Source organism: Micromonospora hortensis (assembly GCF_022230935.1).
Lineage (GTDB): Bacteria > Actinomycetota > Actinomycetes > Mycobacteriales > Micromonosporaceae > Micromonospora > Micromonospora hortensis.
Map to the genome: position 1 here is coordinate 115,344 of NZ_JAKKFE010000033.1, position 115,343 is coordinate 230,686.

96 protein-coding genes, 1 pseudogene and 1 riboswitch (2 of these 98 cut by a window edge) are annotated in these 115,343 nt (G+C 70.8%); of the genes and pseudogenes, 45 read left to right on the forward strand and 52 right to left on the reverse strand.

Annotated features, from left to right (window positions below; genetic code table 11):
* Together NIE111_RS32335 and NIE111_RS22730 are read right to left on the reverse strand one after the other, a co-directional pair.
* Positions 1 to 246 (reverse strand): annotated as a pseudogene (locus NIE111_RS32335) (DNA gyrase subunit A) (its annotated part extends 156 nt beyond the left edge of the window); the annotation flags it as partial.
* Between the two features lie 62 nt (positions 247 to 308).
* Complete coding sequence (locus NIE111_RS22730) at positions 309 to 2,366, reverse strand: DNA gyrase/topoisomerase IV subunit B (protein ID WP_238686301.1); 2,058 nt, start codon at positions 2,364 to 2,366, stop codon at positions 309 to 311.
* 170 nt (positions 2,367 to 2,536) lie between these two features.
* Here NIE111_RS22730 and NIE111_RS22735 point away from each other — a divergent pair, with 170 nt between their 5' ends.
* The 3 genes from NIE111_RS22735 to NIE111_RS22745 all read left to right on the forward strand — a co-directional run bounded on the left by NIE111_RS22735 (position 2,537) and on the right by NIE111_RS22745 (position 5,193).
* Complete coding sequence (locus tag NIE111_RS22735) at positions 2,537 to 2,746, forward strand: hypothetical protein (RefSeq protein ID WP_238686302.1); 210 nt, start codon at positions 2,537 to 2,539, stop codon at positions 2,744 to 2,746.
* Between the two features lie 184 nt (positions 2,747 to 2,930).
* On the forward strand, positions 2,931 to 4,187 hold the full coding sequence (locus tag NIE111_RS22740; protein ID WP_238686303.1) for an SGNH/GDSL hydrolase family protein: 1,257 nt from the start codon (positions 2,931 to 2,933) through the stop codon (positions 4,185 to 4,187).
* 142 nt (positions 4,188 to 4,329) lie between these two features.
* Positions 4,330 to 5,193 carry an alpha/beta hydrolase family protein gene (locus NIE111_RS22745; protein ID WP_238686304.1) on the forward strand — a complete coding sequence of 288 codons (864 nt, stop codon included), beginning with the start codon at positions 4,330 to 4,332 and terminating at the stop codon, positions 5,191 to 5,193.
* A 19-nt stretch (positions 5,194 to 5,212) separates the two neighbouring features.
* Here NIE111_RS22745 and NIE111_RS22750 read toward each other — a convergent pair whose 3' ends face one another.
* On the reverse strand, positions 5,213 to 5,383 hold the full coding sequence (locus NIE111_RS22750) for a hypothetical protein (protein ID WP_158629581.1): 171 nt from the start codon (positions 5,381 to 5,383) through the stop codon (positions 5,213 to 5,215).
* A 197-nt stretch (positions 5,384 to 5,580) separates the two neighbouring features.
* Between NIE111_RS22750 and NIE111_RS22755 the strand changes: the two genes are divergently transcribed.
* Both NIE111_RS22755 and NIE111_RS22760 read left to right on the forward strand, forming a co-directional pair.
* Positions 5,581 to 6,210 (forward strand): hypothetical protein, encoded by a 630-nt coding sequence (locus NIE111_RS22755; RefSeq protein WP_210784097.1) that lies wholly within the window; start codon positions 5,581 to 5,583, stop codon positions 6,208 to 6,210.
* A 196-nt stretch (positions 6,211 to 6,406) separates the two neighbouring features.
* Positions 6,407 to 6,778 carry a hypothetical protein gene (locus NIE111_RS22760; RefSeq protein WP_210784096.1) on the forward strand — a complete coding sequence of 124 codons (372 nt, stop codon included), beginning with the start codon at positions 6,407 to 6,409 and terminating at the stop codon, positions 6,776 to 6,778.
* A 36-nt stretch (positions 6,779 to 6,814) separates the two neighbouring features.
* Here the strand turns inward: NIE111_RS22760 and NIE111_RS22765 are convergent, their stop codons facing one another.
* On the reverse strand, positions 6,815 to 7,720 hold the full coding sequence (locus NIE111_RS22765) for a DUF72 domain-containing protein (RefSeq protein ID WP_238686305.1): 906 nt from the start codon (positions 7,718 to 7,720) through the stop codon (positions 6,815 to 6,817).
* Between the two features lie 134 nt (positions 7,721 to 7,854).
* Between NIE111_RS22765 and NIE111_RS22770 the strand changes: the two genes are divergently transcribed.
* On the forward strand, positions 7,855 to 8,358 hold the full coding sequence (locus NIE111_RS22770) for a DinB family protein (protein ID WP_238686306.1): 504 nt from the start codon (positions 7,855 to 7,857) through the stop codon (positions 8,356 to 8,358).
* Positions 8,359 to 8,401: 43 nt separating this feature from the next.
* Here NIE111_RS22770 and NIE111_RS22775 read toward each other — a convergent pair whose 3' ends face one another.
* The 3 genes from NIE111_RS22775 to NIE111_RS22785 all read right to left on the reverse strand — a co-directional run bounded on the left by NIE111_RS22775 (position 8,402) and on the right by NIE111_RS22785 (position 11,453).
* A complete protein-coding gene (locus NIE111_RS22775; protein WP_238686307.1) occupies positions 8,402 to 10,459 on the reverse strand; it encodes an amylo-alpha-1,6-glucosidase in 2,058 nt (685 codons plus the stop codon).
* Positions 10,456 to 10,863: an SCP2 sterol-binding domain-containing protein gene (locus tag NIE111_RS22780; protein WP_238686308.1), complete on the reverse strand. Its 408-nt coding sequence runs from the start codon at positions 10,861 to 10,863 to the stop codon at positions 10,456 to 10,458. The genes NIE111_RS22775 and NIE111_RS22780 overlap by 4 nt, the downstream gene beginning before the upstream one ends.
* Positions 10,864 to 10,943: 80 nt before the next feature.
* Positions 10,944 to 11,453, reverse strand: a complete 510-nt coding sequence (locus NIE111_RS22785; RefSeq protein ID WP_238686309.1) for a mycothiol transferase — start codon at positions 11,451 to 11,453, stop codon at positions 10,944 to 10,946.
* A 79-nt stretch (positions 11,454 to 11,532) separates the two neighbouring features.
* On the opposite strand from NIE111_RS22785, the gene NIE111_RS22790 reads away from it, so the two are divergent.
* On the forward strand, positions 11,533 to 12,048 hold the full coding sequence (locus NIE111_RS22790) for a 2'-5' RNA ligase family protein (RefSeq protein ID WP_238686310.1): 516 nt from the start codon (positions 11,533 to 11,535) through the stop codon (positions 12,046 to 12,048).
* A 209-nt stretch (positions 12,049 to 12,257) separates the two neighbouring features.
* Positions 12,258 to 12,443 carry a hypothetical protein gene (locus NIE111_RS22795; protein WP_238677098.1) on the forward strand — a complete coding sequence of 62 codons (186 nt, stop codon included), beginning with the start codon at positions 12,258 to 12,260 and terminating at the stop codon, positions 12,441 to 12,443.
* A gap of 15 nt (positions 12,444 to 12,458) precedes the next feature.
* Here the strand turns inward: NIE111_RS22795 and corA are convergent, their stop codons facing one another.
* A complete protein-coding gene (gene corA / locus NIE111_RS22800) occupies positions 12,459 to 13,589 on the reverse strand; it encodes a magnesium/cobalt transporter CorA (protein ID WP_238686311.1) in 1,131 nt (376 codons plus the stop codon).
* A gap of 173 nt (positions 13,590 to 13,762) precedes the next feature.
* Here corA and NIE111_RS22805 point away from each other — a divergent pair, with 173 nt between their 5' ends.
* The 5 genes from NIE111_RS22805 to NIE111_RS22825 all read left to right on the forward strand — a co-directional run bounded on the left by NIE111_RS22805 (position 13,763) and on the right by NIE111_RS22825 (position 18,611).
* Complete coding sequence (locus NIE111_RS22805; protein WP_238686312.1) at positions 13,763 to 15,703, forward strand: amino acid transporter; 1,941 nt, start codon at positions 13,763 to 13,765, stop codon at positions 15,701 to 15,703.
* Positions 15,704 to 15,789: 86 nt separating this feature from the next.
* Positions 15,790 to 15,901, forward strand: a riboswitch (SAM riboswitch).
* A 32-nt stretch (positions 15,902 to 15,933) separates the two neighbouring features.
* Entirely contained in the window at positions 15,934 to 16,074 is a 141-nt protein-coding gene (locus NIE111_RS22810; RefSeq protein ID WP_238686313.1) for a hypothetical protein, read from the forward strand.
* 99 nt (positions 16,075 to 16,173) lie between these two features.
* Complete coding sequence (locus NIE111_RS22815) at positions 16,174 to 17,055, forward strand: ABC transporter substrate-binding protein (protein WP_238686314.1); 882 nt, start codon at positions 16,174 to 16,176, stop codon at positions 17,053 to 17,055.
* A gap of 39 nt (positions 17,056 to 17,094) precedes the next feature.
* Positions 17,095 to 17,871 (forward strand): amino acid ABC transporter permease, encoded by a 777-nt coding sequence (locus tag NIE111_RS22820; RefSeq protein ID WP_238686315.1) that lies wholly within the window; start codon positions 17,095 to 17,097, stop codon positions 17,869 to 17,871.
* Positions 17,868 to 18,611 carry an amino acid ABC transporter ATP-binding protein gene (locus NIE111_RS22825; RefSeq protein WP_238686316.1) on the forward strand — a complete coding sequence of 248 codons (744 nt, stop codon included), beginning with the start codon at positions 17,868 to 17,870 and terminating at the stop codon, positions 18,609 to 18,611. Before NIE111_RS22820 ends, NIE111_RS22825 begins: the two co-directional genes overlap by 4 nt.
* Before the next feature lie 8 nt (positions 18,612 to 18,619).
* Here NIE111_RS22825 and NIE111_RS22830 read toward each other — a convergent pair whose 3' ends face one another.
* Entirely contained in the window at positions 18,620 to 20,197 is a 1,578-nt protein-coding gene (locus tag NIE111_RS22830; protein ID WP_238686317.1) for a Na+/H+ antiporter, read from the reverse strand.
* 461 nt (positions 20,198 to 20,658) lie between these two features.
* Positions 20,659 to 24,000 (reverse strand): ATP-binding protein, encoded by a 3,342-nt coding sequence (locus NIE111_RS22835; protein WP_238686318.1) that lies wholly within the window; start codon positions 23,998 to 24,000, stop codon positions 20,659 to 20,661.
* Between the two features lie 139 nt (positions 24,001 to 24,139).
* Between NIE111_RS22835 and NIE111_RS22840 the strand changes: the two genes are divergently transcribed.
* From NIE111_RS22840 to NIE111_RS22850, 3 genes are all read left to right on the forward strand, one after another.
* Positions 24,140 to 25,018 carry an alpha/beta fold hydrolase gene (locus tag NIE111_RS22840; RefSeq protein ID WP_238686319.1) on the forward strand — a complete coding sequence of 293 codons (879 nt, stop codon included), beginning with the start codon at positions 24,140 to 24,142 and terminating at the stop codon, positions 25,016 to 25,018.
* Between the two features lie 368 nt (positions 25,019 to 25,386).
* Positions 25,387 to 25,836 (forward strand): hypothetical protein, encoded by a 450-nt coding sequence (locus tag NIE111_RS22845; protein WP_238686320.1) that lies wholly within the window; start codon positions 25,387 to 25,389, stop codon positions 25,834 to 25,836.
* Positions 25,833 to 26,231 (forward strand): hypothetical protein, encoded by a 399-nt coding sequence (locus tag NIE111_RS22850; protein ID WP_238686321.1) that lies wholly within the window; start codon positions 25,833 to 25,835, stop codon positions 26,229 to 26,231. The genes NIE111_RS22845 and NIE111_RS22850 overlap by 4 nt, the downstream gene beginning before the upstream one ends.
* Before the next feature lie 42 nt (positions 26,232 to 26,273).
* Here the strand turns inward: NIE111_RS22850 and NIE111_RS22855 are convergent, their stop codons facing one another.
* Both NIE111_RS22855 and NIE111_RS22860 read right to left on the reverse strand, forming a co-directional pair.
* Positions 26,274 to 28,424: a hypothetical protein gene (locus tag NIE111_RS22855; RefSeq protein ID WP_238686322.1), complete on the reverse strand. Its 2,151-nt coding sequence runs from the start codon at positions 28,422 to 28,424 to the stop codon at positions 26,274 to 26,276.
* 9 nt (positions 28,425 to 28,433) lie between these two features.
* A complete protein-coding gene (locus NIE111_RS22860; RefSeq protein WP_238686323.1) occupies positions 28,434 to 29,351 on the reverse strand; it encodes an SDR family NAD(P)-dependent oxidoreductase in 918 nt (305 codons plus the stop codon).
* Positions 29,352 to 29,482: 131 nt separating this feature from the next.
* On the opposite strand from NIE111_RS22860, the gene NIE111_RS22865 reads away from it, so the two are divergent.
* The gene (locus NIE111_RS22865; protein ID WP_238686324.1) at positions 29,483 to 30,304 is read left to right on the forward strand and encodes a helix-turn-helix domain-containing protein; all 822 of its coding nucleotides are present in this window, start codon (positions 29,483 to 29,485) and stop codon (positions 30,302 to 30,304) included.
* Positions 30,305 to 30,329: 25 nt separating this feature from the next.
* Here the strand turns inward: NIE111_RS22865 and NIE111_RS22870 are convergent, their stop codons facing one another.
* The 3 genes from NIE111_RS22870 to NIE111_RS22880 form a co-directional block, all read right to left on the reverse strand.
* The gene (locus NIE111_RS22870) at positions 30,330 to 31,097 is read right to left on the reverse strand and encodes a TetR/AcrR family transcriptional regulator (RefSeq protein ID WP_238686325.1); all 768 of its coding nucleotides are present in this window, start codon (positions 31,095 to 31,097) and stop codon (positions 30,330 to 30,332) included.
* Positions 31,098 to 31,183: 86 nt separating this feature from the next.
* A complete protein-coding gene (locus NIE111_RS22875) occupies positions 31,184 to 32,818 on the reverse strand; it encodes an MFS transporter (RefSeq protein WP_238686326.1) in 1,635 nt (544 codons plus the stop codon).
* On the reverse strand, positions 32,812 to 33,507 hold the full coding sequence (locus NIE111_RS22880) for an SDR family NAD(P)-dependent oxidoreductase (protein WP_238686327.1): 696 nt from the start codon (positions 33,505 to 33,507) through the stop codon (positions 32,812 to 32,814). Before NIE111_RS22880 ends, NIE111_RS22875 begins: the two co-directional genes overlap by 7 nt.
* Before the next feature lie 162 nt (positions 33,508 to 33,669).
* Between NIE111_RS22880 and NIE111_RS22885 the strand changes: the two genes are divergently transcribed.
* The 4 genes from NIE111_RS22885 to NIE111_RS22900 all read left to right on the forward strand — a co-directional run bounded on the left by NIE111_RS22885 (position 33,670) and on the right by NIE111_RS22900 (position 37,560).
* On the forward strand, positions 33,670 to 34,962 hold the full coding sequence (locus tag NIE111_RS22885) for a sensor histidine kinase (RefSeq protein WP_238686328.1): 1,293 nt from the start codon (positions 33,670 to 33,672) through the stop codon (positions 34,960 to 34,962).
* Positions 34,950 to 35,615, forward strand: coding sequence for a response regulator transcription factor (locus NIE111_RS22890; RefSeq protein ID WP_238686329.1), 666 nt, complete (start codon positions 34,950 to 34,952; stop codon positions 35,613 to 35,615). The genes NIE111_RS22885 and NIE111_RS22890 overlap by 13 nt, the downstream gene beginning before the upstream one ends.
* 95 nt (positions 35,616 to 35,710) lie before the next feature.
* Positions 35,711 to 36,772 (forward strand): Gfo/Idh/MocA family oxidoreductase, encoded by a 1,062-nt coding sequence (locus NIE111_RS22895; protein WP_238686330.1) that lies wholly within the window; start codon positions 35,711 to 35,713, stop codon positions 36,770 to 36,772.
* Positions 36,773 to 37,017: 245 nt separating this feature from the next.
* On the forward strand, positions 37,018 to 37,560 hold the full coding sequence (locus tag NIE111_RS22900) for a DUF1062 domain-containing protein (protein ID WP_238686331.1): 543 nt from the start codon (positions 37,018 to 37,020) through the stop codon (positions 37,558 to 37,560).
* Positions 37,561 to 37,600: 40 nt separating this feature from the next.
* On the opposite strand, the gene NIE111_RS22905 is transcribed toward NIE111_RS22900, so the two are convergent.
* The 3 genes from NIE111_RS22905 to NIE111_RS22915 form a co-directional block, all read right to left on the reverse strand.
* Positions 37,601 to 37,759 (reverse strand): hypothetical protein, encoded by a 159-nt coding sequence (locus NIE111_RS22905; protein ID WP_238686332.1) that lies wholly within the window; start codon positions 37,757 to 37,759, stop codon positions 37,601 to 37,603.
* A gap of 396 nt (positions 37,760 to 38,155) precedes the next feature.
* A complete protein-coding gene (locus tag NIE111_RS22910) occupies positions 38,156 to 38,377 on the reverse strand; it encodes a hypothetical protein (protein WP_030335934.1) in 222 nt (73 codons plus the stop codon).
* A 296-nt stretch (positions 38,378 to 38,673) separates the two neighbouring features.
* A complete protein-coding gene (locus tag NIE111_RS22915; RefSeq protein WP_238686333.1) occupies positions 38,674 to 39,768 on the reverse strand; it encodes a PIN domain-containing protein in 1,095 nt (364 codons plus the stop codon).
* A 220-nt stretch (positions 39,769 to 39,988) separates the two neighbouring features.
* Between NIE111_RS22915 and NIE111_RS22920 the strand changes: the two genes are divergently transcribed.
* Positions 39,989 to 42,025: a glycosyl hydrolase family 28-related protein gene (locus NIE111_RS22920; protein WP_238686334.1), complete on the forward strand. Its 2,037-nt coding sequence runs from the start codon at positions 39,989 to 39,991 to the stop codon at positions 42,023 to 42,025.
* Between the two features lie 45 nt (positions 42,026 to 42,070).
* On the opposite strand, the gene NIE111_RS22925 is transcribed toward NIE111_RS22920, so the two are convergent.
* The 4 genes from NIE111_RS22925 to NIE111_RS22940 all read right to left on the reverse strand — a co-directional run bounded on the left by NIE111_RS22925 (position 42,071) and on the right by NIE111_RS22940 (position 46,082).
* Entirely contained in the window at positions 42,071 to 42,706 is a 636-nt protein-coding gene (locus NIE111_RS22925; RefSeq protein WP_238686335.1) for a CG0192-related protein, read from the reverse strand.
* Between the two features lie 13 nt (positions 42,707 to 42,719).
* Positions 42,720 to 43,817 carry an SRPBCC domain-containing protein gene (locus NIE111_RS22930; protein WP_238686336.1) on the reverse strand — a complete coding sequence of 366 codons (1,098 nt, stop codon included), beginning with the start codon at positions 43,815 to 43,817 and terminating at the stop codon, positions 42,720 to 42,722.
* Positions 43,818 to 43,884: 67 nt separating this feature from the next.
* Positions 43,885 to 44,934: a nitronate monooxygenase gene (locus tag NIE111_RS22935; RefSeq protein WP_238686337.1), complete on the reverse strand. Its 1,050-nt coding sequence runs from the start codon at positions 44,932 to 44,934 to the stop codon at positions 43,885 to 43,887.
* Positions 44,935 to 44,963: 29 nt separating this feature from the next.
* Entirely contained in the window at positions 44,964 to 46,082 is a 1,119-nt protein-coding gene (locus tag NIE111_RS22940) for an SdiA-regulated/phytase-like domain-containing protein (protein WP_238686338.1), read from the reverse strand.
* Positions 46,083 to 46,227: 145 nt separating this feature from the next.
* On the opposite strand from NIE111_RS22940, the gene NIE111_RS22945 reads away from it, so the two are divergent.
* The 8 genes from NIE111_RS22945 to NIE111_RS22980 all read left to right on the forward strand — a co-directional run bounded on the left by NIE111_RS22945 (position 46,228) and on the right by NIE111_RS22980 (position 57,271).
* Entirely contained in the window at positions 46,228 to 47,046 is an 819-nt protein-coding gene (locus NIE111_RS22945) for a hypothetical protein (RefSeq protein ID WP_238686339.1), read from the forward strand.
* 142 nt (positions 47,047 to 47,188) lie between these two features.
* Entirely contained in the window at positions 47,189 to 47,656 is a 468-nt protein-coding gene (locus NIE111_RS22950; protein WP_238686607.1) for a hypothetical protein, read from the forward strand.
* Positions 47,656 to 49,047 carry a hypothetical protein gene (locus tag NIE111_RS22955; protein ID WP_238686340.1) on the forward strand — a complete coding sequence of 464 codons (1,392 nt, stop codon included), beginning with the start codon at positions 47,656 to 47,658 and terminating at the stop codon, positions 49,045 to 49,047. Before NIE111_RS22950 ends, NIE111_RS22955 begins: the two co-directional genes overlap by 1 nt.
* The gene (locus NIE111_RS22960; protein ID WP_238686341.1) at positions 49,044 to 50,399 is read left to right on the forward strand and encodes a VWA domain-containing protein; all 1,356 of its coding nucleotides are present in this window, start codon (positions 49,044 to 49,046) and stop codon (positions 50,397 to 50,399) included. Before NIE111_RS22955 ends, NIE111_RS22960 begins: the two co-directional genes overlap by 4 nt.
* A gap of 14 nt (positions 50,400 to 50,413) precedes the next feature.
* Entirely contained in the window at positions 50,414 to 51,526 is a 1,113-nt protein-coding gene (locus tag NIE111_RS22965) for an ATP-binding protein (protein ID WP_091401268.1), read from the forward strand.
* Positions 51,523 to 54,357 carry a DUF5682 family protein gene (locus NIE111_RS22970; protein ID WP_238686342.1) on the forward strand — a complete coding sequence of 945 codons (2,835 nt, stop codon included), beginning with the start codon at positions 51,523 to 51,525 and terminating at the stop codon, positions 54,355 to 54,357. Before NIE111_RS22965 ends, NIE111_RS22970 begins: the two co-directional genes overlap by 4 nt.
* Before the next feature lie 161 nt (positions 54,358 to 54,518).
* A complete protein-coding gene (locus tag NIE111_RS22975; RefSeq protein ID WP_238686343.1) occupies positions 54,519 to 56,822 on the forward strand; it encodes a M64 family metallopeptidase in 2,304 nt (767 codons plus the stop codon).
* A gap of 176 nt (positions 56,823 to 56,998) precedes the next feature.
* Positions 56,999 to 57,271 carry a hypothetical protein gene (locus NIE111_RS22980; protein ID WP_238677066.1) on the forward strand — a complete coding sequence of 91 codons (273 nt, stop codon included), beginning with the start codon at positions 56,999 to 57,001 and terminating at the stop codon, positions 57,269 to 57,271.
* A gap of 56 nt (positions 57,272 to 57,327) precedes the next feature.
* On the opposite strand, the gene NIE111_RS22985 is transcribed toward NIE111_RS22980, so the two are convergent.
* Positions 57,328 to 58,596 (reverse strand): Nramp family divalent metal transporter, encoded by a 1,269-nt coding sequence (locus NIE111_RS22985; protein WP_238686344.1) that lies wholly within the window; start codon positions 58,594 to 58,596, stop codon positions 57,328 to 57,330.
* 269 nt (positions 58,597 to 58,865) lie between these two features.
* On the opposite strand from NIE111_RS22985, the gene NIE111_RS22990 reads away from it, so the two are divergent.
* From NIE111_RS22990 to NIE111_RS23000, 3 genes are all read left to right on the forward strand, one after another.
* Positions 58,866 to 59,273: a GntR family transcriptional regulator gene (locus NIE111_RS22990; protein WP_238686345.1), complete on the forward strand. Its 408-nt coding sequence runs from the start codon at positions 58,866 to 58,868 to the stop codon at positions 59,271 to 59,273.
* A gap of 85 nt (positions 59,274 to 59,358) precedes the next feature.
* The gene (locus tag NIE111_RS22995; RefSeq protein WP_238686346.1) at positions 59,359 to 60,249 is read left to right on the forward strand and encodes an ABC transporter ATP-binding protein; all 891 of its coding nucleotides are present in this window, start codon (positions 59,359 to 59,361) and stop codon (positions 60,247 to 60,249) included.
* Complete coding sequence (locus NIE111_RS23000; protein WP_238686347.1) at positions 60,246 to 61,235, forward strand: ABC transporter permease; 990 nt, start codon at positions 60,246 to 60,248, stop codon at positions 61,233 to 61,235. Before NIE111_RS22995 ends, NIE111_RS23000 begins: the two co-directional genes overlap by 4 nt.
* Before the next feature lie 148 nt (positions 61,236 to 61,383).
* Here the strand turns inward: NIE111_RS23000 and NIE111_RS23005 are convergent, their stop codons facing one another.
* From NIE111_RS23005 to NIE111_RS23035, 7 genes are all read right to left on the reverse strand, one after another.
* Positions 61,384 to 62,214 carry an ABC transporter permease gene (locus tag NIE111_RS23005; protein ID WP_238686348.1) on the reverse strand — a complete coding sequence of 277 codons (831 nt, stop codon included), beginning with the start codon at positions 62,212 to 62,214 and terminating at the stop codon, positions 61,384 to 61,386.
* Positions 62,211 to 63,176 carry an ATP-binding cassette domain-containing protein gene (locus NIE111_RS23010; RefSeq protein ID WP_238686349.1) on the reverse strand — a complete coding sequence of 322 codons (966 nt, stop codon included), beginning with the start codon at positions 63,174 to 63,176 and terminating at the stop codon, positions 62,211 to 62,213. Before NIE111_RS23010 ends, NIE111_RS23005 begins: the two co-directional genes overlap by 4 nt.
* A gap of 164 nt (positions 63,177 to 63,340) precedes the next feature.
* The gene (locus tag NIE111_RS23015) at positions 63,341 to 64,603 is read right to left on the reverse strand and encodes an ROK family transcriptional regulator (protein ID WP_238686350.1); all 1,263 of its coding nucleotides are present in this window, start codon (positions 64,601 to 64,603) and stop codon (positions 63,341 to 63,343) included.
* 109 nt (positions 64,604 to 64,712) lie between these two features.
* The gene (locus NIE111_RS23020) at positions 64,713 to 65,816 is read right to left on the reverse strand and encodes a substrate-binding domain-containing protein (RefSeq protein ID WP_238686351.1); all 1,104 of its coding nucleotides are present in this window, start codon (positions 65,814 to 65,816) and stop codon (positions 64,713 to 64,715) included.
* A 52-nt stretch (positions 65,817 to 65,868) separates the two neighbouring features.
* Positions 65,869 to 67,167 (reverse strand): multiple monosaccharide ABC transporter permease, encoded by a 1,299-nt coding sequence (gene mmsB, locus NIE111_RS23025; RefSeq protein WP_238686352.1) that lies wholly within the window; start codon positions 67,165 to 67,167, stop codon positions 65,869 to 65,871.
* Positions 67,164 to 68,711 carry a multiple monosaccharide ABC transporter ATP-binding protein gene (gene mmsA / locus NIE111_RS23030; RefSeq protein WP_238686353.1) on the reverse strand — a complete coding sequence of 516 codons (1,548 nt, stop codon included), beginning with the start codon at positions 68,709 to 68,711 and terminating at the stop codon, positions 67,164 to 67,166. The genes mmsB (NIE111_RS23025) and mmsA (NIE111_RS23030) overlap by 4 nt, the downstream gene beginning before the upstream one ends.
* A gap of 582 nt (positions 68,712 to 69,293) precedes the next feature.
* Positions 69,294 to 70,010: an SDR family NAD(P)-dependent oxidoreductase gene (locus tag NIE111_RS23035; protein ID WP_238686354.1), complete on the reverse strand. Its 717-nt coding sequence runs from the start codon at positions 70,008 to 70,010 to the stop codon at positions 69,294 to 69,296.
* A gap of 68 nt (positions 70,011 to 70,078) precedes the next feature.
* On the opposite strand from NIE111_RS23035, the gene NIE111_RS23040 reads away from it, so the two are divergent.
* The 3 genes from NIE111_RS23040 to NIE111_RS23050 all read left to right on the forward strand — a co-directional run bounded on the left by NIE111_RS23040 (position 70,079) and on the right by NIE111_RS23050 (position 73,942).
* A complete protein-coding gene (locus NIE111_RS23040) occupies positions 70,079 to 70,687 on the forward strand; it encodes a TetR family transcriptional regulator (protein ID WP_238686355.1) in 609 nt (202 codons plus the stop codon).
* A gap of 113 nt (positions 70,688 to 70,800) precedes the next feature.
* Entirely contained in the window at positions 70,801 to 72,486 is a 1,686-nt protein-coding gene (locus NIE111_RS23045) for an ABC transporter ATP-binding protein/permease (RefSeq protein ID WP_238686356.1), read from the forward strand.
* Entirely contained in the window at positions 72,476 to 73,942 is a 1,467-nt protein-coding gene (locus NIE111_RS23050; RefSeq protein ID WP_238686357.1) for an aminotransferase class V-fold PLP-dependent enzyme, read from the forward strand. The genes NIE111_RS23045 and NIE111_RS23050 overlap by 11 nt, the downstream gene beginning before the upstream one ends.
* A gap of 17 nt (positions 73,943 to 73,959) precedes the next feature.
* On the opposite strand, the gene NIE111_RS23055 is transcribed toward NIE111_RS23050, so the two are convergent.
* Positions 73,960 to 74,358, reverse strand: a complete 399-nt coding sequence (locus NIE111_RS23055; protein WP_238686358.1) for a hypothetical protein — start codon at positions 74,356 to 74,358, stop codon at positions 73,960 to 73,962.
* A 378-nt stretch (positions 74,359 to 74,736) separates the two neighbouring features.
* Between NIE111_RS23055 and NIE111_RS23060 the strand changes: the two genes are divergently transcribed.
* The 4 genes from NIE111_RS23060 (at position 74,737) to NIE111_RS23075 (ending at position 79,008) form a co-directional block, all read left to right on the forward strand.
* Complete coding sequence (locus NIE111_RS23060; protein ID WP_238686359.1) at positions 74,737 to 75,996, forward strand: glycoside hydrolase family 16 protein; 1,260 nt, start codon at positions 74,737 to 74,739, stop codon at positions 75,994 to 75,996.
* Between the two features lie 170 nt (positions 75,997 to 76,166).
* Positions 76,167 to 77,189: a DUF4331 family protein gene (locus tag NIE111_RS23065; protein WP_238686360.1), complete on the forward strand. Its 1,023-nt coding sequence runs from the start codon at positions 76,167 to 76,169 to the stop codon at positions 77,187 to 77,189.
* Between the two features lie 273 nt (positions 77,190 to 77,462).
* The gene (locus NIE111_RS23070) at positions 77,463 to 78,008 is read left to right on the forward strand and encodes a hypothetical protein (protein WP_238686361.1); all 546 of its coding nucleotides are present in this window, start codon (positions 77,463 to 77,465) and stop codon (positions 78,006 to 78,008) included.
* Positions 78,009 to 78,024: 16 nt separating this feature from the next.
* Positions 78,025 to 79,008, forward strand: a complete 984-nt coding sequence (locus tag NIE111_RS23075) for a COG1361 family protein (protein WP_238686362.1) — start codon at positions 78,025 to 78,027, stop codon at positions 79,006 to 79,008.
* A gap of 177 nt (positions 79,009 to 79,185) precedes the next feature.
* On the opposite strand, the gene NIE111_RS32340 is transcribed toward NIE111_RS23075, so the two are convergent.
* The 3 genes from NIE111_RS32340 to NIE111_RS23090 form a co-directional block, all read right to left on the reverse strand.
* Positions 79,186 to 82,140: a fibronectin type III domain-containing protein gene (locus NIE111_RS32340; RefSeq protein ID WP_238686363.1), complete on the reverse strand. Its 2,955-nt coding sequence runs from the start codon at positions 82,138 to 82,140 to the stop codon at positions 79,186 to 79,188.
* A gap of 216 nt (positions 82,141 to 82,356) precedes the next feature.
* Positions 82,357 to 82,587 carry a DUF2188 domain-containing protein gene (locus tag NIE111_RS23085; RefSeq protein WP_091401205.1) on the reverse strand — a complete coding sequence of 77 codons (231 nt, stop codon included), beginning with the start codon at positions 82,585 to 82,587 and terminating at the stop codon, positions 82,357 to 82,359.
* 73 nt (positions 82,588 to 82,660) lie between these two features.
* Complete coding sequence (locus NIE111_RS23090; RefSeq protein WP_238686364.1) at positions 82,661 to 83,320, reverse strand: M23 family metallopeptidase; 660 nt, start codon at positions 83,318 to 83,320, stop codon at positions 82,661 to 82,663.
* Between the two features lie 122 nt (positions 83,321 to 83,442).
* Here NIE111_RS23090 and NIE111_RS23095 point away from each other — a divergent pair, with 122 nt between their 5' ends.
* From NIE111_RS23095 to NIE111_RS23110, 4 genes are read left to right on the forward strand one after another with little or no spacing between them, the layout of a single operon-like run.
* Complete coding sequence (locus NIE111_RS23095; protein ID WP_238686365.1) at positions 83,443 to 85,884, forward strand: PEP/pyruvate-binding domain-containing protein; 2,442 nt, start codon at positions 83,443 to 83,445, stop codon at positions 85,882 to 85,884.
* The gene (locus NIE111_RS23100; RefSeq protein ID WP_238686366.1) at positions 85,881 to 86,546 is read left to right on the forward strand and encodes a hypothetical protein; all 666 of its coding nucleotides are present in this window, start codon (positions 85,881 to 85,883) and stop codon (positions 86,544 to 86,546) included. The genes NIE111_RS23095 and NIE111_RS23100 overlap by 4 nt, the downstream gene beginning before the upstream one ends.
* Positions 86,547 to 86,597: 51 nt before the next feature.
* Complete coding sequence (locus NIE111_RS23105) at positions 86,598 to 87,164, forward strand: TetR/AcrR family transcriptional regulator (protein ID WP_238686367.1); 567 nt, start codon at positions 86,598 to 86,600, stop codon at positions 87,162 to 87,164.
* A 59-nt stretch (positions 87,165 to 87,223) separates the two neighbouring features.
* Complete coding sequence (locus tag NIE111_RS23110; RefSeq protein ID WP_238686368.1) at positions 87,224 to 88,408, forward strand: low temperature requirement protein A; 1,185 nt, start codon at positions 87,224 to 87,226, stop codon at positions 88,406 to 88,408.
* A gap of 43 nt (positions 88,409 to 88,451) precedes the next feature.
* On the opposite strand, the gene NIE111_RS23115 is transcribed toward NIE111_RS23110, so the two are convergent.
* The 4 genes from NIE111_RS23115 to NIE111_RS23130 form a co-directional block, all read right to left on the reverse strand.
* A complete protein-coding gene (locus NIE111_RS23115) occupies positions 88,452 to 89,765 on the reverse strand; it encodes a hypothetical protein (RefSeq protein ID WP_238686369.1) in 1,314 nt (437 codons plus the stop codon).
* A 14-nt stretch (positions 89,766 to 89,779) separates the two neighbouring features.
* On the reverse strand, positions 89,780 to 91,306 hold the full coding sequence (locus NIE111_RS23120) for an alkaline phosphatase D family protein (RefSeq protein WP_238686370.1): 1,527 nt from the start codon (positions 91,304 to 91,306) through the stop codon (positions 89,780 to 89,782).
* A 122-nt stretch (positions 91,307 to 91,428) separates the two neighbouring features.
* Positions 91,429 to 92,412: a TolB family protein gene (locus tag NIE111_RS23125; protein WP_238686371.1), complete on the reverse strand. Its 984-nt coding sequence runs from the start codon at positions 92,410 to 92,412 to the stop codon at positions 91,429 to 91,431.
* Positions 92,409 to 93,710 (reverse strand): MFS transporter, encoded by a 1,302-nt coding sequence (locus NIE111_RS23130; RefSeq protein ID WP_443677125.1) that lies wholly within the window; start codon positions 93,708 to 93,710, stop codon positions 92,409 to 92,411. Before NIE111_RS23130 ends, NIE111_RS23125 begins: the two co-directional genes overlap by 4 nt.
* 214 nt (positions 93,711 to 93,924) lie before the next feature.
* Here NIE111_RS23130 and NIE111_RS23135 point away from each other — a divergent pair, with 214 nt between their 5' ends.
* Positions 93,925 to 95,304 carry a CBM96 family carbohydrate-binding protein gene (locus NIE111_RS23135; protein ID WP_238686373.1) on the forward strand — a complete coding sequence of 460 codons (1,380 nt, stop codon included), beginning with the start codon at positions 93,925 to 93,927 and terminating at the stop codon, positions 95,302 to 95,304.
* A gap of 176 nt (positions 95,305 to 95,480) precedes the next feature.
* On the opposite strand, the gene mmsB (NIE111_RS23140) is transcribed toward NIE111_RS23135, so the two are convergent.
* From mmsB (NIE111_RS23140) to NIE111_RS23205, 14 genes are all read right to left on the reverse strand, one after another.
* Positions 95,481 to 96,731 carry a multiple monosaccharide ABC transporter permease gene (gene mmsB / locus NIE111_RS23140; protein ID WP_238686374.1) on the reverse strand — a complete coding sequence of 417 codons (1,251 nt, stop codon included), beginning with the start codon at positions 96,729 to 96,731 and terminating at the stop codon, positions 95,481 to 95,483.
* Positions 96,728 to 98,266, reverse strand: a complete 1,539-nt coding sequence (mmsA, locus tag NIE111_RS23145; protein ID WP_112585361.1) for a multiple monosaccharide ABC transporter ATP-binding protein — start codon at positions 98,264 to 98,266, stop codon at positions 96,728 to 96,730. Before mmsA (NIE111_RS23145) ends, mmsB (NIE111_RS23140) begins: the two co-directional genes overlap by 4 nt.
* Positions 98,267 to 98,348: 82 nt before the next feature.
* Positions 98,349 to 99,491, reverse strand: a complete 1,143-nt coding sequence (gene chvE / locus NIE111_RS23150; RefSeq protein ID WP_091401170.1) for a multiple monosaccharide ABC transporter substrate-binding protein — start codon at positions 99,489 to 99,491, stop codon at positions 98,349 to 98,351.
* A 312-nt stretch (positions 99,492 to 99,803) separates the two neighbouring features.
* Positions 99,804 to 101,459: a glycoside hydrolase family 27 protein gene (locus tag NIE111_RS23155; protein WP_238686375.1), complete on the reverse strand. Its 1,656-nt coding sequence runs from the start codon at positions 101,457 to 101,459 to the stop codon at positions 99,804 to 99,806.
* 323 nt (positions 101,460 to 101,782) lie between these two features.
* Entirely contained in the window at positions 101,783 to 102,769 is a 987-nt protein-coding gene (locus NIE111_RS23160) for a LacI family DNA-binding transcriptional regulator (RefSeq protein ID WP_238686376.1), read from the reverse strand.
* 412 nt (positions 102,770 to 103,181) lie between these two features.
* Positions 103,182 to 105,287, reverse strand: a complete 2,106-nt coding sequence (locus NIE111_RS23165; protein ID WP_238686377.1) for a family 43 glycosylhydrolase — start codon at positions 105,285 to 105,287, stop codon at positions 103,182 to 103,184.
* Between the two features lie 338 nt (positions 105,288 to 105,625).
* Positions 105,626 to 107,128: an L-arabinose isomerase gene (gene araA / locus NIE111_RS23170; RefSeq protein ID WP_238686378.1), complete on the reverse strand. Its 1,503-nt coding sequence runs from the start codon at positions 107,126 to 107,128 to the stop codon at positions 105,626 to 105,628.
* A 26-nt stretch (positions 107,129 to 107,154) separates the two neighbouring features.
* Entirely contained in the window at positions 107,155 to 108,144 is a 990-nt protein-coding gene (yjfF, locus tag NIE111_RS23175) for a galactofuranose ABC transporter, permease protein YjfF (protein WP_238686379.1), read from the reverse strand.
* Entirely contained in the window at positions 108,141 to 109,211 is a 1,071-nt protein-coding gene (locus NIE111_RS23180; protein ID WP_238686380.1) for an ABC transporter permease, read from the reverse strand. Before NIE111_RS23180 ends, yjfF begins: the two co-directional genes overlap by 4 nt.
* Positions 109,208 to 110,749 carry a sugar ABC transporter ATP-binding protein gene (locus NIE111_RS23185; RefSeq protein ID WP_238686381.1) on the reverse strand — a complete coding sequence of 514 codons (1,542 nt, stop codon included), beginning with the start codon at positions 110,747 to 110,749 and terminating at the stop codon, positions 109,208 to 109,210. Before NIE111_RS23185 ends, NIE111_RS23180 begins: the two co-directional genes overlap by 4 nt.
* 191 nt (positions 110,750 to 110,940) lie before the next feature.
* Entirely contained in the window at positions 110,941 to 111,945 is a 1,005-nt protein-coding gene (locus NIE111_RS23190) for an ABC transporter substrate-binding protein (RefSeq protein ID WP_372488391.1), read from the reverse strand.
* Positions 111,946 to 112,074: 129 nt separating this feature from the next.
* A complete protein-coding gene (locus NIE111_RS23195; RefSeq protein WP_238686382.1) occupies positions 112,075 to 112,767 on the reverse strand; it encodes an L-ribulose-5-phosphate 4-epimerase in 693 nt (230 codons plus the stop codon).
* A complete protein-coding gene (araB, locus tag NIE111_RS23200) occupies positions 112,764 to 114,446 on the reverse strand; it encodes a ribulokinase (RefSeq protein ID WP_238686383.1) in 1,683 nt (560 codons plus the stop codon). Before araB ends, NIE111_RS23195 begins: the two co-directional genes overlap by 4 nt.
* Before the next feature lie 735 nt (positions 114,447 to 115,181).
* Positions 115,182 to 115,343, reverse strand: partial view of an ABC transporter permease gene (locus NIE111_RS23205; RefSeq protein ID WP_238686384.1) — the final stretch only. The gene runs 627 nt beyond the window's last position; the window shows 162 of its 789 coding nt (coding positions 628-789); its start codon lies off the right edge, out of view; the stop codon is at positions 115,182 to 115,184.

Consider the following 115,343-nt stretch of genomic DNA (forward strand, 5'->3'; position numbering starts at 1 on the left):
AATTCGGGCAGACTTCACGTGCCCGCGATCCGGGCGGTAGCCCTGCTCGTACATCGACCAGAGGATGCGCCGGTGCACGGGCTTGAGGCCGTCACGGGCGTCGGGCAGGGCGCGGGAGTGGATGACCGAGAACGCGTACTCCAGGTAGGAGTCGGAGACCTCGGTGACCAGCGGGTTGTCGAACACCCGCGCCCCGGCCTGGTCGAACGAGGAGAGGTCGACCTTGTTTTCCTTACGGCGTGCCATGACTCAGCTCTCCATCGGAACGGAACGGGCGCTGCATCGAAGATTCGCTCGCTGTCGCTCGCTCACGCGTCGATCGCATCCCGGTCGACGCGGTCGGCGGAGTCGATGAGCCAGTTGCGGCGCGGCTCGACCTTCTCGCCCATCAGCAGTTCGAGGATGCGTTCGGCGGCGTCGACGTCGTCGAGGGTGATCCGGCGGACGGCCCGGGTGGCCGGGTTCATCGTGGTGTCCCACAACTCGTCGGCGTCCATCTCACCGAGACCCTTGAACCGTGGGATGGGCGTGACGATCTGCTTGCCGGCCTTCTCCAGCTTGCGGACCGTCGTCTCCATCTCGGCCTGGGTGTAGGTGTAGACGGTCTGCGGGCTGCGCCCCTTGGTAGTGATCTTGTGCAGGGGCGGCATCGCGGCGTAGAGCCGACCAGCCTCGATCAGCGGCCGCATGTACCGGGCGAACAGGGTGATCAGCAGCGTACGGATGTGGGCGCCGTCCACGTCGGCGTCGGCCATGATCAGCACCCGGCCGTAGCGCAGCGCGGAGAGGTCGAAGGTGCGCCCCGAACCGGCGCCGAGGACCTGCACGATGGCCGCGCACTCGGCATTGTCCAGAACCTGCTGGAGGTTGGCCTTCTGCACATTGAGGATCTTGCCGCGGATCGGCAGCAGCGCCTGGTATTCCGAGGAACGGGCCATCCGGCTCGTACCCAGGGCGCTGTCACCCTCGACGATGAACAGCTCGCTGCGGTCGATGCCGGTGGCCCGGCAGTCGACGAGCTTCGGCGGCATGGACGCGCCCTCCAGGGCGGTCTTGCGCCGGGCGGCGTCCTTCTGCTGCTTCTGGGTGAGCCGCACCCGGGCGGCGTCGACGATCTTCTGCAGGACGGTGCGCGCCTCGGCCTTGGTGCGCCGGTCCTCCAGCCAGGCCTTGATGTGCGCGTCGACCAGGGACTGGAGAACCTTGGTGATGCCGGTGGTGGACAGCTCGTCCTTGGTCTGCGAGGTGAACTGCGGCTCGGGGATCCGCACGTGCACCACCGCCGTCATCCCCTCCAGGACGTCGTCCAGGGTGGGTGGCTCCTCCTTGGCCTTGAGCAGACCGCGGGTGTTGCGGATCGCGTCGGCGAGCGCGCGGACGAGGGCCCGCTCGAAACCCTTGCGGTGGGTGCCGCCGTGCGCGTTGCGGATGGTGTTGGTGAAGCATTCGACGGTGCGCTCGTAACCGGTGCCCCACCGGAACGCCACCTCGACCTCGGCGCGCCGCTGCACGTTGGACTGCATGACGCCGTTGGCGTCGGCGGCGTTCTCCCGGTAGGTGCCCTCGCCGTTGACCAGCAGGGTGCCGGAGACCGGCCGGTCGCCGGCCGGGGCGAGGAACTCCACCATGTCGCTGAGCCCGTTGGGGTAGTGGAACCGCTCCTCGGCGGGCGCCTCGCCGGTCAGGTCGCGCAGCAGGTAGGTCACGCCGGGGACCAGGAACGCGGTGTTGCGCAGCTTCATCCGGACGGCGTCGACGTCGAGCGCGGCGCCGGTCTCGAAGTAGCGGGCGTCGTGCCACCAGCGGATCGAGGTGCCGGTGCGTTGGCCGCGCTTCATGGCCCCGGTCACCTGGAGCCCGGGGCCGGCGGTGAAGGAGGCGTCCGGACCGTCGCCGTCGAAGATGCCCGGAACGCCGTGTCGGAACGACATCGCGTGGATCTTGCCGGCGCGGCGGACGGTCACGTCGAAGCGGCGGGACAGCGCGTTGACCGCGGATGCGCCGACGCCGTGCAGACCGCCGGAGGTCTTGTAACCGGAGCCGCCGAACTTGCCGCCGGCGTGCAGCCGGGTCAGCACCAGCTCGACGCCGGAGATGCCGGACTTGGCGTGCACGTCGGTGGGGATGCCCCGGCCGTCGTCGTCGACCTGCACCGAGCTGTCGGCGTGCAGGATCACCTCGACGTGGCTGGCGTGACCGGCGACACCCTCATCGGTGGAGTTGTCGAGGATCTCGTTGACGAGGTGACCCACGCCACGGCTGTCGGTGGAACCGATGTACATGCCGGGCCGCTTGCGGACAGCGTCCAGCCCCTCAAGGTGGGTGAGGTCATCGGCCCCGTACAGGGTGTCAGGCTCTGCGGTCAACTGGTCGTACTCCCCGGTCTCGGCGGTGTGCTGCCGGTCACCGGCGACATCAGCCGGCGTGGCGCGCCGCAGCGAGCCTAGCCCGAGGCTAGGACAACTACCGGAGGACCTACGCGACCCGCCGCGCGCGGCCCTCCGGACGTGAGCCAACGAACAGCCACTGGGTGATCATGGGACCACGCAGAGGCACCGCCACCGGAACGCTCCGTCCGGCGCAGCCGTGGCTCACCCCGTTCGGCAGCGTGCGCCACCCGGTCTCCGGCGGGACGAGCGCCGTGGCGTGGGTGCGGTGGCTGCGCGTACTCCTGATCCGGGGTGTCGGTCTGAACGCCGTGGGCGCGGCCCTGCTGCGCCGCCGCGACCGCCCGACCGGTCGCTGACTGCCCGCCGAGGGGCGGTCGACAACCCGGAGCACGGGTCCGATCTCGACGCGGTAGCCCGTCAGGCCTACGGGCGCATGTCTTTCGTCGAACGAATCTGTTACGGGCCATTGACGCCTGTCGCGCCGGGGTGATCTGATCGCGCTCTCAGAGAATCTTTCATCTTTCGATGGTTGGGGGCCCCATGCCCAGGTTCCGGCGTACCGCGCTCGCCGCGGGACTAACGATCGCCATGGCCGCGTTGTCGACCGCCGTCGCGCTGCCCGCACCCGCGTCCGCCGCGTTGCCCACCGCCGCGGTGGCACTCGGGGACAGCTTCATCAGTGGCGAGGGCGCCGGGGCGTACACCCCGGTCGTCGACGTCAACGGAGTCAGCCAGGGCTTCCCCGGTTGGACCGCGGCGAACAACAACGCGTTCTTCTGCCACCGCTCGGCGAACGCCTCGCTCAACCAGGCCAACCTGCCGGGCATCCAGAACCGGTTCAACCTGGCCTGCTCCGGTGGTCAGCCACACGACATCGCCAACGCCTCCCAGGCGCGCACGAACGGTCGTACCGTCGCCTCGCAGCTCAGCCAACTGCGCGCCGTCGCGCAGACCCAGGACATCGACCTGGTGCTGATCGGCCTCGGCTCCAACAACAGCTCGTTCACCTTCGGCAGCGTCGCGGAGAAGTGCGCCAACCGGTTCATCGCCGACGCCTGGACCGGTTGGTGGGAGTTCTGGGCGTACCTGAACGGGCCGGTGGAGCAGAAGCCCTGCAGCGACGCCGACCTGGCCACCGCCGCGCAGCTCAGCGCCGCGACCGCGGAGACCACCGCGGCCGTACGCCAGATCCTGACCACCCTCGACCAGGTGGACGCGGACGGGCAGCACCGGGTGGTGTTCCAGGACTACACGAACCCGCTGCCGCTGGACCTGAACCAGCAGTTCCACGAGGAGGACAGCCGGGACGACACCCGGGACAAGTTCCGTGACCTGGGTGCCGAGCGGTACGCGGCGGGTTGCCCGATCCACCGGGCCAGCCTGGCGCCGGGGCATCGCTTCTCCCAGGGCCTGGGCAGCATCGTGAAGTCCACCCGGGACACTCTGGCCGCCGAGTTCCCCGCCGACGACCTGGTGTACCTGAGCGTGCAGCAGGCCTTCAACGGTGCCCGGCTCTGCGAGCAGACCAGCAGCCCGAGCGGCGCGCTGGCCACTCCGATCCGGCTGCAGGACGGCGCGAGCGGCACCTTCGTCACCAGCCTGGCCGGCAAGGACAAGATCGCCATCCAGCGCATCGCCAACACCTGCGTCACCTACTTCCAGACCTGCCAGGAGTCGTGGCACCCGAACGCCACCGGGCACCAGGTGCTCGGCCAGTGCCTGAGCGGCGCGGCCTCCACCAGCGCCCGTGCGGTGGCCTGCGTGCGGGCCAGCAACGGGGCGATCTCGGTCTCCTGACCGCAGCGTCCATCGGAGGGCTCCGCCGTGCGGCGGGGCCCTCCGTCGCGTCCGTCGAGCGTGCGGCACGTCCGCCCACCGCTGTCGTCGACCCCACGGCCTACTGCTACCCGCCGGTAACGTCAGGCCGTAGGCTGGGCCGATGAACGGGGACCCGGAGTACGCGCAGGAGTTCGTCGACGTCGACGGTGGCCGGTTGGGTGTGCAGGTCTATCCGGAGCCGGCCGGGGTGCCGGGCGCGCCGGTGGTGGTGATCTGGCCCGCGATGGGGGTCCGGGCCCGGTACTACCGGCCCTTCGCCGCCGCGCTGCGCGCCGCCGGACTGGCAGTGGTCGTGGCCGACCTGCGCGGCACCGGGGCGAGCACGCCCGCGCCGAGTCGGGCGGACCGGCACGGTTACGCCGACCTTGCCAGCGACGTCGGCGCCGTCCTGGCCGCCCTCAAACCACGTCTGGACGGACGCACCCGGCTGCTCCTCGGGCACTCGCTCGGCGGGCAGGCCGCGCTGCTGCACCTCGCCCTGCACGGCAGCGACGAGGTGGACGGGTTGGCGCTGGTCGCGGTCGGCATCCCGTACTGGCGGAGCTACCCGGGCCGTCGCGGCCTCGGCGTACTGCCCTACACCCAGGGGATCGCCGCCACGGCGGCGCTGCTCGGGGTCTGGCCGGGCTGGGGCTTCGGCGGTCGGCAGGCACGCGGCGTGATCCGCGACTGGGCCCACACCGCGCGGACCGGTCGGTTCCCCCGGCTCGACGGTACGGACACCGAGGCCGCCGTTCGCGCGATGCGGACCCCGGTGCTGGCCGTCAGCGTGGACGACGACCAGTTCACCCCGCACGAGACAATGGACCACCTCTGCGCGAAGCTCGCCGACGCGCCGGTGACCAGGGAGCGGTACACAGTGGCGCAGGCCGGTACGACGTTGGACCACTTCACCTGGGTCCGTTCCAGCGTCCCGCTGGCGCGGCGGATCGCCGGTTTCGTCGGCGACCTGCCGCCCCGCTGAGCCGTACCGGCCGGTCGGCTCACTCGTCCTGGTCCAGCGGCACCAGTTCACCGTCGCGTTCCACCTGGATCTCGGCGTGCTCCTTGCGGGGTGCGACCTCTGCGGTGTTGCGGTGTGGGTCGTTGTCGGGGTGCATGAGCACCGCGTCGGTTTTGGGGGTCTTCTCCCGGCTCTCGTCCGGCTGCGACATCGCGTTCCCCTCTCGTCGGCGTCGCTCGGGATCTACCCGCCACCGGGCGAACGACTCCTGCTCGGGGCAGGTCGACCCGTCGACGCCACGGATGTCCGGTAGCGGCCCTCCACCACGCGGAGCGGCCCACCCGGGGCGGGGTTAGCCGCCCGACCGGCGGGTAAGCCGCACCGCCCGACACGGCGGAAGGGGATCACATGTCCGAACGGCATACCGCACTGCGCTCGATGCACGATCTGGGCCTGGCGGCCTGGTTCGGGGGCTCCCTCATGGGTGCCTTCGGCGTCAACGGCGCAGCTGCGAAAATCAGCGACTCGACCCAGCGGCTCCCGGTCGCCTCGGCCGGATGGTCCAAGTGGACACCGGTCAACGCGGCCGCGATCGGCGCCCACCTGGCCGGCGCCGTCGGCGAGCTGGTGACCGAGAGCCCACGGGTGGCGGCCCAGTCCGGCGTGGGCCGGGCCAGCGCCATCAAGACCGCGTTGACGATCGGCGCGCTGGCGGTCACCGGCTACAGCCGGTTGATCGGCATGCGGTTGGAGAAGGCGGGCGGTCCGTCGGTGAGCGGCGCCACCGAGCCGAATCACCAGACCCCGGCCAGCGTGGCCTCGTCGCAGCGGCAGATGAAGCTGCTCCAGTGGGCCATTCCGGCGCTGACCGGGACCCTGGTCGTGGTCACCGCGTACATGGGTGAGCAGCAGAAGCCCGGCCAGGTGTTCCGCGGGATGCTCGGTCGCGCCGGTGGGATGAAGGGCGCCTCGAAGGGCATGATCAAAATGGCGGGAATGAGCAACGGCAAGCGGCCGATGGCGATGGCCGGACGCTGAACGTCGGGCCGGCCGGCGTCCCGCCGCCACTTCGACGGCGGGGCGCTGGCCGGCCTGCGGCGCGCACCGGAACGATGACGGGTCACGCGCGCGGCGGCGCGCCGGCGACAGGTCGTGCGCCGCGCCCGGGCCGGCGGTCCCGGCCCGAGGACGGCACATCGTCCGCCGTAGCGGCGGACCGACGAGCGGGGTGGCCATGACGGCGCACAAGGGACGCAGCGGTGACAACGACCGGCTTCAGCCGGAGGCGACCAAGCCATGGGGCACCGGCGACGGCTTCGACGCCGACGCGCCCTGGGGCACTGACGACGACTCACCGATGGACGAGGGCAGCGAGGAGACCGCGGTGCCCGAGGGACGGCGCGGGGAGCGACGCGCGGGTGCTCCGGCGGGTCGGTCGGACCCGGCGGGACGACACGGTTTCGGCTCGGTCGAGCCGACCCGTACCACGATGGCCGGACCGGGCGCCCCACCCGATCCCGCCCCCAGCGGCCGAAGCTTTCCCGACGACGCGGACATCGGCGAGTCGACCCAGGACGCCCTGCGCAGCCGGGGACGGCGGTCCTGAGCGGACCGGCGTCAGGCCGGGCGACCGGTACGGCGATCAGCCGGTCGCCGGGACGGCCTGCTCGACGAGCATCGTCTCGGCGAGCAGTTGTGCCAGCCGGGTGGCGTCGCGCTGGGCCTGCCCGGCGCAACAGTTGTTGAACAGCACGTGCAGCTCGTCGGGGAGATCAGCGAACTCGGCCAGCCGTCCGGCCCAGTGCCGCAGCTCGTCCTCGGCGTACGCGTACCGGAACTTTTCCTGCTTGTCGCCCTCGCCCCAGGCATCGCTGTGACCGTGGAACCTGACGATCGCCGGCTCCGCCGTCATGGTCAGGATCGGCGGCACCGACGACGGGTGCCCCTGTGGCATGTCGACGCAGACCACTGACAGGTCGTGGGCACGTAGCAGGTCCAGAGTGTCCCCCGCGGCGTCGTCGTCCAACCAGGAGCCGTGCCGCAGCTCCACACCGACGCGCCACGGGCGGCAGCGCTGCGCCAGCTCGATGATCCGGCGTTCGGCTGCGGGGCTGCGCACCAGCCACGGCGGGAACTGCAACATCACCACACCGAGCTTGCCGGCCGCCGCGATCGGGTCGAGGGCCGCGCGGAACCGGGCCCACAGCTCGTCGTACGTCGGCTCCGGCAGGTCTCGGCGACGGATCCGGCTCGGGCCGCTGGCCGGTCGCAGGTCCCGGGGCAGTACGGCGACCGGTGTCGGGTGACCGGTGAAGAGGCTGAACGCCTTGACGTCGAAGGTGAAGTCGTCAGGTGTGGCGTCCACCCAGCCCTGGGTCGTCTCCGGCACCGGGATGGCGTAGTAGGACGTGTCCACCTCGACCATCGGGAACTGGCTGGCGTAGAAGCCCAGTCGACGGGCCGGCGTGCTGGCCGAGCGTGGGTACCACCCGGAGCGCAGCAGGGACTGGTCCGCCCAGGACGACGTGCCCACCTTAATCACACCCATGTCATTCAGTGGACCGCCACCGGCGCGGATCGGCAACCGCTGGCGGTTCTTCCGTCGATGAGGTGTCGTGCCCGGAAAGTGTCGGTGCATCGCCCTACGGTGGCACCGGGTGGACATCAACGAAGGGTGGCGGCATGACCAGCACTGAGCAGCTCACCGGTGAGCGCGCCGACCTCCTGCAGGCACTCCGCAGGCACCGCGGTTTTCTCCTGCAGACGGTCGACGGGCTCACCGACGAGCAGGCGGCGAGCCTGCCCACCGTCAGCGGGCTCTGCCTCGGGGGCCTCGTCAAGCACGTGTCCGGCGTCGAGCACCGGTGGATGCTCTTCGCCGTCGGTGGCGCGGAGGCGATGGGCCGCGAGGAGATCGACTGGGTCGGTCAGTTCCAGATGTTGCCGGGCGAGACCCTCGCGGGGCTGGTCGCGCGCTTCCAGGAGGTGGCCGCCCAGACCGACGAGTTGACCGCCACCCTCGACCTGGACGCGGCACACCCGCTGCCGCAGGCGCCGTGGTTCGAGGCGGGAGCGAGTTGGACGGTCCGCCGGGTGCTGCTGCACCTGATCGCCGAGACGGCCCAGCACGCCGGGCACGCCGACATCCTGCGGGAGTCGATCGACGGCGCCAAGACCATGGGCTGACTCCGACGCCGACCGTCGCCGCGCCGAGGGGTGCCGCACCCCCTCAGCGCAGGCGGTGCCGGCGTTCGGTGGTCCGATCTCTCGCGTAGGCGTCGGAGTGACCCCAACGGCCCGGGATGTCCAGCAGCTCCAGCCGACCGAAACCCTCCGGCACCGCCGGGTTCACCAACAGGTTGTCGCCGGTGGGTCGCAGCCCCAGCATGGTGCCGAGCAGCATCAGCAACGCTCCCGACGCCCACGCCTGCGGGCGGCAGCTCGTCGTCAACTGCACGGGGTAGGTCGTCAGGTCGCGCGCGTAACCGGCGATCACTCCCGGCGCCGCGCCGCCCAGCGTCTGCGCCATGTCGAAGATGCCGTCCGCGATCCGGGCCGCCTGCGCGTCGAGGCGGTAGCGGCGCAACCCGGCGGCGATCAACGCGTTGTCCGACGGCCACACCGCGCCCAGGTGCGTGCCCACCGGGTTGTACGTGCGCTGCCCCGCTGCGAACGTGCGTACTCCCCACCCACTGAACAGCCGCGGCCCGACCAGGTGCTCGGCGACCGCCTCCGCACGGTCGTCCGCGACGATCCCACTCCAGAGCAGATGCCCGATGTTGGAGGCCAGCGCATCGACCGGTTCGCCGTACGGGTCGAGCGCCAACGCGTAGTACTCCCGGTGTGGCAGCCAGAAGTCCCGGTTGAAGCGCTCCTTCAGCGCTGCCGCCTCCCGTTCCAACCGGTCGGCGTACGCGGGGTCGCCCCAGAACTCCCGGGCCAGCCGGGCGCCACGCCGCTTCGCGTCGTACGCGTAGCCCTGCAACTCGCAGGTGGCGCGGGGGAAGGCGGGTTGCCGACCCTGGGCGTCGACGATGGCGTCCGGGGAGTCCTTCCAGCACTGGTTGATCGTGCCGTCGCGCTCGTTGCGACTCTGGTAGCGCAGGTAGCCGTCCCCGGTCAGGTCGCCGTACTCGTCGATCCAGTCCAGAGCCATCCGGGCCGGGTGGCGCAGCTCGCGGACCAGGTCGGCGTCACCGGACCAGCGCTCGTACTCGTCGAGCAGCACGACGAAGAGCGGTGTGGTGTCCGCCGCGCCGTAGTAGAGCGCGCTCGCCCGGTCGCTGAACGCCCCCGTCTCGCCGTAGCGGAGCTGAGCCAGGATCTTGCCGGGCTCCTCGTCCAGCGCGTCGTCGAGTTGGCCGCCCTGCATGAGCGCCAGCATCCGTAGCGTCGCGGGAGCCAGTTCGGGGGTGAAGGCCATCGTCTGGAGGCAGGTGATGATCGCGTCCCGCCCACACAACCCCATCGCCCACGGCAGACCACCGATCGGCACCCGCTCGCGGTACGACAGCGGCCTGTAGCGCAGCGCCGCCAGGTCCGCGAGACTGCCCTGGTAGAGCTCCTCCAGGCCCTTGCGTTCGGCCACCAGCTGCGGTGCCCGGTCCAGCCACTGCGCCAGGTCCTCGCGCATCCCCGTCCGCACGGTCTGCTGGTGCGACTGGAGGTCGGCGCGGAGATCCCGGCCGTCCTCGCCGCCCATCGTCACGCTGACGTGCAGGTCGGTCTCCCACTTGCCGTCGGGTGCGACCCGGATCCGGAACGTCATCCCCCGCTCGTCCACCTCGGCGGGGACGGTGGTGCGCACTGTGGTCTCGCGCACGAACCGGTCCCGCTGGTAGCGCAGCACGAGCCGCTGCCTCGCCGGGTCGGCGCTGACCTCGACGGCCCGCCGCCGGAGCTGCCCGACCTCGATGATGTCGGTGAAGTCGCTGGCCATCTCCACCCGGACGGTGAACTCGGCGGGCTCCGACGAGTGGTTGAGCACTGTGATGTTCTCGTGGAGGCAGTCGTGCACCGAGCGGTGCCTGATGATCGACACGTCGGCGTCGACGTAGTGACTCGCCGCACCGGGGACCAGGAAGAACCGGGTTTCGAAGTAGGTGAGGTCGTCGCGGGAGAGCGCGTTGATCCGTTCGCCGTCGATCCTAAGCACCCAGTGCGACAGAAACCGGGTGTCGTAGGCGAAGAGCCCGAGCGGAACCTGCGGATCGGCCTCGATGTCGCCCTGGGCGTCGCTGATCGCGAACAGGTTGCCGGCGATGACGTGCACCTGTTCCTGCTTCACGACCGCTCGTTCCGAGCTGTCGTCGCGGCCCGGCCAACCAACGCGGCACGGCCCAGCTCGTGCGGATGACGGGCGCCGTACGGTCCGGAGAAGATCCGCCGCAGCAGCATCAGCAGTTGCATGTTGCCCTGCACCGTCAGCTCGTTGCGCAACAGGCCCGCGCCCGGGTGCAGCTCACCACGGGCCATCCGGTCGAAGACCGCCCGGTCAGCTCGCACCACCAGCTCGGCGTCGTCGGCCGAGCGGGTCACCCGGACTCGTTGGTCGGCGATGGTCAGGTGCCAGTGATCGGTGCTGCCGTCGTCGCGGACGTCCAGCCGCAGCGTCCCGGCTGTGGTCTCCGGCAGGTCGGGCCGCCGACCGGTGTCCAGCTGTCTCAGGTACTGCTCGGCCGTCGCGCCCATCGGGTCCCCTCCCCACGGTTTCCCGCAGGATCACCCGCGTCGGGGTGAGCCCGGCTCACCTGAAGAGGGTGAGGGGCGCGTCAGTCGGCCTCGATCAGGCCGCGTACGTAGGCGGCCTGGCCCACGTGTTGCAGGTCGTCGTCGACGATGCTGACCAACCGGACGCCGAGGGTGACCGGCGGGTCCCACGCCTCGTCGACCACGCGGTCCAGGTCCGCCGGGCCCAGACCGGCCAGGAAGCTTCCGGTACGCGCCGCGACCGCCTGGTAGTAGTCGATCAACGCCTGCGCGCTCTCCGGCCGCACGGCGGCGACCTGAGCGGGCGAGTGCCCGTAGCCGGTGTTGTCGGGGTCGGCGGCGAGCCCGAACCGACCCGCCCAGTCGCCGCTCACCCAGATCTGCTCGGCGTCGAGCAGGTCGGCGACGTGGTGGTCCTGCACCCGGGTGAGGTGCCAGACCAGCCAGCCGACCGAGTTGACGCCCGGCCCGGGCTGGTGGCGCAGTTGCTCGGGGCTGAGGCCGTCGACGGCCGCGCGGACGAGGTCGGGCAGCCTGTCGTACGCCTCGGTCAGCAGCTCACTCACGTCCACGGGTACGCCTTTCTGGTCGCTTTCGGCAACAGGTACCGCCGGACCGGGGCGGGCAAACCTCGGCCGCTACGGTGATCGAATGGTCGCCGCGGTGGAGTTGCACCTGGACCCCGACGCCACCCGCCGGATCCGGGTTCTCTGGGACGCGCTGGAGGCCGAGGGGGTGCAGAGCATGCGCTCGCTGCTGGAGCAGCGCCACCGTCCGCACGTCTCGCTCATGGTGGCGCCCCGTTTCGACCCGGAGCAGGTCGCCGAGGCGCTACAGGGGACGGTGGTGGCCGCCCCGCTGCGGCTCGACTTCCAGCACGCCGGTCAGTTCGTCGGTCGGGTGCTCTGGCTCGGCCCGGTGCCCACCCCGGAGTTGCTGGCGCACCACCGGCTGGTGCACGACCGGCTCGCCGGCGCCGGCATCGCCCTCGCCGCGCACTACCAGCCGGGGCGGTGGGTGCCGCACTGCACGCTGTCCATGCGCGTGCCGAACACGCTGATGGCCGCCGCGGTGCGCCGCTGTCTGGAGGTGTTGCCGCTGGCCGCGACAGTGGTCGGCGCGGCGCTCACCGACCACGCGCGTGGCATCGCCCACCCGCTGCCTTGACCACGCCTCGACCGTCAAGGCGTAATGTCCGGTTTGGCGGGCGACAGTCGGAAACCCGAAAACAAGCGGTGCGGATGCGGCCGGGCGTGGGAAGGTTCGAGTGGCTGTCGTACCGGTGGTGGGCTGCTCACAGGCGGTCCGCCCGGCCGGTGTGGCGCGAGGTCACCCCGCGCCACCCACGGCGGCTTCGACGAGGAGAGGCAGGGCCCATGCAGGCTCAGCGCAGGCCACCGCGCACGGAGCGGAGCCAGACCCGGGACGACCGGACCGGCGGCGGAATGACCGGGGCGGCCACACCACTGACGATCTGGGCGGCCGCCGTACTGCTCGGCCGGATCAGTGCCGGCGACGACGACGTCGAGGACGAACGGCACATCCTGCGCGGCATCGAGTGATCCCGGCCGCACGGCTCAGAGCCAGCCGCGCCGCTTGAAGATCACGTAGAGGGTGCCGCAGACCAGCAGCATCAACAGCAGCGCGAAGAGGTAGCCGAAGCGCCAGTTCAGCTCCGGCATGTGGACGAAGTTCATGCCGTACACGGTGCCGATGAGCGTGGGAGCGAAGAGGATCGCCGCCCAGGAGGAGACCTTCTTCAGCTCCTCGTTCTGGCTGTAGCTGGCCGCGGTGAGGCTGCGCATCTCCTCGTTCTGCTGCTGCGAGACGAGAGTGGCGTTGACGGTGAGGATGTTCTGCAGCAGGTGCCGGAAACCGTCCACCCGCTCGACCACCTGGGTCAGGTGGTCGGTCACGTCGCGCAGGTAGCGGCGTAGCTCCTCGTCGGCGCTGGCGCTGCCGGCGCCGTCGGCCAGCGCGTCGAGCACGCTGAGCAGCGGGCGGGCGGCCCGCTGGAACTGGATGACCTCGCGGCTGAGCCCGTAGATGCGGCGGCTGGCGTTCGGGTCGCCACCGAACACCTGCGTCTCGATCTCGTCGATGTCGTTCTCCAGTCCGGCCACCACCGGCGCGTACCCGTCGACGACCTGGTCGAGGATCGCGTACAGGACGGCCTCCGGCCCCCGGGCGAGCATCTGCGCCTCGGTCTCCAGCCGCCGCCGCACCGCGGCCAGGTCGGGCGCCTCACCGTGTCGGACGGTGACCACGAAGCCCGGGCCGATGAACAGGTGCAGTTCGGAGAACTCGACCTCCTCGCGGAGGTCGTCGTAGCGGGCGGCGCGCAGGACCACGAACAGGGTGTGCCCGTACCGCTCCAGCTTGGGCCGCTGGTGGGCGTTGATCGCGTCCTCGACCGCCAGGTCGTGCAGCCGAAACTCCCGGGCCAGCGAGGTGATCTGCTCGATGTCGGGCCGGTACAACCCGATCCAGGCCATCGCGCCGTCCTGCTCCTGGAGGCAGCGGTACGTCTCGGCGAGGCCGGACGGCGAGGCGAACCGGTGCCCTCGGATGTAGACCGCGCTGTCCACCAGGCCGCCGTGGGACGCGGCGGGTGACTCCGTGGACGGCGGCACACCGACTCTCGTCTCGTACTCGTCGAGTTGGCGGCCGAAGCCACCACCCGGGCGGAAGCGACGGCCGCCGACCATGCCCTGTCCCCTCCCCCGGTGCCGTCCCCACCAGCCCGGGGCGCTGCTTCCCCGCTGTCCCGGGCCCTGAAACCCGCCGCGTCGTCGGCTGGGTTCCGCGCACCGGCAGACGAGGGCGGCCCGTCGGGCGGATACTCACGGTGACCGTGGGCGGGACGACGGGGGACGCGCCGGTGACTGCCGACAGACGCGCCGGCCGGTTGCGGGGGTGGCTGCTCGACGCCGGCTCCGACCAGGCCGTGCAGCACCCGGGGCCGCACGGGCGCCCGCCGGAGCACCGGCACCACCCGTGGTGGAAGGTGATGTGCCTGACCGGGGTCGACTACTTCTCCACGTTGGGTTACCAGCCGGGCATCGCGGCGCTGGCCGCCGGGGCGCTCTCACCGGTGGCGACCCTGGTGCTGGTGCTGGTGACTCTGCTGGGGGCGCTGCCGGTCTACCGGCGGGTGGCGGTGGAGAGCCCGCACGGTGAGGGTTCCATCGCGATGCTGGTACGCCTGCTGAGCTACTGGCCGGGCAAGTTGCTGGTGCTGGTGCTGCTCGGTTTCGCGGCCACCGACTTCATCATCACCATCACCCTCTCGGCCGCCGACGCGACGGCGCACATCGACGAGAACCCGTTCTGGCCGACCGGGCTCAAGGGTCACGAGGTGCTGGTCACGCTGCTGCTGGTGTCGCTGCTGGGCGCGGTGTTCCTCAAGGGATTCACCGAGGCCATCGGGATCGCCGTCGTCCTGGTGGCTGTCTATCTGACGCTGAACGCGGTGGTGGTGGCCGACGCGCTGTGGCGGGTGGCGACGCATCCGAGCGCGCTCGGCGACTGGACCACCATGCTGACCACCGGGCACGGCGATCCGTGGCTGGTGGTCGGGCTGTCGCTGTTGGTCTTTCCGAAGCTGGCGTTGGGTCTGTCCGGCTTCGAGACCGGGGTGGCGGTCATGCCGAGCGTACGGGGTGACCCGCAGGACTCGGAGGCACGACCGCTGGGCCGGATCCGTGGCGCCCGCCGGCTCCTCACCACCGCGGCGGTGATCATGAGCGTCTTCCTGATCACCAGCAGCGTGACGACCACCGTACTCATTCCGCCGGAGGCCTTCCAGCCGGGCGGGCCGGCTAACGGGCGCGCGTTGGCCTATTTGGCGCACGCCCACCTCGGCGAGGTGTTCGGCACCATCTACGACCTGTCCACCATCGGAATCCTCTGGTTCGCCGGGGCGTCGGCGATGGCTGGTCTGCTCAACCTCGTTCCGCGCTACCTGCCCCGCTACGGCATGGCGCCGACCTGGGCGCGAGCCGTCCGGCCGCTGGTGCTGGTCTTCATCGCCGTGGCGTTCCTGATCACGATCCTCTTCGAGGCCAGCGTGGACGCGCAGGGCGGCGCGTACGCCACCGGGGTCCTGGTGTTGATCACCTCGGCCGCGACGGCGGTGACGCTCGCGGCGCAGCGTCAGCGTCAGCGCGGCCGCACCATCGCGTTCGGAGTCATCGCGGTGATCTTCGTTTACACCACCGTGGCGAACGTCGTGGAACGCCCGGACGGCGTCAAGATCGCGGCCTGTTTCATCGGCGGGATCATCCTGGTGTCGGTGCTGTCCCGGGTGATGCGGGCCTACGAGCTGCGCGTCGACCATGTGGAACTGGACCACGCCGCAGCCGGCATGATCGACGAACGCGCCGGGCGACGGATCCGCCTCATCGCGCACGAACCCGACCGGCGCGACGAGGCGGAGTACCGCGCCAAGCTGGCGCAGACCATGGCCGACAACGACTTTCCCGACGACGGCGACGTCATCTTCGTCGAGGTCACTGTCACCGACCCGTCCGACTTCGAGACCGAGTTGCTGGTCCACGGCAGTGTGGTCGACGGCCGCTTCCCGGTGCTCAGCCTGGCCAGCTCATCGGTGCCCACCGCGCTCGCCGCCCTGCTGCTGGAGATCCGTGACCGCAGCCGTCGGCGCCCCCACATCTACTTCGAGTGGTCCGAGGGCGGCCCGACCCGCAACTTCCTGCGCTACCTGGCGTTCGGACAGGGCGCCATCGCCTCGGTGACCCGGGAGATCCTGCGCCGCCAGGAGCCCGACCCGCACCGTCGACCCCACGTGCACGCCGGCTGACCTGCGAGCCGACAGCCCGTCGCGCACCGTGAGCGTGGTCATAACGACTGGACGATCCACCCGTTCCTGCTGCTAGCCTCGGCGCAGGTCATGAGTGCCAGCGCGAAGCCCCGGCTCGCTGGCCGGCAACCCTCCTCCGCGGTGGGGTGCCCCGGGTGAAGACCAGGCACCGGCAGGACGTCGGTGCAAGCGTGGCCTGGCACCCAGGTCAGCACAGACCCGGGAGAACCATGAGCATCCTCAGCACCACCCCACCCACCGACGTCGCGGGCCCCCGCACCGGTCGGCCCTCGCCCGCACTGATCCGGCGACGGCACGTGGACATGATGCGAATGTGCAGCGCCGCCTGTCGTCGCGGCACCGCGCTCTAGCACCCCCTTCCCCAGCTCGTTCCCACCGGTACGCCCATCGGGCGCGCCGTCGGTGGCGCACGTCCGTGCGCGCCGAGACACCACCCTTCGGAGACACCAGTGCGACTCCTTCCTGCCCTGACCCGCGTCGCCGCCCTTGGCGCTGCCACGATCCTTGCCGCCACCGCCCTGACCGCCTGCGGCGACGACGGTTCGTCCGACGCCACCGCCAACCCGTACCGCCTGGCCCAGGCGGGTGTGCTGCGTGCCGGAACGCTGACCGACGCCCCGCCGAACGTGTACCTCAAGGACGGCACGTTCACCGGCTTCGACAACGACCTGCTGACCGCCGTGGCCGGCAAGCTCGGCCTCACCGTCGAGTTCGTCGGCACCGACTTCTCCGCGCTGCTCAGCCAGGTCAACAACCGCAAGTTCGACGTGGGAAGCTCCTCGATCACCATCACCGAGGCCCGCAAGAAGACAGTCGACTTCGGCAACGGCTACGACTTCGGCTACTTCGGCCTGGACGTCCCGGCCGGCTCGCCGATCACCGGCTTCGACCAGCTCACCGGCAAGCGGGTAGTGGTGGTGCAGGGCACCGTCCAGGACGACTACGCCACCGGCAAGCAGCTCAACCCGGTGCGGGTGCCGGACTACAACGGCGCGATCAACCAGCTCAAGGCGGGCACCGCCGACGCCTGGATCGCCCCGGCGGAGATCGGCGAGAAGTCGGCCACCGACAGCAACGGCAAGATCACCGTAGCGGCCAAGCAGCTCAGCCCCGCACCGACCGCGTACGCCGTGGCCAAGGGGAACGACAAGCTGCGCGAGGCGCTGAACAAGGGCCTCGACGAGGTCATCGCCGATGGCACCTGGAGCCGGTTGCAGGCGCAGTACTACCCGGGCCGGCCGATCCCGGCGGACTTCACGCCGGGCAGCGGCACTGTGAAGGCCCCGTCCGCGTCGGTCGCGCCGTCCGCGTCCGCGTCGACGGCGTCCTGAGCCGGTGACGAGCGAGCAGGGCGGTAGGAGGAGCGACCGATGGATCCGTTGAGCACCCTGTGGGAGACCTTCTTCGACTGGGACGCGATGCGCGAGGCGCTGCCCGAGATGCTGACCGTCGGGTTGCCCAACACGCTGATCCTGGCGGTCTCCGCCGCCCTGCTCGGCTCGGTGCTGGGCCTGTTGCTGGCCGTCGCCGGGATCTCCCGCAGCCGCTGGCTGCGCTGGCCGGCGCGGGTCTACACCGACGTGTTCCGAGGGCTTCCCGCCGCGGCGACGATCCTGCTGATCGGCGTCGGGTTGGCCCCGCTGGGCATGCAGGTCTGGGGGCCGGATCCCTACCCGCTGGGCATCCTGGCGCTGTCGCTCATCGCCGCCGCGTACATCGGGGAGATCTTCCGCTCGGGTATCCAGTCGGTGGAGGCCGCCCAGTTGGAGGGCGCGCGGGCGCTCGGCTTCTCCTGGGCCGACTCGATGCGGCTGGTGATCATTCCGCAGGGCATCCGGCGGGTGTTGCCGGCCTGGGTGAACCAGCTCATCGCGCTGATCAAGGACTCCAGCCTGGTCTACTTCCTCGGCCTGGTGGCCAGCCAGCGGGAGCTGTTCCGGATCGGGCAGGACTACGCGGCCACCACCGGCAACGAGTCGGCGCTGCTGCTGGCGGGGCTCTGCTACCTGGCGTTGACAGTCCCGCTGACGCACGTCGTCAACTGGATCGACAGGCGGCTGCGCAACGGTCGGCCGGCCACCGCGTCGACCGAAGAGGACGACGACGACATCATGTCGTACGCCGCGACGGAAGGAGATCGGCGATGACCACCGCCACGACGACCTCGGTCAGCCTCGACGTACGCGATGTGCACCTCGCCTTCGGACCGAACCGGGTGCTGCGGGGCGTCGACCTCTCGGTGCCCCGGGGCGCGACGGCGTGCGTCATCGGGCCGTCCGGGTCGGGCAAGTCCACCCTGCTGCGCACCATCAATCGGCTGATCGAACCGGACCGGGGCGACGTGCTGCTGGACGGGCGCAGCGTGCTGGACGACGACCCGGACGCCCTGCGGCAGCGGGTGGGCATGGTGTTCCAGCAGTTCAACCTCTTCCCGCACATGAGCGTGCTGCGCAACGTCACGCTGGCGCTGCGCCGGCTGCGCCAGCTCGGTGCGGACGAGGCGGAGACCGTCGCCCGGGCCCAGTTGGAATTGGTGGGGCTGGCCGGCAAGGCGAACTCACGGCCGGCGCAGCTCTCCGGTGGTCAACAGCAGCGGGTGGCGATCGCCCGCGCACTGGCGCTGCGGCCCGAGGTGATGCTCTTCGACGAGGCCACCTCGGCACTCGACCCGGAGTTGGTCAAGGGCGTCCTCGGGGTGATGGCCGACCTGTCCGCCGCCGGCATGACCATGGTGGTGGTGACCCACGAGATGGGCTTCGCCCGGCAGGTCGCCGACACCGTCGCCTTCATGGACCGGGGCGTGGTGCTGGAGGCCGGCCCACCCGAGGCGATCTTCGAACGGGCCGAGCATCCGCGGCTTCGCCGGTTCCTCGACCAGGTGCTCTGAGCCGACGATCACTCGTTGGGCCCACGCCCCAGCAGCCGGATCTCCTCGTTGTCCAGCGCGGATTGGAGTTCCTGAAGCACCAGGTCGTCGATCTCCCGGCTGTCGCGCAGTCGGGTGACCTCCCGCCTCTTGTGGGCGAGGACGCCAAGGCGCAGTCGGCGTTCCAGCCGGCGCTCCTCGGCGGTGTTCCCACCGCTCTCGTCGAGGTCCTCCAGATGCCGGCGGTACTCGGCCTCCAGCCGACGCACGGATTCGTCCTGAGCACCGATCTCCGCGGCGACCTGGGGAAGCGCGGCGAGGCCCACCTCGGTGGCCCGCCGCCGGGCGTTGCGGGCCTCGTCGACGCGTTCCGGGTCGCCCCTCAGCCCGGCCCAGCGCACCACAAACGGCAGGGTGGTGCCCTGAAGCAGCATGATCAGTACGATCACCAGCGCGGTGACGAAGATGATCAGATCGCGTTCGACCACCGGTTGACCGTCGACCATCACCGTCGGGACGGCAAGGGCGGCGGCCAGCGATACCGCGCCCCGGAAACCGGACCAGCCCGCGACGGTCCCCACCCGCCAGCCGGAGGGACCTCGGCCGTCGTCGTCCACCATCCGCCGGCGCCGCAGCCGCGCCGACTGCGCGGTGAGGTAGATGAAGAGCAGCCGGGTGCCGATCACCACCAGGGTGACCACCAGCACGATCACCAGAGCCCGCTCGGGCGAGGTGCTGGTGATGCTCCGGACCGCGCGGGGAATCTGCGTGCCGAGCAGGACGAACAACCCGCCGTTGATCAGGAACGTGGAGAGGTCCCAGAACGCGTACGCCAGCACCCGGGACCGGGCGCGGATCACCCGTGGGCCGGCGTAGGCCAACACCAGGCCGGCGACCACCACCGCCAACACACCGCTGGCGTGCACCGAGTCGGCGAGCAGGAAGGCGCCGAACGGGGTCAGCACGCTGAGTGCGCCTTCGCGCAGCGGATCGTCGAGCCGCTTGCGGATCAACACCACGGCGGCCCCCACCAGCAGACCGGCGACCACGCCGCCGACGCTGGCGCCGACGAACTCCTCGCCGATGCCCAGCACGCCCGGCTTGTCGCTGTGGCTGAGCAGACCCACGGCCACCGCGAAGACCACCAGCGCGGTGCCGTCGTTGATCAGGCTCTCCGCGTGCAGGGTGGTGAGCAGCTTCCGGGGCAGCCGCTTGGCCAGGCCGGTGACCGCTGCGGCGTCGGTCGGCGCGAGGACCGCGCCGAGCACCCAGGCGGCGGCGGGGTTCACGCCGAGCGCCTGCGCGGCGAACGACACGGTGACCATGGTGAGCACCACCAGCACCACGGCGAGCAGCCCGATCACCGGCAGGTTGGCCCGGATCTCGCGCAGGCTGATGGTGAGGCTCTCCCGGTACAGGATCGCCGGCAGGAAGATCAGCAGGACCAGGTCGGGTTCCAGGGTGACCTCGGACAGCGGCGGCGTGAGCCCGAGCAGCACGCCCAACGCGATGAGCAGGACCGGCGGGGCGACCCGGTACCGACCGCCGAGGGTGGTGCCGACGAGGACTGTGACGCCGAGCAGCACGATCAGGATGAGCGCCTCCACGCGTACACCCCCTCGGACCGTGGCCGACGGTGGACGCGCCGGTGGTTCCATCTGACCGCACCCGCCGGTGGGTTCCGGTGGAAACCGGCAAGTCGCCGGGTAGCCAGAGCGCGGGGTGCAGTGTCGTGGGGCACCAGAAGGGGCACCGGAAGAACGCGCGAGCTGGGGAGAAGGCTACGGGCTACTTCCCACGCCCGACTCGATCTGCCTCGTGATGTCGTCTGCGTCGCCGCGCGACAGGCGCCGCTCGGCGATTGTTCGCAAATCTTGGACACTTTCCGTTCGCACAAGACGGAAACTGTCCAAGATCTCGCGGTACGCGACCCCTGAAGCGGTGCGGCCGCCAGGCGGGGCGGTCGAGGTGCCGATCGGGATGGTCCAGGTGGACGTACGTCACCAACGGTGCTGCCCACCGCGCACATCCGCTCGGCGTCAGCGCAGCATGCCCTGGCTGACGACGCTCAGGTCGGGTCGCCGGCGCGGACACGCGCGGTGAGCGCGCGAGCGATCCGGCGGTGCTCGGCGGCTTCATCGTCGCGGCCCAGAGCAGCGGCCAGATCCGCGAGGTGCCCGGCTACCGGGCCGACGGTGACCACTCCACTCCCGGCGGCCAGTTCGGTGGCGGCCGGGCGGAGCGCGGCGGCGACGCGTTCCATGGTGGACCGGTCGTCAATGGCCAGCGCTGCCCGAGCGGTGAGGCACAGCCGCACCTCTCGCAGCAGGTCGTGCGGCCCGTCCGGCAGGGCCCGCAGCGCCGCCCGGGTGCCACCGCGGTCGCCGGCAGCGGCGAGCAGCAGTGGTCGGACCCAGGGCTCGTGCGGGCCCCAGTCCAGCCGCGCCCAGTCCTCGTCGTCCGGCCCGACAATCGGTCGCCGAACGGGAACCAGCCCGGCGTCACCTGCCGGCGGGGCGTCGCTGACGGCGTCAGCCAGCCGCAGGCCGAGCAGGGCGAGCGGCAGCAACCCCTGGGCCAGTCCCGGCATACCGTCGGCGGGCAGTTCTTCGGCGGCAGCACGGTAGGCGGTCGCCGCGGCGTCCCGGTCGCCGCCCAACGCCAGGCGCAGCGCGGCGTACCACCGGGTGAGGACACCGACCAACGGCAGCTCGTACCGTTCGGCGAGGCGGTCGGCGGCACGGGCGTGCGCGTCGGCGGCGGGCCGGTCGGCCAGCGCACAGTTGGCCTGGAGCAGGACGAGGTGGCCGAGCACCTCGAAGGTCACCAGGTGGTGCCGGGCGGCCAGCTCGACCAGTTCGAGGCCGATCCGGGCCCGCGTGTCGGCCAGACCGACGCGGTGGAAGGCGTGCATGAAGCGGGCGTTGAGCGCGAAGGCCACCAGCCCGGGATCGCCGATGTCGCGGGCGATCGTCTCGGCCTCGGCGGCGGCGCGACGGCCACGATCGGTGGTGGTGCCGCGTAGCTCCAGCGCGAGGGTGCTCAGCAGCCGGCTGCGCTGTGCCGAGCCGGTCGGGCCGAGCGCGGTCAGGGCGTGTTCGGCGGCGCGGACGATGTGCCCGGAGAGCAGGTCGTCGTCGTTGCGCGTCCAACTGGCGGGCACGTCGAAGCCCGCCAGGGCCTCCTGGATCAGCAGGGGGTCGCCGGTGGACTCGGCGACGGTGATCGCCTCGGCACGCCGTAGTCGCGCCTCGGCCAGTCGGCCCGTCACGGCCAGCGCCCGCCCCAGGCCGAGCAGCGCTGCCACCCGCCCACGCGGCTCGACCCCGCCGGCCCTGTCGTACGCCTCGATCGCCTGGCCCCACAGACGGGCCGCCTCGTGCGGGTTGCCGCCCCGTTCGGCCCGCTCGGCCGCCACCTGGGAGTACGTCGACGCCTCGGCGGCGTGGACCGGCCCGCCGGCGCGCAGCAGGTGGTACGCGAGAGCCGCCGGCTCGACGGGTTCCCGCTGTCGCAGCGCCTCGGCGACGGCCGCGTGCCAGGCGGCGCGGCGTGGTGCGGACAGGTCGGCGTAGAGCGTGTCGCGGACCAGGATGTGGGTGAAGCGCAGCCGCCCGTCGGACTCCCGTTCGGTGAGGAACCCGGCCGTCAGGGCGCGGTCCACGGAGTCCAGCGCTGTCGTCGGGTCACCGGCCAACGTGCCCAGCATGTCCGGGTCGAGGTCCCGACCGAGCACTGCCGCCTGCCGCAGCACGGTACGGGTCGAAGCGGGTAGCTGCGCCAACCGGTGCCGGATCACGTCGCGTACCCCGGGCGGCACGGCGGACAGCCCCGCCGGCCCCGTGCTCGCGTAGAGCTGGGCCAGCTCGCGGACGAAGAACGGGTTACCGCCGCTGCGCTGGTGGATCGACCGGGCGGTGGCCGGCTCCAGTTCCGCCCCGACGATGGCGCCGGCCAGCTCACCGGTCGCCGACGCGGGCAGGCCGGCGAGATACTCCCGGGCCGGCTCCAGCCGGGCGGCGCGGGCCAGGGCGGCGGTCAGCTCCGGGCTGATCTCGGTGGCCCGGTAGGTGCCGAGGATCAGCACCGTCCCGCTGACCGGCTGCGGGCCGGTGAGCAGTGCGGTCAGCAGGTCCAGGGTGTCGCCGTCGGCGCGGTGCAGGTCGTCGAGGACCAGCAGGACCGGCTCGCGGTCGGCGACCGTCGAGATCAGCGAGGCCACCGCGCGGTGTCGACGGAACCGCACGGTGGCGGGGTCAGCCGAACCGTCGGCCGAGCGGTCCTCCGGCGCGGCGGGGGCGACGACGGGCGCGGTGGGCCCGGCGAGCGTGTCGGTGATCTGGGTCCACGGCCAGGCTGGTGGGGCGCCCTCGTACTCCGGGCTGTGTCCCCACGCCGTGGTCCAGCCCTCGGCGGCGAGTCGCCGGGTCAGGGCCTCGGCAAGCGCCGTCTTGCCGGCGCCCGGATCGCCGCTGAGCAGGGCGAGCGTGGGCTGGCGGCGGCGGGACGCGGCCTCGGCGGAGTGTCGCAGCCGCTCCAGCTCCGCGTCGCGGCCGACGAAGGGGCGCTGCTCGGCCTGGACGGGGCGAACGGGTTCCCCGAGCCCGGGGGTGGCGGCCGGGGCGAGGTGCGGCGCCTGGGCCAGGATGTCGGCTTCCAGTCGTCGCAGCTCGGGCCCCGGGTCCACGCCCAGCTCGGTGACCAGGACGTGGCGGGCCTCTCGCAGTGCGGCCAGCGCGTCGCCCTGCCGGCCGGCGCGGTACCGGGCCGTCGCGAGCAGCCGCCAGGCGTCCTCGCGCAGCGGATGACTGGCCAGGTGTGCCGGTAGGTCCGCGGCGGCCTCGTCCGGTCGGCCCACCGCCAGGAGCGCCTCCGCCCGCCGCTCGACGGCCAGCATCCGCAGCTCGTCCAGCCGGTTGATCTCCGCGACCGCCCAGGACTCGTTGGCGCAGTCGGCGTACGCGGGCCCGCGCCAGAGCCCGAGCGCCGACTCGAGCGCGGCCAGGGCCGGCGCGGGACGCCCGGCCGCCAGCAGCCGGGCCGCCTCGCCGACGGCCGCCTCGAACTGTCCGGCGTCCACAGCGTCCGGGGCGGCCTTCAGCGCGTACCCGGGCGGCTCGGTGACCAGGATCCGGGGTGCCTGGCGGGGTGGCCGGTCGGGTTCCAGGGCCCGGCGCAGGTCGGCCACGAAGGTCCGGATCGCGCCGACCGCGCCGTCCGGTGCGACCTCCCACAGGTCGTCGACGAGACGATCCACCGGCACCACCCGACCGTGGGCGATCAACAGCCGGCCCAGCACCAGGCGCTGCCGGTGTCCCCGCAGGGGGACCGGGCCGCGCTCGGTCGCGGCGGTCACCGGCCCGAGTACGCCGAAGGTCACCGCGACGGGCGCCGGGAGCTGCCTGGTCATGGCACCAATCTAGGCCCGTGGCCCGACCGGCACTGATCCGACGCTGACCGGCTGCTGATCACCGCCGGGCAGGCTCGGTGAGGTACGACGGCGACGGGCCACCGCCCTCCGCCGGCACTGCTCACCAGGAAGGTTCCCCGTGGACCCGAAGATCAACGGATTCGACTACCGACGTGTCACCGTCGCCGACGGGGTGACGCTCAACGCCGCCGTGGGCGGTTCCGGCCCGGCGATCGTGCTGTTGCACGGCTTTCCGCAGACCCACCTCATGTGGCGGCACGTCGCCGCCGATCTGGCCGCCGACCACACTGTCATCTGCCCCGACCTGCGCGGCTACGGCGACAGCGACAAGCCCCTCGACACCGACGGCACGGAGTACGCCAAGCGGACCATGGCCGCCGACATCGTGGCGCTGGCCGGCGCGCTCGGTCACGATCGGTTCGCCTTGGCCGGGCACGACCGGGGTGCCCTGGTCGCGTTCCGCGCCGGCCTCGACCATCCGGCGGCGATCAGTCAGCTGGCCCTGCTCGACGTGCTACCCACGCTGGACATGTGGGACGTGCTGCACGGTGCCAGCGCCGCTGTGGCATTTCACCTCTATCTGATGGCGCAGCCGCCCGGCCTGCCCGAAGAGCTGATCGCCGGCAGCCCGGACGCCTTCTTCGGTCACTTCCTGGACGTCTGGACCCGTGATCCGGGCGCCCTGCCGGCGGCGGTGCGGGCCGCGTACCTGCGCGCGTCCCGCGACGCCGTTCCCTCGATCGTCGCCGACTATCGGGCATCCGCCGGGATCGACGTGACCCACGACGCCGCTGACCGGGCGGCCGGCAACCGGCTGCGGATGCCGGTGACGGTGCTCCAGCAGGACTGGGGCGCGGCGCTGGGCTACGACGCGGCGGCGGTGTGGCGGGCCTGGGCGCCGAGCTTGGACCACCAGACAGTGACCTGCGGACACTTCATGGCGGAGGAGGCCCCGGCGGAGGTGCTCCGGGCGTTGCGCGCCCTGCTCGTCCGTTGATCGATCGGCGACCCGGCCACCACTGTCACCCTGGGCAAGATATCCGACACTCCTTGTCACCGGGTGGCCGTGCGGCCGGGTCGCCGCGTCCCACCCCGCCCCACGCCTCGAAAACCGGTCACGAATGGGCTCTGACCTGCGGTAATGCCACGTTACACGAGGTGGACGGAAACCGGTCATCGGTGATACACAGGCAGATACCGGCAGCCAACGACGTCGCGTCGCTCCATCTTCTCGCCCAACGACCGTCCACAGGCACCGCACCACTGGGCTCCGCCGCACGGACCGCAGCTCCACAGTCGCGACCCACCGAACGGCACTGGCCCACCGGCCGCTGCCGGACGCCGGTCCTCGACCAAGGAGTTGCCGTGGGAAACCTACGAATCCGATCCCGCCACCAACCGTACGAGATAGCTGTCCTGGCCGCCGCACCGCTCTGCGGCATTCTCATGATGGCCCTCAACGTCCGGCCGACGTCCGTACAGACGTCGATGCCGCATCCCATCCAGGTCGCCTGGGAGTTGGGTCTGATCGCGGTGGGCGTGGGTGGACTACTGGGCATCCTCTGGCCCGGCCGGCTCTCCACCGGGCTCGGCCTCGAACTCGCGTCGGTACTGGTGCTCGGCACGCTCACCGGCATGTACTCGGTAGCCCTGTTGGTCATGTCGGGTCGAAATTCCATCGTCGCCACGTCGTTCGTGACAGCGGTGACGGTCGGGTCGCTCTGGCGGGCCGCGCAGATCGCCATCGATCTGCGTCGCCTGGCCCGAGCGTGCGAATTTGTGACCTACGAACAGTTGCAGGCAGGTGTCACGTGATTACCGCACCCGCACCGGCTGCACCGCACTGGGTGCAGGTGGCGCTCAGCGTGCTCGGCATCCTCGGCGGAGGCACCGGCTTGGCCGCCATCGCCACCGTCGTGGTGCAGCGCGGCAAGTTCAAGGCCGATGCCGCCGACACGCTCACCGAGGCCGCCCTCACGCTCGTGCAGCCGTTGCAGACACGGATCACCCAGTTGGAGGGCGAGGCGTTCAGCGCCCGGTCCGAGCTGGGCATGCTCCGCGAGCAGGTCAACCAGTTGCAGTTCGTGGTCCGGGTGCTCACCCGGACGCTGGACCGCTGGCGCGCTGCGATCCGCGCCCCAGACGCCACGCTGCGCAAGGTCCGTGCGACGGTGGCGGAGTCCGACCGGATTCCCGGGTTGGACCGTTGACCACAGTGGTGTCCCGCACCGCCCGGCCCACTGCCGGCAGGCTCAGCCAGCGCCACGAAGGCGTTCGGAGAGTTGGCGCACCGCCGCCCGGAACTCGGGGTCGGTCTCGCCCGGATGGTGCCCCCGCAGCGGCGGCGCAGACCGCTCCCCCGGCGCGGGCAGCAGGTTCGGTGGGTCCCGCAACCGCCTGTCGACCTGGCCCGCCGGATCGGCCGGGTCCGGGGGTGGATCGCCTGGGCGGTGCGCGGCGAAGATCCAGCCGCCGACCGGGTCGGTGTCCCGCCAGAGGTTGAGCCACCGCCACTCGACCCGCTCCCCCACCTCACGCAGCACCTCCTCGTTGAGGTAGGCCGGAAAGAGCCGTGCGTACAGGCGGTCCAGCGGCGACCCGTAGGTGAGCAGCGCGACCCGTTGACGTACGCGCGGGGGCAGCCGCAGCACCGCGAGAGCGAGCAGCGCGGAGCCGTGGCTGTGCCCGCAGAGCAACACACCGACGTGCCGTTCGGCCAGTTGGCTGATCCGGTCGGCCAGTTCCGGCACCGCGCGGTCGGCGTAGCTCGGTGGTGCGAACGGGTGCGCGGCCCGGGGCCAGAAGGTGCCCAGGTCCCACAGGATGCCGACGTGCCGGCGGAACCACGCGGTCCGGTAGGCGAACACGCCGCCGGCCACCAGCGTGAGCAGCAACGCGGCGAGGAGAAAACTGCCCCCGCTGAGCCCCATCTGGACGGCGCCGGCCGGCAGCCCGAGCAGTTGCCGGGTCAACTCCTCCGGTTCGCGCCCGGTACGCCCCACCAGACTCGTGGCCAGTCCGACCACCGCGAGCACCGCGTACGCGGCGGCCAGCAGGCCCAACCACTCGGTGAACCGAGCCCGGGCGATCGTCTTCGTGGCCAGCCGTAGCCGCCCGACCGCCTCCGGTGGCACGACCGGAAAGTCACGGGCGGTGATCGCCGCCGCCGCACGCCGCCGGCGCCGCCGCGACACGACCGTCAACGCGCCACACACCAGCACCGCCGCGACCACGTGCAGGAAGAACGCCAGCAGCGTCCAGCGGTACGGCGACGGTGGCCCACCGTCACCGCGGTAGCCACCGAGCAACTCCCCCGTCTGGTAGACGAGACCGGCGGAGAGCGCGCCGGTCAGGCCGACCGCGATGGCGGCGAGGACCGCCGCGCCCAGGCCACCCGGCAGCGCGGACCGGCCGCCCACCCGACCGCGCTGCCACAGCACCACCGCGCTGAGCAGCACCAGCAACATCATCTGGCCGAACAGCGCCACAGCCGCGAGCCCGTCGTAGCCGGGAAGCCCGGTCGCCGACGACCAGTCGCGCCGGTCGCTCGCCACCGTGGCGAGGGTCACCACGCTCAGGACGGCCGCCACGACGCCCGCCGTGCGGGCGGTCCAGGTGGCAGTTCGCGCGGTAGCCGCCCGGTCGATCAGTCCCGGAGCGGCGAGCAGACCGACGCAGGTCAGCAACACCGCCGCGCTGAGCGCCAGCAGCAGGGTCGTGGAGAACGTCGCGCCGCTGGCACGACGGGCCGTGAGCAGCACGACATCGAGTGCGGCGAGGGCTGCGGCCACGTGGATCGCGCGCAGCCGGTGCACCAGGGGCTCCACGGCCCACAGTGGGTTGTCGGCCGGGCCGGACCGACGGGTGCCGAGCAGGCGCAGGAGCGCAATGGCGGCGATCGGCAGGAACGCCAGCACTGCCAGTCGCTGCCCGACGTGCCGGCCGTCGAGCCCGGCCATGGTGTCGAAGGGCGGGCGGCAGCGGGCCGCACCGAGACACTGCCAGGCGAGCAGGTCGAGGGCGACTCCGGCGATGGACACCACGTACAGCACTGTGAGGTTGAGTGCGAGGAGCCGACACAGCACGCTGACCGCAGCGGCGCGGCGGCGGCCGGTCGGGCGCATCCACACGGCCACGTTGCTGAGCATGAACGGCAGGAGGAAAACCATGGCGAGGGTCCGGCCGACGGTGCCCGAGGGCAGGTCCCCCCAGCGGTACGCCTCCAGCGTCACCCCGTCCGGGCCGACCCCGTCCGACCCGGCGGACCGGTGGAAGCCTCCGCTGCCGTCGCCGGCGACCTGCCGGACCTGCGGCTGGTCGAGGATGACCGTCGGGTCCGCCCCGGACACACCGTGCACCCGCAACTCCACCACGTCGTCTCGTCGCGGTTGGTCGCCGGCCATCGCCATCCTTCAGGCGATCAGGCCGGACGCCACGGTCCAGAGCCGCTCGGCGTTGCCCGGATCGACCGCGTACGCGGCCACGCCGCTGTAGTCGGCGGGCCGCTCGGTGACGACCGGGGCCTCGGCGCAGTCCTCGAAGTAGCGACCGCCGACGCCGTCCAGCAGCGGGGACGCCGCGAGTAACACCGAGGTCGCGGCGCCCTGTTGCGGGGTCTTGTGCATCTCCTTGGGCGACTTGAGCCCACCGGTGTGCTTCTGCAGGCCGGTCGCGATGGCGCCCGGGTTCAGCGCGTTGGAGTAGATGCCCTCGCCGGCCCAGCGGCGGGTGGCTTCCACGGCGAGCAGGGCCTCGGCGCTCTTGGACTGCCCGTAGGCCAGCAACGGGTCGTACGGCCGGAACGCGAAGTGCAGGTCGTCGAAGATCACCGGGGAGAAGAGGTTGCCGCTGGAGCTGACCGACACCACCCGGGCGCCGCCGGCCGCGGCGAGGGCGTCGTGCAGGCCGACTGTCAACGCGAAGTGCCCCATGAAGTTGGTGGCGAACTGCATCTCCCAGCCCTCGGCGGTGCGCTCCAGCTCGGGCAGCGCCATGATCCCCGCGTTGTTGACAAGGATGTGCAGCGGCTGGTCCCAGCCGGCGACGAACTGGCGTACCGACGTCTGGTCGGCCAGGTCCAGCGCACGGACGGTGACCCGCTCCGCGCCGATGCTGGCCGCGATGTCGGCGGCGGCCTGCTCGCCCGCCGCGACCCGGCGGACCCCGAGCACGACCTCGGCGCCGGCGGCGGCGAGCGAACGGGCCGTCTCGATGCCGATACCGGCGGCGCCGCCGGTGATGATGGCCCGCTTGCCGCTCAGGTCCACCCCGGCGATGACCTCGTCGGCGGTCGAGGCGAAACCGAAGGGGGTCGTGATGCGCTCTGTCATTGCTGTCCCGTCTCCCGATCACGCTTACTCCGACACTGTCACCCCGGCGGCAGGCGGTAGCCGGTTCCCTGTTTTTCCTGGTAGTGGCAGGACCAGGCTGGGCGGTCCGTGGCGGCTCCTACGATGGGCGGGTGAGCACGGCCGGCCCGCTGGGCGAATACCTGCGTGCCCGGCGCGAGCTGATCGGGCCGGGTGACGTCGGCCTGCCCGCGCATGGCCGTCGGCGGGTGCCCGGCCTGCGCCGCGAGGAGGCGGCACTGCTCGCCGGCATCAGCGCCGACTACTACCTGCGGTTGGAGCAGGGGCGTGACCGGCACCCGTCGACGCAGGTGGTCGAGGCGCTGGCCCGCGCGCTGATGCTGGACGCGGACGCCGCGGCGCACCTGCACGGTCTGGCCCGGCCGGTGCCGGCCCGCCGGGTGGCGCGACCCTCGGAGCGGGTGCCGGTGGGCATCCGGCAGTTGGTCGGTTCGTGGGCCGAGACGCCCGCCTTCGTGCACGGTCGGCACCTGGACGTGCTGTTCGCCAACCCGGCCGCGACCGCGCTGGCGCCGATCTTCACCACCGGGGTGAACCTGCTGCGCGCGGTCTTCCTGGACCCGAGCGTGCCGGCGCTCTACCCGGCTCTGACTGCGGTCGCGGCCAACGCGGTGGCTGGTCTGCGCGCACAGGTCGGCCCCGAGGTGGACGATCCCCGCCTCATCGAGCTGGTGGAGGAGCTGACGGCCGGCAGCGAGCGGTTTCGGCGGTTGTGGGCCCGGCACGACGTCACGGCCCGTGCGGGCGGCGGGGTGCGGGTGTTCCAGCACCCGGAGCTGGGCGAGTTGGCGCTGCGCTACGAGAAGCTCACGATCAGCGGCACCACCCAGTCGCTGGTGGTCTATCACGCCGAGCCGGGCAGCCCGTCGGCGCGCTCGCTGGCCCGGCTGGCTCGCCGGGCGGCACCGCCCTAGCGTCGCCGTTCCCGAAGCGGGCCGACTATCGGTTGGCCGCCCGCTCGGCGACCACCACCGAGATCCCGTCGAGAACACGTTGCAGACCGAACTCGAACGCGTACTCGGGGCCGTACGCGGCGCCGTGCTGCTGGCCGGCCGCGGTGCCGACCCGGGACGCGGTCGGGTAGGCGCCGGGCTTCAGGAAGGTTTCCAGCCAGGGCGCGTGCGACTGCCACCACTGACCGTCGGTCATGCCGGTCTCGCGCTCCAGGTCGACCACCTCGGAGGCGGCTCGGGCGGCGCTCTTCACGTGGCCCAGCACGAGGGTGAGCACCGCGTCGACCTCGACGTCGGTGAGCCCGATGTCGACGATCGTGCCGAGCTCGTAGTCGTACTTGGCCATCAGGTGCGGGCCGAGCACCGGTCGGGTCGTCTCGGCCCGCAGCATCCAGGGATGCCGCTGGTAGAGAGCCAGATTGTCGCGGGCGATCCGTTCCAGCCGGGTCCGCCAGTCGCCCTCGACGGTGGGGCGCGGCATCTCGCCGTACGCGGTGTCGATCATGACGGCGACGAGTTCGGCCTTGCCCAGCACGTAGGTGTAGACCGACATCGTGCCGACCCCCAGCGCCTCACCGACCCGGCGCATGGTCAGCGCGTCGAGCCCTTCGGCGTCGGCGATGTCGATCGCGACCCGGACGATCCGGTCGACGCTGAGCGCCGGACCGGCGCTGCGGCTGGTCGGCTCCCGGGTGCGCCAGAGAAGGGCCAGGCTGCGGGCCGGGTCCGCGGTCGCCTTGCGCTCACTCGCCATGGTGCGGCCATCCTAACAACGAGGCCGTACGCGGTACGGCCGCGCCGGCCCGCTCCCGGGGGTCCGTGGTCGCGCCAAGGGGTGCGTCAGAGCGCCTCGCGGTCGTCGGACAGCGTCGGGCCGGCGGCGGCGGGCACCAGGTGTCGGACCTCCGGCTCCCCGTCGGTCAGTTCCCGGGCCCGTTGCTCGGCCGCGCGGTCCTCACCGGTCAACCGGCCGCCGTGCTGGCGCAGGTGCTCGTCCCAGGACGGCACGAGATACACCTCGACGAACCGGTCCACCGTCTCGGCCGGGCGGAACAGCCCCCAGCGCATCGCGCCGGTCCGTTGCCGCGCGCCACGCACCAGGTCCATCGCCGCGAGGAACCGTTGGGTCCGCTCCGGCCGGACGGTGTACTGCACGGTCACCAGCACCGGCCCCACTCCCGGGTCCGGCTCGTGCGCCAGGTGCAGTTGCGGCCAGTAGGCCGCCGGTTCCCGGTCCACCGACCGCAGGTCCGGCAACGGCCAGATCCGACTCGTCAGGGTGCCGACGAGCATCAGCGCCGCCGCCGCCAGGTACGCGAGGAGCAACCCGGCCATCTCGGCCACCAGACCCCAGAGCAGCGCGCCGGCGGCCTGCCCACCGGCGAAGCACACCTGGTAGACGGCCAGGCCCCGGGCCCGCACCCAGCTGGGCAGGAAGAGCTGCATCTCGGCGTTGACGTTGGCCAGCACCGTCACCCAGGCCATCCCGGCGGGCAGCAGGGCCAGCAGCACCAGCGGCACCACCCGCACGGTGCCGACCACTGTCAGCGCCACTGTGAACAGCGCCCCGGCGATCAGCAGGAGCTGGTTGGCGGACAGCCGGGTGCGGATCACGGCCAGCAGCACCCCACCCGCGATGGCGCCGACGCCGAGGGCGGCCAGCAGCACCCCGTACCCGCCGGAGCCCAGCCCCAGTCGCCGACTCGCCACCAACGGCAGCAACGCCCAGAGCGCACTGGCCGGGACCACGAAGACCAGCGCACGGCGCAACAGCCGGCGGACGGTCGGCGAGTGGCGTACGTAGCGGCTGCCGGCGCGCAACGCGGCGGTGAACCGCTCCGGCACCTCGACCGCGCGCGCGTTGGCGGGCCGCCAGCGCCACAGCGCGTACGCGAAGATCCCGAAAGCGACCGCGTTGATACCGAAGACCGGGGCGACGCCGGTACGGGCGATCAGCACGCCGGCCACCGCGGGCCCGACCGCCCTCGCCACGTTCACGCTTATCGAGCCGAGCGCGGACGCCGACCGCAGTTGGTCCTGCGGCACCAGCTCCGGGATCACCGCCGCCCAGGCCGGCAGGGTGAGCGCCTGCCCTACCCCGAACGCGAAGGTGAGGGTCAGCAGCAGCGCCGGTGGCATCCGACCGGTCAGGGTGAGCAGCGTCAACGCCACCGCCACCGCCACCAGGAACAGCTGCACGGCGATCAGCAGGTGCCGGCGGTCGAAGCTGTCGGCCAGCACCCCGGCGGGCAACGCCAGCAGCAGCACCGGCAGCAGACTGGCGGTCTGCACCAACGCGACAAGGGTGGAGGCGTTGGAGTGGTTGATCAGCAGCCACTGCGCGCCGACGGTCTGCATCCAGGTGCCGATGTTGGCGGCGAGCAGGGCCAGCCACAGGTTGCGGTAGACCGCCGTCCGCAGCGGCGCCCAGGCAGAGGCCGGACGGTCGGCGGGTCCGGCTGCGGCCGTCACCACCGCCCGTCCGCGCGCAGCACGCGCTCACCGGAGACGTAGAGGTCGTCGGGTTCGAGCAGCAGCAACCGGACGACCTCGGTGGCGACCTGTTCGGGCATGGCGTACACCTCGTCCAGGAACTCGGCGCCCACCCGTTCCTGTAGCCGCGTCGGCATCGGCCCGGGATGCAGCTGCATCACCTTGACCCGGTTGCTGTGCTGGGCCTCGGCCAGCGAGTCGACCAGGCTGTTGCCGTAGCTCTTGGTGGCCCGGTAGACGGGGATGCCGGGCCGGGGGGCCGCCAGGGCCAGCGCGCCGATGTAGACGACGTTGCCGTGGCCCTGCCGGTGCAGGTGCTGCACCGCCTCCCGCAGCAGGTACGTGATGCCCAGAACGTTGATCTCCACCGCCCGGCGGATGTGTTCCACCGACAGGTCCCCCAGGTCGCCGCCCGCCCACATGGAGGCGCAGGCCGCCACCCCGTCGATGACGCCGTAGCGCTCGACCACCTCGGCCAACCCGTCGCGGACCTGCTCGTAGGAGGAGATGTCGCAGACGGCGCCGTCGCAACCCAGCTCGTCGGTCGCGGCGGCGACCTCGGCCGGAACGTTGCCGAACACCACCACCTGATGCTCGTCGACGAGCAGTCGGGCCACAGCGAGGCCGAGACCGCTGGTCCCGCCGACTACCACGAAGGTTCTGGCACCCATGTCTCTCCAGCCGCCGCCAGCACAGGTCACGCGGGCCGCGCGACGGCGCGTTCTTCCCGTTTTCGGACCCGGCACACCCGTTCGCCGGTAGTGCTGGGCATACCCCGAAGAGTGGATCTGGACGGCTGGGGCACCCGGTCGCTCCCGATTAGCGTCTTCTGCATGACCACGGAACACCCTTCGCACCTGGCCGAGGCGCTGCGCCGTCGCCGCTGGCTGATCTCCGCGTGGCCCTGGCGCGCGCTGGCCTACCTGGTGACCACAGTGCCGATCGCCGGCGTGCTCGGTGTCGGGCTGCTCGTCATCGGCGCGCCCCTGCTGGCCGCCGCCAACAGCCTCCGCCTGCACGGCCGACCGCCGAGCATCGCGCTGATGCTGTTCCTGGCGACCGGCAGCCTCACCCTGTTGGCGTTGGCCCCGCTGGTGAGCTTCCCGGTGGCCGTCGTCGAACGGTGGCGCGTCGGGCTCGTCGACGGCCGTCCGCTGGCACCGTCGCCGTGGCCGGGCCTGGTCGCCCGCTACCGCAGCGCCGCGACCTGGCGGGAGGTGGCGTACCTGTTCTGGCTGGGCGGGTTCGCCCCGGTCGCCTACTGGGTGTTCCTGGTGCTGGTGCTGCTCGACCTCGGGATGATCACCAGCCCCTGGCTGGCCGGCGACGCCAACCAGCCGGTCGTGATCTGGCAGCCGATCGACAGCACCGGGGAGGCCATTCCGTACGCGATAGTGGGGGTGCTGCTGATCCCGGTCCTCTGGTACGCCGTCGGTCTGCTCGCCGCCGTCCAGGCAGCCGTGGCCCGGTGGTTGCTGGCCCACCCGGTGGACGCGGCGGCGCTGCGCGAGGTCACCCGCTCCCGCACCCGACTGGTCGGCGCGTACGAGGCCGAACGCCGCCGCATCGAGCGCGACCTGCACGACGGCGCACAGCCCCGGCTCACCAGCCTCACCCTCCAGCTGGGGCTGGCCCGGCTGGACGTACCCGAGGACTCCCCCGCCTCCCGACCACTCGCCGTGGCGCACGACCAGGCCCGGGGGCTGATGGTGATGCTGCGGCAGTTGGTGCACGGTATCCGCCCGCAGAGCCTCACCGATCTGGGCCTGGCCGGGGCCGTACGCGAGCTGGCCGACGCCGCCACCATCCCGGTCGTCGTGCACGCCGACCTGCGCGACGAGTTGCCGGAGATCGTGGAGACGACCGCCTACTTCGTGGTCTCCGAGGCGCTGGGCAACGTGGCCCGGCACTCTCGGGCGACCCGTGCCGACGTACGCCTCACCCGGGCCGGCGGTGATCTCGTCGTCGAGGTGGCCGACGACGGCCACGGTGACGCCGACCCGGCCCGGGGTACCGGCCTCACCGGGCTCGCCGACCGGGTCGCCGCCGTGGACGGCCGGCTGCTGCTGTCCAGCCCGCCGGGCGGGCCTACAGTGGTCCGGGTGGAGTTGCCATGTCGTCGGTGACCCGGGTGGTGCTCGCCGAGGACGAGGTGCTGCTGCGGGAGGGTCTGGTCGCGCTGTTGACCCGCTTCGACTTCACTGTGTGCGCGGCCGTCGGCTCCGCACCGGACCTGCTGACGGCGGCCCGCGACCACAAACCGGACCTGGTGCTGACCGACATCCGGATGCCGCCGGGCCACCGCGACGACGGGCTGCGCGCGGCCGTGGCGCTGCGCACCGAGCGACCTGATCTGCCGGTCGTGGTGCTCAGCCAGTACGTGCAGACCGGGTACGCGGCGGCGCTGCTGGACAGCGGCGACGGCCAACGCGTGGGCTACCTGCTCAAGGACCGGGTCGCCGAGGTCACCGAGTTCGTCGACACGCTGCGCCGGGTCGCCGACGGCGGCACCGCCATCGACCCGGACGTGGTCCGGCAACTGCTGCACCGCCCCCGCGACCCGCTCGCCGCGCTGTCCGCCCGGGAACGCGAGGTGTTGGCGCTGCTCGCCGAGGGACGGTCCAACGCGTCGATCGCCGGGCGGCTGCACGTCAGCGAGGCGGCGGTCGGCAAGCATGTCGGCAACATCCTGCTGAAGCTCGACCTGCCCCCCAGCGACGACACCAACCGTCGGGTGCTCGCGGTTCTCACCTACCTGCGCGCCGACCCGGTGAGCTGACGGGCCGAGATCGGGCCCGACCGCCCCCGGCGTAGATTCTTCTCAGCGGTACCGGCGCCAGGTCAGGGCGCCGACCAGGGAGACGGGGGCACGGCATGGCAAAGGCGCTGCGGGTTGGTCTGCTGGGGTACGGGTTGGCGGGCCGGGTGTTCCACGCGCCGTTGATCGCCGCGACTCCCGGGCTGCGGCTCGACGCCATCGTGACCCGCGATCCACAGCGACGCGAGCAGGCGCGACAGCACTTCCCGGACGCCCGCCTGGTCGACGACGCCGACGAGCTGTGGCGTACCCCCGACGCCCTGGACCTGGTCGTGGTGGCGACGCCGAACCGGCAGCACGTGCCGATGGCGCGTGCGGCGATCGCCGCCGGTCTGCCGGTCGTCGTCGACAAGCCCCTCTCCCCGACCGCCGCGGAGGGCCGCGTGTTGATCGACGAGGCGACCGAGCGGGGGGTGCCGCTGACGGTCTTCCAGAACCGGCGCTGGGACGGCGACTTCCTGACCGTCCGCCGTCTGGTCGAGCAGGGCGAGTTGGGGCAGGTGCTGCGCTTCGAGTCCCGGTTCGAGCGGTTCCGTCCGACGATCAAGCCGGGCTGGCGGGAGCTCGCCGGTCCGGAGGAGGCCGGCGGCGCCCTCTTCGACCTCGGCGCCCACCTCGTCGACCAGGCGGTGCAGTTGTTCGGCAGTGTCGAACGGGTCTACGCGGAGGTGGACCGCCGCCGCGCGGGCGCGGCCGTCGACGACGACGCGTTCGTGGCGTTGACCCACGCCAACGGGGTCCACTCGCACCTGTGGATGGGCGCGGTGACCGCGCAGCTCGGGCCGCGCCTGCGGGTGCTGGGCGACCGGGCCGGCTACACCAGCTACGGGCTGGACGTGCAGGAGGCGGCGCTGCACGACGGTGGCCGACCGGACCAGCCGGGCTGGGGCGAGGTCCCGTCGGACCGCTACGGCCTGCTCGGCGTCGACGGTGACCTGCGGCCGGTGCCGACCGAACCCGGCGCGTACCAGAGCTTCTACGCCCAGGTGGCGGCTGCGCTGCGCGACGGCGCGCCGATGCCGGTGGACCCACGGGACTCCGTCCACACCGTCGAGTTGATCGAGCTGGCCCACCGGTCGGCGGCCGAGGGCGTGGTGCTGCCGGTTCCGACCGCCTGACCGGGTCGGACACCCGACCGGTCGACACCTCCCGCCACCCGGGCTCCCTGACGCGTACGCGAAAACCAGTGGAGCGGCGCCACCGTGCGCCGTTACCGTGCTGCGCAATCAGGTCGTCTAGGCAAGGACGTGCCGTTGTACACCCTGTGAGACCTCCCAAGAGCTGATCTGTCGCGCGTCGCGCAGTTGCGCCGCGCTCCTTTTTGCTGCGGACTTCTCACTGAAACCGGTGTACTTCTGTGCTCATGAATTGGGCCGTCGTGCCCACCTGCCTACCCATCGTCCGCCGCCGTTGCCACGCGTGCGCGTCCCAACGCCTTCGGGCGAGCGGCAAGTTCCGGGTCAACGCCAACCACAAGATCCTCGACGTCTGGCTTCTCGCGCTCTGCACCGAGTGCGGGGAGACGGCCAAGCTCACGGTCCTGGAACGGATGACCGTGCGCTCCATTCCACCCGAACTGCTGGACCGGCTCCATGCCAACGACCCGGGCCTGACCGCCGAACTGCTCCAGGATCCGGCCGTCCAGCACCGAAACCGATTCGTCCTGGACTGGGACAACGCCTGGCGTTTCGACACCGGCGGATCGGAGCACCTGGACCTCGACGTGATCGACGTCGTGGTCCGCAACGCGGCACGGATCCCGGTCCGGCCGACCCGACTGATCGCGGTGGGTTGCGGTCTGTCGCGGGGCGAGGTCGACCGACTGATCGCGGAAGGGAAGGTTGTTTCGGCGTTCCGGTTGAGCGGCAAGCTCTCCGGGGACTTCACCTTCACGCTGAAGCGCTGACCCGCCTCGGGGCCTGTCCGGCAGAACGCCGGGCGGGCCCCTAGTCGGCGTCCTGCTCGGAGGGAGCCTGGTCCGGCGTCCGGGCGTCGTCGTCGGTGAGCGCGTCGTCCGACGTCTTGGGCAGGTTGGCAAGCCGACGCTCGGCCTCCCGGGCCTCATCGTCGATCCTGGGACTCTCCTCGTCGGGACCGTGCGACATGAGGACCTCCATCGGGCGCGACCGGCAGACCTGCGTATACCCGACCTGAGGGCGGAGACACGGAGCCAATCATGCCGATCGACGAACCCGCGTCCACGGCGACCGAGTTGTTCACGGCCGAACGTGTATTGGACACCCACTGGACTCGGGCACTCGAGAGGCCATGGCGAGCTGGCGGCTGCCTTGAGTGCCACGGTCGCGACAACTGCTCGCAACTGGATTGGGCGTTGGCGCTTCTGGCCGACGTTGCTTCCGTCATGCTTCAGAAGCGGTGACGTGGGAGTTGAACGTGAACCGCTGTGCGCTTTCGGCGGACCAACGTACCGAGCGCCGGGCCGGTCGGCGGGCGCGCCGGGCTGGAGCCCGGGAGCGTTGCCGACCCGGCCCGGTGCCGGATCAGCGCTGCTTCAGCTCGCGCCAGGATGGGTGGGTGCCGCGCCAGGCGTCGGCGAGGATGGCCGCCGAGGCCCGGCTGGGGCACTGCTGCACCCGCTCACGACCCGACGCCCCACCGATCTGGGCGCGGACCTCCCAACCCTGCCCGTCAGTACGGATGTACACGTCCCTGCGCCCGCGCGGGGTCGTGTCTCCGTTCCACCAGTGTTCCTCCACCTTCATTCGCCGACCGTATAGCAATTCCCGCGCCGAGGGTACGGCGCAGGTATGCCCGGACCGGGGCAAGAGCGACATTCCAGGCGCATTTCGGCCCAACCGTTGACGGTTCGAAACCATAACGGGCGGTTATCCCGCTCCTGACTTGCGAATCAGGAACCCCGCCCCACTGTGCCCCCTCCCCGCAACCCCCGCCCCCAGCCCTTGTTGATCAAGAGGTTCGCGTCACGAATCGCGTTCCCGGTGACGCAAACCTCTTGATCAACGCGAGCCGGGCGGGAGACACGCGGAGGGTGAGGCGGTCAGGGTTGGGTTGTCAGGAGGTAGTCGTCGGCTTCGGGGCTCCAGCGCAGGTCCAGTACGCCGGCGGTGGCGGCGGCCTTGCAGAACTGCAGGAAGCTGCGGTAGCCGAGCTTCTTCTCGCTGAAGTCGGGGCGAGCCCGGCGTACCTGGTTCTTCAACCCGGACAACGCCACCGGGTTGCCGCCGCTACCCAGGTCCGCCACGACACCCCGGAGTAGGCCGAACGCCACCTCGCGGTCGCCGTGCTCGGGCAGCGAGACCTCGGGGTCACCCTTCGCCGGACCCTCGGCCAGCTCGATCACGTTGCGCTCGGCGAGGTGGCGCAGCAGTTCGCCGAAGGTACGGAAGCCGTAGTCGGACTCGCTGAAGGTGGGGTCCTTGCGCAGCAGGGTGCGCTTGAGCCGGGACGCGGTGACCTCACCGTTGGCGCTGCCCTGCAACCCGGCGACCGACTGGGCGACGAGTACGGCGAGGGCGTCCACGTCGCGGCCGGGCTCCTCCCCCGCCGGCCGGCGGTCCACCTCCGGCTCGTGCTCCCGCTCCGGCTCGGGTGGACGTTGCTCCGCACCGGCCTGCCGGGTGGCGGGACGGGCGCGGCGACCACGGGCCGGCGGGATGTCCACACCCTCCAAGCGGTCGTAGTACAGGAACTCGTCGCACGCCGGGGGAAGCAGCCCCGAGGTGGAACCCTCGACCCCGACGCCGATGACCCGCTTGTTCAGCTCGCGCAGCTTGTGCACCAGCGGGGTGAAGTCGCTGTCACCACTGCAGATCACGAAGGTGGAGATGTAGTCGCGTTCGAACGCCAACTCGATGGCGTCGACGGCCATCTTGATGTCCGCGGCGTTCTTACGGGACGCGCCCATCCGCTGCGGGATCTCGATCAGCTCGACGTGGGACCGGGTGAGCATCCGGCGGTCCTCGTCGAAGTAGGACCAGTCGGCGTACGCCCGGCGGACCACCACCCGACCTCGTTCGGCCAGCGCGTCGGCGATGGGCCGGAAGTCGAAGGCCGCGCCGCCGCGATGGTCGCGCGCGCCCAACGCGAGGTTCTCGTAGTCGAGGAAGAGGGCAATCCGGTCTTCTTGATCCACGCGGATCAGCCTACGCCCGGCATGAGCTGGCCGGGGCGGGCGACGCGCGACACCTCAACTCGACGACCGTCCATTTCTTGCGGCCTGATAGTCGTTTATTTTCGTTGTTCGATAGGTGTCTTGCAGTGCCCTGTCCGGTGCTGCATCATGGCGATCAATGTCGGGCGTTGGGGGGAACGCCGGGCGGACCTCCACCACCACCCACCCAGGAGGGTCACCGATGTTTCGCAGCCTCACGCCGGCGCGGGGACGCCCCGGCCGGCCCAGCGGCACCGCCGTCGCGCTCGCGGCCGGTCTCGCCGTGCTGGTCGCCGGGCCCACCGCGGCCGCCGCCAGTCCACCCGCGTCCGCCGGCGCGCAGCCGGTGGTCACCCGGGCCGCACTCGATCCGGCGCTGGTCGCCGGACGCGGCGCGGACGTCGACTTCCTCGAGCAGGAAGCGGAGAACGCCCGCACCAACGGCGAGATCATCGGACCCGACCGGACCGCCTACACGCTGCCCGCGGAAGCTTCCGGCCGCCGGGCGGTCCGGCTCACCCCCGGCGAGTACGTGGAGTTCGTCCTGCCCAGCGCGGCGAACGGGATCACCGTGCGGTACAGCATCCCGGACGCGCCGCAGGGCGGTGGGATCACCGCCCCGCTGAAGGTCGCCGTCAACGGCAAGCACCTGCGCACCATGACGCTCACCTCGCAGTACTCGTGGCTCTACAACCAGTACCCGTTCACCAACGACCCGCAGGCCGGGCTGCTGCACCCGGACTGGTGGATCACCGAGTGCCAGTGCGTGCCGTCGGCCACCACGCCGTACCCGAGCATCGACAAGCCGTTCCGGCCCACCCACTTCTACGACGAGCAGCGGCTGCTGCTCGGACGTACCTACCGGGCCGGCGACAAGGTCCGGCTCACCGCGCCGCCCGGTAGCGCCGCCGCCTGGACCGTCATCGACCTGCTCGACTCCGAGTTGGTAGCGCCGCCGCACGTCCGGCTGCTCGCCGCGAACGTGCTCGCCTTCGGCGCCGACCCCACCGGCCGGCGGGACTCCGCCGACGCGCTGGACCGGGCCATCACCTTCGCCCGGCGCGCCCACCTCAAGGTGTACATCCCGCCGGGCACCTACCAGGTCAACAGGCACATCATCGTCGACGACGTGACCATCGAGGGCGCCGGCAACTGGCACACCACCATCAAGGGCCGCGAGGTCGCCCTGCCGACCCCCGCACCGGACGGCTCGGTGCACACCGGGGTCGGGTTCTACGGGCGGGACGCCGCCGACGGCGGCAGCCGTAACGTGCACCTCTCCGGCTTCGCCATCGAGGGCGACGTGCGGGAGCGCATCGACACCGACCAGGTCAACGCGATCGGTGGGGCGATGAGCGACTCCACCATCGACGGGCTCTACCTGCACCACACCAAGGCGGGCCTGTGGTTCGACGGCCCGATGCGCAACGTCCGGGTCACCAACAACATCATCGTCGACCAGATCGCCGACGCGCTCAACTTCCACACCGGCGTGACCGACTCGCTGGTCGCGCACAACTTCGTCCGCAACACCGGCGACGACGGCCTGGCGATGTGGTCGGAGAAGACGGCCAACGCGCGGAACACGTTCGACCACAACACCGTGCAGTCACCGACCCTGGCCAACGGCATCGCCATCTACGGCGGCACCGACACCACCGTCTCGCACAACCTGGTCGCCGACCCGGTACGCGAGGGCAGCGGCCTGCACGCCGGGGCCCGCTTCGGCGCGGAGCCGTTCACCGGGCACCTGCGCTTCACCAACAACACCACCGCCCGCGCCGGCACGTACGAGCTGAACTGGAACATCGGGCTGGGCGCGATCTGGGTCTTCGCCCTGGATCGCAGCATCGAGGCGCCCATCGAGGTGACCGGCGACGCGTACTTGGACAACACGTACAACGCGATCATGCTGGTCAGCGACTGGCCGGTGAAGGATCTCTACTCGATCTCCGATGCGCGCTTCCGGGACGTCCGGGTCGACGGCACCGGCACCTCGGTGGTCAGCGCCCGCGCCGCCGGGTCCGCCTCGTTCGCCAACGTGGACGCCCGCAACGTCGGGGCGGTCGGCGTCAACAACTGCGGATCGTTCCACTTCACCCCGGCCGGTTCCGAGTTCACTCTGACCGACCTCGGCGGCAACGACGGCGGGTGGCTCGCGCCGTGGCTGCTGCCCAACACCATCACCTGCGACGACCGGCCGCCCGTGTCGCCGCCCCCGCCTCCCGCGCAGTGGTGACAGCGGTGGGCGGCCCGATCGCTCGGGCCGCCCACCGCACACAGATCAGCGCGTCCTGACGTACGCCAGCGGCACGGTCGAGGACTGACCGTGCCATCTGCCGCCCAGCGTGCCCCTGGCCGGCCCGTCGGCCCCGGCCCCCGGCCGGCGCACGACCACCAGCTCGACGGTGTCGGTGTCGATGAGCGTGCGGTCCTCGTCGACCACCCGTCGCACCGCGCCGACGGCCGGCACCTGGGCGTCGGCGGGCCCGTCGACGACGACGGTCACCGTCGGCTCACGCACCTCACGCCGGCCGTCGACCTCGAAGTACTGCTCCGCCTGGCCGCTGCCGGTGAGGATCGCGTGGGCGAGCGCGGCCGCGTACACCGGGTCGACGCAGCCGTCGTACACCCAGCGCCGGCCGAGCACCGAATGCTCGGTGGTGCCGACCAGCCAGCCGTCCGCGCCGTCGAGGGGCGCGGCGCGGTAGGTGAGCGGAACATGGTGGACCGGCCCGTCGGCGGCGCCAACCAGCATCGTCTCGATGCCGACCTCGCCGGCCGGGTCGTCGAAGCGGTAGGCGCCCCGGCTCACCACCTCGACGCCGGTCGGTCCGGCGAACCACTGCCGGCCGGGCAGCCAGGCCGTCAGCAGGTCCAACTTCGTGGGGTGCAGGGTCGCCCTGTGCAGCAGTGCCATGACGGCAGCCTAGTCAGAGGCCCGCACACTGTTGCCCGCCGATCGTGCAGCTCTCCGGCTCCCGGGCGTTGGGCCGGCTGTCGCGGACGTCGAAGCTGATCGTCTGGGATCCCCCGGCCGCCACGGCGGCTCCGGTGAAGGTGATCACCTGTTTGTCCTGTCGCCAGTTCGCGCCGTCGACGTCGTCGACCGTGGTGCCTTCGGCGAGGGTGACGACCACTGCCCAGTCCGCCACCGGGGCGCCGCCGGGGTTGCGGACCACGATCTCGCCGGTGTAGCCGAACAGCCGGTCGGAGTCGGTCTCGTATCGGGCGGTGACGGGCGCCGGTGGTGGAGGTGGAGGTGGCGCGGCCGACGCGGGTGTCCGCGAGGGCTTCGCCGACGGGGTCCGACTCGGCGAGGTGGTCGCCGAGGCTGTGGTCCGGGAGGGGCGCGCCGAGGGGGTCGCCGTGGGGGCGACTGTCACTGGGCCGGCCGTCACGGTAGGCGACGCGGTCGCGGTCGGGGCGGGCGCGGCGGCCGGCTTCGGGTCGGGCGGCAACGTCACCCATGCCGTCGTCCCCGCCACCAGCACGGCACCCGCGACAACGGCGACGAGCGTGCGACGCCGACGGGGGTTGCGGCCGGCCCTGCCGCGTACGCCGATCAGCGGCAGTTCCGCGGTCATCCCACCGTCGGCCCCGCGCAGGTCGACCTGTTGGAAGGCGAGCCAGTCGAGGATGGCCGGCAGCCGTACCGTCAGCGCCTGGCGGAGCTGTTGCTCGCGCGGCTCGTGCTGCTCGGCGGACCACGCGCCGTGCGTGCTGACCTCCCGTAGCTCCAGTCGGCAGCCCTGCTTCGTGGTCGTGACCGCGCAGGTCAGCTCGCTGAGCCGGCCGGCCTCGTCGCAGGCCAGCACGAGCAGGTCCGGCTCCTGCCGCTCGGTCACCTCGACCTCGACGTTGGCCTCGAAGCCGGGCAGGCCGGCGGTGTGCAGCAGCATCCGGTCCGGTACGCCCTCGACCATCTCGGCCTCGGCGAACCACCGGCCGAGCAACTCCCGATCGGTCAGGGCGCGCCAGACCCGCTCAGCCGGGTGGGACAGCTCGACCTGCGCACCGATCTCGATCACGGCGAGACTCTAACGGGTGGCCGGCCCGGCCTGTCCCGCCCGCCCGAGCCGCTGGCCGGCGTCCTGGTCAGCCCCAGCGGCTGGACCGCTCGACCACTGTGGCCAGCGCGGCCCGGGCGTCGGCGCTGACCTCGGCGACCACCTGCGAAGCCGGAACGTCCCGGGCCAGCGGATGCGCCTGCCCGGCCCACAGATTGGCCACCGATGCGTCAGCGTCGCGCCGGGCGGCGGCGAGCAGGGGACGTGTCAGGTGCAGCACCTGGGGGTAACCGCTCGGTGCCACCGAGTCGTGCTCGCGCAGGAAGTCGTTGGCCACGCCACGGGCCCGCTTACCGGTGAACGCCCGGGTCAACGCGGTCGGCGCGGCACTGGCCACCGCGGCCCGGTGCATCGGCGAACTGCCGGCCTCCGGGCAGCGCAGGAAGGCCGTGCCGAGTTGCGCGGCGGCGGCGCCGGCAGCCAGCGCGGCGGCCACCGAGGGGCCGTCGACGAGGCCACCCGCGGCCACCAGTGGCCGGTCACAGCGGGCGGCGGCCAGCCGGAGCAGCGGCAGCAACCCGTAGTCGTCGTCGTCCGGCAGGCCGCCGCGATGCCCACCGGCCTCGGTGCCCTGCACCACCACCGCGTCCACACCCAGGTCGGCAGCGGCGCTCGCGGCGTCCGGGCGGGTGACTGTGGCCCACACCTCGGTGCCCCGCTCGCGCAGCGCGGTCACCGCCGCCCGGTCGGGCAGCCCGAACACGAAGGACACGACCGGGACCGGGTCCGCGAGCAGCGCGGCCAGCTTCTCCGGGTACGCGTCGTCGCCGCCCACGGGCTCGCCCAGGCTCACGCCGCGTTGCGCGGCCTGCGGGGCGAGCCGTTGCGCGTACGCCCGGACGGCGGCCTCGTCGACGCCGCCGGGGTCGGGCAGGAAGAGGTTCACACCGAACGGCCGATCGGTACGCGCGCGGACCTCGGCGACGTCGGCGACCAGCCGGCCGGTGTCGATCATCCCAGCGGCGAGGAAGCCCAGCCCACCCGCGGCGGACACGGCGGTCACCAGCGCGGGCGTGGACGGGCCACCAGCCATCGGGGCGGCGACGATCGGGTGGCGCAACGTGGACAGGACGGACATCCCCCCATCCTGCCGCAGGGCCGGTCCGCTCACCGGCGCGCGGTGTGCCTCCACCGCAGCAGGCCGGCCAACCCGAGCAGGACCAGCACCGTTCCCGCGCCGAGCGCCAGCGGCCAGGTCCGCCCGCCCTCTCCACCGCCGACCTCTCCGGCGGCCGGACGGACCGCGGTGGGCGACAGCGGGCCGACGGACTCCGTGGAGGGCGCTGCGCTGAGTGTCGTGGCCGTGGCCGGGTAGCGCAGGATCGTCGAGCGGGTGCCGGCTGGTTGACCGGCGGACTCGGAGACGGTGAGCAGCGACCGGCCGTCGCGACTGTAGGTGATCGACTCGCCCTGGGGCTCGTCCGGCAACGGGGTGATCCGCGGGGTGCCGGTGGTCAACGCGCGGACCACGTCGCCGTCGGGCACGTCGTACTCGAAGGCGTCGGCGTAGCTGCGCAGCACCACCCGCCGTCCGTCCGGTGCGCTCGCCGCGCCGGTGATCACCCCGCGCCCCAGGAACGAGAACGGGTTGCTGGTCGTGGTCGACGGCACTGTCACCTGGCCGAGCGCGGTCAGCGGTGTCGACGCGTCCGGCCGCAGCGCGGTGGCCGGCGCGTACAGGAAGACAGTGCCACTACCGCCCTTGGTGACGATCAGCGGCCGACCGGACGCGTCGAGCAGCAGCGCCTCGGCGTCGTGCGGACGGTCCGGGTAGGTCATCCGGTGCAGCACCGGCTGCTTCGCCCCCGGCCCGAGCCGCCATACGCCGACGGTCGACCGGGAGCGGTCGTTGTCGCCGATGTCGGCGACCCAGACGGTGCCGTCCCGGCCGATGGCGAGGTCCTCGGTGTCGCGGGGCCGGGAGGGGAAGGAGACGGCGCGCACCACAGCGCAGCGCTGGTCGAGGAAGAAGATCCGGCGGCGGGCCTCGTCGTCGGCCCCGTCGTTGATCACCACGTACCCGTCGTCGGTGGCGACCATCCCGGAGATCTCGCGCAGCCGGTCGTCGCGCACCTGGCAGACCGGCGTCCCCGCCGGCGCGGCGGCCGCCGTGGCAGCGCCCGGCGCCAGCACCACGGCCGGCGGCAGCACGCCCGCGAGCATCGCGGTCACCACCGCCCCCGCACGAGCGCGCCGCCCCCAGGTCAACCGTCCACGTACCCGCATCGCCCACCCTCCTCGTCGTGGCCGTGACCGGCCACCCGCCCATCCTGGCCGATCCCGGCCACGGCCGACGGTCATCGGGGGGACGCGCCGGGTTCCCTGGTCGATGTACTGTCGCTCCGCCTGATCTTCACGCCGGAGGGTGGCCATGTCCGTGAGCGACACCGCGCCGGCCACAGGGTTCGGACGGCGGTTGCTGCGCCGCCTCGGCCGCCCGGCCGGTGGCGCCGCCGTCGCGTGGGTGCCGCTCGCCGCGCTCGTCTGCGGCCTCTTCACCGGCGCGCTGGCCAGCCGGGCCGCCTGGGAGACGTCCCGACCGCAACCCGACCGGGCCGAGGCCGCCGTCATCCTCACCGACGTCTTTCCCGGCCACGACCTCGGCGAGATCGACACCCCGCCGGCGCTCTTCGTCGTCTACGGGCACGCGCTGCGCCTGGGGACCGTGCGGACCCTGGTGTTCGGTGACGGCGGCGAGTATCAGGAGAGCGCCACCGGCGCCGGCGCACTCGGCGCGCTGACCGCCCGACGTGGCGACACCATCCTGAACGCCTCGATCTCCTCGCAGACAGCCGTCGACGCCAGTTACCTCTCGGTCGAGCTGCACCGCGCGCCACCGCCCCTCGTGGTCCCCGCCGGAGTGCTCGGCACGGTACTGGGCGCGGTGGCCGGTTGGCTGGTCTTCGGCTGGGTCACCCGACGCACCGAGGGCCGCCGTAGCCGTGGCACTGTGAACGGCCTCATCGGTGTGGCCACTGTGCTGTGGTGGCTGCCGGTGCCGCTGGCCGCACCACAGCTGCTGCACCACCACCTCGGCGAGCCACACCCGGCCTGGCACCCGTACTGGGAGTGGCTGGGCCAGCCGGCGGCGTCGCTGCTCTTCCTGGTCGGCGCGGTGTGTGTGCTGCTGGCGCTGGGGGTGGCCGCTGGCACCCGCCGGCACACCACCCCCGGGGCGACGGCCGACTGACCGAAGCTGTCGTACCCGTGGTCCATGATCGTGTCGTCGCAGCGGCGCCGGGAGGGGCCGACATGCGCATCACCCTGGGGATTCGATGGTGGGAGGGCGTGACGTGACGGACGCCGACGGCGCCGGATGGCGACGGCGCAGCGTGCTGGCGGTGGTGCCACCCGCCCGGCCTCGCAAGCTGACCAAGGTGCCCTTTGTCGAGCTGGCCGACGGGCGGTTGCAGGGCGTTGTCTCCAGCGGGTCGGACGTCGAGCGGGTCTACGTCTCGTCGGTCGCCGCCGGCACCCACGCCTACCAGTGCAGCACCAACAACAACCGGCCCTGCGGCGGTCTGCGCGGCGCCCCGTGCAAGCACCTGCAGGCGCTCACCGATGAGGCTCTGCTCCAATACGGCGTCGACCGGGTCGCCCGTTACCTCCGGGTCGACGTCGGCGGCGGGGTGTCCGGCGGCGCTGACCTGCTGGCCCGGTTGAACGGCCAGCCCGAGCCGGCCTCGGCGGCGGTGGTGTTCAGTCGCTTCCTGCGTCACCTGTCCTATCTGGAGCTGCCGGGGAGTACGGCCACCCTGCCCGAGCTGCACTGGTTCCCGGCCACCGGGGCGGGCCGCTGATGCGCGGCGTTCAGGTCGCACGGCTGCGCGAGGTTCCGGCCGGGTTGGTCGACACGCTCGAGGTGGTAGCCGGTTTCGACGACGCTCTCGCGGGCGGCTTTGGCCGAGTCGGCGAACGGGGTGCGACGGCGCTGGCCGCGTTCGCCAGCGCGCTGGCCGGCACCCCGCTCGTCGACCCGGTGGCCGCCGCGGTCGACGCGGTCATCGCCGGGTCGGTCACCCCGGAGCACATCGCCGCGCTCGCCGGGGCGCGTTCGGCGTTGCTCGGCGCTGCGCACGACGCCCTGCTCGGGCAGCTCGACACCGCGCTGGGCCGGGCCCGCTCACCATGGACGGCGCCGGGCATCAGGCCCGCCGAGACCCCGTCCGCCCTGGCCGGTGCGCGGGCGTGGTGGCACGAGGTGGCGGTCACTGGCTGGCACGGCGTCGACGACGAGCTACTCTCCGCCGCCGCCACGGTGATCGAGGCGACCCTGGCCGTTCCGGAGCTTCGCCGGATCGCGGTACTGCTCGACGGTTTCGCCGCGGAGCTGCGGGCCTGCGTGCCGATCGCCACCATGACCGAGGTGCCGGCCCGTCGGTGGGCCGATCTCTGGGCTCGGGGCGTGCTGCTCACCGAGGGCGTGCCGCCGCCCGGGGAAGCGCCACTGGTGTCCGGGCGGCTGCTGCCGCTCGGTGTGGACGTGCACACCCACGACACGGCCGTGCAGGTCCAGTTGCACGCCATCCTGGAACCGGCAGGCGACGGACCGACGCGGCTGGTGCGCACCGCGGTCGCCGCCGCGAAGGTGGACACCATCATCGGTCCGGCGGTCTGGCGACTGCTCTCGGGGCACCCGTCGCTACTCACCGCGTTGGCCGAGCGGCGGGCACTGACCATTACCGACCTGCCGCTGCACGGCGGCGACCTGGGCTGGGCCGACGATCGGGTCCGGCTCGACGAGCCTGCCGACCCGTTTGCCACCGCCCGGGTGGTGTTGCCCGCGGCGAGTGCGGCAGCGACCGCTCCGCTGGATCGCCACCCGGCGGGCATCGCCGAGCCGGTCCTCATCGAGGGCACCCCGGTGCGCGACGACGACGGCGGGCTCGCCGTCGAGGTGGACGGCGAACGGATTTCGCTGGCCGTCGACCGACTGCCGGCCGCCGGTCCGCTCAACGCCGACCTGCTCGGTGCCGCGTCGGCCCTGCTGGGTCTGCTGCGCTGGGACGACGGTCAGTGGCAGCTCCAGCCGTTGGCGGTGTCCGCCACTGTGAAGCGGCGGGCCGTGCAGGCGCACAACGGCGACTGGGCGTGCGGCGTCACGGATCCGAAGATCGCCAAGGAGGAGGCCCGAACGGGCGACGCCGTGGCCGTGCTGCGCGAGCGCGCGGGACGGTTGCTGCGCCGATGAACGCGCCCATCCCCACCGGCGGGCTCGCTGACGCCAATCGCCGCCAGGTCCTCTACTGGCGATTGCTGTCCCGCCTGTTCGACAGCGACGAGCAACCCAGCCTGGAGTCGGCGAGCATGGCCGTCGTCGACGACCTCGATCTGCCAGCCGCACTGCTGGACCCGGCGGTCTCGGTGGACACCATCGTGCAACGCTTCCCGGCGCTCACCGCCGAGCTACGCGGGCTGCTCACCCCCGACGACGACGGGCCGGACGACGCCCGGACGGACGACGACGACACGGCCTACCGTCCCGGTGCGGCCGAGGTGCGCCGGGCCGCGCTGGTGTCGAAGGTGCTGCTCAACGTGTTCGCCACCGGCTCCGGTCCGGTCAGCGCCACCCAACTGGCCCGTTGGCAGTCCGACGCCGGCTGGTTCGAGCAGGCTCTCGGGGGCGAGCCCGGTGACCTACGCCGCCAGGGCGGCGAACTGGCTGCCACCCTGGGAGGGCTGGAGGGCGACCTGGTCCGGCGGATGCACCTGCGGGAGGTGTTGGCGAACCCGACGCTGGCCAACAGGCTGACGCCGAGCATGTCACTGATCGAGCAACTGCTGCGCGACAAGTCCAACCTTTCCGGGGTGGCCCTGGCCAACGCCAAGGCGCTGATCCGGCGCTTCGTCGACGAGGTCGCCGAAGCGCTCCGGACGCAGGTGCAGCAAACCAGCGTGGGGGCCCTGGACCGCTCGGTGCCACCCAAGCGGGTGTTCCGCAACCTGGACCTCGACCGCACCATCTGGCAGAACCTGACCAACTGGAGCCCGGAGGACGAGCGACTCTACGTCGACAGGCTCTACTACCGACACACCGCCCGGCGCACCACCCCGGCTCGGCTCATCGTCGTGGTCGACCAGTCCGGCTCCATGGTCGACTCGATGGTCAACTGCACGATCCTCGCGTCGATCTTCGCCGGGCTGCCGAAGGTGGACGTGCATCTGGTGGCCTACGACACCCGGGCACTGGATCTCACCCCGTGGGTGCACGACCCGTTCGAGGTGTTGCTGCGTACCCGGTTGGGGGGCGGCACCGACGGCACGGCGGCGCTGGCGCTGGCCCGACCGAAGATCGCCGAGCCGAAGAACACCGTGCTGGTGTGGATCTCCGACTTCTACGAGGTCAACAACCAGGCGGTCTTCGACGGTCTGCAGGCCGTCCACCGCTCCGGTGCACGGGTCATCCCGGTCGGCTCGGTCAGCAGTTCCGGGCAGCAGAGCGTCAACCCCTGGTTTCGGCAGCGCCTCAAAGAGCAGGGCACCCCGGTCATCTCCGGCCACATCCGCAAGCTCGTCGTCGAGCTGAAGAACTTCCTCACCTAGGAGACCCACCCCTCATGTCCGAGATGCTGCGCGCCCCCGCCGAGGTCACGTACGCCGACGAGCTGGATTTCCTCGAGTCGGTCGACACCGGCCCGAAGCCGTTCTCGTGGCGCCTGAGCCCGCGCATGGTCCGGCTGTTCGTCCTCGGCTCGGAACGGGCCGACGGCCTGTCCCGGGAGATCCCGCAGAAGTGGTTCGGCGACCGCAGTTTCGTCGAACGCGCCATCGTCACCCTTGCCTCGGACCGTGGCCTGCTGCTGATCGGCGATCCCGGCACCGGCAAGAGTTGGCTGGCGGAGCTGCTGGCCGCCGCGATCTGCCGCAACTCGACCCTGGTCGTGCAGGGCACCGCCGGCACGACCGAGGACCACATCAAGTACTCGTGGAACGTGTCCATGGTGATCGCCAAGGGGCAGTCCCGGGAGTCGATGATCCCGTCACCGATCATGACGGCGATGGAGCGCGGCGTGGTCGGCCGCTTCGAGGAGCTGACCCGCTCCACCAGCGACGTCCAGGACGCGCTGATCTCGATCCTGTCCGAGAAGTACGTCGCCATCCCCGAACTGGACCAGGACAACATCGTCTTCGCCCAGCCCGGCTTCTCGATCATCGCGACGGCCAACAGCCGCGACCGGGGCGTCAACGACCTCTCCTCGGCGCTCAAGCGACGGTTCAACTTCGTCCGCATACCAGTGGTGACAAACAAGCGCAGCGAGGCCGAGATCGTCCGCTTCCGCACCGAGGAGCTGCTGCGCCGGCACCGCATCGAGCTGGACGTGCCGCCCACCCTGCTGGACATCCTGTTGCAGAGCTTCGCCGACCTGCGGGCCGGCGCCGCCTCGGCGACCAGTGACGACGAGAAGCTGGAATCGGCGCTGTCCACCGCTGAGCAGATCGGTGTCCTGGAGGACGCCATCCTGCACAGCCAATTCTTCGGCGACCGCACACTGCGCGCCGCGACCCTCGCCGGGTCGCTGGTCGGCTCGCTGGCCCGCCGCAGCCCGGAGGACCTGGCGATCCTCAACAAGTACCTGCACGGCGTGGTCGAGCCGCGGGCGCGCAAGGACGACGACGGGTGGGCGGGCTTCCTCGACGGCGGTCGCCAGGCGATCGCGTCCCTGTCGTGAGCGCACCCACCGTCGCCGGTGCCTTCGGCGCGCTGCGCGAGCAGCTCACCGACGCGGCCGCGGCATTCGCGGGCAGCCCCGACGCGCTCGGCGCGATCCTCTCCGGGATGGTCGAGGACGTCGACCGCGCACTCGGCGAGCGGCTGGAGATCTTCCCGGTCTGCCACCACTCGCCGGCCTCCGCGCTCGCCATGGTGCGCCGGCTGCGGGCCAAGCAGCCCCGGGTGATCTACCTGGAGTTGTGCGAGGATCTGCAGCCCCTGCTCGGAGAACTGCGCAACTGCCGCCTCCCGGTGGCGGTGCAGGCGTTCGCCTCGGAGCTGTCCGGCTTCCCCGCCGACTGGGGGCCGCTCAGCGTCGTCGCGCCGGTGACCGAGGCGTCGGCGGAATACCAGGCCATCGCGTACGCGCTGGAGACCCCCGGCGTCGAACTGGTGCTGGTGGACCGCTCCACCGACCACGTCTTCCAGTGGTCACCGAGGGACCAGCCCACCTCCGACGCGGGCCCGGCCGCCGAGGGCGGCGACGTCGGGACGGCCGCGGACACCGGCGAGGAGTCCGCGCTGCACGGCGACGCCGTCGGGGTGGAGATCGGTGACCTGCGACCCCGGTTCGCGGAGTTGGAGGCGTACCTGCTGCACCACGGCAAGGTGCGGCACTGGTCGGAGTGGTGGGACCAGTACATCGAACGCCCGCTGGCTGACGCCGACCACGACACCTACCGGCAGGTGATGGTGCTGATCGGCAGCCTGTTCCGGCGGCTACGCCCGGCCGGCTCCGACCGACTGGACCGTGACGAGGACCGCGAGCGGTACATGTGGACCCGGATGCGTCAGCACCTGGCCACCTCCGGCGTCGACCCGACCGACTGCCTCTACGTCTGCGGCGCGTTCCATGCCGCCAGCCGGGTCGAGCAGTTCGGGTTGGGCTCCACGGCCGACGATTTCGAGATCACCCCACGCACCGGTACCCGCTGGCGGTACGGGCTCATCCCGTCCAGCCACTCCGCTATCGAAACGCAGTTCGGCCTGGCGCCCGGCTCTGTCTCGATCGCGGCGGCGACCTGGACGAAGGCGGTGAGCCGGCACGGGCTGTCCCCGTACCGGCTGGACGGCCAGCGGACCTCGACCACCCGGAGGCGGCGGGGTCAGGCCCCAGCGACACCTTCCCGCGCCGCCGAGCCGGTCAGCGACCGGCTCACCGGCTTCCTCGCCGCGCCGCCCGACCTGAACGGCCTGGACGAGGCGGAGCTGCGCGGCTGGTGCGTCGACATCGTCCGGTTGGCCCGGCGTAACGGGTACCTGGCCAGCACCGCCGACGCGATCGCCGTCTTCGAGACCTCGGTCCTGCTGGCCGGGCTGCGCAACCGGGCCCGACCCACCCCCTACGACTTCGCCGACGCGGCGGTCACCTGTATCGAGAAGGACGTGGTGCCGGGTCGGCGCGACGTCCGGCGGCTCTGCGAGATCCTGCTGGGCGGCGACCGGCTCGGTCAGGTCGGCTACGACGCCCTTCCGCCGTTGGCCCGCGACGTGCTCGACCGGCTTCAGCCGCTCGGCCTGGCCCTGGAGAAGCGAACCGTCCAGCGGGCGCTGCTGGATCTGGCCGGCCAGCCGGAGCTGGCCCACTGCTCGGACCTTCTGTGGATCCTTCGGCACCTGCTGCCCCCGGACGCGGTCCGTCCGATCATGGGTGAGCGTCGGCTCGGGCACCGCTCGATCCAGGAGAGCTGGGACCTGGCACTCGGCCGCAACCAGCGCGCGCTGATCGAGCTGGGCTACGAGGGGGTGACCGTCGAGCAGGTCCTGGAGCAGCGGCTGCGCCGGGCGGTCCGCGGCCCCGACGCCACCGCCGCCGGTGCGCTCACGGCCGTCGAGGACGCCATCCGGCTGCTCGACAGCCCGCGACTGGTCGACGAGTTGGGTGCCCGGGCGGTCGACCTGCTCGCCGCCGAGCGCACCGTCGACGACGCCCCGGACGTCCTGCGCCGCGTCCGTCGCCTGCTGGCCCACTACCGGGCCACCTCGTCGACCCTGCCGGCCTGGTGCGAGGCGTTCGTGACCACCGGATACGCCCACTACTGCACGCTGCTGCCGACCGCCATCGCCGCCGAGGAGACGGAGGTCCGGCAGGTCGCCGCGATGCTCGGCTTCCTGTTCTCCATGGAAGGCCTCGCCCTGTCGCTGGGTTGCGACCGGTCCCAGTTGGAGCTGGCGGTGGCACAGGCGCACCCGACCGCGCCGCCGAAGGTCGCCCTGCTCTGGGCAGGTCAGCACCAGCTCGGGCTGCTGCCGCTGGCCGAGCTGCGGGCCCGGTGCGCCGAACTGCTGGGCAATCCGCTGGTGCTGCCGGCCTTCCCGCAGTATCTGGCCGGCTTCGTGCACGCGCTGGAGCCGGTGCCCGGGCTGGCGCCGTTCGTCGTCGAGACGATGTCGAACGCGTTCGCCCGGCTGCCCGACCCGGTCCTGCTGCCCTGGCTGCCCACCCTGATCTCGACCCTGCGGGATCAGGGGCCGGAGCTGGTCCCACTGCTGGTCCGCGAGGCGGGGCGCACCTTCCCGACCGCGCTGCCCGAGTTGGATTCCTGGGTGCCGCCGTGGGTGGCGCCCTCGTCACCAGCCCGGCCGGTCACCGTCGCCGCGCCGCAGCGATCGGTCGGCGCGCTGCTCGCCGCCCATCCGGAGGCGGTCGACGCTGTCGCGGCGCTGCTCGGCTGTCCGGGCGGGTGGCAACCGTTGCCCGATCCGCCCACTGACCGATCCGCGTTGTCAGCCCTGCTGAACGGGCACCCCGACACCGCCGCGGCGGTGGCCACGCTCCTGGGGGTGTGACCGGCCTCGACGTCCAGCGAGGACCGCCGAGGGTTACCTGTCGGTGCGCGGACCGGTACGGTCCGAGATGTCCACGGTCACAGCAGGCCCGGACGACGGCGCCCCCGCCGGGCCCGGCGCCCGGCGCCGCCAGGCCGACCGGCCATGGAAAGGGGCGCAGGGTGCGGATCAGAGCGGGGTTGTGTGTCGCGGCGCTCGTCGCGGCGGGACTGACGGTCGGCACACCGGCCGCCGCCACACCGGCCGCCGCCCCGGTGGCCAGTGCCACAGTGGTGCCGATCCAGGTCACCGGTGATCCGGCGACGCGGTTCAACCTGGTGCTGCTGGGCGACGGTTACACCGAGGCCGACCTGCCCACCTTCCGAGCACACGTGGACCGGCACCTCAACACCCTGTGGACGATCGAGCCGTTCAAGTCCTACCGCAGTAACTTCAACGTCTACGCCGTGGAGATCGTCTCGGCGGAGTCCGGGGTGGACTGCGACCCCGGCCTGTCCGCGCCGCGACGCGACACCGCGCTGGGCATGGGCTTCTGGGGTGGTTGCAACCCGGCGAGCGTGCAACGCCTGCTCACTGTCGACGGCACCGCCGCTAACGCGTACGCCGACCTGGCCGGCGGCACCACCCCCGGCAACCGGCAGTTGATCGCGCTGGCCAACAGCGGCACCTACGGCGGGGCCGGCGGCAGCAACGCCACCGCCTCCGGCGGCAACGCCCTCTCCGCGCTGATCAGCCCGCACGAGCTGGGGCACTCGCTCGGTGGCTTGCAGGACGAGTACGACTACTACGGCCGTGGGGTGCCGGGCGACACCTACAGCGGGCCGGAACCGGACTCGGCGCACCACACCGTGTTGACCGAGCGGCAGATGCGCGACACCCGGGCCAAGTGGTGGCGCTGGCTCGGTGAGCCGAGCGAGTCGGGCGGAACGATCGGCCGCTACGAGGGCGGCCTGTACCTCCAGCGTGGGGTGTGGCGACCGAGCCGGCACTCGATGATGAAGTCGCTGGGCTTCTACTTCGACCAGGTCGGCCGCGAGCGGATGACCGAACGGATCGCCGCCCGGGTCGGCATCGTGCAGGGCGGCACGGCCACCGATCAGGCGGTGGGCGCGGACCGACTGCTCTGGGTGGACACCCTGCACCCGGTGAGCCACGCGCTGACGGTGACGTGGTCGGTGGACGGCAGTGCGGTGCCGCGCACCGGCAACGCCCGCCATCTGGACCTTCGGAAACTACGGCTCTCCCCCGGCCGGCACACGGTGACCGCCACGGTGACCGACCCGACGGAGTTCGTCCGCGACCCGGCGATCCGCAGCTCACCGGCGCTGACCCAGACCCGTACCTGGACAGTGGACACCGCGGTGCGTACCCCGGTGGTGGAGTCGCCGCTGGCGATCACCGCGTCCACCGCGACCGACCGACCGGTCGGCGCGCAGGATGTGGTGTACGTGCGGACCAACCAGCCCACCGATCGGGCGCCACGCGTGCGCTGGACCCTCGACGGCCGGCCGGTGGCCGACACCGGCACCGACCGGGACGTGGACCTGTCCGCCCTGCGCCTGTCGCGGGGCACCCACCGGCTGACCGCCCGCGTCAGCGAACCGGCCACCGGGAAGGCGGTGACCCGCACCTGGACGGTCGACGCGACACGGCCCGACGTGGCGTACGCCCTCTCCGAGCCGCTGCTCACCGTTACCCGGCCCGGCCGACCCACCGAGTACGTGTACAACGGCCCGTTCAGCATGGGGTTGACCGGCACCGACGACGGCACCGGTCAGGTCACCTCGGAGTTCCGGCTCGACGGCGACGGGTGGCACAACTACTACGGTTGGCCCACCGACGCCCGATCACCGTTCCTGTTCACCGCCACCGGCACCGACGTGGACGGTCTGGTCTACGGCAACCTCGGCTCGGGCGGCCTGTCCGTGTCCCCGTTCGCCGAGCGGACTCCCGGGTACGGCCGGCACCGCGTCGAGTACCGGGGCATCGACGCCGTCGGCAACATCGGGCCGGCCCGCGCGTTCGTGGCCACGCTGATCCCGCCCCCACCGGACTGCACCACAGTGATCACCGGCCGGCACGCCGGCCCGCTGACCGTCAGCGCCGGTGTCACCTGCCTGCGCACGGCCACGGTGACCGGCCCGGTCACCGTCGCGCCCGGCGCCGCCCTGGTCGCCCAGGGCTCCTCGATCGCCGGAGACCTGACGGCGTCGCGCGCCGCTGCCGTCGAGGTGCTGAACACCGAGGTACGCGGCGCGGTGGCGCTGACCGGCACCACCGACCACGTCACGATGGTGGGGGCCCGGGTGGCCGGGCCGCTGGCGCTGACCGGTACCGCGTCGGCGCCCATCCTCGCCGGCGGCCAGGTGGGCACGGTGGCCTGTTCCGGTGGCCCGACCCCGGTCGATCTGGGGGTGCCCACCACGGTACGAAAGCCCACCGCGGGCCAGTGCCGCCGGGCGTGACGCCAGACCCACTCAAGGTCCGCGCAACTACCGGGACAGTGCTGCTTCCGCTGCCGTGGAGGCAGCACTGTCCCGGAAACCGCCCAGATCTTGGCCGGCGCGGCGGCGTGAGTGCCGCGCCGGCGGGTAGGCAGCGGCCCGGCGGCATGTCGACACCCGCCGGGTGGGAGGCTCCGATGAGCACGTACCGGGACGAACAGGGCGACACGTTCCCTCCGCCCGAGGCGGATGCCCTTGAGCAACGGCAGGACGCGTTCGACGTCGGGCCGCCGGACCGGGTGTCGGGCGACGTGGACCCGGAGGCGGCCGAGGCCGACCTGGCCGAGCAGGGCGCCTTCCCGGCGGGCACGCTCGAGGAGGTGACGTCGCTGCCGGCCGACGCCAACCCGGCGGACGCCCTCGAACAGCGCCAGGAGATCCCGGCCCGCGACGAGGGGCGTCGCACCTGACAACGCCCGTTCCCGCCGGCCCCGGCCGGCTCAGCCCGCAGCGCCGACCAGCCGGCTCAGCCGGCGACGACCTGCCAGAGGAGGAACGCGTTGAGCGCGACCACCAGCACGGCCACCAGTGACGCGGCGGCGGTGGTGAGCGGGTGGTTGACCAGGTTGCCCATCAGGTCGCGTCGGCGGGTGAAGGCGACCACCGGAATCAGCGCGAACGGGATGCCGAAACTGAGGATGACCTGGGACAGCACGAGCGCCCGGGTCGGGTCGAGGCCGATGGCGAGCACCGCCAGGGCGGGCAGCAGGGTGACCATCCGACGCAGCAGCAGCGGTACCCGCCGACGCAGGAAGCCCTGCATGATCACCTCTCCGGCGTAGGTGCCGACGCTCGTGGAGGCGAGCCCCGATACCAGCAGGGCGACGGCGAAGCCGAACGCGGCGGCGGTCCCGATGGTCTGGCCGAGCCCGGCGTGCACGCCCTCCAGACTGTCCGCACCGCCCGGGCCGCCGCCCCGGAAACTGGCCGCGGCGATCAGCAGCATGGCGAGGTTGACAGCGCCGGCCGCGCTGAGGGCGAGTAGCACGTCGGTGCGCTGGCCGCGGAACAGGATCCGACGCTCGGTGTCGTCGGCGGCGGGAATGCGGTCGCGGGTGAGCGCGGAGTGCACGTAGATGACGTGCGGCATGACTGTCGCGCCGAGGATGCCGGCGGCCAACAGCACGCTGTCCGTGCCCTGCAGACGGGGCACCAGACCGGCCATGGCCGAGGCGGGGTCGGAGCCGGAGGCCAGCAGGTTGGCGGCGAAGGCCAGCACGATCACCCCGAGCAGGACGGCGATGACGACCTCGAAGGCGCGGTACCCGCGCGAGCGCAGGGCGAGCACGGCGAACGCGGCAGTGCCGATGATGATCCCGCCGGGCAGCAGGGGGATGCCGAAGAGCAGGTAGAGGGCGACGGCGCCACCGATCACCTCGGCGAGGTCGGTGGCCATGGCGACCAACTCGGCCTGCACCCACATCACCCGGTTCACCGGCTTGGGGAGGCGTTCCCGGCACAGCTCGGGCAGGCTACGCCCGGTGGCCAGACCCAGCTTCGCGGTGAGCGTCTGCACCAGCATCGCCATCAGGTTGGCCACCACCACGACCCAGACCAGCAGGTAGCCGTAGCGGGCGCCGGCGGCGGAGTTGGTGGCGAAGTTGCCGGGGTCGACGTACGCGACGGCGGCGACGAACGCCGGGCCGAGCAGGATCAGTCGCCCGCGTACGCGGCCCCGGGCACGGGCGGCCTGTAGTGGAGTCGCCCTCGACGTCGTCAGTTCGTTGGTGACCATCGAACACCTCCCCGTCCACGCGGATCGCTGCCGGTCCCTTCCCCTCGGGCTGGCCCTTGGGTGCCAACCGGTGGCCTGCCGGTGCCACCGGGGTCGGCCCGCCACGCCGGGCACGGACCCGATGCGCAGCCAGCGAGCGCGCGGCGCGCCGGACGAGACGCGCCGTGCCCGAACAGAACCTGCCGCGGCGGGCTTGACAGCCGGGTGAGTCACCGATGAAGCTGTCTATTAGTCCTACTGTCGTAGGACAACAGGAAGGATCATCGGGAGTGATCGAGTTCGTACTGGACAGCCGGTCGAAGGTGAACACCTACATGCAGCTCGTGCAGCAGGTGAAACAGGCGTTGCGGGTTGGCCTGCTGACGCCGGGCGACCAGTTGCCGAAGGTCCGGGACGTCGCGCAATCCCTGGCGATCAACCCGAACACGGTGCTGAAGGCGTACCGGGAGTTGGAGATCGAGGGTCTGGTCGGTGGCCGACCCGGGGTGGGCACGTTCGTCCAGCGCACGCTGGCCAGCGCGTCCCTGCCCAACCAGGCCGAGCTGCGCGACGACCTGGTCGCCTGGCTGCACCGGGCGCAAGCGGCCGGTCTCACGGCCGAGGACGTCATCGCCCTGGTGGAGACGACGTTGCGCGCCACCCTCGCCGACGACGCCCCGCAGAACGAGCCCGCGTGAGCGAGCAGAGCGAACGAACCATCAGGCACCGCAAGCGCTCGCGCGACCGCGAAGCGATCGCGTGAACGGAACGAGAGGACAAGGGATGGACATGGTCTTGGAAGCGGACCTGCTCGGCAAGCGGTACGGCAGCACCTGGGCGTTGCGGGACTGCTCGCTGCATTTGCCGGCCGGCCGGATCGCCGCTCTGGTCGGGCCGAACGGCGCGGGCAAGAGCACGCTGTTGCACCTGGCCGTCGGGCTGCTCAAGCCCGACGCGGGCACGGTCCGGGTGTTCGGTCGATCCCCGTACGGTGACACGGAGGGACTGGCCGACATAGGGTTCGTCGCCCAGGACACCCCGCTGTACCGGGACTTCACGGCGTCCGAGTTGGTCATCGCCGGCGGCAAGCTGAACAAACGGTGGGACGCGGCGTTGGCTCGCCAGCGGCTGGCACAGCTCGGCATTCCACCGGACAAGCCGGTCGGCAAGCTCTCCGGCGGTCAACGGGCCCAGGTCGCGCTGGCCCTGGCGCTGGCCAAGCAGCCGCGACTGCTGCTGCTCGACGAACCGGTCGCCAGCCTCGACCCGCTGGCGCGACGGGAGTTCCTCCAGTCCCTGATGGGCAGCGTCGCGGAGTCGGGCACCACAGTCCTGCTCTCCTCGCACCTGCTGGCCGACCTGGAACGCGTCTGCGACTACCTGATCGTGCTCAACGCCTCCCAGGTGCAGCTCACCGGCGCTGTCGACGACCTGGTCACCGAGCACCGGCAGCTCGTCGGGCCGCGGCACGACGGCGGCGTCATCGGGGGCGTCGCCGCAGTGATCCGGGCCAGCCACACCGACCGGCAGTCAACGTTGCTCGTCCGCACCGACGGGCCGGTCACCGATCCGGCCTGGACGGTCCGCGAGGTGAGCCTGGAGGACGTCGTGCTGGCCTACCTGGCCGACGGCACCACGAAGACCAGTCACAGCGAGTGGGGGGTAGCGGCATGATCTGGTTGACCTGGCGGCAACACCGCAAGCAGGCGTTCTACACCCTGCTGGGGCTCGCGGCGCTCGCCGCCCTGCTGGTGCCCATCGGCCTGGCGATGCGGCACACCTTCTCCGACCTCGGGCTGACGGACTGCGCCAACCAACTCGCCCGCGCCGACGTGGCGCAGGCAACCCGGGACACGTGCGATGCGGGCTATCGGCGCTTCGGCGACCAGTACGGCAACCTCAGTCTGGTGGCCGTACTGCTGATCACCCTGCCGGTGCTGGTCGGCCTCTTCTGGGGTGCGCCGCTGGTCGCCCGCGAGGTGGAGCAGGGCACGCACCGGTTCGTCTGGACCCAGGGCGTCGGCCGGACCCGCTGGGCCCTGGTGAAGTTCGGTCTCGTGAGCGGGTCCGTTCTGATCCTCGCGACGGTCTACGGGCTGGGCATGTCCTGGTGGGTCGACCCGCTCACCAAGTCCGCGCACGAGGGCCGGTTCGGCATGATCGTCTTCGACCTGCAGGGCATCGTCCCGATCGGGTACACCCTGTTCGCCGTGGCGCTGGGCGTCTTCGCCGGCACCGTGTGGAAGCGGATGCTGCCCGCCATGGGCATCACCCTCGCCGGCTTCATCGGTGTACGGGCGGCGGTCGAGCTGCTGGCCCGACGGCACTATCAGCCGGCCCGGACCCAGACCTTCCCGATCGAGGGGGAAGGGCCACCGGAGGTCAGCCGGGGAGACTGGATCCTCGCGCAGGGCGTCCGGAACCCCGACGGCACGATGATCGCGGAGGGCGGTCGGATCCAGTGCCCGCCGGGCGGTAAGGGGCCGGACGGTCGGGTCTGCGGCGCCGAGTTGGGCCTCGAACCGGGCGCGTACAACTGGCAGCTCTACCAGCCGGCGGACCGGTTCTGGCTGTTCCAGGGCATCGAGACGGGCATCTTCGTCGCCCTCGCCCTGCTCCTGCTCTACCTGGCGGTGCGCCGGGTCCGCCGGATCGCCTAGTTGGGCGACGGGTGCTCGTCGGGGAGCGGGGGCCTCGGCGATCACCCGCCCCGGCCCGATCGAGTCGGTGCGCTTCCACGCCGGTGAGCCTGACGACGACCACCGACACCGATCGGGCCCAAGAGTCGCACTCCGCGTCCGCGCGGGCTCAGCCGGCCAGCCGCCGGTACCGGGCGACCGAGAGTGGCAGGAAGACCGCGACCAGCACGAGTGGCCAGAGCACCGCCAGCAACTGGTAGTGCTGCGCCGCCCAGGAGTCGCCGCCCCAACCGGGGTTACCGAACAGCTCACGGGTGGCGCCGACGGTCGCCGACAGCGGGTTCCACGCTGCCACCGCACCGAGCCAGGCGGGCATGGTGGACGGTGCGACGAACGCGTTGGAGAGGAAGCCGAGCGGAAACTCCAGGGTCTGCACGGCCACCACTGCCGTCTGCCCGCGGGTGACCAGTCCGAGGAAGATGCCGACCCAGATGAGGGCGAAGCGCAGCAGCAGGATCAACCCCACCGCTGCCAGCGTGGCGCCGACCCCACCGTGTGCCCGCCACCCGATTGCCAGGCCGGTCAGCAGCAGGACCCCGAGGGTGACCAGCGCGAACAGCATGTCGGCCACCGCCCGGGCCGCCAGCGGTGCCAGCGGTGAGACGGGCATCGATCGGAGCCGGTCGGTCACCCCGCGCTCCAGGTCCTCGGCAACGGCGATCGTGGTGAGACTGATGCCGAAGACCATGGTCATCACGAACATGCCGGGCATCAGGAACTCTCGGTAGCTCCCACCGCCGGGCACCTGCAACGCGCCACCGAACAGGTAGGCGAACATCAGCACGATCAGGATGTTGAAGCCGAGCGAGGCGATCAGCGGGCCGGGATCGCGTCGCCACCGGGCCAGGCCGCGCCAGATCAGCGTGCCGCTGTCGGCCAGGAGGGTGGGCCGGCCGGGCGTCAGGTCCACCGGCGGGGCCGGCATACTCACCGCGCTCATGCCGCCACCTCGGCCGACGCCGCCCGGTGCCCGGTGAGGTGCAGGAACACGTCGTCCAGGGTTGGGCGGCGCAGCGCGACGTCCGCCACCGGGATGTTCACGGCGTCGAGCGCCCGCAGCACGTCGACGAGCGCACCGGCCTGGTGGCCTACCCGGACGCTCACCATCCGCCGGTCCACGTCGACGGTCGGTTCGTCGTCGGCCGCCCGGCGTATCTGGGTGACGGCGGCGGCAAGGTCGGTCGGCGCCGCGACGACCACCTCGATCCGATCGCCGCCGAGCCGGGTCTTGAGGTCGTCCGGAGTCCCCTCGGCTATCACCCGGCCGGCCTCGACCACCGAGATCCGATCGGCGAGTTGGTCGGCCTCGTCCAGTTGTTGGGTGGTGAGCAGCACCGTGGTGCCGGTGCGTACCAACTCCCGGACCGACTCCCACACCTCGTTGCGGCCACGCGGGTCCAGCCCGGTGGTGGGCTCGTCGAGGAAGAGGACCGCGGGGGCCAGGATCATCCCGGCCGCCAGGTCGAGCCGTCGGCGCATGCCGCCGGAGTACGTGCTGACCGGCTGTTCGGCGGCGTCGGCGAGACCGAAGCGTTCCAGCAGCTCGACCGCCCGTTGACGGGCCCGGCGGCGACCCAGGTGAAACAGTCGGCCAAAGAGCACGAGATTCTGTCGGCCGCTCAGCGCCTCGTCGAGCGCGGGGTGCTGCCCCACCAGCCCGATGCGGTAACGCACCTGGTCGGGTTGGCGGGTCACGTCGAAGCCGGCCACCTCGGCGCGACCCTCGTCGAGGCGGAGCAGGGTGGCGAGGATCCGTACCGCTGTGGTCTTGCCGGCCCCGTTCGGGCCGAGCAGGCCGCACACCGTTCCCCGCGGCACCCGCAGGTCGAACCCCTCCAGCGCGTACCGGTCCCGATACCGCTTGCGCAGCCCCCGCGCCACTATCGCGTCGGCTCCTGTCATCAGAGCGCTCCCCTCCCGAAACTGTCCGTCCGCACTACCGTACAGCGTACGATAAAGCGTACGGGAAGCGTCACGAAGGCCAGAGTGAGTGAGGTCAGAACGAAGCACTGGGGATCACGCGCCACCCGCTCCGGAGCCGGGCCGGCACCGGCGGGCAGCTGCGGCTACTCGGGCTCGGCGGTCCCGCCCTGGCCCGCGACACCGACGTTCAACGGGTCGGCCAGGAGTTTGTCGAACGCCAACTCGGCGGCGCCGATCAGGACGGCGTCGCGGCCGAGCGCCGCCGCGCGCAACCGCAGGTGCTCGCGGGACGCGGGCAGCGGCATCGTGTCGAGCCGATCCCGAACCACGTCCGCACCGGCGGTGAAGATGTCGCGCAGCGAGCCACCGAACACCACTGCGTCCGGGTTGACCACGTTGACCAGGTTCGCCACGCCGAAGCCGAGCCAGTCCGCCACCTGCTCGACCGCCGCGCGGGCGGTCTGGTCGCCCTCCGCCGCGGCGCGCAGCACCTCGGCCACCGCCGCGCGGTCGCTCGGGTCACGGCCGGCGTGTCGCAGGAGCGCGGCTTCGGAGATCTCGGTCTCCCAGCAGCCGCGTGAACCGCAGCCGCAGGGCAGGCCGTTGGGGTTGACGACCATGTGGCCGACCTTGCCGCTGTGACCCCGGTGGCCGACCACCAGTCGGCCACCAACGATGATGCCGGCGCTGATGCCCAGGTCGCCGTGCAGGTAGATGACGTCGTCGATGCCGGCCGCGACGCCCCGGACATGCTCGGCCAGGCCGGCGATGTCGGCCAGGTCGCCGGCCACGAAGCCGGGGCCGCAGCGGAACTCCGCCTCCAAAGCCGCGCCGAGCGTTTCGTCGATGCTGGCGATCCGGAGCCTGCCGTCCGGATCGCGGGTGGTGTCGGTGACCGCGGCGGCGCCGCCGACCAGCAGCGCGTCGCCGGCCACCGAACGTTCCATGTCGCGGACGAGGTCGGCGAGGGGCCCTACGGCTTCGATCGCCGACATGCCGCTGGGTCGGGGGATCTCCCGCAGGTCGAGGATCTGCCCGCCGAGGCCGACCCGGGCGGCGCGCAGCCGGTCCGCGTCGATGCTCAACGCGTGTGCGTAGACCCGGTCGGAGCGGGGGCTGACCACCAGCGAGGGGCGGCCGGCGCGGCGGGCGGTGGTCGGTGCCTCCTCGGTGACCAGGCCGCCGGTGACCAGGTCGGCCGCGAGGGCGCCGATGGTGCTTCGGTTGAGGCCGAGCCGGCTGGTCAGTTCGGCGCGGGACGTCGGTCCATGCAGGTGGACGTAGCGCAGCACAGCGCCGAGGTTCTGCCGCCGGATCTCCTCCTGGCTGGCGCCGGGAACCGACGGCAGCGGGGATTCGGGGTTGCGGCCGACGCCGGCTGGCCTGGCCCGTACTGGTGTCGCCACGGTCAGACCTCCTTCCGGGTCGATGCCGGTTGGTGCGGGGGTGCAGGGACGACGATGGGTCCCGGTAGAGGAGACCCGGGACCCATCGGCGTTACTACCCGTGCGGTGATTACTTGGTGAGCGGAGCGAGCTTCGGGTCGGTGGCGTACGCCTCAGCCGCGTTCGCCTTGGTGACGGCGACCGGCGGGAGCAGGTACGTGTCGACGACCTTGCTGCCGTTGTTGTAGGACTTGGTGTCGTTCACCTGCGGCTTGTCGCCGGCCTGGAGAGCCTTGACCATGTTGATGGTCTCCTTCACCAGGTTGCGGGTGTCCTTGTTGATCGTCATGTACTGCTCGCCCTTGACGATCGACTTGACCGACTCAACCTCGGAGTCCTGACCGGTGACGATCGGGGTCGGCTTGCCAGCACCCTTGACCGAGGTCAGGATGGCGCGGGCCAGCGTGTCGTTCGGGGAGAGGACGCCGTCCAGCTCCTTGTTGCCGTAGGTCGAGGTCAGCAGCTGGTCCATGCGGGCCTGCGCACCCTCGGCCTTCCAGCCCTGGATGGCGGTCTGCTTGACCTCCTTCTGACCCGAGGCGACGACCACGTTGCCCTTGTCGATCTCCGGCTTGAGCACGTCCATCGCGCCGTTGAAGAAGACACCGGCGTTGTTATCGTCCGGCGAGCCGGAGAACAGCTCGATGTTGTACGGGCCGTTCGGCTTCTTGGCCTTCATGCCGTCCAGCAGGGCCTGGCCCTGGAGCTGGCCGACCTTGAAGTTGTCGAAGGCGACGTAGTAGTCGAGGTCCGGGGTGTTCGTGATGAGCCGGTCGTAGGCGATGACCTTCACGCCGGCCGTGTGGGCCGCCGCGACCTGGGTCGACAGCTGCGCGGCGTCGGTCGCGCCGATGACGATGACCTTGGCGCCCTTGGTGACCATGGCGGTGATCTGGGCCTGCTGGTCGGCGACAGTGGTCGACGCGCCGGCGTACTGCACGTCACCCTGGAAGCCGGCCTCCTTGAGGCCGTTGCTGAACAGGTCACCGGCGAGGACCCAGTTCTCCGATGTCTTGGCCGGCAGGGCCACGCCGATCAGCGAGTTGGCCGCGAAGCCCTTGGCGGCCTCGCCGCCGGAGCCGGTGTCGCCGTCGCGGCCGGAGCCGCAGCCGGCGAGGGCCAGCATGGCGGCGGCGCTGATGGCCACCACCGACGTGCCGAAGAATTTACGCATGGTGAGGACTTGCCTTTCTAGATGGTGAGGCGGGTAGAGAGGTCGGTGGCCGTCAGCCGGACACCGCTGCCTTGGCGGGCTCGCGCTCCGCGTCCGGCGGTGAGGCGGGTGGGACGGAGTCGTCGCGGCGGAAGGGCCGCATCAGGCTCCCGATGATGGAGAAGCGCCCCTGGCTCTTGTTGTAGACGTCGATCGCGACGGCCAGCAACAGGACCAGACCCTTGATGATCTGGACGCGGTCGGTGCCGACACCCATGAGCTGAAGGCCGTTGTTGAGCACGGCCATGACGAGACCACCGACGATGGAGCCGCTGATGGTGCCGATACCGCCGGCGACGGCCGCACCACCGATGAAGACGGCGGCGATGGCGTCCAGCTCCCAACCGTTGCCGTCCTGCGGTCCGGAGGCCGCCGAACGGGCCACGAAGATCATGCCGGCCAGGGCGGCCAGGACGGACATGTTCATCATGACGAAGAAGTTGACCCGCTTGAGCTTCACACCGGACAGCTCGGCCGCCCGGGAGTTGCCGCCCACCGCGTAGATGTGCCGGCCACCGGCGGTGTTGCGGGTGTAGAAGGAGTACGCGATGACCAGGACCAGCAGGATGATGCCGGAGATCGGGAAGCTGGTGCCGACGCGACCGCTGGCGAAGCGCAGCGCCGCGAAGGCGATGACGCCGACCATGATGGCCATCCGCAGGATGGAGATCCACATGGGCGCCGGGTCGGCGTCCATGGCCCGTCGGGTCTTGCGGGCCTGGACCTCGCGCCACACCACGGCCAACGCCGCGGCCAGGCCGAGCAGCAGAGTGGCGTTGTTGTAACCGGTGTTCGGACCGAACTCGGGCAGGAAGCCGGAGCCGATCTCCCGGAAGCCCTCCGGCACCGGGACGGTGCTCGCGTTACCGATGAACTGGTTGCCGCCCCGGAAGAGCAGCATGCCCGCCAGGGTGACGATGAACGCCGGCACCCCGATGTAGGCCACCCAGAAGCCCTGCCAGGCGCCGATCACCGCGCCGATGGCGAGGCCGAACACGATGGCAGCGGGCCAGGGAAGGTCCCACTCGGTCATCGACTTGGCGACCAGGATGCCGGCAAAGGCGGCGACCGAGCCGACCGAGAGGTCGATGTGTCCGGCCACGATCACCATGAGCATGCCGATGGCCAGAATCAGAATGTACGAGTTCTGCTGGAACAGCGCGATCAGGTTGTCCGACCGCAGGGTGAGGCCGTCGGTCAGGATCTGGAACAGGACGACGATCGCCACCAGGGTGAAGATCATGCCGAACTGGCGAGCGTTGGAGGTGGTGCCTCCGAACAGGTTCTTCTGAAGGTCCTTCAATCGGCTCATCGTGTGGCCATCTTCTTCGTCGAGGTCATCTGCTTCATGAGGGTTTCCGGGGTGGCGTCCGCCCGGGCGATCTCGCCCGTGATGGCGCCTTCGAACACTGTGTAGATGCGGTCGCACAGCCCGATCAGCTCAGGCAGCTCCGAGGAGATGACGATGACGCCCTTCCCCTGGTCGGCGAGCCGCTGGATGATGCCGTAGATCTCGTACTTGGCACCCACGTCGATGCCGCGCGTCGGCTCGTCGAGGATCAGCAGGTCCGGGTCGGTGAACATCCACTTGGCCAGGACGACCTTCTGCTGGTTGCCGCCGGAGAGCTTGGAGACGCTCTCGTCGACCGTCGGGGCCTTGGTCCGCAACTCCTTGCGGTACGACTCAGCCGCCTGGTATTCCTCGACCTCGTTCAGGACGCCGTGGTGCGAGATCTTGGACAGCTTGGCGGCCACCGTCGACGTCTTGATGTCGTCGAGCAGGTTGAGGCCGATCGCCTTGCGGTCCTCGCTGACGTACGCGAGACCGTTGTCGATGGCGTCCGCCACCGACTTCAGGACGACCTCCTTGCCGTCCTTGATGATCGTGCCCGACTCGAACACCCCGTAGGAGCGGCCGAAGACACTCATCGCGAGTTCCGTGCGGCCCGCGCCCATGAGACCGGCGAAGCCGACGATCTCGCCGCGGCGCACCACGAAGCTCTCGTTCTTGCAGACCTGCCGCTCGGCGGAGATCGGGTGCCGGACGTTCCAGTTGCGGACCTCGAAGAAGACGTCACCGATCTTCGGCGTGTGGTCCGGGAACCGGCTGCTCAGCTCACGGCCGACCATGCCCCGCACGATCCGGTCCTCGTCGACCCCGTCCGCCTTGACGTCGAGGGTCTCCACGGTCCGGCCGTCGCGCAGGATGGTGATCTGGTCGGCGATCGCCTCGATCTCGTTCAGCTTGTGCGAGATCATGATCGAGGTGATGCCACGGGAGCGGAACCCGCGCAGCAGGTCCAGCAGGTGCTTGGAGTCGGCCTCGTTGAGCGCCGCGGTGGGCTCGTCGAGGATGAGCAGCTTCACGTCCTTGGCGAACGCCTTGGCGATCTCGACGAGCTGCTGCTTGCCGACCCCGATGTCCTTGATCAGGGTGTCCGGGTTCTCTTCCAGACCGACCCGGGCCATCAGGTCCAGCGCCATCCGGTTCGCGGCCTTCCAGTCGATCGCCCCCCGCTTGCGCGGTTCGTTGCCGAGGAAGATGTTCTCGGCGATCGACATCCCTGGAATGAGCGCGAGCTCCTGGTGGATGATCACGATGCCGGCGTTCTCACTGGCCCGGATGTCGGAGAACTTGCTCTCCGACCCCTGGTAGATGATCTTGCCGTCGTAGGTGCCGTGGGGGTACACCCCGCTGAGCACCTTCATCAGGGTGGACTTGCCCGCGCCGTTCTCGCCGCAGATGGCATGGATCTCGCCGGCGCGAACCACCAGGTTGACGTCGGAGAGGGCCTTGACTCCGGGAAACTCCTTGGTGATGGAGCGCATCTCAAGGAGGATGGGCACGTCGCTCATCGCTCGTACCACCTCGCCAACGTCATCGGTTGCCTCCGGAAGGTTGAACCTTCACTTGGTTTTGTTGTTGACGGCAACGTATTGCGGCCGGAGGGCCATCCGCAAGGCGAGGGACTGTTGAAAAAGTAACAATCCGGCAATATAGATGTCGCACAGTGTTCGTCCGCCACAGCGGCAACGACAGTCCCTCCCGGGACCCGAGGCCCGACCGCAGCACCCACGCCCACCTGCGACAACGCGCCAATCGACCCCGGCCGTTCCCGCAGCTTTCCCACCAGGCAAGATGCCTCGGGCACGGTGCATCCGGTAACGCAGCGCACACGTCACGCCATCGAATACTGGGAATCGGGCACCAGCCCAGCGCCGTACACGAGGCGTACCGCGAGCCCCTGGCGGCTGATGTGACCCACGCCTCTACCGCCCGCACGCATCGACGGTCACCACCCGGGAGCGATGGGCACCGGACGACGGGTCAGAGCCCGAAAATCCCTTATGCGCAGTTCGTGACGGCACAGACCAGGATCCGCACCGCGGTGCGGATCCTGCCTCCGTGGGAGTCTGCGGCCCGCTCGGTGTGCGGGATCAGTGACCCGCGTTCTGGCCGCCGTCGACGTGCAGGATCTCGCCGGTGACGAACGGGGCGGACTCGAGATAGAGGACGGCGTCGACGACGTCGCTGGTCTCGCCCATCCGGCCGACCGGGTGCAGGCCCGCGAGCGTCTCGTGCGTCTCGACCGGGTGCATCGGGGTCTTGATGATGCCGGGCGCGACGGCGTTGACCCGTACGCCCCGGGCCGCGTACTCGATGGCCAGGGACTTGGTGGCCGAGCTGAGGCCGCCCTTGGTCAGCGACGCGAGCACCGACGGAACGTGCGAACTGGGCTGGTCGACGAAGCTGGTCGTGATGCTGACGATGTGCCCCGAGCCCCCGGCCAGCAGGTGCGGCAGGACGCGGCGGGTGAGGTGGAAGAAGCCGGCGAGGTTGACCCCGGTGACCAGGTCGAACTCCTCGTCGGTGTAGTCGGTGAACGGCTTGGCGACGAAGACACCGGCGTTGTTCACGAGAGTGTCGATCCGCCCGAAGCGGTCCAGTGCGGCACGTACCACCCGCTCGGTGGTGTCGGCCTCCGCGATGTCGCCCTGGACGGTGACGATCTCCGGGTCGTCGGACGCGCCGATCGAGCGCGAGGTCGCCACGACGCCGTACCCGAGCTTGCGGTAGGCGGCCACGAGGTCGGCGCCGATGCCCTGGGAGGCACCGGTGATAACGACGACCTTCTGGCTCTGACTGCTGTTCATGAGGGAACCACCTTCGCTAGACGACTGGTCTACTAAAAGCTAGCCGACCGGTCGTGTATCGTCGAGGCATGGGTCGAACCAGTGACGCGAAGAACAAGATCCTCGACGCGGCCGCCACGCTGATCGAGCAGCGCGGCTACACGGCGCTCGGCGTGGCCGAAATCTGCGCGGCGGCGGGCGTGCCGAAGGGCAGCTTCTACTACTTCTTCGAGTCCAAGCAGGCGCTCGCCCGCGCCGTCATCGACGAGCACTGGATCACCCAGCGACGCCAGTGGGAGCAACTGCTCGGCAGCGAGCGCGACCCGCTACAGCGACTCCGGGACCTGTTCGAGGCCACCGAGGAGATCCAGCTCGTCGGCCAGCAGAAGGCCGGCGTGGTCGCGGGCTGCCTGTTCGGCAACCTCGCCCTCGAACTCAGCAACCAGGCCGAGGAGATCCGCGGCCGGCTCCAGGAGATCTTCGAGGAGCAGATCAGCCTCATCGAGCAGGTCGTCGTCGAGGCGAAGGAGCGCGGCCTGGCGGGCCCGGCGGTCGACAGCCGGGAGGCCGCCCGATCGATCGTCGCGCAGATCGAAGGGCGGGTCCTTCTCGCGAAGTTGCTCAACGATCCGACCCAGCTGGAGACGCTGTGGCGCAACTGCCTCGACCTCCTCCAGGCGCGGACCACCACCGGCTGAACGGACGACGGTCGCTGACCGTCCACTCCGGGGCGCGCTGCGCGGCCGCTCAGTAGCATCGGCGAGGCACGATATTCAGGCGGACCACTCCCCGACCGGATCGAGCACTCGACATGACGACCGAGCAGACCACGTCTCCCCCGCGTGCCGGTGTCGGCATCGCCGCTCAGGGACTGGGTCAGAGCGTCCGGAGCGGTCGCCGGATCCTGACCGACATCTCAGTGAGCATCGCGCCGGGCGAGCTGGTCGCGATCATCGGCGCCAGCGGCGCCGGCAAGACCACCCTGCTGGAGATCCTCGCCGGGGTACAGCATCCGGCATCGGGCACCGTGACGTACGACGGCACCACCGCGGCCGGCACCATCGGAATCGTTCCGCAGGACGACATCATCCACCGCGAGCTGCCCCTGGCCCGCACCCTGCGGTACGCCGCCAGACTGCGCCTGCCCTCCACCACCGGGCCCGCCGAGATCAGTGACCGAGTCGCGGAGGTGCTCGCCGAGCTGCGACTCACCGACCGGGCCACCACGCCGGTCGGCCTGCTCAGCGGCGGTGAGCGCAAGCGCGCCAGCATCGCCGTCGAGCTGCTCACCCGGCCCGGTGTGTTCTTCCTGGACGAGCCCACCTCCGGATTGGACCCGGCGATCGCCGTGGAACTGCTCCGGGTGCTCCGGGCGCTCGCGGACACGGGCGCCACCGTCGTGCTGACCAGCCACCAGATCACCGACGTGGACCACTGCGACCGGGTCGTCGTGCTGACCCGTCAGGGCCGACTGGCGTTCACCGGCACCCCGGCCGCCGCCCGGGAGTTCTTCGGCGTGCGGTCCCTGGCCGAGGTGCACCTCCGGCTCGACGAAGCGACGCAACCCGCCGAGTGGCCCGACCGCTTCGCCGAGCAGCGCGCGACCGAGGGGCCGTCAGGTACCACCGACGACGGTGACGTCTCCGCGACGCCGCCCCGGCGCGTCGGCCGGCTGCGCCAGTGGGCCGTCCTCACCGCGCGCAACGCGGAGATCGTCGTCCGCAACCGGCTGACCCTGGCGATCCTGCTCGGCTCGCCGCTGATGGTGCTCGGTATGTTCGCGCTGCTGTTCCGCCCGGGAGCGTTCGAGCCGACCAGCCCCAGCCCGACGGTGACCGTGATGATCCTGTTCTGGATCGCGTTCGGCGGCTTCTTCTTCGGGCTGACCTACGGGCTCCTCCAGATCTGCACCGAGCTGCCGATCCTGCGCCGGGAGCGGCTCGCCGGTGTCCGGCTGGTGCCGTACCTGTTGGCGAAGGTCGCGGTGCTGCTGCCGCTGCTGGCCCTGGTGGACCTGGCCCTGCTCGGGGTGCTGCGCGGCATGGACCGGCTACCGCCGGTCGGCGGCGCCGACTTCGCCGCCCTGTACGCGACCCTCCTGCTCTCCTCGACGGCGGCGCTCGCCCTCGGCCTGCTCTGCTCGGCGGCCGTGTCCGACGCGGCCCAGGCGACGCTCATGCTGCCGATGCTCTGCTTCCCACAGGTGCTGTTCGTCGGCGCGATCCTGCCGGTGCCGGCCATGGCGGTCGGCGGTCAGTGGCTCAGCTACGCGATGTCGAACCGCTGGGCGTTCGAGGGCCTCGGGCACACCGCCGGTGTGGAGCGGCTCTGGCGCGACGGTGGCTCCCCGCTCGGCCCGCCGCTGCTGGCCACGTACGGCGACAGCTTCTCTCGGCCGGTGTGGGTCGACTGGCTGGTGCTCGGCGGTTTCGTCCTGCTCTTCCTGGGCGCGGCCTGGGCGGTACTGCTCCGACGGGATCCACGTCGTGGGTCCTGACCCGACGCCGCCGGGCTCCCCCACGGCGCTGCCGGGATACGCCGCCACCGGCCGGATCGACGAGCTGCGGGCCACCGAGTACCGACACCTGGACACCGACGGGCAGGTGTACCTCGACTACGCCGGAGCCGGGGTGGCCGCCCAGGCGCAGGTGCGCAATCACCACGACCGGTTACTCGCCGGCCTGTACAGCAACCCCCACTCGGAGAACCCCACGAGCGTGGCGGCGGGGTCGCTGGTGGAGTCGGCGCGACGCGCGGTGCTCGACTACTTCCGCGCCGACCCGGACGAGTACGCCGTCGTCTTCACCCCGAACGCCAGTGGCGCCTGCCGGCTGGTCGGCGAGGCGTACGACTTCGGCCGGACCGCGAAGCTGACGCTCACCTGGGACAACCACAACTCGGTCAACGGCATCCGCGAGTACGCCCGGTCGGCCCGCGCGTCCGTACGCTACCTACCGCTGAGCGGCCCGGAGCTGCGGGTCGCCGAGTCGGACCTGGTCGCGGCGCTCGACGCCGGCAGTGGCGGCCTGGCCCGTCGCCGGGGTCGGCCCGGTCGGCGCGGGCTGTTCGCCTATCCGGCGCAGAGCAACTTCTCCGGTGTGCAACACCCGCTGGGCTGGGTGGAGCTTGCCCACCAGCGCGGCTACGACGTGCTGCTCGACGCTGCCGCCTTCGCGCCGACGAACCGACTGGACCTCAGCGTCGTACGGCCGGATTTCGTCTGCCTGAGCTGGTACAAGCTCTTCGGCTACCCCACCGGGGTCGGCGCGCTGCTGGCCCGCCGTTCGGCGCTGGCCCGGTTGCGCCGACCGTGGTTCGCCGGCGGCACGATCCGCGCGGTGAGCGTGCAGGGCGACTGGCACCGGCCGATGGACGACGAGTCGGCGTTCGAGGACGGCACGCTCAACTTCCTGAGCATTCCGGACGTGGAGTTCGGGTTGCGCTGGCTCGACTCGATCGGCGTCGACGTCGTCCATGCCCGGGTCGGCCTGCTCACCGAGTGGCTGCTGGAGCGGCTGGCCACCCTGCGGCACGACACCGGCGGGCCACTGGTCCAGGTGTACGGGCCGGCGACGGGTGCGGGGCGCGGGGGCACAGTGACCTTCAACCTCCGTCACCCGGACGGCACGCTGGTCGACGAGCGGCTCGTGGCGCGGGAGGCGGCAGCGGCCGGTCTGTCCCTGCGTACCGGCTGTTTCTGCAACCCGGGCGCGGCTGAGGGCGCGTTCGGGATGAGCCGGACGTCGATGCGGCAGCGGCTGTTGGCGGGGGTCGACACGATCGACCAGTACCTTGACGCGCTGGGGCTGCCGACGGGCGGCGCGGTCCGCGTCTCGTTCGGACTGGCCTCGATCGCGACCGACGCGGAGCGCCTCGTCGACTTCGTCCAGTCGACCTATCTCAACCGGGGTGCCGGTACGGAGTCACCACTGCCACCTCGGCTGCGCTGCTGACCGCCCGGCCCCGCCGACTAGCTGACCTGGGCCACCGGCGCTGGGCGGTGCTTGATCTCCTCCATGAACGGGAACCGGGCGGTCAGCTCGGCGACCGTCAGGCCGGCGCGCCAGGCGGCGGCCACCTGGGCGACCTGCACCAGGTCCATGACGTCACCGCGGGCGAGCACCTCTCCCGAGACGCGCAGGTCAATCATGAAGTACCGGGCCTGCGAGCCCAGCCCCACACAGACCACGCCCTCGTCGGAGTGCAGCTCGGCGCAGGTGAACCGGGCCCGCCCCTGCTCCGGCGCTGTCACCCGACCGACGTCGAGCCCGTGGTGGGCAGCGGTTTCGATCAGCGCGGGGGCCAGGCCGCCCCGCTCGACCAGATCCGGGTAGAGGCGCACACCCAGCGCCGTCGACGCCTCGCTCATGACTGACTCCCACTTCCTTGTGACAGAGACCAGCAGCGCGCAGGTTACGGGAAAGTTTCCGGCACGCCTCGTCATCCTGTCCCGCGTGGACGCCCCACGGCAATAGGAAGGGTCGATTCGACCGCTATCGAGTAACCCTCGGCCGCGCCGAACTCCGTCGATGGGTCGGCGCCGTCCATCTCGGAGGCATCGAGCAGCGTGATGGCGACGACCGGCGTCCGCGCGCCGCCGATCACTGGTCAGCATCGGGCGGTAACGGACGGTCGTGATATTGGAAACACTCTTGACAGAAAGACATGATATCGACATGCTTCGCTAAAGAGAGCGCTCTCTATCCTGGTAAACCGCCTCCACCACCCCCAAGCTGAGGAGCCTCCCGTGTTCACAGCCCGGCCCAGCCTCCGCTTCCGCCCCCTCGTACTCCTGGCGGCCGCCCTCGTCGCGACCGCGACAGCGCTCGTCGTCCCGGCGCACCCCGACCGGGCCGAGGCCGCCATCGGCCCCATCAGCTGGCAGGACGAGTTCAACTCCCCCGCCGGCACGCCCGTCGACCAGAACAAGTGGCGGTTCGACACCGGCGGTGGCGGCTGGGGCAACAACGAGCGGCAGTACTACACGAACAGCACCAGCAACGCCGTCCACGACGGCCAGGGCAACCTGGTCATCACCGCCCGCCGGGACAATCCCGCCAACTACCAGTGCCACTACGGGCGCTGTGAGTACACGTCGGCACGGTTGCTGACGGCGGCCACCTTCACCCAGACGTACGGGCGGTTCGAGGCCCGGATCAAGGTTCCTCGTGGTCAGGGCATCTGGCCTGCCTTCTGGATGCTCGGCACCGGCGGCGGGTGGCCCGACGCTGGCGAGATCGACGTCATGGAGAACATCGGCAGGGAGCCCAACACCGTCTACGGCACCGTGCACGGGCCCGGCTACTCCGGCGGCGGCGGCATCACGGGCAGCCGCACCCTCGGCGCGCCGCTCGCCGACACCTTCCACACCTACCGGGTGGACTGGGAACCGAACGTCATCACCTGGTACGTCGACGGGGTGCAGTATCACCGGGTCGATCCCGCTCGGCTCGGCGGCAACCGTTGGGTGTTCGACCACCCCTTCTTCATGATTCTCAACGTGGCGGTCGGTGGCAACTGGCCCGGCTACCCGGACGGCTCGACCCAGTTCCCGCAGCAGATGCTCGTCGACTACGTCCGGGTGTCCAGCTACACCTCGGGTGGCGGGGGCGACCCGGCTCCCGGCACCAACCGGATCCGGGGTGCGCAGAGCGGTCGCTGCATCGACATCCCCGGCGCCAACCCGGTCGAGGGCGCCAAACTCCAGATCTGGGACTGCAACACCACGGCGGCCCAGAGCTGGACCTTCGCCTCCGACGGGACCGTCCGCGCGATGGGCAAGTGCATGGACCCGGCCTGGGCCGGCACCGCCAACGGCACCGAGGTCAACCTCGTCAGCTGCAACGGCAACACGGCGCAACGCTTCACCCTCAACGCCTCCGGCGACCTGGTCAACCTCAACGCCAACAAGTGCGTGGACGTACGGGAGGCCAACCCCAACAACGGCGGCAAACTGCACCTGTGGGACTGCCTCGGCGCCGCCAACCAGAAGTGGTCTCGCATCTGATCAGCCGAGCGCGAAGGCGTGGGCCGTCCGAGGGGAACTTCGGGCGGCCCACCGCCGTTGCGGCCTCCACCCACCTCCTCGAACCGGATTAGCTCGATGGGCGGGGAGGCCAGGCTCACGCCCACTATGGTCGGATTAGTCCAGAATCCGGCAGTTCCGGGAGTGAGCTCATGTCGCACCACCTCGATACGCCCCTGGCCGCCCAGGGCGGCCAGTTGTACATCGACGACCTTTACGTCTTCAACGGCGACCGCGCCACCGTGTTCGTCATGGACGTCAACAGCTCGGTGACCAAGGCCGACATCAAGCGCGGCTTCCACGCCGAGGCGCGTTACGAGATCAAGATCCACATCAACGGCACCGAGGCGGAGGACCTGACCTACCGGTTCGCCTTCGGCGAGCCGGACGGCGACGCCCGGCAGGCCCTCCAGTTGTACGAGCTCACCGGCGCGGACGCCCGCGACGACGCCGCGATGGGCACCCCCATCGCCGAGGGGCGCACCGGCGAGGTGACCACCGGCGGCAACGTCCGGATCTGGGCCGGCCGGATCACCGACCCCTTCTACGTCGACCTCGACGAACTCGCCACCATCAACGGCGCGGTCAAGAACGGTTCGCCTGTGGACCGCTCCGCGTGGCGGGTCGACCAGGCCAAGAACAGCTTTGCCGGCACCACAGTCGAGTCGATCGTCCTCGAGGTCTCCCACGACGAACCACTGCTGCGCGACGGCACCGAGATCGGCGTGTGGTGTCGCACCATGCTGGCCACCGACGCCGGCGGATGGCGGCAGATCAACCGCGCCGGCCACCCCATGATGTGGCCGATCTTCTGGCCCCACGACACCGACTTCTCCGACCCCGCCAACTTCCGGCACCCCAGCAACGACCTCACCGAGGGCGGCGAGGAGATCGCGAACGCGGTCGCCGGGGTGGTCAAGGCGAACGGCACCGCACCGGACCCGCAGGCGTACGGCTGGAGCGTCGCCCGACAGCTCTACCCCGACGTGTTGTCGTACAAGGTCGGCACGGCCGCGAACTTCGGCTTCGCGGTCCGCAACGGACGCACCCTGGCCGACAACGCCGCCGAGGTGATGTTCTCCCTGGTCCTCAACACCGGCACCACGGCGGGCCTCACCTCGGAGGTCACCAAGGTCGCCCGTTCCGCCACGTTCCCGTACGTGGTCGCGGCCTGAATCCGCTCGCAAGGGCTCGGCGGCCGACACGGCGCCGAGCCCTTGCCGTGCGCGCCCTTGACGACGGCCGAGCGGGCAGGACGGGCCACCCATGATCGCGCTCGATCCAGGAGAGAGGCCCCTGCCGCGCGCACGACACCACGACATCCAGGATCGAGCACGATCATCGAATGCCTCACCGGGTGATGCTCGCGTCATTCACGCCCTGATGGGTGTTTTGCGTAGTTAGTCTCTTAAGTGCTTCCCAGGGTTCTTTAGGACAAAGGAGACTCGATGCGTAGAAAGATTCTCGCGGGCTTGGCCGGCGTCGCCGCCGTCGTCGCGCTCGCCGGACCGGCCGCCGCGGACACCACGGGCGACACGATCGTGACCCTCACCGTCGACGCCGCCGGTGGCCTGTCGATCACCGTGCCCGCGACGGCGAACATCGGCCACGGCGTGGAGGGCTCGACCATCTCCGGTCAGCTCGGCCCGGTCACCGTGCTGGACCAGCGCGGATCGCTCACCCCCAACTGGACCGCCAACGTCATCTCCACCGACTTCGTCACCGGTGGTGGCTCCTCCGGGGAGACGATCCCCAACATCAACGTCCGGTACTGGTCCGGTCCCGCCACGGCGACCGCCGGTGGCGGCACCTTCACACCGGGTCAGCCCACCGCCGCCCAGGCAGTGATCATCAACGTCCCCCAGACGGCGATGACCCACACCGGCGGCACCGGCAACAACTTCGCCACCTGGAACCCGACCCTGGTGGTGGACGTACCCGTCGGCACCGTCCAGGGTGTCTACACGGGGACGGTGACACATTCGGTGTTCTGAGCCGCTCGGCCGGCTGGTGCTGCTGGCCTCGGTCGCCCTCGTGGCGCTCGGGGTTTCGGCGGCACCAGCCGTTGCCGTGCGGGAGCAGCGACAGGAGCCGGCCGAGGAAGCCGCGATCAGCATCCGGATGCTGGACATCCCGGCCAGTCGGGTGCAGGACCCCCGGGCCCAAGTCTACATCGTGGATCACCTGAAGCCCGGGACGACGATCAACCGCCGGGTCGAGGTGCAGAACACCTCCGCCGAGACGCAGAAGATCGAGTTCTATTCCGGCGCAGCGTCGGTCGAGAACAACGCCTTCACGGTGCCCGAGGGGCGTACGGGAAACGAACTGAGCGGGTGGATCCGGCTGAAGACCGCCACCATGGAGCTGGACCCGGGCGAGCGGCAACCGGTCGAGGTCGAACTCGCCGTGCCGAGGAAGGCATCGAAGGGCGAGCGGTACGCGGCGATCTGGGCGCAGGTCACCAGCGCGAAGGAACGCACCGGCAACGTCACCCAGATCCACCGGGTGGGCATCCGGGTCTACCTCGACATCGGCCCGGGTGGTGAGCCGCCAACTGACTTCCGGATCGAAGGGTTGGCCGCGGAGCCGGGAACCGGTGAGTTCCCAGTGGTCACCGCGAAGGTCACCAACACCGGCGAACGCGCGCTGGACATGACCGGCACCCTGTCGCTGAACAAGGCGGCGGTGCAGGCCGGTCCGTTCAAGGTGACAAACGGCGTGACGATCCTGCCCGGCCAGAGCGGTCAGGTTCGGATCGAGGTCAACCAGGCCCTGCCCGCCGGGACCTGGGACGTGCACGCGAAGCTCGCCAGCGGCACCGTGGAACGCACAGCGACCGGGAAGATCGTCCTACCCGTCGCGGCGCCCATGACTGTCGCGACGTCCAGCGGGCCGAGTTGGCTGGTCTACACGGTCGGTGGGGTCGCCCTGCTGGTGCTGGTCACCCTCGGCGGCTGGTACCTCGTCCGCCGGCAGCGCACCCAGTTGGCCTGACGTCCCCGGACCAGAGACTGCCCGGCCGTTCCCTCCGGAACGGCCGGGCAGCGACGTCTGACCGAGTCGATCATGGACTTGTGCTGGCCGACCTGGGCGCAATCAAAACGATTTGTCCCCACCACAACTTCACGATCCAAGAGGCGGGGCGGCGGGCGAGGGGTGTCGGGCCGGGGTTCAGATGACGGAGTGCGTCACGACCGCCACGTAGTCGCCGACCACCACCCCGGACGGGAGCGTCACGAACAGCGTGGGGTTCCAGGTGGCGGAATTCGGGCCTCCCGTTTGGCCGGACCACCCGGCGGCCGTACGCGGCGTGTTCAGCACCGCCCCGGGCTGCGGGACGAAGGATCCGACCCCGGTGCTGGCGACGACGGGCCCGGAGGCGTACGTGATGTTGCTGTTGGGGATGGTCTCGCCACCCGAGCCGGAGCCCGTGGTGAAGTTCGTGCTGGAGACGACGCTGACCCAGTTGCCGGAGAACGGCCCACGGTCGTCGGTGACGGTCACCGGGCCGAGTTGACCCGATACCCCGGTCGTGCCCGAGCTGACGGTGCCGAGCGCCGAGATCGCCGGGACGCTGATGGACAGCCCACCGAGCGGGGTGATGACCAGGTCGACCGGTCGGGTCGCGGACTGGTCGAACGAGTCGGTCACCCGGACGGTGAACGGGAACGTCCCGGACACTGTGGGCGTGCCGGAGAGCAGGCCGGTGACCGGGTCGAGGGTCAGCCCGGCGGGCAGGCTCCCGGCGCTGACCGACCAGGTGAACGGGCCGGTGCCGCCGGTCACTGTGAGCTGATACTGGTACGGCTCGTACGCCTTGCCGGGTGGGGGCGGTGGGAAGGTCAGCGTCGGCGACGCGTTGACAGTCACCGACCCGGAGGGGGCCGACTGTGGGCCGGTCCCGCCGGCGTTCGTCGCGGCCACCCGGAAGGTGTACGTGGCACCGGCGGTCAGCCCGGTGACGATCTGGGTCGTTGCGGTTCCGCTGAAGACCCGGGGTGTCTGTGCCACCGCGCCGAGATACGGCGTCACTGTGTAGCCGGTGATCGGCGATCCGCCGTTGGCCGGGGCCGTCCAGCTGACAGTGGCGGCATTGGTTCCGGCGGTGGCCGCTGTGTTCGTCGGCGCTCCCGGCACCGTGTACGGGACCACCGCCGCCGAGGGCGGGCTGGCCGCGCCGGTCCCGAACGCGTTCACCGCCGCGACCCGGAAGGTGTACGACGAGCCCACAGTCAGCCCGGTCAGGGTGCGGCTGGTGGTGGAGGCGTCGAAGGTGACAGTCGGTTGGGTGACGCCGTCCCGGATCGGGGTGATCAGGTAGCTGGTGATCGGGCTGCCGTTGTTCGCCGGCGCGGTCCAGCTCACCGTGGCGCTGGAGACGCCCGCGACCGCTGTGGGCGCGGTCGGTGTGCCCGGTGTGGACGCGTAGACGAAGTTCGCCGACCCGGCGGAGCCCCGGGTGACGACGCTGACGGTGACCGTCGCCGGGCTGGACCGGGCGGGCATGGTGGAGATGGCGAGGGTGCCGTTGGGGTTCACAGTGAAGCAACCGGCGGCCGGGCCGGAGGTGCACGGCACCAGCAGCACCGACGTGCCAGCCTGCTGCTCGGCGGCCGTACCGATGGTGATCGCTGTCGCTCCGGTGAGGTTGCTGCCGCCGACGGTCACCGGGATGCCCCCGGAGACCGAACTCTGGGCCGGGGTGACTGTGACGCCGCTGGGCGCGGTGGCCGGCGCTACCGGTGTGGTGCTGGTGGCCAGGCCCGGGTTCGCGTCGATCGACGACGAGGTCGCCACCGTCGCGGTCTGGATCTGCGTCGGCGTCACGCCGGTGCCGGTGACGGTCGCGACGACGGTGATGGGCGGCAGGGAGGTGCCGCCGGCGAACGGGCCGTTGCTGTTGGTGCAGGTGATGGTCTGTCCGGACGGCGCGGCGCAGACCCAGCCGGAGCCGTACGCGGCGCGTGGGACGACACCGGCGGGCACGGTCTGGGTGACCGAGATCGGTGACGTCTCGGTGGCGCCGGCATCGACCCCGGCGGTGATCGAGTAGGTGACCGGGTCTCCGGGCTGCGGGGCGGCGCCGACCGCGCTGGTCTGCGTCACGTTCAGGTCCGGTACCGGGTTGAAGCTGACCGCCCGCGCGTCGTCGACCTCGTGGAAGTCGGTGACCGAGCCGGTCGAACCCACCCAGCCGAAGGCGAGTTGCCGGGGGTAACCGCTGGCGTTCAGCCAGGTCGGCGACGGGTACAGGCTCGGTGCCACGACCGGAAGTTCGCCCGCCAGGGTGCGGGCGGCACCCCCGACCGGGGTGAACCTGATCCGGTACTGGCCGGCGGGAGTGGTGATTCCGGAGTCGGTGGTGAACGGCGAGGCGGTGGTGTTGATGACCACCTCGACCGGCACCACTGACGCGGCCCGGGTGGCGGCCCGCAGCGGCAGGGCGGGAGACGAGGTGCTTCCGGCGGTGCTGTTGATCGCGCAGTAGCCGACCGCGTTGCGGCCCGGCCCCCGGACCACGACCTGTCCGGGGACCCGGCCGTTGGTGGTCGAGATGTACGGCGGGTTCGTACAGCCGGTCCCCTGGTAGGTGCTGTTGCTGAAGTTGCCGAAGACGTCCAGCCCGATGCCGAGGTAGCCGTTGGAGAGGCCCGCCGACACTCCGTTGAACGCCGCCGAGTAGCCCAGCGAGCCGCCCGGCTGGCCGAGGGTGGACGGGGGTCTCGGGTTGGCCGGGTCGACGGCGGCCAGGACGAAGGCGAGGCCGTCCGCCCCGGGGTTGATGCCGCCGTACTGGTAGGTGTTGAAGGTGACGTGCAGCCCCTGCGAGGTGGGCACGCTCACCGCGCCGAACACTCCACCCTGGCGGGTGATGGCGGCGGGGGTGAGGCGCAGCTTGCCGGAGCCCTGCGGGTCGGTGGAGGTGGTGCAACTGAGCAGTGGGCCGATGGTGGAGTTGCCCGCCGCGCTCAGGCAGGCGGCGTTGGTGGCGAGGAGACCGGGCACTGCTGGCACCGCCACCGCGCCGATGCCATTCGCTGTGTTGTTGTGGAAGGGTTGGTCGAACAGCACCGAGCCGGCCGCCGAGGCCGGGAGCGGCGCGACCGCGAGAACTCCCACGGTCACGGCTACCGCCAGCGTTGCGATTCTGCTCGGACGACGCCGGCCCCGAAACGACATGCCCACTCCCAGTTTTCACTCCAGTCCCGAGCTGGACTATATCCCCCTAAAACACCCATATTTCTCTTACGAGGATAAAGCCGACTGGGGTACCCGGCCGCGCAAAAGCGGACCGACCCCCTCGGTCACGCCGGGGAGGTCGGTCCGCTGAGACGGAAGCCGTCAGCCCTCGATGTCCCGAGGGTCGCGGCTGCGGGGGTACGTGTTCTTCTCCCCGATCGTGCCGTCCTGCTTCTTGATCACGTGTTCGACGCCGCGGTCGGCCGCCATCTCGCGGCCCTGGGCCTGCGCGTCAGCCTTCACGTCATGCGTGCTGCTGGCCCGCTCCTGGCCCTCCGGCTTGTTCTTCCACTGCCCGTCCTCGTGGTACGTGTCGACGTCACCCTTGGCCATGACCGGCTCCTCCCTGCGTCTGCGCTGTCTCCCGAATCAGTGCCCGCGAGCCGTGCCGGGCAAACTGCGGTCCTCAGGAGACGGCCGGGCAGTTGTTGCTCACCCGCCGCAGGATCTGCTCGCGTTCGTCGGTGGTGATGCCCGACGGCGTCCCGTCGAAGTGGGTCTCGACCTTTTCCCAGCCGCGACGCTGCTCGTAGTGCAGGTGCGGGGCTCCGGAGTTGCCGGTGCTGCCGAGCCGCCCGATCTGGTCACCCTGGGCGACCTTCTGACCCACGGTGACCAGCGGAGGTTCGAGCATGTGCAGGTACTGCGTCTCCCACTTGCCGCCATGGTCGATCTTCACCCAGTAGCCGCCGCCGCGCCCCCGTGGGCCGTCCGGGTTCTCCGGGTTCCGACCACCCAACGAGCCGTTGATGCCCGCCACTGTGACGGTGCCGGCGTACGAGGCGAGCACCGGCCGCCCCCACGTCTCGCCCTCGACCGGGAAGAAGTCGACGTCGTAGTCGTCGTGACCGGGGTAGGTGCTGAGTTGCCACGTCTCGCCGCAGGTCACCGGCATCTGGAAGAGCGGGCGCGGCCCGGCCGGTCGCAGCATCGGCACCGCGACCACCGCGACGCCCAGGACGGCCGCCGCCGCGACGAGCGCGAGCAGGAGACGGATGGCACGGCTTCGAGGGCGGCGGTGGGAGCGGGATCTGGTGGGGCGACCGGTCGTCACCGGCCCGAGCATGGCAGATCCCAGCAACGTTCCGATCCCGAGGTGACGCACCCGCAGCGGTGACATTGCAGTCGCACCGCAAACGAGATACCGTCGGATACAATGCAGTCGTATTGCAACGAGAGTGGGCTCCCATGCACGTGATCGCGTTGTCCGAGGTGACCGCCGCCATGACCGCCCTGGTCGGCGGCAAGGCTGCCGGGCTGGGCGAGCTGATCCGGCACGGCGAGCGGGTCCCCGACGGTTTCTGCGTCACCACCGAGGCACACCGGCTCGGCGTCGTCCCCACGGTCGAGGTCGTCGCCGCGTACCAGCGCCTCGGCGCGGGCCCGGTGGCGGTGCGCTCCAGCGCCACCGCCGAGGACCTGCCGGACGCGAGCTTCGCCGGGCAGCAGGACACCGTCCTCAACGTCACCGGCACCGCCGAGCTGATCGCCGCCATCGAGAAATGCTGGGCTTCGCTGCACGGCGACCGCGCGACCGCCTACCGCGACGCCCGCGGCATCGATCACCAGACGGTGCGGATGGCCGTCGTCGTGCAGCGCATGGTCACACCCGCGGTGGCGGGAGTGCTGTTCACGGCGAACCCGCTGACCGGGGGCCGCGACGAGATGGCCGTCGACGCCGCTGCGGGCCTCGGTACGACAGTGGTGGACGGCGCCGCCGCCGTCGACCACTACATCCTCGACGACGTCGCGCGCACCGAGGCCGGATGCCTGACGTCCACGCAACTGGCCCGCCTCCGCGCCGTCGGCGAACGGTTGCAGGCCCACTTCGGCTGCCCGCAGGATGTCGAGTGGGCGATCGACGCGGACGACGTGCTGTGGCTCCTCCAGTCCCGGCCGATCACCAGCCTGTTCCCCGCCCCACCGCTCAGCGAGAAGCCCCTCCCCCGCGTCTACCTGGAGTTCGGGCACGTTCAGGGCATGCTGCAACCGGTCACCCCGATGGGCATGTCGACTCTGCGGACGCAGATCGCCGCGATGCTCGCCGCGCTCGGGGTGCGGGTCGAGATCGTCGACATCGGCGGCCGCCTCTACGGTGACCTGACCGACCTCGCCCGTGACCGGTCGTCCCGCAAGCGGCTGGTGAAGCTCCTGGCCGTCGACTTCGGGCCGCGCGCCCAGGCGGTGATGCAGCACGTGCTGGCCGATCCCCGGTTCGCCCCGACCAGCGGCGGCGCCCGGCGCGGTGGGGCGCCGGGCGCCGCGTCGCTGCGGACGGCCCGCCGCGCGGTGGTGGGCATCCTGCGGGCGCTGGCCCGTCCCGAGGCCGCGCGGACCCGGATGTTCGAGGCGATCGAACAGCTGAGGGTGAGTTCAGCAGCCCCCGCCGAGCTGCGTACCACCGCCGACCGGCTGCGCTTCGTGCAGGCGCAGGACGCCGAGGCCGACGACAGCGCCGACGCGATCATGTGGCCGATCGTCGCCGGGATGCTCGCCGCCGCCCTACCGGCCGCGCTGCTCAAGGGCGTCGCCGGCCCCGACGAGATCCACACCGTGCTCGGCGGCATGCCGCACAACGTCACCATCGAGATGGACCTGGCCCTGTGGCGGCTCGCCCAGGGCGTGGGCGACCACCGGCAGCTTCTCCTGGACACCCCGCCGGCCGAGTTGGCCGCACGCCACCTGCGCGGGACGCTGCCCGACATCGGCATGGCGGCCTTCCTGGACGTCTACGGGCACCGGGGCGTCGCCGAAGTCGACCTCGGAGTGCCGCGCTGGGCGGAGGACCCCACACCGGTCTTCGCCGCGGTCGCCAACTACCTGCGGGTGACCGATCCGCACCAGGGTCCCGACCAGCGCTTCCAGCGGGCCGCCGCAGCGGCGGAGACAGCGCTGGAGGAACTGGTCACCCGAGCTCGCCGTCGGCGGCCGGTGCGGGGCGGGATCGCCGCTTTCCTGTTGCGCCGGGCGCGGTCGTTGGCCGGCCTGCGCGAGGCCGGCAAGTTCGCCGGGCTGTACCCGCTGCGCGAGACCCGTCGCCAACTGCTGCTCATCGGCGCCGACCTGCACGCCAACGGGTTGCTGGACCAGCCCGACGACATCATGTTCCTGACCCTCGACGAGGTGCACACAGTCGTACACCAGGGTGTTGATCTGCGCGGCACCGTGACCGCTCGACGGGCCGTGCACCGCCGGGAGCTGCGGCGTCGGACGGTACCGGTGGCACTGCTCTCCGACGGTACGGATGTCGAGACCGTCCTGCCGGCGGCATCGACCAGCGACGGGACGCTCGCTGGAGTGGGTGCGTCGGCGGGCCGGGTGACCGGCCCCGCCCGGGTGGTGCGCGACCCGAGCACCGCCCACGTCGAGCCCGGCGAAGTCCTGGTGACCGCGACCACGGACCCGGGCTGGACCCCGCTGTTCCTCACCGCGTCGGCGCTCGTCACCGAGACCGGCGCGATCATGGCGCACGGCCCGACGGTGGCCCGTGAGTACGGCATTCCCGCCGTCATCTGCGTGCCGGACGCCACCCGGACCATCACCACCGGGCAGCTCGTCACGGTGGACGGCGGCGCCGGCACCGTCACGCTGCACCGACCCTCGGCCTCCGAGCGAGAAGGACGACAATGACCGACACGACGACACCGACCAGGGCGCGGGTGGGCCCGCTGCTGCGGCGGGCGGCCGAGGCCGAGGCCGCGACGTGGCGCAGCCTGTACGTGTGGGCGCGGCGTCGTCCACTGCCGCTGGGGCCCGGCGACGAGCCGTTCGGCTACCTCGGCGTGGTCAGGCCGATCCTGGGCATCTTCATCGGCCTCTCGGTCGTGGAGATCCCGATCTTCGACGTGGTGGTCACCCACGTGGTGCCGTGGCGGCCCGCCCGCTGGATCGTGTTGGGCCTCGGCATCTGGGGTCTGCTCTGGATGATCGGCCTGTTCGCCAGCATGACGATCCACCCGCATGTCGTGGGTGACCGGGGCCTGCGGGTGCGGCTCAGCTGGGGCATCGACGTCTGGATCCCGTGGACCGACGTCGAGGCGCTGCGCAAGCGCTACCGATCGCTGCCGTCGAGCAAGTCGGTGCAGGTCGAGCAGGAGGGCGACCGGCGGGTGGTGTCCATCTCGGTCGGCAGCCAGACCAGCATCGACGTCCTGCTGCGCCGGCCGCTGACCTTCGACCTGCCGAAGACCGGGTCCACACCGGTCAACGAGCTGCGACTGTACGCCGACGACCCGGACGGCCTGCTGCGCAGCGCCCGGGGCACACCGGCGAGCCAGACCGTCAGCCGGTGACCGCCGCGCTGGCGGAGTCTCCGGGCCACCCACTGTGAAACGATCGAGGCCATGCCCAAGAAGGTCGATCACCAGGAGCGACGCACCCTCATCGCGGACGCGCTGATGCGGGTCGCCGCGGATCAGGGCCTGGAGGCCGTCAGCCTCCGACACGTCGCCGCCGAGGCCGGCGTGTCCGCCGGGATGGTCCAGCACTACTTCCGGACCAAGGACGAGATGATGGCGTTCGCGTTGAGCGTGGTGCGCGAGCGCAGCCAGCTCCGGGTCACCGAGGCGGTGGCAGGGCTGGGCGAGACCCCCTCGCCTCGGCTGCTGCTGCGCACGATGCTCGCCGCGCTGCTGCCACTCGACGAAGCCACCCGCGACAACGGGCGGGTGGCGCTCGCGTTCCTCGCCTACACGGCGGTGCGACCGTCGGCCGCGCCCAGCCTGCACGAGGACACCGCGCAGTTCACCGGGTTCATCGCCAGCGTCCTGCCCGACCGGCACGGCGCCGCCGCAGCGGCCGGCCTACTGGCGCTGATGGAGGGGCTCGGCGTCTACCTGCTGGGCGGGCAGTACACCGCCGAGCAGGCGCTGGGCGCGCTGGACGCCCACCTCGACCTGCTCTTCGGCTGATCCCGTCGTAGCTGGCCGTTGGCCCCCCGGCGAGGGGCGGCACCGACCAGGATGAGCGGATGAGCCGCGTCCACCGGGCCCGGCCGGTGCTGGTCGAGGAGGCACACCGGGCCACCACCTTCGAGATCTTCTTCGACCTGGTCCTGGTCTTCGCGCTGACGCGGCTCATCGGTTTCATGGCGGAGTCGCTGGGACCGCTCACCCTCTACCAGGGCCTGCTGCTCCTGCTCTGGTTCTGGTACGCGTGGAGCTGCTACGCCTGGCTGGGTAACCAGGTCCGCGCGGACAACGGCCCCGTGCTGGCCGGAATGCTCGCGGCGATGGCCGCCATCTTCGTGGCCGCCCTGGTGATCCCGGAGGCATGGCAGCGCCACGACGGCGCGTTGAGCCCGCCGCTCACTCTGGCCATCGCCTACATCGTGGTCCGCGGGGTGCACCTCGCCCTGATGACCTACGCCTCGTCCGGCAACCCGCAGTACCGCCGGCAGACCCTGCGCTTCGCCGTGTCCACCACACTCGCCTGGGTTCCGCTCCTGGTGGGAGCCGTCCTCGGCGGCACCGCGCAGACCGTGCTGTGGACAGTGGCGTTCCTCGTCGACTACGGCGGCGGCCGGATCGCCACCGCCGCCAGCTTCGGCGAGGTCCGCAGCGGCGCCCACTTCGCCGAACGCCACGGTCTGGTGCTGATCATCGTGCTCGGTGAGTCCCTGCTGTCGGCCGGGGCCGGCGTGGGCCTGACCATGATCGCCTGGCCGATGCTGGTGGCCGCGGTGTTCGGCTTCGCCGCGACCGTGTGCCTGTGGTGGCTCTACTTCGTGGGCGTCGCCCCGGAGGCCGCGAAGGTGCTGACCTCGGCCTCGCCGCGTACCCGACGCCGTCAGCAGTTGGCATCGGACGCTTACACGCTGGCGCACCTGCCGCTGGTCGCCGGGGTCGTCTACTTCGCCCTGGGCATCCACCTGATCCTCGCAAGCCTGACGGATCAGCCTCGGCACCCCGCCGGGGTGCCGATGGGATGGCCGGCGACGACAGTGCTCTACGGCGGTGCCGCGCTCTACCTCATCGGTCGTCTGCTGTTCCTCCGGCTGACCGTCGGCGGCTCGCCGGGCCATCTCGCCGCGATCGGCGTCGTCCTCCTGCTGCTGCCGGTGTCCCGGATCCTGCCCGCGCTGGCCGCCCTCGGCCTGCTGACGGCCATCCTCACCGCCCTGGTCCTGTACGAGCGGCTGCCCCGGGCCGACTGACCCTCCCCGACAGGGAGATGTCAGACGACCCAGGTCAACGTGTTCAGCTCGCCCTGGTGCCCCGCGCCTTCAGTCGGCGCAGCTCGTCGGCGGACATCAGCCAGGTGGAGTTCGTCGTGCCCAGGCCGAGGAGCACCTGGTCGAAGGTGTTGCCGTCGTTGTCGTCGGTGTAGCAGACGCTCACCTCGCCCCAGGGCGACGCGGCGACCGCGAAGTGCTCCTGGCGGCCCGTCGTGGTCTGGCTCAGCGCCTGGGCCGCCAGCCGGCCGGTGGACGTGCCGTCCGGGTTGAGGCCCCGCGCCCAGACGTCCGGGTTGGCGCCGGACACCGTCCAGCCCACCACCACGTTGTCCTGGTCGTCGATGCCGACAGCGGGAGCGGTGGCGCCGGCGCCGGTGGAGACCGGAACCTCGTCGTGCCGGGCCGTGCCCGCGGCGGTGAACGATCGGGCCCAGACACCCCGGGTGCCGGTGTGGTCGGATTCCCAACCGACCGTGAAGTCGCCGGCGAAGTTCGCCGCCACCGAGGCGCGCTGCTGCTGCCCGCCGCTCTGGGCGTTGGCCGTCCGCCGCGACAGCGCCACGGCACCGTTGGGCCGGGCCAGCCGGGTCAGCCCGATGTTGTACGAGCCGTTGGCGTCGGCGTCCTCGTCCCAGACCACCAGCGCCTCGCCGGAGGCGGACACCGCCACGTCGGGACGGTGGTGCGTGCCCGTCGTCTGCGAGGCCGTCACCTCGTACGCCTTGGTGGTGGCGGCGGTGAAGCCGGCGGCCTTGACGGTGGCGGGAGCGGTGCCCTGCACGTCCTCCCAGACCACTGTGAAGCCGACGGCGGCGGCGTTGGTGGGCGCGCCGTCCGGGTCGACCGAGACCTTCGGCCAGATCTGCTGCCCGGCGTCGCTGGCGTTGGCCTGCCCCGAGCCGAGCACCGCGCCGGCGGGCGACACCACCCGGTACTGGATGTTGTAGACGCCGTTGCCGTCGCCGTCGGCGGCCCAGACCGCCACGGCGTTGCCCCGGTCGTCGAGCCCCACGTCGGGGCTGAGGTGCCGCCAGGCGGCCCCGCTGGTCCCCCCGGTGCTGAGCTTCAGCTCGTACGCGGGCGTGCCGTCGCGGAACAGCCGCAGGTAGATCTCGCTGTGGGTGTCGTCCTCCGGGGCGGTGCCGTCCCGGTCGTCCTCCCAGACCACTGCGACGTGACCGTTGCGGTTCATGGCGATGGAGGGCAGGTCCTGGTCGCCGGTGGCGACGCTGTTCGCTGTGGTCCACGTGACCGCCTCGGCGGTCATCGCGGTCGGGCCGAGGACCACGTTCGGGATGAGCAGGGACGCGGTGAGCAGTGCGGTGATCGCGGTCATTGTGGCTCTCTCCCTTACCCGGCCTGCAGGCCGGGCTGGCCGTCGAGGATGACGAACGAACGCACGGTGGACGCCGCCGCGCCGTGCTCGGTCACGGAGTTCACCGCGCGGAAGTCCGCGCGGACCTGGCTGCGGCTGATGGTGGTACGGACGTAGCCGCGCCGGTCCGAGTAGAACTTCAGGTGCGGGTTGGCCGCCGCGTTCGGGACCGTGGTGCTGCCGCTGCCGTTGCCGGTCGAGCTGATCGAGGTGCAGACCAGCTCGGTGCCGACGGTTGCCGAGGAGGGGTTGGCGTAGTCGGCCTTGAGGTTGTTGGCCCACGACCGGTGCACGTCGCCGGTGAGCACCAGCGGGTTGCGCACCCCGCGCTGCTGCCAGCCGGTCTGGATGCGGCTGCGGGAGGCCCGGTAGCCATCCCACGCGTCCATGCTCGCCGCCCCGTTCGCGTCGAGCTGCTGGGCGAAGAAGACCTGCTGGCCGAGGATGTCCCAGGTGCCGTAGCGCTGGGCCAGCCCGTCGAGCAGCCACGCCTCCTGGGTGGCGCCGGTCAGTGACCGGGAGGCCAGATCCGCGTCGGCGCAGACCTTCCACCCGTCGCCGCAGGCCTGGTCGTCGCGGAACTGCCGGGTGTCGAGCATGTGGAAGGTCGCGAGTTGTCCCCACCGGATGCGCCGGTACAGCGGAATGCTGTTGCCGTTGGCGGCGGACGCCGGTCGCAGCGGCATGTTCTCGTAGTAGGCCCGGTACGCGGCGGTGCGCCGGGCGGTCCACTGGGCGGCGGTCAGCGTGGGGCTGCTGTCGTTGCGGACCATGGTGGCGTAGTTGTTCTCCACCTCGTGGTCGTCCGGCACCACCAGCCAGGGTGCCGCCGCGTGGGCCGCCTGCAGGTCCGGGTCGGACTTGTACAACGCGTACCGGCGGCGGTAGTCGGCCAGCGACACGATCTCCGCGCCGACGTGCTGCCGCACCGTGGAGCTGCCGACGCCGCCCTCGTAGATGTAGTCGCCCAGGTGCAGGATCAGACCGGGGTTGTCCTCGGCCATCCGCCGGTACGCGGTGTAGTAGCCGGCCTCGTAGTGGGCGCAGGAGGCGAAGGCCATCACCAGGTCGCGGCCGAAGGCGCTGGGCGCCGGGGCGGTCCGGGTCCGCCCGACCGGCGAGATCTGCCCCTGGGCCCGGAACCGGTAGTAGTAGTCGGAGTCGGCGGCGAGCCCACCCGCGATGGCGTGCACGGAGTGCGCGTCGGCGTACCGGGCGACCACCGAGCCGGAGGAGACCAGCGAGGTGAACCGGTCGGTGGTGGACACCTGCCACTCCACTGTCACGTCGGCGTTGGCCATGCCGCCCTGCCCGTCGGCGTTGAGCGGGGAGGGTGCCAGCCGGGTCCAGAGGACCACGCTGTCGGGCGCTGGGTCACCGGACGCCACACCGAGTTTGAAGGGGTACGGCACCGCGGCGCGGGCACCCTGGCGGGGTGTCACAGCGACTCCGGCGGTCACCAGTCCACTGAGGACGAATATGCGACGGCTCAGCCTTGTCATGGTCAACAGCCTCGGGAACGTCGATGAACGGCGATGGCTGCGCGGCGGAATCCGACATGACGGAATGCTGTCCGCGTCAAGGCGTTCAGGTGTCCGGACCACCCGGGCCGGGAACCGGACCGTCAGGTGAGCGGGGACGGCGACTCCGCGCCGGGGATCACCAGCGTCGGCGTACCGGACCCGTCCGCCGGAACGCTCCAGACGTCGGGCTCGCCGTCGTCCCGGCGCAGCGCGTAGGCCAGCTTTCCGCCGTCCAGCCACGCGGCCTGGTCATCGACGCTGCGGACCTCGGCGGTCGCGGTGACCCGCATACTCGACAGGTCCAGGACCGACAGCCGCCAGCCCTTCGTCGGGTCGGCGTCGACCGCCTCCTTGAACGCGAGCCGGGTGCCGTCCGGTGACAGCGACGGGCACTCGACGTTCTCCTTCAGCGTCTCGACCGTACGAGCCGCGAGGTCACCCCGGACGAGGTACCTCCTACCACCGGTAGCCATCGTCGCGTAGAAGCTGTTGTCGTCGGCGGTGAAGGTGACGCCCCAGTAGTTGACGTCCGCGTTGCGGTAGCTCCGGCCGTTCCGGGTGATCGCGAACTCTTCGAGCGAGGCCACTGTGGTGCCGGTGCGGGTGTCGAGGATCCCGGTGCGGGTGGAGAATCCACTGGAGGTGTACGAGTCGCCACCGACGAACGTCGTCCAGGAGACCATCCGGCCGGACGCCGAGACCCGGGCCCGGTTCGGCAGCCCCGGCACACTGACCGCCCTCGTCTGGCGCAACGTCGCGTCGAGCACGACAACCTGGTATGACCACGCGGTCTCCGGCTTCAGACAGACCCCGGTGCCGGCCGCCGCGTACACCCGGAGGCACTCCAGGCCGGCGACGGTGCGCGGCCCGGCGGGGTCGGTCGCGGCGACCGTGGAGACGTGCCGGTCGGTGATCGCCAGCAGGCGGGGCCCGGGTGCCAGGGTGACCGTCTGCTCGCCGCTGGCGGGTGGCGGCGTCCGGGGAGCCTGCGCGGCAGTGGCGGCGTAGCCGGCCGCCACCGCGCCCAACAGCACTGCCGAGGCGACCACCACGCCGAGCTTCGCTCGGGTCGACATCGCTGTCATCGGGGTACCTTCCGGGTGGTGAGTCGGGACGGGGAGGCCAGCAGGAGCAGCGTGCCGACCAGGACGCCGGCGACGGCCACGGCCGCCGCGCGGATCGCGTTCTCCGGCCCCCACGCCTGCCAGGCCAGACCGAACAGCACGGAGGAGACGAGGTACGCGAGGGCCTGCCCGGTCTGCACCAACGCGATTCCGGTGGTCCGCAGACGCGCCGGCAGCACCGGACCGGCGAGCGCGATGAGCACGCCGTCGGTGGCCGCGTAGAAGGCGCCGTACAGAGTCAGCGCCAGGGCGATCAGCGGCCAACCGTCGACCGGGCCGGCCAGCAGCAGGTACGTCGCACCGAGGGCGGTGTAGCCGCCGATCACCACGGGCAGGCGACCGATCCGGTCGGCGAGTACGCCGAGCGGAGCGGCGAGCAGCAGGTACGCCAGGCTGGTCCCCACCGCGAGCAGCGGGAACCAGCGCAGGCCAAGGTCCATCCGGCGTTGCAGCAGCAGGTAGACGAAGCCGTCGCCGATGGTGGCCAGCCCGAGCAGCGCGGCGGCCAGCACCAACCGCCGGGCCGGTCCGCCGCGCAGCAGCCCGAACGCCTCGCGGACGGAGACCTTCGGATCGTTGGTCGCGTCCGCCGCCTTCCCGTCCACCACCTCGCCGGGCGGCTGCTCCCGAACGAAGAGCACGAGCACCACGACGGCCAGGGCCGCGATGCAGAAGCTGGTGACGAAGACCGCGTCGTACGACTGCCCGACGACCAGCAGGACCGCGAACGCGGCGAGCGGCCCGAGGAACGCGCCGACGCTGTCCATCGCCCGGTGCACCCCGAACGCCCGACCCAGCTCCTCGGGTGGCGTGGAGAGCGTGATCAGCGCGTCGCGCGGCGCGCTGCGAACACCCTTGCCGAGTCGGTCGACGGCGATGACGGCGCCGATCGCCGGGATCGACCGGCCGGCGAGCAGCAGGCCGAGCTTCGCGACCGCCGAGAGCGTGTAGCCGATGCCGGCAATCAGCTTGCGCCGCCGGAACCGGTCGGCGGCGAAGCCACCGACGACCCGCAGCAGCGCTGTGGCGCCGGTGTGGACGCCGTCGAGCACGCCGAAGGTCACCGGGCTGAGGTGCAGGCCCAGCACCAGATAGAGCGGCAGGACCGCGGCCACCATCTCGGCGGACACGTCGGTGATCAGACTGACAGTGCCGAGCGCGACGACGTTGCCGCTGACCATCGTGAACCGGCGGCGTCGGGGCCCCGACCCGGGTTGGTCGGCGACCGGTCGGGAGACGGTCGACAGGTACACGAGCATCTCCTCTGATCGACGGTCGACGGGCAGCCATCGTCCGTACTCAGTGGAGGTCGCACAACGGACCGCGGATGGCGTCCGGGCGAGGGTCGGATGAACGGGCTCCCAACACCGAGGTGTTCGCCTGCCGGGACGCACTGTTCATCCGCCCGTCGCCCGCCGGCTCATCGACCTTCCTACATTCCTTGCGCTCTACCCACGAGGTAAGGAGTCCTGGATGGACATTCGATTCCCCCGTCCGCCGGTGACGCTGGGGGTGGTCACGGTGATCGTCGCCGCGACCGCCGCCGTCGTCGTGACCGGCGCTGGCGCGGCGTCGGCGGCGAGCGTGACCTTCACGCCGGTCGCCGACACCTACGTCCAGAGCGACACGGCCGCCACCAACTACGGCACGTCCACGCAGGTAGTGGTCGACAACTCGCCCGTGCGGCGCTCGTTCCTGCGCTTCACGGTGAGCGGTGTCAGCGGCACGGTGACCGGCGCCAAGCTGCGACTGCGCACGATCAGCGGCAACAGCGGCAGCGACGCCGGTGGCACGTTCCGCCGGATGTCCAACACGACCTGGTCGGAGACCGGCACCACCTGGAACAACCAGCCGACCATCGACGGGGCCACACTCGGCACGATCGGCGCGGTCAGCGGCAACACCTGGTACGAGGTCGACGTCACGGCCGCTGTCACCGGCAACGGCACGTACAGCTTCGGTGCCACCTCGACCAGCGGTGACGGCGCCTACTACGACACCCGAGAGAGCGGCGCTGACGCACCGCAACTGGTGGTCACCACCGGGACCACCACGCCACCCCCGTCGGGCGACCCCGTGTTCGTCGGTGCCGGCGACATCGCCGACTCCGGCTCCGGCGACAGCGCCACCGCGACGCTGCTCGACAGCATCCCGGGAACGGTCTTCACCACCGGCGACAACGTCTACGACAGCGGGACGGCGTCGCAGTTCACCAGCTACTACGAGCCCACCTGGGGTCGACACAAGTCCCGCACCCGCCCGTCGCCGGGCAACCACGACTACAACACGTCGGGCGCGACCGGCTACTACAACTACTTCGGTACGTCGGCCGGCCCGAGCGGGCGCGGCTACTACTCATTCGACCTCGGCAACTGGCACGTCGTATCGCTGAACTCCAACATCAGCATGTCGGCCGGCTCGACTCAGGAGCAGTGGCTGCGCGCGGACCTGGCCGCCAGCAGCAAGCCGTGCACCATCGCGTACTGGCACCACCCGCTGTTCACGTCCAGCTCCAACCACGCGCCGTCGACGTCGACGCGTCCGCTGTACCAGGCCCTCTACGACTACAACGCCGACGTCGTCGTCTGGGGGCACAACCACGTGTACGAGCGGTTCGCCCCGATGAACCCGGCCGGTGGCGCCGACTCCAGCCGGGGTCTGCGCAGCTTCGTCGCGGGGATGGGCGGTGCCGGCCACTACGGCTTCGGCACCATCCAGCCCAACAGCGAGGCGCGCAACAGCTCAGCCTGGGGCGTCCTGAAGTTCACCCTGCACTCCAACAGCTACGACTGGCAGTTCGTGCCAGTAGCCGGCCAGACCTACACCGACACCGGCACCAACACCTGCCACTAACCCCCACCCCACCCCACCCCACCCACCCCCCACCCCGTCGATCTTGCACTTTCTGTCCCGACTTATGCCGCGTAAGCCGCAGACCGTCAACACAAAGTGCAAGATCGCGGAGTCGGTTGGAACGCAGTGGCCCCTGACCGCTCTGCGGTCAGGGGCCACTGCGTTCTGTTCAGGCGTCAGCGGGCGGTGCCGGCGCGACGCTTGTTGTAGACGTCGAAGGCGACCGCGACGAGCAGAACGAGACCCTTCACTACCGACTGGGTCGACTGGTCGATGCCCATCAGCTGCATGCCGTTGCTCATCACCGCCATGATCAGACCACCGACCATCGCGCCCACCACGGTGCCCACGCCACCGGTGACCGCCGCGCCGCCGATGAAGGCCGCGGCGATCGCGTCCAGCTCGAACATGTTGCCGGCGGCGGGCTGGGCGCCGTTCGACCGCGACGAGTAGATGACGCCGGCCACCGCCGCCAGGAAGCCCATGTTGACGAACATCCAGAAGTTGACGGTGCGGACCTTCACCCCGGACAGCGCCGCCGCCGACAGGTTGCCGCCGATGGCGTAGACCTGGCGACCGAAGACGGTACGCCGGGTGAGCAGGCCGTAGACCAGCACCAGGACCGCCAGGATGATCAGCACGATCGGCAGCCCTCGGGCGTGCGCGAGCTGCCAGGCGAAGTACATGAGGACCGCGCCGACCAGCACGACCCGGGCGACGAACAGCGGGAACGACTCGACGGGCTGCTGGTAGCGGATCCGCGCCACCCGGGTGCGGAAGCCACTGACCGCGTAGCCGGCCACGGCGACAGCGCCGATCAGCAACGTGAAGGCGTCGAAGCCCTGCCCACCGAGCAGGCCGTTGAGGAAGCCCGCCGCGACCTGCTGGTACTCGGACGGGAACGGCGACAGCGAGATGTTGTCGAGCACCCGCAGGGTCAGACCCCGGAACAGCAGCATGCCGGCCAGGGTCACGATGAACGCCGGAATGCCGGCGTACGCCACCCAGAACCCGTGCCACGCGCCGACCGCGACGCCGACGACCAGCGCGGCCACGACGCCGATCCACCAGGGGTGACCCTGCTGGATCACCAGGACGGCGGAAACCGCTCCGGTGAGCGCGACGACCGATCCGACCGACAGGTCGATGTGCCCGCCGATGATCAGGATGACCATCCCGATGGCGAGGACCAGGATGTACGAGTACTGGAGGACGATGTTGGTGATGTTGCCGGGGCTCAGCAACACCCCGTCGGTCAGGACCGCGAAGAGCGCGACGATGACGACCAGGGCGACGTAGATCCCGCTCTGCCGCAGGTTGTTCAACACCAGCGCCCGAAGGTCGCTCGTCCCGCTGTGCAGGGCGGCGGTGGGCGTGCTGTCCGGGGGCGTGGGGCGCTCCGTCGAAGGGGTCTTGATGCTGGTCATCCGACGAGCTCCTTGTCCTTGGTCATCAGCTCCATGAGGCTCTCCTGAGTCGCCTCGGCCACCGGCATCTCGCCGGTGATCCGGCCGGCGGCGAGGGTGTAGATGCGGTCGCACATTCCGAGCAGCTCCGGCAGCTCGGAGGAGATGACGATCACCGCCTTACCGGCGGCCACCAGCCGGTTGATGATCGTGTAGATCTCGTACTTGGCGCCGACGTCGATCCCGCGGGTGGGCTCGTCGAGGATCAGCACGTCCGGGTCGGTGAACAGCCACTTCGACAGCACGACCTTCTGCTGGTTGCCGCCGGAGAGCTTGCCGACCACCGCCATGACGCTCGGCGTGCGGATGTTCATCTCCTTGCGGCTCGCCTCGGCAACCTTGATCTCCTCGTTGCCGTTCACCCAGCCCAGGCGGGACAGCCGGTCCAACGCGGCGGCGGACACGTTGCGCCGCACGTCGTCGATGAGGTTGAGGCCGTAGCGCTTGCGGTCCTCGGTGACGTAGGCGATGCCGTTGTCGATCGCCTCGGCGACGGTGCGCGCCTGCACCTCCCGCCCGTGGACGAAGAGTCGGCCCCGGATGTCGCGCCCGTAGGACCGACCGAACACGCTCATGGCCAGCTCGGTCCGCCCGGCCCCCATGAGGCCCGCGATGCCGACGACCTCGCCGGCGCGTACGGACAGCCCGACGCCCTCGACGACCATCCGGTCCTGGACCGGGTGCCGCACCGTCCAGTCCTCGATGCGCAGGACCTCGTCACCGGGGGACGACTCGCGGTCGGGGTAGAAGCTGTCCAGGTCGCGCCCGACCATGCCCCGGATGATCCGCTGCTGGGTCACCTCGTCGGACCGCATGTCGAGGGTCTCCACGGCGCGCCCGTCGCGGATGACGGTGGTCGAGTCGGCGATGGCGGTGATCTCGTTGAGCTTGTGCGAGATCATGATGCAGGTGATGCCCTGCTCCTTGAGGGCCCGCAACAGGTCGAGCAGGTGCGCCGAGTCGATGTCGTTGAGCGCGGCCGTCGGCTCGTCCAGGATGAGTAGGCGCACCTTCTTCGACAGCGCCTTGGCGATCTCCACGAGCTGCTGCTTGCCGACGCCGAGCTGGATGACCGGGGTGACCGGGTTCTCGTGCAGCCCGACGGACGCCAGCAGCTTCGCCGCTTCGGCGTTGGCGAAGTTCCAGTCGATGAGCCCGCTGCGGCCTCGCCGCTCGTTGCCGAGGAAGATGTTCTCCGCGATCGACAGGTACGGCACCAGGGCGAGCTCCTGGTGGATGATGACGATGCCGTTGGCCTCGCTGTCGCGGATGCCACGGAACTGCATCGGCTTGCCGTCGAAGAGGATCTCGCCGTCGTACGAGCCGGACGGGTAGACGCCGGACAGCACCTTCATCAGGGTGGACTTGCCGGCGCCGTTCTCACCACAGATGGCGTGGATCTCCCCGCGGCGCACTGCGAGGGTGACGTCCTCCAGCGCGGTCACGCCGGGGAAGGTCTTGGTGATGCGACGCATCTCGAGGATGGTGTCGTCCATTGTCACTGTCCTCCGTCAGGTCTGGACGTGTCCGCGCCCAGGCGTCGGGCCCGGCGGGTGACCGCCGGGCCCGACGAGTGGCTTACTTCTTGGCCTGACCGGCGGCGACCTCTTCCGCCGTCCAGTAGCCGGAGTCGATCAGCGTCGCCTTGATGTCGTCCTTGTAGACGGTCGCGATCGGCAGCAGGTACGCCGGGACGACCTTGACGCCGTTGTTGTACGTCTGGGTGTCGTTGGCCTGCGGCTGCTTCTTCTGCAGGAACGCCTCGGCCGCGTTCACGGCCTGCTCGGCCAGCAGCCGGGTGTCCTTGAAGACCGTGGAGCTCTGCACGCCGTCGTTGATCAGCTTGATCGAGGCGATCTCCGCGTCCTGGCCGGTAACCACCGGGAGCTTCTTCGCGCCCTTGCCGTAGCCGGCGTTCTGCAGGGCGGTGATGATGCCGCGGGAGATGCCGTCGTACGGCGAGAGCACCCCGTCGACCTTCGAGCCGTCGTTGTAGCTGGAGGTGAGCAGGTTCTCCATCCGCTTCTGCGCGGTCTCCTGCTGCCACCGCAGGATGGCTACCTGCTCGGGGGTGGTCTGCTTGGACTTGACGACCAGCGTGCCGTTCTCGATGAACGGCTTCAGGGTGTCCATCGCGCCGCCGAAGAAGTACTGGGTGTTGTTGTCATCCAGCGACCCGGCGAAGAGCTCGACGTTCAGCGGCCCCTTGGCCGTGCCCTTCGAGCCGTCCTTGTTCAGCAGGCCGAGGCCGACGAGCAGCGCGGTGCCCTGGGCGACGCCAACCTTGTAGTTGTCGAAGCTGACGTAGAAGTCGACGTCCTTGCTGCCACGGATCAGTCGGTCGTAGGAGATGACCGGGATCTTCGCGGCGGCGGCGGCCTGCAGCTGGCTGCTGAGCGCGGTGCCGTCGATCGCCGCGAGGACCAGAACATCGGCACCCTGGGTGATCATCTGGTCGACCTGCTGCGACTGCGTGGGGATGTCGTCGCCGGCGTACTGGAGGTCGACCTTGTAGCCCTTGGCTTCCAGCTTCGACTTCACCGCGTTGCCGTCGGCGATCCACCGCTCCGAGGTCTGCGTCGGCATCGAGACACCGATGGTCAAATCACTCGGCTTCTCGTCACCGGACTTCTCACCGCTGCCCGCACCCCCGCCGCTGCACGCCGCCAAACTCAGCGCGAGTGCCGCGCCGCCGAGAGCAACCAGGAATTTCCTGCCCACGGGCTTCTCCTCTCTGGACTCCCCCGCCGACTGCCGGGGCCAAGTGTCATCTTTCGGGTAGTGTTAGCGCTCACATAGATTGCGTCAACACCAGATCCGAAATACCGGTGTCACGGTCTCGTAACGGAGCATCCAGGCGAGCGTAGCCATGTGGCCGATCCACCGGAAGGGCAGGACGCGGCGACTCAGCGTGGTCGTCCGCAGCACTCTACAGACCGGTGCCCGCGGACGACATCTGTCGTCCGCGGGCACCGGCACTGCCGTCGGATCAGGTGGGTCGCCGCGACCTCGGCGGTCGGCGGCCCCGGTCGGCTACCGCTGCGACCACCGCTGGTTCGCCGCCGCGGTGCAGGTCCAGAGGATCACCGTGGTGCCGTTGGCGGTGGCGTTGCCGTTGACGTCCAGGCAGAGCCCCGACTGCGTGTTGCTGATAGTGCCGTTGGCGTTGACCGCCCACTGCTGGTTGGTCCCGCCGTTGCAGTCCCAGATCTGCACCTTGGCGCCGGCCGCGGCGTTCGGCGGCGCGTCCAGGCACTTGCCCAGGGCCTGCAGGGTCCCACCGCTGCTGGTCCAGCGCTGGTTGGCAGCGCCGTTGCAGTCCCAGATGACCGGCTGCGTGCCGTTGGTCGTGTTGCTGTTCGGCACGTCGAGGCAGCGACCGGAGGCGGCGCTGGCGTACGCGCTCGACGTGGTCGGCGGCGGCGTCGTCGGAGGAGTCGTTCCGCCACCGCTGACCCGGTACACCACAGTGCCGTGGGCGGGGACGCTGGCGCTGATGGTCCCGCTGCTGGTGCTGGTGCCACCGGTCCACGCGTCCACCAGGGTGAACGACGACCCGGACTTGCCGATGGCCGCGGCCGTGGTCGAGATCGTCGTCGTCGAGCCGCCCTGGTTGAAGAGGGCGACGGCGACGTCACCGTTGGCGAGCCGCTTGGCCAGCACCCGACGCGTGCCGTCGAACGACACCTGCGTCCCCTGCAACCCGAGCGAGTCCTGGTTGATCGCGATCAGGTTGGCGTTCTTGAGGATCGTCTGCGTCGCCGCGTTCATGTTCCGCACGTCGTTGCCGGCGATCAGCGGAGACGCCATGATCGCCCACATCGCGAAGTGGCTGCGCATCTCCGTGTCGTTCATGCCGCCGCGGCCGATCTCCATCATGTCGGGGTCGTTGAACCCACCCGGCCTCGCGTAGGACGCCAGCGGAACGGTCACGTTGATGATGTTCTGGATGCCCATCGGGTAGCCGTTGGTCTGGCCGGTGTCCCACGCGTTGGTGATGTCCTCGGTGGTGCGCCACATGTTCGCCACGTCGCCCCAGTTGCGCTGTGGGCCGGTCTTGGCGTGGATGCTGTTGGGGTTGATGCTGTAGACGATCGGCCGACCGGTGGCGGCCAGCGCGTCACGCATCTTGGCGAAGGTGGCCACCTGGTCGTTGATGCTGCCCTCCGGCGAGCACCAGTCGTACTTGAGGAAGTCGACACCCCAGGCGGCGAACTGGCGCGCGTCCTGCACCTCGTGGCCCCGACTGCCGGTCGCCCCGGGGTAGGCGCCGAAGTACTGCGCGCAGGTCTTGTCGACCGGCACCTGGTAGAGGCCGAACTTCAGGTTCCGGGCGTGCAGGTAGTCGCCGAGCGCCTTCATCCCGCTGGGGAACCGACTCGGGTCGCCCTGGATGTTGCCGGAGCTGTCCCGGTTGGGGTTGAACCAGCAGTCGTCGACCACGACGTAGTTGTAGCCCAGGTCCCGCATGCCGGTGCTGACGATCGCATCCGCCGTCTGCCGGATCAGCGCCTCGTTGATGTTGCAGCCGAACTGGTTCCACGAATTCCACCCCATGGGTGGAGTGCGCGCCACGCCGTTGTCCAGTGCCTGCGCGGTCGGGGCGCGAAGGCCGACCAGGGCGCCGGCGAGCAGAATTCCGGCCGCCAGTGCGCTCCCCCAGCGACGACCTCGGGTATTGCGGTTCATCGAGCCTCCTTGTCGGTGACGCCCGCCCGTGTTTACGATCGCTGGTCGGTACGCCGATAGTTGGACGCCAATTTTTGTTAGCGTTAACAGAGACGCCCATCATGTTACGACGACATTTCACGAGGTTCAATACCTTCACCGCGTCGTATCGCTCGACATCGATTAGTTACCCTCAGCAACCCATCGAGCCGCGTCTTATTCGGCGAGGAAGCCGAAAATTGGCGCACGCTGGCGCGGCGGACCCACCCGCGCGTTCACTGCTGGGCGGGGCGTGGCGGGCCTCTCCCCGCACCGCGCGGGGCGACCTCCGGTGGCGCCAACCGTCAGTGACGAGGTGGAGCGACGCTCTCGCGGGCGACCAGAGCGGGGGCGATGGTCTGACGCAGCGCCCCACTGGTGCCCGACTCGATCTGGGACAGCAGCATCTGCAGGCTCGCTCGCGCCACCGCGTCGAAGTCCGGTCGGACGGTGGTCAGCGGCGGAATGAAGTACGCCGCCTCCGGTACGTCGTCGAAGCCGACCACGCTGATCTCGTGCGGCACCCGTCGACCGAACTCGTGCAGTGCCCGCAGCACGCCCAGCGCGAGATGGTCGTTGGCGGTGAAGACGGCGGTGACCTCCGGCATCCGCGCCAACATCTGCCCGCACCGGTAACCCGACGCCGCGGACCAGTCCCCCGGCATCGGCGGCGGCGGTTCCAGCCCGGCGGCCACCAACGCCTGCCGCCAGCCGTCGATCCGACCCACGCTGTCGAACCAGTCGGTCGGCCCGGAGACGTGCCAGACGGTGCGGTGCCCGGCGTCGAGCAGATGTTGCGTCGCCGCCCGGGCGCCCGCCACCTGGTCGACAGTCACCAGCGGCACCGGCCGACTCGGGTCACCGTCGACAGTGACCAGCGGGACATCCTTGGGTAGGCGCTCCAGCGCCTCACCGGCCGACTCGACCGGGGCGATGACCACGATGCCGGCGACCCGGTGCGACAGGTGCCGCTCGACGGCCGCCGAGATGGAGCGGTGGTCCAGGTTTCGCACGCTGCCGACGCTGACCGCGAAGCCCTCTTCGGCGGCGGTCTGCTCCAGGGCGGCCAGCAGCGACGCCGGACCGTAGAGCGTCGTGTTCTGCGCGACCACACCGATGACCTGCGATCGACCTGTCACCAGGGCACGTGCCGCGCCGTTGGGGCGGTAGCCGAGTTCGGCGATCGCCGCGCGTACCCGAAGCCGGGTCTGCTCACGGACGTTGGGGTGCCCGTTGAGCACCCGCGACACCGTCTGATGGGAGACACCGGCGAGACGAGCAACGTCCGTCATCGCGGGACCGTGGACGGCCATTTCACTCCCCCCGCTACATCTCCGGCCCGCGGCCCGTCGACGTCGACTGGAGCGGCCCGGCCCGATCCCCCTCGCTCAGTCACCACGCCGGTGCTGAATCCCAGGTGACCAGCGCTGGATCGCCGACAGTCTACGCCAGCAACGGCCCCGAACACGGCACGCCCGTGCGGGGACCGCTCGAGGCGCCGAAGCCGTACAACGCGGTGCCCGTTCGGAGTCCCCCACCAACTGGCACGGGACGCGGTCCTGATGTGGTACGCCGGCCTGCCCTCGCCCCTGGGCAGAGCGTGGAACAGGCCGGCGAGGACCTGACGCGGTGGCGCGGACTTCACATGCCGCCTGGGCTGCGTCGCCAGCGCCACCGCTTAGTGCGATAGTCGTGTGACCGGTGTCACGGGGTGGTCAGGTCGAAGCGCCGCACGGTGACCGCGCCACCAAGCGCCTGCGTCGCGTGGTTGAAGATGGCGAACCGGTAGCCCATGAAGAACTGCCAGTTGTTCGCCAGCGTCAGGGCATTGCCGAACGAGGTGAAGTTCACCCCGTCGGTGCTGTACGAGAAACGGGCCTGTCGGCCGGAGCCGGGTCTGATGTCGGCGTTGGCGCGCAACCAGATCCGGCCACCGGAGACGGCGGTGCTCGCCACCTCGCTGCCGGTGCTGGTGGTGTTCCAGCTGCCGTCCATCGTCAGACCGTTCTGCATGACCAGTCGGGTGGAGCCGTTGTCCCGTCGGACTCCGATCCAGGCCGACGAGTTGCGCAGCACCGCCAGGCCGGTGCGATCACCGTCGCGCATGGTGGAGTAGTCCAACTCGATCGTCGCCGTCGAGGTGGGGCCCTGGATGCGGTGGGTCAGCGTGTTGCGCGCCTTGTACAGGTCGCCGGTGACTGTGGCGGTCTGCAGGTTCAGCCCGTTGTTGACCGACCACTTGCTGGCGTCCGGGTTGTGGTTCCACTCCCACTGCGGGCCGAGCGTGGTGCCGGCGAACGTGTCGGTGCCGGTGAGCGGCTTGACCGCCCGGGGCGGCGCGGGCAGGTTCGGCTTCGGGTACGAGCTGCCCCACGTGCCGTTGACAGTCTGCAGCACCGGCCAGCCGTCGCCGGTCCAGGTGATCGGGGCCATGGCCGGCATCCGACCACCGGGGTACGCGTCGACGAAGGACATGTAGTACCAGTCGCCGTTCTGGGTCTGCACCAGCCCACCCTGGTGCGGCACACCGCCACCGGAGATCGGGCCGGGCAGGTTGAGCAGCACCTGCCGCTGCTCGTACGGGCCGAACGGGCCGTTCGTCGACTTCAGCACGTACTGGCCGTTGGCCGGGCGGGTGAGCCAGATGTAGTAGGCGCCGTTGCGCTTGTAGAAGCGGGCGCCCTCCAGCGTCCCGATGCTCGACGGCGTCTGGTAGACCTGCTGGGCGCGGACCTGGGACTTCCCGTCCGCGGACAGCTGCGCCACGCTGATGGTGCCGTTGCCGTACGCCACGTACATGGTGTCGTTGTCGTCGACCAGCATCCCCGCGTCGTAGTAGCAGTTGGGGATGGTGGCGTGCTTGCTCCAGGCGCCGTCGACGGCGGACGCGGTGTAGATGTGGGTCTGGGCGAAGTCGATGCACCCGGCCCAGTAGTACGTCTTGTTGCTCGGCCGGTAGTTCAGCGTCGACGCCCAGATCCCGTCGACGTAGGCGTTACCACCGCTCATGTCGTACTTCGAGCCGAAGTCGAGCTTGGGTACGGAGTGGCCGGCGAACTCCCAGTTCACCAGGTCGTACGAGCGCAGGACCGGCGCGCCGGGCGAGTAGTGCATGGTGGACGCCGACATGTAGTAGGCGTTGTCCACCCGGATGATGTCGACGTCGGCGAAGTCCTGCCAGACCACCGGGTTCGGGTACGTGCCGTTCGACGGGGGTGGTGTCGTGGGGTCGGTCCCGCCGTCGACGCGGACGAGCTGCCACTGCTGGTTGGTGCCGTTCCAGTCGTCGTACTGCACGATGTTGCCGCCGTCGGCGGTCGAGGCGCCCTGCACCTCCATCACCTTGTTGCTGTTCCGGTTGATCAACCGGACGTACCCGCCGTCCGAGTCGGCCAGCCGGAACTGCTGGTTGGTGCCGTTGTTGTCGCTCCACTGCACGACGCTGGCGCCGTTGGCGGTCGAGCGGCCGGAGACGTCCAGCACCTTGCCCGACAACCTCGACTTGAGTCGGTAGTAGCCGCCTCCGGAGTCCACGAACTGCCACTGCTGCTGATTGCCGTTGTTGCGCGTCCACTGGGTGATCCGCGCACCGTCGGTGGTGGCCAGGTTGTACACGTCCACGGCCTTGCCACTGTTGCGGTTCACCAACACGTACCAGGCGCTGGTGTCGACGGTGGCCGCTGACGCCGGCGACGAGGCGACGGCCGCAGCCGCGCCGCCGACCACCAGCACCATCGCGGCGACGGCGAGTCTCGACAGCCACCCGCGCCGTCGTGGCGCACCCCGGGGAACCCGACCGATGGAAAGCATGATCCTCCTCTGCTGACGCGAACCGTGCGGTCTGGGTCGGCGTCCGCGGCACCGGGCGGGGCACCGAGCTGACCATGCCCGGCCATGTGATCGCTAACACCGCTCGCCCGACCGTCGCGGTGACCAGGTGCCGAAACCGCGGGGTTAGGACGCGCGCGCGGCCGGACCAGCCAACGACATCGACCATCTTGGTTATAGACTGTGAGCGATAACATGCTGTTAGTCAAGGCGTAACACAATCGCCTCGGGGCCCGGCTGGCGCACACGCGAACGGGTGGTCCACCCCCGCCCGCAGGCAGGGGTGGACCACCCGTTTCCGTACGATCCGACAGCGCGAATCAGAAGCCGCGGGCCAGCCGGTGGTAGGCCTGGTTCCAGCGCAGCTCGTCGGCGAAGCGGCGGGGCTCCGTGTCGGCGTCGATGACGACCAGCTCGGTACGGCTCATCTCCGCCAGGTCGTGCAGCTCCTCCACGCCCACCGCCTGCGACAGCACCGTGTGGTGCGGGGCGCCCGCGGTGATCCATGCCTCGGCCGAGACCGGCAGGTCCGGGCGCGGACGCCAGACGGCACGGGCGACCGGCAACCGGCGCAGCGGTTGCGGCGGGGCCACCACGTCGATCTCGTTGGCCACCAGCCGGAAGCGCTCGCCCATGTCGGACAGCCCGAGCACCACGGCCGGACCGGATGCGGCGTCGAACACCAGCCGGACCGGGTCCTCCCGGCCACCGATGCTCAGCGGGTGGATCTCCACGTTGGGCACGTCGGAGGCGATGGTCGGGCAGACCTCCAGCATGTGGGCGCCGAGCACCAACTCGTTGCCCGGGGTGAGGTCGTAGGTGTAGTCCTCCATGAACGACGTGCCGCCGCTCACGCCCACCGACATCGCCTTGAGGGTGCGGACCAGGACCGAGGTCTTCCAGTCGCCCTCGCCGCCGAAGCCGTAGCCGTCCGCCATCAACCGCTGCACGGCGATGCCCGGCAGCTGACGCAGCCCCCCGAGGTCCTCGAAGTTCGTCGTGAAGGCCCGGAACCCGCCCGCGTCCAGGAAGGCGCGCATGCCCAACTCCAGGCGCGCGGCGTACCGCAGGGAGTCGTGCTGCTCGCCGCCGGGCAGCAGCTCCCCGACGATGCGGTAGGTGTCCTCGTACTCCTTGACCAGGTCGTCCACCTGCGCGTCGGTGACCTCGCCGACCACCTCGACCAGGTCGTTGACGCCGTAGGTGTTGACCGAGACCCCGAACCGCAGCTCGGCCTCGACCTTGTCGCCCTCGGTCACCGCGACGTCGCGCATGTTGTCACCGAAGCGGGCCAGGCGCAGCGACCGCATCGCCGACCAGCCCAGCGCGGCACGGGCCCACGCCCCGACCCGAGTGGTCACCCGCGGGTCGCTGACGTGCCCGGCCACGGTCTTGCGGGCCACACCGAGACGCGTCTGGATGTACCCGAACTCGCGGTCGCCGTGGGCGGCCTGGTTCAGGTTCATGAAGTCCATGTCGATGTCGTTCCACGGCAGCAGAACGTTGGCCTGGGTGTGCAGGTGCAGCAGCGGTGTCTGCAACGCGTCCAGACCGGAGATCCACATCTTGGCCGGTGAGAACGTGTGCATCCAGGCGATGACCCCGACGGCACCCTGAGCGGCGGCGTCCCGACAGACCTGCAGGATCTCACCGCTGTTGGTCAGGACGGGCTTCCAGACCACGCGGGCGGGAATCTGCGGCGAGTCGTCGAGTGCGGCCGCGATCTGGCGAGACTGCTCGGCCACCTGGCGGAGCGTCTCCTCGCCGTACATGCCTTGGCTGCCGGTGAGGAACCAGATCTCGGGTTCGGTGTGTGGTGCCATGGAGTTGCCTTCCGCGAGAGGGGCGGTCACTTGTAACGGATTCCGATGAGGCGCTGGAGGAGGATGAACGCGAAGAGCAGACCGCCAATCACGATCTTGGTCCACCAGGAGTTGAGGCTCCCATCGAAGGTGATGAGGGTCTGGATCACGCCGAGGACCAGCACGCCGAGCACCGTGCCGAAGACGTAACCCGCGCCGCCGGTGAGCACAGTGCCACCGATGACGACGGCGGCGATGACGTCCAGCTCCATCCCCACGGCGATCAGCGGCGCACCGGAGAGGGTGTAGAAGGACAGCAGGATGCCGCCGATGGCCGAGCAGAGACCACTGATCGTGTAGACGGCGATCCGGGTCCGCCCCACCGGCAGGCCCATCAGCAGCGCCGACTGCGGGTTGCCGCCGATGGCGTACACGTTGCGACCCAGCCGGGTGTAGGCCAGCGTGTACGCGGCGATGGCGACCACCACGAAGGCGATCAGCACGCTGATCGACACGAAGTTGCCCTGGGGGTTACCGATCCGCTCCTGCGACATCGAGGTCCAGAACCCGTCGGTGATCGGGACCGACGCGCCGGAGATGAAGGTGCACATGCCCCGGGCGAAGAACATCCCGGCGAGCGTGACGATGAACGGCTGGATCTCGAAGAAGTGGATCACGCAGCCCATCAACAGGCCGAGCGTCGGACCGATGAGCAGGGCGATGACCAGCACCAACGCCGCCGGCATGCCGTCCTGCAGCAGCGCGGCCGACACCATCGCCGTCATCGCGACCACCGAACCGACCGACAGGTCGATGCCACCGGTGAGGATCACGAAGGTCATGCCCACCGCGACGACGAGCAGGAAGCTGTTGTCGATGAAGACGTTGAAGATGACCTGGACGTTGGAGAACGCCGTGTACTGCGAGACGCCGATGCCGTACATCACCAGCAGCAGGGCGAGCGTCGCCAGGACCGGTATCTGCTTCCTCGGCAGCCGGAACCGGGTACGACCGGCGGTAAGCGTTCCAGTGGTCATGCCGGCACCTGCTCCTTCGGCTTGTCGGCGATGGTGGCGGGCGGCGGGACGTTACGCCTCCGTCGGCTGAACCGGGCCCGGAAGGCCGGTGCCTGGATCAGGCAGACGGCGATGACGACGACCGCCTTGAACAGCAGCGAGGTCTGCGGTGAGATGTCCATGGCGTACACGGTGGTCGTCAGGGTCTGGATGATCAGCGCGCCGATGATCGTGCCACTCAGGAAGAACCGGCCGCCCGCGAGGGACGTACCGCCGATGACGACCGCGAGGATCGCGTCCAGCTCGACCCAGAGGCCGACGGCGTTGCCGTCGGCACTGGAGACGTTGGCCGTCATCATGAAACCGGCGACCGCGGCACACGCGGCGCTGATCACGTACGCGAGGAAGATGACCCGGCCGGACCGGATACCGGCGAGCCGGCTGGCCATGGCGTTGCCGCCGACCGACTCGATGATCATGCCGAGTGCGGTGCGACGGGTGAACGCCGCGACCAGCAGGGCCGCGGCGAGCGCGATGAAGATGGCCAACGGCAGGGTCAACGCGTGGCCCAGGCCGATCGCCCGGTACGGCTCGGAGTTGATGGTGATGATCTGACCCTCGGTGATCAGCTGGGCGAGACCCCGCCCGGCGACCATAAGGATCAGGGTGGCGATGATCGGTTGGATCCCGATCACGGCCACCAGCACACCGTTCCAGGCGCCGAGCACCAGCGAGACGCCCATCGCCATCGCGAGGGCGGTCACCACCACGCCGAGGCTGTTCTGGTCGGGCTGCTTGCTGATGTACATGCAGGCGATCGCGCCGCTGATCGCGCAGAGCGAACCCACCGACAGGTCGATGCCGCCGGTGGAGATGACCAGGGTCATGCCCAGCGCGACCAGGATCAGCGGTGCGCTCAGCCGCAGGATGTCGACGGGCGTGCCGTACAGGTGCCCGTCCTTGAGCTCGATGGACAGGAACCCGGGCCGGTAGATCGTGTTCGCGGCGAGCATGACGAACAGCACGGCGGCGGGCCAGAACAGCCGGTGACCGATCATCGTCCGATAGCGGCTCATGGTGTCGTTCATCGGTCTGCCTCCTCCCGGTGGGATCCGCTGGCGATGGTCTGCATGATGCGGTCGGCGTCCAGGCTCTCGTCGTTGGCGAGCTGCGCGACCATCTGCCGGTCCCGCATGACGGCCACCTTGTGGCTGAGGCGCAGCACCTCCTCCAGCTCGGCGGAGATGAACAGCACCGCCATGCCACCGTCGGACAGCTGCGTCACGAGCTTCTGGATCTCGGTCTTCGCCCCGATGTCGATGCCCCGGGTGGGCTCGTCGAGGATCAGCAGTCGCGGCTCGGTGATCAGCCACCGGGCCAGCAGCACCTTCTGCTGGTTACCGCCGGAGAGGTTGCGGACCGGCACCTCCGGGTCGGCGGGCCGGATGTTGAGGGCCTTGACGTACTTGTCGACCAGCTCGTCCTGGCGGCGACGCGGGATGGGCCGCAGCCAGCCGCGGGCCGCCTGCATGGCGAGGATCATGTTCTCGCGGACCGACAGGTCCGCGACGATCCCCTCGGCCCTGCGGTTCTCCGAACAGAAGCCCACACCGTGGTCGATGGCCTGCGCCGGGGTGCGCAGGCTGCTCGCCGTGCCGTCGATCGCGACCTGGCCGCCGTCGGTCCGGTCCGCGCCGAACAGCAACCGCGCGACCTCGGTACGCCCCGAGCCCAGCAGGCCGGCAAGACCCACCACCTCGCCAGCGTGAATGGTGAGGCTGAACGGCTCGACAGCACCCGACCGACCGAAGTTCGACACCGCCACCAGGGGCGTGCCCTCCTCCAGCGCGGCCAGATCCCGCCGGGAGTGCTCCTCGATGCCCTCCAGGACGTCGAGTTCCTTGCCGATCATCTTCTCGACCAGGGAGAGCTGGGGCAGCTCGGTGGTGAGGTACTCGCCGACGAGCCCGCCGTTGCGCAGCACGGTGATCCGGTCGGCGATCTCGTAGACCTGGTCGAGGAAGTGGGTCACGAACAGGATCGCGATGCCCTCGTCGCGCAGTTGCCGCATGATGCGGAACAGCTGCGCCACCTCGCCGGCGTCGAGGCTGGACGTCGGTTCGTCCAGGATCAGCACCCGGGCCTTGATGTCGATGGCGCGGGCGATGGCGACCATCTGCTGGATCGCGAGCGAGTACGAGCCGAGTGGCGCGCTGACGTCGAGGTCGAGGTCGAGGCGGGCCAGCAGGGCTCGGGCGCGGCGGCGGACCTCACCCCAGCGGACGGCGCCGAAGACCCGAGGCTCACGGCCGATGAAGATGTTCTCCGCCACCGAGAGGTTGGTGCAGAGGTTGACTTCCTGGAAAACGGTGCTGACACCGGCGGCGGTCGCCTGCATCGGCCCGGTGAACGACACGGGCTCGCCGTCGAGGGTGATCGCGCCCTGGTCGGTGTCGTAGACGCCGGTGAGCACCTTGATGAGCGTGGATTTGCCGGCGCCGTTCTCGCCCATCAGGGCGTGCACCTCGCCGGGAAAGAGCCGGAAGTTGACGTCGTGGAGTGCGCGCACCCCGGGGAAGGACTTGCTGATCCCGGTCATCGTCAGGACCGGACGGCTATCCGTCATCCCATCAGACCTCTTCTGGGTTGTCGACACGGAAGGGCCGCTACGCTCCCGCCACGCCCGCCCGGTCGTCCCTGGGGAGGGCCGCTCGGGCGGGCGTGGTTCGGAGGTCGTCGCGGGCCAAGCCCGGTCCGTTTCGGGTAGGAAAGCGACGCGGCGGGGCCGCCACGCGAACGCGGCGACCCCGTCGTCGATCAGTACTTACGGTTGGGCAGAGCTTCCTTGGCCTGCTCGGTCGTGAAGGTGGTCTCCTCGGTCTCGATCCGAGTCGGCACCTCCTCGCCCGCGTGGACCTTCTTGGCCAGGTCCATCAGCTGCGGGCCGAGCAGCGGGCTGCACTCCGCGATGAAGTTGAACTTCCCGTCGGCGAGAGCCTGCATGCCGTCCTTGACGGCGTCGACGGTGATGATGGTGATGTCCTTGCCGGGCACCTTGCCGGCGGCGGTGATCGCCTCGAGCGCGCCCAGACCCATGTCGTCGTTGTGCGCGAACAACACGTCGATCTTCTTGTTGGCCTTGAGGAACTGCTCCATGACCTGCTTGCCGCCGGCGCGAGTGAAGTCACCCGGCTGGGAAGCGATGATCTTCAGGTTCGGGTTGGCGGCGATCGCCTCACCGAAGCCCTTCTTGCGATCGTTCGCCGGCGCCGCACCCGTGTTGCCCTGCAGCTCGACGATGTTCACCGGGCCCGAGGCGGTCTTCTTCTGCTCGACCAGCCACTCACCGGCGAGCTTGCCCTCCTTGACGAAGTCCGAGCCGAGGAAGGTCTTGTACAGCGACTTGTCGGCCGAGTCCACCGAGCGGTCGGTCAGGATGACCGGGATGTCGGCGTCCTTGGCCTCCTTGAGCACGGTGTCCCACCCGGACTCCACCACCGGCGAGAAGGCGATGACGTCGACCTTCTGCTGGATGTAGTTGCGGATCGCCTTGATCTGGTTTTCCTGCTTCTGCTGAGCGTCGTCGAACTTCAGCTCGATCCCGGCTGCCGTGGCGGCCTCCTTGATCGAGGTGGTGTTCGCGGTACGCCACCCGCTCTCCGCGCCGACCTGGGAGAAGCCCATCGTGATCTTGCCGTCGTCCTTGGTGCCGCCGCCGCCCGTGTCGCTATTGCCGCAGGCCGCCACGCCGCCGACCAGCAGCACGCTGGCGAGGACCGCGGCAGCGCGCCACGGAGCGGACTGCGTTCGCATCTTTCCCATCGAATCTCCTTGGCTGGATGTGGTGGGTAACCGCGCCAACCGCCGAGGTGCGAAAGAGCGGCGTACGCGGGTGGTGCGTGCTGGTGCGTCGTGGTGCAGACCGACGGGTCCCGGTTTATCGGTGCAGGGTCAGGAACCCGCCGGTGCGACTGGTTGTTGGCCGTAGACGTTCTGGTAGCGGTCGTAGAGCGAGTCGATGTCGGCCTGTGCCATCGGGACCGGCTGCCCGAGGGTGTGGGCCAGGTGCGCGGTGCGGGCCACGTCCTCGCACATGACCGCCGCCTTGACCGCCGCGCGGGCGTCGCGGCCGATGGTGAACACGCCGTGGTTGCGCATCAGCACCGCGGGCGAGCGGTGCCCGGCGAGCGTGGCGACGATGCCCTTGCCGATGTCGTCGCCGCCGATCAGCGCGAACGGGCCGATCGGGATCTCCCCACCGAACTCGTCGGCCTGGGCGGTGAGGTGGCACGGGATCGACTCCCCACACGCGGCCCAGGCGGTCGCGTACGAGCTGTGCGTGTGCACGACCCCACCGACCTCGGGCATGGCCCGGTAGACGTAGGCGTGGGCGGCGGTGTCGCTGGACGGAGCGAAGTCGCCCTCGACGAGTACGCCGTCGAGGTCGCACACCACCATCGTGGCCGCGGTGAGGTCGTCGTAGCTCACCCCACTCGGCTTGATCACCATCAGGTCCTGGCCGGGGACCCGCGCGGAGACGTTGCCGGACGTCCAGGCGACCAGGTTGTACCGGGTCAGCTCGGCGTGCAGGCGGGCGACGGTCTCGCGCAGCTCGGCGATCTGTCGGGTCACCTCGGCGTTCACGCCACCACCTCCAGCGGGGCCTCGTGGGTGGTCGCGGCGGTCTCGACCGCCGCGTTGCGGATCGCCCGAAGGCGGAGCATGACGTCGTTGCCGCCACGACCGAAGTGGTCGTGCAGCGCCCGGTACTCGGCGTAGAGGGCGTCGTAGGCGCGGGCCCGCTCGGGGTCCGGACGGTAGACGGCCTCGTGCACCCGACCCATCGCCTGCGACGCCTCGTGGATCGAGGGGAACTCACCGGCGGCGACGGCAGCGTGGATCGCCGAGCCCAGCGCCGGCCCCTGCGCCGAGGCGATGATGTTCAGCGGTCGCCTGGTCACGTCGGCGTAGATCTGCATCAGCAGCGCGTTGTTTGTCAGACCGCCGGCGATCACCAGGTCGTTCACCGGGACTCCGGCGTCGACGAACGCCTCGATGATCATCCGGGTGCCGTACGCGGTGGACTCCAGCAGGGCCCGGTAGATGTCCGCTGGCCGGGTGGCCAGGGTCATGCCGACGATCATCCCGCTGAGGTCGTGGTTGACCAGCAGGGAGCGGTTGCCGTTCCACCAGTCCAACGCGATCAGGCCGTGCGCGCCGACGGGCTGACTCGCGGCCAGCTCGGTGAGGCGTTCGTGCGAGTCGACGCCGGCCGGAGCGGCGTGGTCGACGAACCAGCCGAAGATGTCGCCGACGCCGCTCTGCCCGGCCTCGTAACCCCACGCGCCGGGGCTGATGCCGCCGTCGACCACACCGCACATGCCGGCCACCTCGGCGACCTCCGCGCCGTTGACGACGTGGCAGGTCGAGGTGCCCATGATGGCGACCAGCCGACCGGGCTGCACCGCCTGCGCGGACGCAGCGGTGACGTGCGCGTCGACGTTGCCGACGGCCACCGCGATCCCCTCCGGCAGGCCGGTCCAGGCGGCGGCCTGGGCGGTGAGCGCGCCGGCCCGGGCGCCGAGGGGCAGCAACGGGCCGTCCAGCTTGGCCACGAAGTCGCCGAAGTTGGGGTTGAGCGCGGTCAGGAAGCCCTCGGAGGGGTAGTGACCGTCCTGCAGGATGCCCTTGTAGCCGGCCGTGCAGACGTTGCGGGTCTCGGTGCCGCAGAGTTGCCAGACGATCCAGTCGGCCGCCTCGATGAAGCGCTCGGCCCGGTCGTAGACCTCCGGGTCTTCCTCCAGGATCTGCAGGCCCTTGGCGTACTGCCACTCGGCGGAGATCTTGCCGCCGTACCGGCCGATCCACGGCTCGGCCCGCTCATGGGCCAGCGCGTTGATCCGGTCGGCGTGCGGCTGCGCGGCGTGGTGCTTCCACAGCTTGACCCAGGCGTGCGGTCGGTCGCGCAGCTCGGGCGTCTCGCACAGCGGGGTGCCGTCGGCGAGCGTCGGCAGCACGGTGCAGGCGGTGAAGTCGATGCCGATGCCGACCACCGCCGCCGGGTCCACCCCCGCGGCGGATACCGCCGCCGGGACGGCGTACCGCAGAACGTCGCGGTAGTCCTGCGGGTTCTGCAGGGCCCAGTCCGGGGGCAGGGTTCGACCTCCCGGAAGCGCCGTGCTGATCACGCCATCGCCATACTCGTGCACCGCGGTCCCCAACTCGGCACCATCGCCGACACGGACCACCAGAGCTCGCCCGGACAGGGTGCCGTAGTCGACACCGACGACGTAGCGGTCGTTAGCTCCGTCCACACGGTTCATGTTCACCTCCACCGTTAACGGGGATAGTGTTAACGCTCACATCCAGGCTCGTCAAGACATCTACCCGCAACAGCTCCGTAACGGAACGCGGAAGGCGGACCGACTCGGGAGGGTAGATAGCGGACCGGTGCAAACCCCAAGATTTCTGCCTCAACTGCCGCAGCCATCCGACGAATGGGGCCCACGGCCGGTACGACCGCCGCCCGGAGACCCGTCAACAGGCGACGCGACAGGTCCAGGACGCCGCACATCGCGGCATCGTGGTCCGATAGCGACCACTTGTTCCCCCGGCGATGATGGCAGCGATAACATTCCCGGGGCGCCGCGGTCGCGCGCTCGGATCCACTCGACAGCCATCGACGACCATGCGGGCTCATGGCTGAGCGCTCCGGAGGGCGACCCGCCCGGCGCGAAGCCGGACGGCGGCCCGGTGTTATCGATAACATTCAACGTCTTGGCGCGCCCGTGCCGCCCGGTCGGCCCGCGGCGCCCAAAGACGCGTCGGGCGGACGATCCACTCGCGTTCCTTGAAGTCGCGGGGTCCACGGCGGCGCGATCGGCCGACGTCACGAAGCTGAGTCGATCACGCACTCGCACCGGCAATCCGCCGCCCCTTCACGCACTCGCGCCGCCGAGCCGCCGGATCCCGGGGACGCCACGAGCCGGCGGCCCGACCCCTGTGGGCCAAGCCGCCGGCTCTTCGTTGCGTTGGCGGGACCGAGCGCGCCGGTCGAATCAGGCTGTCCGGTTGCGGTTGTACAGGGCCTTGGCCCACAGGAAGCAGCCCACCGTGATGACGACACACCAGACGACCGCGATGATCCCGTTGGCGCCGATCCCGGTACCGAGGAGCAGGCCGCGAAGGGTCTCCATGACGGGCGTGAAGGGCTGGTAGTC

Bases quoted from the DNA above. Each gene is read 5' to 3' on its own strand.
- NIE111_RS22735 (WP_238686302.1), top strand. From the start codon at position 2,537: ATGGGACCACGCAGAGGCACCGCCACCGGAACGCTCCGTCCGGCGCAG.
- NIE111_RS22740 (WP_238686303.1), top strand. From the start codon at position 2,931: ATGCCCAGGTTCCGGCGTACCGCGCTCGCCGCGGGACTAACGATCGCC.
- NIE111_RS22745 (WP_238686304.1), top strand. From the start codon at position 4,330: ATGAACGGGGACCCGGAGTACGCGCAGGAGTTCGTCGACGTCGACGGT.
- NIE111_RS22750 (WP_158629581.1), bottom strand. From the start codon at position 5,383: ATGTCGCAGCCGGACGAGAGCCGGGAGAAGACCCCCAAAACCGACGCG.
- NIE111_RS22755 (WP_210784097.1), top strand. From the start codon at position 5,581: ATGTCCGAACGGCATACCGCACTGCGCTCGATGCACGATCTGGGCCTG.
- NIE111_RS22760 (WP_210784096.1), top strand. From the start codon at position 6,407: ATGACGGCGCACAAGGGACGCAGCGGTGACAACGACCGGCTTCAGCCG.
- NIE111_RS22765 (WP_238686305.1), bottom strand. From the start codon at position 7,720: ATGGGTGTGATTAAGGTGGGCACGTCGTCCTGGGCGGACCAGTCCCTG.
- NIE111_RS22770 (WP_238686306.1), top strand. From the start codon at position 7,855: ATGACCAGCACTGAGCAGCTCACCGGTGAGCGCGCCGACCTCCTGCAG.
- NIE111_RS22780 (WP_238686308.1), bottom strand. From the start codon at position 10,863: ATGGGCGCGACGGCCGAGCAGTACCTGAGACAGCTGGACACCGGTCGG.
- NIE111_RS22790 (WP_238686310.1), top strand. From the start codon at position 11,533: ATGGTCGCCGCGGTGGAGTTGCACCTGGACCCCGACGCCACCCGCCGG.
- NIE111_RS22795 (WP_238677098.1), top strand. From the start codon at position 12,258: ATGCAGGCTCAGCGCAGGCCACCGCGCACGGAGCGGAGCCAGACCCGG.
- corA (WP_238686311.1), bottom strand. From the start codon at position 13,589: ATGGTCGGCGGCCGTCGCTTCCGCCCGGGTGGTGGCTTCGGCCGCCAA.
- NIE111_RS22810 (WP_238686313.1), top strand. From the start codon at position 15,934: ATGAGCATCCTCAGCACCACCCCACCCACCGACGTCGCGGGCCCCCGC.
- NIE111_RS22820 (WP_238686315.1), top strand. From the start codon at position 17,095: ATGGATCCGTTGAGCACCCTGTGGGAGACCTTCTTCGACTGGGACGCG.
- NIE111_RS22825 (WP_238686316.1), top strand. From the start codon at position 17,868: ATGACCACCGCCACGACGACCTCGGTCAGCCTCGACGTACGCGATGTG.
- NIE111_RS22835 (WP_238686318.1), bottom strand. From the start codon at position 24,000: ATGACCAGGCAGCTCCCGGCGCCCGTCGCGGTGACCTTCGGCGTACTC.
- NIE111_RS22855 (WP_238686322.1), bottom strand. From the start codon at position 28,424: ATGGCCGGCGACCAACCGCGACGAGACGACGTGGTGGAGTTGCGGGTG.
- NIE111_RS22860 (WP_238686323.1), bottom strand. From the start codon at position 29,351: ATGACAGAGCGCATCACGACCCCCTTCGGTTTCGCCTCGACCGCCGAC.
- NIE111_RS22870 (WP_238686325.1), bottom strand. From the start codon at position 31,097: ATGGCGAGTGAGCGCAAGGCGACCGCGGACCCGGCCCGCAGCCTGGCC.
- NIE111_RS22880 (WP_238686327.1), bottom strand. From the start codon at position 33,507: ATGGGTGCCAGAACCTTCGTGGTAGTCGGCGGGACCAGCGGTCTCGGC.
- NIE111_RS22885 (WP_238686328.1), top strand. From the start codon at position 33,670: ATGACCACGGAACACCCTTCGCACCTGGCCGAGGCGCTGCGCCGTCGC.
- NIE111_RS22890 (WP_238686329.1), top strand. From the start codon at position 34,950: ATGTCGTCGGTGACCCGGGTGGTGCTCGCCGAGGACGAGGTGCTGCTG.
- NIE111_RS22895 (WP_238686330.1), top strand. From the start codon at position 35,711: ATGGCAAAGGCGCTGCGGGTTGGTCTGCTGGGGTACGGGTTGGCGGGC.
- NIE111_RS22900 (WP_238686331.1), top strand. From the start codon at position 37,018: ATGAATTGGGCCGTCGTGCCCACCTGCCTACCCATCGTCCGCCGCCGT.
- NIE111_RS22905 (WP_238686332.1), bottom strand. From the start codon at position 37,759: ATGTCGCACGGTCCCGACGAGGAGAGTCCCAGGATCGACGATGAGGCC.
- NIE111_RS22910 (WP_030335934.1), bottom strand. From the start codon at position 38,377: ATGAAGGTGGAGGAACACTGGTGGAACGGAGACACGACCCCGCGCGGG.
- NIE111_RS22920 (WP_238686334.1), top strand. From the start codon at position 39,989: ATGTTTCGCAGCCTCACGCCGGCGCGGGGACGCCCCGGCCGGCCCAGC.
- NIE111_RS22925 (WP_238686335.1), bottom strand. From the start codon at position 42,706: ATGGCACTGCTGCACAGGGCGACCCTGCACCCCACGAAGTTGGACCTG.
- NIE111_RS22935 (WP_238686337.1), bottom strand. From the start codon at position 44,934: ATGTCCGTCCTGTCCACGTTGCGCCACCCGATCGTCGCCGCCCCGATG.
- NIE111_RS22940 (WP_238686338.1), bottom strand. From the start codon at position 46,082: ATGCGGGTACGTGGACGGTTGACCTGGGGGCGGCGCGCTCGTGCGGGG.
- NIE111_RS22945 (WP_238686339.1), top strand. From the start codon at position 46,228: ATGTCCGTGAGCGACACCGCGCCGGCCACAGGGTTCGGACGGCGGTTG.
- NIE111_RS22955 (WP_238686340.1), top strand. From the start codon at position 47,656: ATGCGCGGCGTTCAGGTCGCACGGCTGCGCGAGGTTCCGGCCGGGTTG.
- NIE111_RS22960 (WP_238686341.1), top strand. From the start codon at position 49,044: ATGAACGCGCCCATCCCCACCGGCGGGCTCGCTGACGCCAATCGCCGC.
- NIE111_RS22965 (WP_091401268.1), top strand. From the start codon at position 50,414: ATGTCCGAGATGCTGCGCGCCCCCGCCGAGGTCACGTACGCCGACGAG.
- NIE111_RS22980 (WP_238677066.1), top strand. From the start codon at position 56,999: ATGAGCACGTACCGGGACGAACAGGGCGACACGTTCCCTCCGCCCGAG.
- NIE111_RS22985 (WP_238686344.1), bottom strand. From the start codon at position 58,596: ATGGTCACCAACGAACTGACGACGTCGAGGGCGACTCCACTACAGGCC.
- NIE111_RS22995 (WP_238686346.1), top strand. From the start codon at position 59,359: ATGGACATGGTCTTGGAAGCGGACCTGCTCGGCAAGCGGTACGGCAGC.
- NIE111_RS23000 (WP_238686347.1), top strand. From the start codon at position 60,246: ATGATCTGGTTGACCTGGCGGCAACACCGCAAGCAGGCGTTCTACACC.
- NIE111_RS23005 (WP_238686348.1), bottom strand. From the start codon at position 62,214: ATGAGCGCGGTGAGTATGCCGGCCCCGCCGGTGGACCTGACGCCCGGC.
- NIE111_RS23010 (WP_238686349.1), bottom strand. From the start codon at position 63,176: ATGACAGGAGCCGACGCGATAGTGGCGCGGGGGCTGCGCAAGCGGTAT.
- NIE111_RS23020 (WP_238686351.1), bottom strand. From the start codon at position 65,816: ATGCGTAAATTCTTCGGCACGTCGGTGGTGGCCATCAGCGCCGCCGCC.
- mmsB (WP_238686352.1), bottom strand. From the start codon at position 67,167: ATGAGCCGATTGAAGGACCTTCAGAAGAACCTGTTCGGAGGCACCACC.
- mmsA (WP_238686353.1), bottom strand. From the start codon at position 68,711: ATGAGCGACGTGCCCATCCTCCTTGAGATGCGCTCCATCACCAAGGAG.
- NIE111_RS23035 (WP_238686354.1), bottom strand. From the start codon at position 70,010: ATGAACAGCAGTCAGAGCCAGAAGGTCGTCGTTATCACCGGTGCCTCC.
- NIE111_RS23040 (WP_238686355.1), top strand. From the start codon at position 70,079: ATGGGTCGAACCAGTGACGCGAAGAACAAGATCCTCGACGCGGCCGCC.
- NIE111_RS23045 (WP_238686356.1), top strand. From the start codon at position 70,801: ATGACGACCGAGCAGACCACGTCTCCCCCGCGTGCCGGTGTCGGCATC.
- NIE111_RS23055 (WP_238686358.1), bottom strand. From the start codon at position 74,358: ATGAGCGAGGCGTCGACGGCGCTGGGTGTGCGCCTCTACCCGGATCTG.
- NIE111_RS23065 (WP_238686360.1), top strand. From the start codon at position 76,167: ATGTCGCACCACCTCGATACGCCCCTGGCCGCCCAGGGCGGCCAGTTG.
- NIE111_RS23070 (WP_238686361.1), top strand. From the start codon at position 77,463: ATGCGTAGAAAGATTCTCGCGGGCTTGGCCGGCGTCGCCGCCGTCGTC.
- NIE111_RS23085 (WP_091401205.1), bottom strand. From the start codon at position 82,587: ATGGCCAAGGGTGACGTCGACACGTACCACGAGGACGGGCAGTGGAAG.
- NIE111_RS23090 (WP_238686364.1), bottom strand. From the start codon at position 83,320: ATGCTCGGGCCGGTGACGACCGGTCGCCCCACCAGATCCCGCTCCCAC.
- NIE111_RS23095 (WP_238686365.1), top strand. From the start codon at position 83,443: ATGCACGTGATCGCGTTGTCCGAGGTGACCGCCGCCATGACCGCCCTG.
- NIE111_RS23100 (WP_238686366.1), top strand. From the start codon at position 85,881: ATGACCGACACGACGACACCGACCAGGGCGCGGGTGGGCCCGCTGCTG.
- NIE111_RS23105 (WP_238686367.1), top strand. From the start codon at position 86,598: ATGCCCAAGAAGGTCGATCACCAGGAGCGACGCACCCTCATCGCGGAC.
- NIE111_RS23110 (WP_238686368.1), top strand. From the start codon at position 87,224: ATGAGCCGCGTCCACCGGGCCCGGCCGGTGCTGGTCGAGGAGGCACAC.
- NIE111_RS23115 (WP_238686369.1), bottom strand. From the start codon at position 89,765: ATGACCGCGATCACCGCACTGCTCACCGCGTCCCTGCTCATCCCGAAC.
- NIE111_RS23120 (WP_238686370.1), bottom strand. From the start codon at position 91,306: ATGACAAGGCTGAGCCGTCGCATATTCGTCCTCAGTGGACTGGTGACC.
- NIE111_RS23125 (WP_238686371.1), bottom strand. From the start codon at position 92,412: ATGACAGCGATGTCGACCCGAGCGAAGCTCGGCGTGGTGGTCGCCTCG.
- NIE111_RS23130 (WP_443677125.1), bottom strand. From the start codon at position 93,710: ATGCTCGTGTACCTGTCGACCGTCTCCCGACCGGTCGCCGACCAACCC.
- NIE111_RS23135 (WP_238686373.1), top strand. From the start codon at position 93,925: ATGGACATTCGATTCCCCCGTCCGCCGGTGACGCTGGGGGTGGTCACG.
- mmsB (WP_238686374.1), bottom strand. From the start codon at position 96,731: ATGACCAGCATCAAGACCCCTTCGACGGAGCGCCCCACGCCCCCGGAC.
- mmsA (WP_112585361.1), bottom strand. From the start codon at position 98,266: ATGGACGACACCATCCTCGAGATGCGTCGCATCACCAAGACCTTCCCC.
- NIE111_RS23155 (WP_238686375.1), bottom strand. From the start codon at position 101,459: ATGAACCGCAATACCCGAGGTCGTCGCTGGGGGAGCGCACTGGCGGCC.
- NIE111_RS23160 (WP_238686376.1), bottom strand. From the start codon at position 102,769: ATGACGGACGTTGCTCGTCTCGCCGGTGTCTCCCATCAGACGGTGTCG.
- NIE111_RS23165 (WP_238686377.1), bottom strand. From the start codon at position 105,287: ATGCTTTCCATCGGTCGGGTTCCCCGGGGTGCGCCACGACGGCGCGGG.
- araA (WP_238686378.1), bottom strand. From the start codon at position 107,128: ATGGCACCACACACCGAACCCGAGATCTGGTTCCTCACCGGCAGCCAA.
- yjfF (WP_238686379.1), bottom strand. From the start codon at position 108,144: ATGACCACTGGAACGCTTACCGCCGGTCGTACCCGGTTCCGGCTGCCG.
- NIE111_RS23180 (WP_238686380.1), bottom strand. From the start codon at position 109,211: ATGAACGACACCATGAGCCGCTATCGGACGATGATCGGTCACCGGCTG.
- NIE111_RS23185 (WP_238686381.1), bottom strand. From the start codon at position 110,749: ATGACGGATAGCCGTCCGGTCCTGACGATGACCGGGATCAGCAAGTCC.
- NIE111_RS23190 (WP_372488391.1), bottom strand. From the start codon at position 111,945: ATGGGAAAGATGCGAACGCAGTCCGCTCCGTGGCGCGCTGCCGCGGTC.
- araB (WP_238686383.1), bottom strand. From the start codon at position 114,446: ATGAACCGTGTGGACGGAGCTAACGACCGCTACGTCGTCGGTGTCGAC.